The organism is Aurantiacibacter aquimixticola (assembly GCF_003605475.1).
Lineage (GTDB): Bacteria > Pseudomonadota > Alphaproteobacteria > Sphingomonadales > Sphingomonadaceae > Alteraurantiacibacter > Alteraurantiacibacter aquimixticola_B.
On sequence record NZ_RAHX01000001.1, the window covers coordinates 2,244,268 to 2,359,610 of the forward strand.

98 protein-coding genes, 5 tRNA genes, 3 rRNA genes and 2 riboswitches (2 of these 108 only partly in view) are annotated in these 115,343 nt (G+C 63.3%); of the genes, 58 read left to right on the plus strand and 48 right to left on the minus strand.

Annotation, left to right across the window (positions count from 1 at the left end):
* The 6 genes from D6201_RS11290 to D6201_RS11315 all read right to left on the minus strand — a co-directional run.
* Positions 1–277: the start of a TrbL/VirB6 family protein gene (locus D6201_RS11290; protein ID WP_242447529.1), read on the minus strand. Its footprint begins 920 nt before the window's first position; 277 of the gene's 1,197 nt are visible here — the first part of the coding sequence; it begins with the start codon at positions 275–277; its stop codon lies beyond the left edge, outside the window.
* On the minus strand, positions 274–2,703 hold the full coding sequence (locus D6201_RS11295) for a VirB4 family type IV secretion/conjugal transfer ATPase (protein ID WP_120048871.1): 2,430 nt from the start codon (positions 2,701–2,703) through the stop codon (positions 274–276). Before D6201_RS11295 ends, D6201_RS11290 begins: the two co-directional genes overlap by 4 nt.
* Positions 2,704–2,722: 19 nt before the next feature.
* Positions 2,723–3,004 (minus strand): VirB3 family type IV secretion system protein, encoded by a 282-nt coding sequence (locus tag D6201_RS11300; protein WP_120048872.1) that lies wholly within the window; start codon positions 3,002–3,004, stop codon positions 2,723–2,725.
* Between the two features lie 17 nt (positions 3,005–3,021).
* On the minus strand, positions 3,022–3,312 hold the full coding sequence (locus tag D6201_RS11305) for a TrbC/VirB2 family protein (protein WP_120048873.1): 291 nt from the start codon (positions 3,310–3,312) through the stop codon (positions 3,022–3,024).
* 1 nt (position 3,313) lies between these two features.
* On the minus strand, positions 3,314–3,949 hold the full coding sequence (locus D6201_RS11310; RefSeq protein ID WP_120048874.1) for a lytic transglycosylase domain-containing protein: 636 nt from the start codon (positions 3,947–3,949) through the stop codon (positions 3,314–3,316).
* A gap of 155 nt (positions 3,950–4,104) precedes the next feature.
* Entirely contained in the window at positions 4,105–4,473 is a 369-nt protein-coding gene (locus D6201_RS11315) for a tetratricopeptide repeat protein (RefSeq protein WP_120048875.1), read from the minus strand.
* A gap of 290 nt (positions 4,474–4,763) precedes the next feature.
* Between D6201_RS11315 and D6201_RS11320 the strand changes: the two genes are divergently transcribed.
* Both D6201_RS11320 and D6201_RS11325 read left to right on the plus strand, forming a co-directional pair.
* The gene (locus tag D6201_RS11320) at positions 4,764–6,341 is read left to right on the plus strand and encodes a hypothetical protein (protein ID WP_120048876.1); all 1,578 of its coding nucleotides are present in this window, start codon (positions 4,764–4,766) and stop codon (positions 6,339–6,341) included.
* Positions 6,342–6,453: 112 nt separating this feature from the next.
* The gene (locus tag D6201_RS11325) at positions 6,454–9,198 is read left to right on the plus strand and encodes a TonB-dependent receptor domain-containing protein (RefSeq protein ID WP_120048877.1); all 2,745 of its coding nucleotides are present in this window, start codon (positions 6,454–6,456) and stop codon (positions 9,196–9,198) included.
* Positions 9,199–9,264: 66 nt separating this feature from the next.
* Here the strand turns inward: D6201_RS11325 and D6201_RS11330 are convergent, their stop codons facing one another.
* Both D6201_RS11330 and D6201_RS11335 read right to left on the minus strand, forming a co-directional pair.
* Entirely contained in the window at positions 9,265–9,939 is a 675-nt protein-coding gene (locus tag D6201_RS11330) for a response regulator transcription factor (RefSeq protein ID WP_120048878.1), read from the minus strand.
* A 97-nt stretch (positions 9,940–10,036) separates the two neighbouring features.
* Complete coding sequence (locus D6201_RS11335; RefSeq protein ID WP_120049377.1) at positions 10,037–11,545, minus strand: tryptophan halogenase family protein; 1,509 nt, start codon at positions 11,543–11,545, stop codon at positions 10,037–10,039.
* A gap of 246 nt (positions 11,546–11,791) precedes the next feature.
* Here D6201_RS11335 and D6201_RS11340 point away from each other — a divergent pair, with 246 nt between their 5' ends.
* The 6 genes from D6201_RS11340 to D6201_RS11365 all read left to right on the plus strand — a co-directional run bounded on the left by D6201_RS11340 (position 11,792) and on the right by D6201_RS11365 (position 22,382).
* Positions 11,792–15,019 carry a TonB-dependent receptor gene (locus D6201_RS11340; protein WP_242447530.1) on the plus strand — a complete coding sequence of 1,076 codons (3,228 nt, stop codon included), beginning with the start codon at positions 11,792–11,794 and terminating at the stop codon, positions 15,017–15,019.
* A 116-nt stretch (positions 15,020–15,135) separates the two neighbouring features.
* Positions 15,136–16,113, plus strand: a complete 978-nt coding sequence (locus D6201_RS11345) for a glycoside hydrolase family 16 protein (protein ID WP_242447531.1) — start codon at positions 15,136–15,138, stop codon at positions 16,111–16,113.
* An 11-nt stretch (positions 16,114–16,124) separates the two neighbouring features.
* Positions 16,125–17,177 (plus strand): LacI family DNA-binding transcriptional regulator, encoded by a 1,053-nt coding sequence (locus D6201_RS11350; protein WP_242447532.1) that lies wholly within the window; start codon positions 16,125–16,127, stop codon positions 17,175–17,177.
* Positions 17,170–18,372 carry an MFS transporter gene (locus D6201_RS11355; RefSeq protein WP_242447533.1) on the plus strand — a complete coding sequence of 401 codons (1,203 nt, stop codon included), beginning with the start codon at positions 17,170–17,172 and terminating at the stop codon, positions 18,370–18,372. Before D6201_RS11350 ends, D6201_RS11355 begins: the two co-directional genes overlap by 8 nt.
* 47 nt (positions 18,373–18,419) lie before the next feature.
* Positions 18,420–20,840 (plus strand): glycoside hydrolase family 3 protein, encoded by a 2,421-nt coding sequence (locus tag D6201_RS11360; RefSeq protein WP_242447534.1) that lies wholly within the window; start codon positions 18,420–18,422, stop codon positions 20,838–20,840.
* A gap of 72 nt (positions 20,841–20,912) precedes the next feature.
* Positions 20,913–22,382 carry a sugar MFS transporter gene (locus tag D6201_RS11365; RefSeq protein ID WP_120048882.1) on the plus strand — a complete coding sequence of 490 codons (1,470 nt, stop codon included), beginning with the start codon at positions 20,913–20,915 and terminating at the stop codon, positions 22,380–22,382.
* Positions 22,383–22,734: 352 nt separating this feature from the next.
* Here D6201_RS11365 and D6201_RS11370 read toward each other — a convergent pair whose 3' ends face one another.
* The 5 genes from D6201_RS11370 to gcvT all read right to left on the minus strand — a co-directional run bounded on the left by D6201_RS11370 (position 22,735) and on the right by gcvT (position 28,897).
* On the minus strand, positions 22,735–24,324 hold the full coding sequence (locus D6201_RS11370; RefSeq protein ID WP_165853548.1) for a pre-peptidase C-terminal domain-containing protein: 1,590 nt from the start codon (positions 24,322–24,324) through the stop codon (positions 22,735–22,737).
* Between the two features lie 68 nt (positions 24,325–24,392).
* Positions 24,393–25,982, minus strand: a complete 1,590-nt coding sequence (gene gcvPB / locus D6201_RS11375) for an aminomethyl-transferring glycine dehydrogenase subunit GcvPB (protein ID WP_120048884.1) — start codon at positions 25,980–25,982, stop codon at positions 24,393–24,395.
* On the minus strand, positions 25,979–27,340 hold the full coding sequence (gene gcvPA / locus D6201_RS11380) for an aminomethyl-transferring glycine dehydrogenase subunit GcvPA (RefSeq protein ID WP_120049380.1): 1,362 nt from the start codon (positions 27,338–27,340) through the stop codon (positions 25,979–25,981). The genes gcvPB and gcvPA overlap by 4 nt, the downstream gene beginning before the upstream one ends.
* 42 nt (positions 27,341–27,382) lie before the next feature.
* On the minus strand, positions 27,383–27,754 hold the full coding sequence (gene gcvH, locus D6201_RS11385; RefSeq protein ID WP_120048885.1) for a glycine cleavage system protein GcvH: 372 nt from the start codon (positions 27,752–27,754) through the stop codon (positions 27,383–27,385).
* Positions 27,755–27,757: 3 nt separating this feature from the next.
* Positions 27,758–28,897 (minus strand): glycine cleavage system aminomethyltransferase GcvT, encoded by a 1,140-nt coding sequence (gcvT, locus tag D6201_RS11390; protein WP_120048886.1) that lies wholly within the window; start codon positions 28,895–28,897, stop codon positions 27,758–27,760.
* Between the two features lie 176 nt (positions 28,898–29,073).
* Positions 29,074–29,169: riboswitch (glycine riboswitch) on the minus strand.
* A 377-nt stretch (positions 29,170–29,546) separates the two neighbouring features.
* Here gcvT and D6201_RS11395 point away from each other — a divergent pair.
* Entirely contained in the window at positions 29,547–32,477 is a 2,931-nt protein-coding gene (locus tag D6201_RS11395) for a S8 family peptidase (RefSeq protein WP_120048887.1), read from the plus strand.
* Positions 32,478–32,553: 76 nt separating this feature from the next.
* A complete protein-coding gene (locus D6201_RS11400) occupies positions 32,554–35,118 on the plus strand; it encodes an EAL domain-containing protein (RefSeq protein ID WP_120048888.1) in 2,565 nt (854 codons plus the stop codon).
* A gap of 63 nt (positions 35,119–35,181) precedes the next feature.
* Here the strand turns inward: D6201_RS11400 and D6201_RS11405 are convergent.
* Positions 35,182–35,273, minus strand: a tRNA-Ser gene (locus D6201_RS11405).
* A gap of 175 nt (positions 35,274–35,448) precedes the next feature.
* On the opposite strand from D6201_RS11405, the gene D6201_RS11410 reads away from it, so the two are divergent.
* From D6201_RS11410 to D6201_RS12985, 3 genes are all read left to right on the plus strand, one after another.
* Positions 35,449–36,312 (plus strand): DUF1134 domain-containing protein, encoded by an 864-nt coding sequence (locus D6201_RS11410; RefSeq protein WP_165853549.1) that lies wholly within the window; start codon positions 35,449–35,451, stop codon positions 36,310–36,312.
* Positions 36,313–36,416: 104 nt separating this feature from the next.
* On the plus strand, positions 36,417–37,592 hold the full coding sequence (locus D6201_RS11415; RefSeq protein ID WP_120049382.1) for an amino acid aminotransferase: 1,176 nt from the start codon (positions 36,417–36,419) through the stop codon (positions 37,590–37,592).
* A gap of 161 nt (positions 37,593–37,753) precedes the next feature.
* Positions 37,754–37,915, plus strand: a complete 162-nt coding sequence (locus D6201_RS12985; RefSeq protein ID WP_165853550.1) for a hypothetical protein — start codon at positions 37,754–37,756, stop codon at positions 37,913–37,915.
* On the opposite strand, the gene D6201_RS11420 is transcribed toward D6201_RS12985, so the two are convergent.
* Genes D6201_RS11420 through D6201_RS11445 form a run of 6 tightly spaced genes read right to left on the minus strand, consistent with a single transcriptional unit; the run spans position 37,912 to position 41,772 of the window.
* Positions 37,912–38,526: a riboflavin synthase gene (locus D6201_RS11420; protein WP_120048889.1), complete on the minus strand. Its 615-nt coding sequence runs from the start codon at positions 38,524–38,526 to the stop codon at positions 37,912–37,914. The two genes, D6201_RS12985 and D6201_RS11420, sit on opposite strands and share 4 nt — an antisense overlap.
* Before the next feature lie 9 nt (positions 38,527–38,535).
* Positions 38,536–39,519, minus strand: a complete 984-nt coding sequence (gene ribD / locus D6201_RS11425) for a bifunctional diaminohydroxyphosphoribosylaminopyrimidine deaminase/5-amino-6-(5-phosphoribosylamino)uracil reductase RibD (protein ID WP_242447535.1) — start codon at positions 39,517–39,519, stop codon at positions 38,536–38,538.
* The gene (locus tag D6201_RS11430) at positions 39,506–39,967 is read right to left on the minus strand and encodes a hypothetical protein (RefSeq protein ID WP_133304007.1); all 462 of its coding nucleotides are present in this window, start codon (positions 39,965–39,967) and stop codon (positions 39,506–39,508) included. Before D6201_RS11430 ends, ribD begins: the two co-directional genes overlap by 14 nt.
* A 43-nt stretch (positions 39,968–40,010) precedes the next feature.
* Positions 40,011–40,745, minus strand: a complete 735-nt coding sequence (locus tag D6201_RS11435; protein WP_120048892.1) for a M48 family metallopeptidase — start codon at positions 40,743–40,745, stop codon at positions 40,011–40,013.
* A complete protein-coding gene (locus tag D6201_RS11440; protein WP_422664710.1) occupies positions 40,742–41,176 on the minus strand; it encodes a YcgN family cysteine cluster protein in 435 nt (144 codons plus the stop codon). Before D6201_RS11440 ends, D6201_RS11435 begins: the two co-directional genes overlap by 4 nt.
* A complete protein-coding gene (locus D6201_RS11445; RefSeq protein ID WP_120048894.1) occupies positions 41,173–41,772 on the minus strand; it encodes an SCO family protein in 600 nt (199 codons plus the stop codon). Before D6201_RS11445 ends, D6201_RS11440 begins: the two co-directional genes overlap by 4 nt.
* 119 nt (positions 41,773–41,891) lie before the next feature.
* On the opposite strand from D6201_RS11445, the gene D6201_RS11450 reads away from it, so the two are divergent.
* The 8 genes from D6201_RS11450 (at position 41,892) to D6201_RS11485 (ending at position 48,064) form a co-directional block, all read left to right on the plus strand.
* Positions 41,892–42,506 (plus strand): ankyrin repeat domain-containing protein, encoded by a 615-nt coding sequence (locus D6201_RS11450; protein WP_120049383.1) that lies wholly within the window; start codon positions 41,892–41,894, stop codon positions 42,504–42,506.
* Positions 42,506–43,165, plus strand: a complete 660-nt coding sequence (locus D6201_RS11455; RefSeq protein WP_120048895.1) for a COQ9 family protein — start codon at positions 42,506–42,508, stop codon at positions 43,163–43,165. The genes D6201_RS11450 and D6201_RS11455 overlap by 1 nt, the downstream gene beginning before the upstream one ends.
* Before the next feature lie 53 nt (positions 43,166–43,218).
* A complete protein-coding gene (locus D6201_RS11460; protein ID WP_120048896.1) occupies positions 43,219–43,473 on the plus strand; it encodes a FeoA family protein in 255 nt (84 codons plus the stop codon).
* Positions 43,470–45,317: a ferrous iron transporter B gene (gene feoB, locus D6201_RS11465; RefSeq protein ID WP_120048897.1), complete on the plus strand. Its 1,848-nt coding sequence runs from the start codon at positions 43,470–43,472 to the stop codon at positions 45,315–45,317. Before D6201_RS11460 ends, feoB begins: the two co-directional genes overlap by 4 nt.
* 91 nt (positions 45,318–45,408) lie before the next feature.
* On the plus strand, positions 45,409–45,933 hold the full coding sequence (gene ssb / locus D6201_RS11470; protein WP_120048898.1) for a single-stranded DNA-binding protein: 525 nt from the start codon (positions 45,409–45,411) through the stop codon (positions 45,931–45,933).
* Positions 45,934–46,225: 292 nt separating this feature from the next.
* Positions 46,226–47,332, plus strand: coding sequence for a serine hydrolase domain-containing protein (locus tag D6201_RS11475; protein WP_165853551.1), 1,107 nt, complete (start codon positions 46,226–46,228; stop codon positions 47,330–47,332).
* Complete coding sequence (locus tag D6201_RS11480) at positions 47,329–47,838, plus strand: hypothetical protein (protein ID WP_133304008.1); 510 nt, start codon at positions 47,329–47,331, stop codon at positions 47,836–47,838. Before D6201_RS11475 ends, D6201_RS11480 begins: the two co-directional genes overlap by 4 nt.
* Positions 47,839–47,848: 10 nt before the next feature.
* Positions 47,849–48,064: a helix-turn-helix domain-containing protein gene (locus D6201_RS11485; protein ID WP_120048901.1), complete on the plus strand. Its 216-nt coding sequence runs from the start codon at positions 47,849–47,851 to the stop codon at positions 48,062–48,064.
* A gap of 73 nt (positions 48,065–48,137) precedes the next feature.
* Here the strand turns inward: D6201_RS11485 and D6201_RS11490 are convergent, their stop codons facing one another.
* A complete protein-coding gene (locus D6201_RS11490) occupies positions 48,138–48,662 on the minus strand; it encodes a YceD family protein (protein WP_120048902.1) in 525 nt (174 codons plus the stop codon).
* On the minus strand, positions 48,659–49,171 hold the full coding sequence (locus tag D6201_RS11495; RefSeq protein ID WP_120048903.1) for a ubiquinol-cytochrome C chaperone family protein: 513 nt from the start codon (positions 49,169–49,171) through the stop codon (positions 48,659–48,661). The genes D6201_RS11490 and D6201_RS11495 overlap by 4 nt, the downstream gene beginning before the upstream one ends.
* A 170-nt stretch (positions 49,172–49,341) precedes the next feature.
* Here D6201_RS11495 and D6201_RS11500 point away from each other — a divergent pair, with 170 nt between their 5' ends.
* Genes D6201_RS11500 through hslU form a run of 3 tightly spaced genes read left to right on the plus strand, consistent with a single transcriptional unit; the run spans position 49,342 to position 51,721 of the window.
* A complete protein-coding gene (locus tag D6201_RS11500) occupies positions 49,342–49,809 on the plus strand; it encodes an outer membrane protein assembly factor BamE (protein WP_120048904.1) in 468 nt (155 codons plus the stop codon).
* 45 nt (positions 49,810–49,854) lie between these two features.
* Complete coding sequence (gene hslV, locus D6201_RS11505) at positions 49,855–50,415, plus strand: ATP-dependent protease subunit HslV (protein ID WP_120048905.1); 561 nt, start codon at positions 49,855–49,857, stop codon at positions 50,413–50,415.
* Positions 50,416–50,422: 7 nt separating this feature from the next.
* Complete coding sequence (gene hslU / locus D6201_RS11510) at positions 50,423–51,721, plus strand: ATP-dependent protease ATPase subunit HslU (protein ID WP_120048906.1); 1,299 nt, start codon at positions 50,423–50,425, stop codon at positions 51,719–51,721.
* A gap of 74 nt (positions 51,722–51,795) precedes the next feature.
* Here the strand turns inward: hslU and D6201_RS11515 are convergent, their stop codons facing one another.
* Complete coding sequence (locus tag D6201_RS11515; RefSeq protein ID WP_120048907.1) at positions 51,796–52,692, minus strand: OmpA family protein; 897 nt, start codon at positions 52,690–52,692, stop codon at positions 51,796–51,798.
* Positions 52,693–52,835: 143 nt separating this feature from the next.
* Positions 52,836–54,341, minus strand: a complete 1,506-nt coding sequence (locus tag D6201_RS11520; protein WP_120049384.1) for a SulP family inorganic anion transporter — start codon at positions 54,339–54,341, stop codon at positions 52,836–52,838.
* A gap of 197 nt (positions 54,342–54,538) precedes the next feature.
* Between D6201_RS11520 and D6201_RS11525 the strand changes: the two genes are divergently transcribed.
* The gene (locus tag D6201_RS11525) at positions 54,539–57,379 is read left to right on the plus strand and encodes a M16 family metallopeptidase (protein WP_120049385.1); all 2,841 of its coding nucleotides are present in this window, start codon (positions 54,539–54,541) and stop codon (positions 57,377–57,379) included.
* Positions 57,380–57,400: 21 nt separating this feature from the next.
* Here D6201_RS11525 and D6201_RS11530 read toward each other — a convergent pair whose 3' ends face one another.
* The 5 genes from D6201_RS11530 to D6201_RS11550 all read right to left on the minus strand — a co-directional run bounded on the left by D6201_RS11530 (position 57,401) and on the right by D6201_RS11550 (position 64,042).
* Complete coding sequence (locus tag D6201_RS11530; protein ID WP_120049386.1) at positions 57,401–59,164, minus strand: ABCB family ABC transporter ATP-binding protein/permease; 1,764 nt, start codon at positions 59,162–59,164, stop codon at positions 57,401–57,403.
* 106 nt (positions 59,165–59,270) lie between these two features.
* Positions 59,271–60,254: a retroviral-like aspartic protease family protein gene (locus tag D6201_RS11535; protein WP_120048908.1), complete on the minus strand. Its 984-nt coding sequence runs from the start codon at positions 60,252–60,254 to the stop codon at positions 59,271–59,273.
* Between the two features lie 82 nt (positions 60,255–60,336).
* Positions 60,337–61,500, minus strand: a complete 1,164-nt coding sequence (locus D6201_RS11540) for a hypothetical protein (RefSeq protein WP_120048909.1) — start codon at positions 61,498–61,500, stop codon at positions 60,337–60,339.
* Positions 61,497–63,038, minus strand: a complete 1,542-nt coding sequence (locus tag D6201_RS11545) for an oligosaccharide flippase family protein (protein WP_120048910.1) — start codon at positions 63,036–63,038, stop codon at positions 61,497–61,499. Before D6201_RS11545 ends, D6201_RS11540 begins: the two co-directional genes overlap by 4 nt.
* The gene (locus D6201_RS11550) at positions 63,035–64,042 is read right to left on the minus strand and encodes a glycosyltransferase (RefSeq protein ID WP_120048911.1); all 1,008 of its coding nucleotides are present in this window, start codon (positions 64,040–64,042) and stop codon (positions 63,035–63,037) included. The genes D6201_RS11545 and D6201_RS11550 overlap by 4 nt, the downstream gene beginning before the upstream one ends.
* 648 nt (positions 64,043–64,690) lie before the next feature.
* Here D6201_RS11550 and D6201_RS11555 point away from each other — a divergent pair.
* The 6 genes from D6201_RS11555 (at position 64,691) to D6201_RS11580 (ending at position 69,997) form a co-directional block, all read left to right on the plus strand.
* Positions 64,691–66,177 (plus strand): 16S ribosomal RNA (locus D6201_RS11555).
* A 182-nt stretch (positions 66,178–66,359) separates the two neighbouring features.
* Positions 66,360–66,436, plus strand: a tRNA-Ile gene (locus tag D6201_RS11560).
* Between the two features lie 15 nt (positions 66,437–66,451).
* A tRNA-Ala gene (locus tag D6201_RS11565) sits at positions 66,452–66,527 on the plus strand.
* 254 nt (positions 66,528–66,781) lie between these two features.
* Positions 66,782–69,569, plus strand: a 23S ribosomal RNA gene (locus tag D6201_RS11570).
* A 135-nt stretch (positions 69,570–69,704) separates the two neighbouring features.
* A 5S ribosomal RNA gene (gene rrf, locus D6201_RS11575) occupies positions 69,705–69,819 on the plus strand.
* The 16S, 23S and 5S rRNA genes sit together here with 3 tRNA genes alongside, the layout of an rRNA operon.
* Positions 69,820–69,920: 101 nt before the next feature.
* Positions 69,921–69,997, plus strand: a tRNA-Met gene (locus D6201_RS11580).
* Positions 69,998–70,241: 244 nt separating this feature from the next.
* Here the strand turns inward: D6201_RS11580 and D6201_RS11585 are convergent.
* Positions 70,242–71,927, minus strand: a complete 1,686-nt coding sequence (locus D6201_RS11585; protein WP_120048912.1) for a right-handed parallel beta-helix repeat-containing protein — start codon at positions 71,925–71,927, stop codon at positions 70,242–70,244.
* A gap of 137 nt (positions 71,928–72,064) precedes the next feature.
* Here D6201_RS11585 and D6201_RS11590 point away from each other — a divergent pair, with 137 nt between their 5' ends.
* From D6201_RS11590 to D6201_RS11625, 8 genes are all read left to right on the plus strand, one after another.
* Complete coding sequence (locus D6201_RS11590; protein ID WP_120048913.1) at positions 72,065–74,911, plus strand: TonB-dependent receptor; 2,847 nt, start codon at positions 72,065–72,067, stop codon at positions 74,909–74,911.
* A gap of 2 nt (positions 74,912–74,913) precedes the next feature.
* A complete protein-coding gene (locus D6201_RS11595; RefSeq protein ID WP_133304009.1) occupies positions 74,914–75,714 on the plus strand; it encodes a hypothetical protein in 801 nt (266 codons plus the stop codon).
* Positions 75,711–76,715 (plus strand): TRAP transporter substrate-binding protein, encoded by a 1,005-nt coding sequence (locus D6201_RS11600; RefSeq protein WP_120048915.1) that lies wholly within the window; start codon positions 75,711–75,713, stop codon positions 76,713–76,715. The genes D6201_RS11595 and D6201_RS11600 overlap by 4 nt, the downstream gene beginning before the upstream one ends.
* The gene (locus D6201_RS11605) at positions 76,712–77,185 is read left to right on the plus strand and encodes a TRAP transporter small permease (protein ID WP_120048916.1); all 474 of its coding nucleotides are present in this window, start codon (positions 76,712–76,714) and stop codon (positions 77,183–77,185) included. The genes D6201_RS11600 and D6201_RS11605 overlap by 4 nt, the downstream gene beginning before the upstream one ends.
* Positions 77,185–78,462 carry a TRAP transporter large permease gene (locus tag D6201_RS11610; RefSeq protein WP_120048917.1) on the plus strand — a complete coding sequence of 426 codons (1,278 nt, stop codon included), beginning with the start codon at positions 77,185–77,187 and terminating at the stop codon, positions 78,460–78,462. Before D6201_RS11605 ends, D6201_RS11610 begins: the two co-directional genes overlap by 1 nt.
* A gap of 86 nt (positions 78,463–78,548) precedes the next feature.
* Complete coding sequence (locus D6201_RS11615; protein ID WP_120048918.1) at positions 78,549–79,181, plus strand: RpiB/LacA/LacB family sugar-phosphate isomerase; 633 nt, start codon at positions 78,549–78,551, stop codon at positions 79,179–79,181.
* A 21-nt stretch (positions 79,182–79,202) separates the two neighbouring features.
* Positions 79,203–79,976 (plus strand): 2-dehydro-3-deoxy-D-gluconate 5-dehydrogenase KduD, encoded by a 774-nt coding sequence (gene kduD / locus D6201_RS11620; RefSeq protein ID WP_120048919.1) that lies wholly within the window; start codon positions 79,203–79,205, stop codon positions 79,974–79,976.
* The gene (locus D6201_RS11625) at positions 79,976–81,202 is read left to right on the plus strand and encodes an alginate lyase family protein (protein ID WP_120048920.1); all 1,227 of its coding nucleotides are present in this window, start codon (positions 79,976–79,978) and stop codon (positions 81,200–81,202) included. The genes kduD and D6201_RS11625 overlap by 1 nt, the downstream gene beginning before the upstream one ends.
* A 6-nt stretch (positions 81,203–81,208) precedes the next feature.
* Here D6201_RS11625 and D6201_RS11630 read toward each other — a convergent pair whose 3' ends face one another.
* A complete protein-coding gene (locus D6201_RS11630; RefSeq protein WP_120048921.1) occupies positions 81,209–82,000 on the minus strand; it encodes a carbamoyltransferase C-terminal domain-containing protein in 792 nt (263 codons plus the stop codon).
* Between the two features lie 274 nt (positions 82,001–82,274).
* On the opposite strand from D6201_RS11630, the gene D6201_RS11635 reads away from it, so the two are divergent.
* Genes D6201_RS11635 through D6201_RS11645 form a run of 3 tightly spaced genes read left to right on the plus strand, consistent with a single transcriptional unit; the run spans position 82,275 to position 84,849 of the window.
* Complete coding sequence (locus D6201_RS11635) at positions 82,275–83,597, plus strand: alkaline phosphatase PhoX (protein ID WP_120048922.1); 1,323 nt, start codon at positions 82,275–82,277, stop codon at positions 83,595–83,597.
* Positions 83,597–84,061: a low molecular weight protein-tyrosine-phosphatase gene (locus D6201_RS11640; RefSeq protein WP_120049387.1), complete on the plus strand. Its 465-nt coding sequence runs from the start codon at positions 83,597–83,599 to the stop codon at positions 84,059–84,061. Before D6201_RS11635 ends, D6201_RS11640 begins: the two co-directional genes overlap by 1 nt.
* 20 nt (positions 84,062–84,081) lie before the next feature.
* The gene (locus tag D6201_RS11645) at positions 84,082–84,849 is read left to right on the plus strand and encodes a fructosamine kinase family protein (protein ID WP_120049388.1); all 768 of its coding nucleotides are present in this window, start codon (positions 84,082–84,084) and stop codon (positions 84,847–84,849) included.
* On the opposite strand, the gene D6201_RS11650 is transcribed toward D6201_RS11645, so the two are convergent.
* The 3 genes from D6201_RS11650 to D6201_RS11660 all read right to left on the minus strand — a co-directional run bounded on the left by D6201_RS11650 (position 84,846) and on the right by D6201_RS11660 (position 87,417).
* Positions 84,846–85,901 carry an enoyl-CoA hydratase/isomerase family protein gene (locus tag D6201_RS11650; RefSeq protein WP_120048923.1) on the minus strand — a complete coding sequence of 352 codons (1,056 nt, stop codon included), beginning with the start codon at positions 85,899–85,901 and terminating at the stop codon, positions 84,846–84,848. The genes D6201_RS11645 and D6201_RS11650 overlap by 4 nt on opposite strands.
* A complete protein-coding gene (locus tag D6201_RS11655; RefSeq protein ID WP_120048924.1) occupies positions 85,898–87,043 on the minus strand; it encodes an acyl-CoA dehydrogenase family protein in 1,146 nt (381 codons plus the stop codon). Before D6201_RS11655 ends, D6201_RS11650 begins: the two co-directional genes overlap by 4 nt.
* Before the next feature lie 62 nt (positions 87,044–87,105).
* A complete protein-coding gene (locus tag D6201_RS11660) occupies positions 87,106–87,417 on the minus strand; it encodes an I78 family peptidase inhibitor (protein ID WP_120048925.1) in 312 nt (103 codons plus the stop codon).
* A gap of 61 nt (positions 87,418–87,478) precedes the next feature.
* Here D6201_RS11660 and D6201_RS11665 point away from each other — a divergent pair, with 61 nt between their 5' ends.
* The gene (locus D6201_RS11665; RefSeq protein ID WP_120048926.1) at positions 87,479–87,931 is read left to right on the plus strand and encodes a MaoC family dehydratase; all 453 of its coding nucleotides are present in this window, start codon (positions 87,479–87,481) and stop codon (positions 87,929–87,931) included.
* A 6-nt stretch (positions 87,932–87,937) separates the two neighbouring features.
* Here the strand turns inward: D6201_RS11665 and D6201_RS11670 are convergent, their stop codons facing one another.
* Positions 87,938–90,526, minus strand: a complete 2,589-nt coding sequence (locus D6201_RS11670) for an HWE histidine kinase domain-containing protein (protein ID WP_165853552.1) — start codon at positions 90,524–90,526, stop codon at positions 87,938–87,940.
* A 130-nt stretch (positions 90,527–90,656) separates the two neighbouring features.
* On the opposite strand from D6201_RS11670, the gene D6201_RS11675 reads away from it, so the two are divergent.
* From D6201_RS11675 to D6201_RS11700, 6 genes are all read left to right on the plus strand, one after another.
* The gene (locus D6201_RS11675; RefSeq protein ID WP_120048928.1) at positions 90,657–91,211 is read left to right on the plus strand and encodes a heme oxygenase-like domain-containing protein; all 555 of its coding nucleotides are present in this window, start codon (positions 90,657–90,659) and stop codon (positions 91,209–91,211) included.
* 37 nt (positions 91,212–91,248) lie between these two features.
* Positions 91,249–91,322, plus strand: a tRNA-Gly gene (locus D6201_RS11680).
* Between the two features lie 101 nt (positions 91,323–91,423).
* Complete coding sequence (locus D6201_RS11685) at positions 91,424–91,984, plus strand: hypothetical protein (protein WP_120048929.1); 561 nt, start codon at positions 91,424–91,426, stop codon at positions 91,982–91,984.
* Between the two features lie 97 nt (positions 91,985–92,081).
* Positions 92,082–92,543 (plus strand): Dps family protein, encoded by a 462-nt coding sequence (locus tag D6201_RS11690; protein WP_120049389.1) that lies wholly within the window; start codon positions 92,082–92,084, stop codon positions 92,541–92,543.
* A 70-nt stretch (positions 92,544–92,613) separates the two neighbouring features.
* Complete coding sequence (locus tag D6201_RS11695; protein ID WP_120048930.1) at positions 92,614–93,234, plus strand: 6-phosphogluconolactonase; 621 nt, start codon at positions 92,614–92,616, stop codon at positions 93,232–93,234.
* A complete protein-coding gene (locus D6201_RS11700; protein ID WP_120048931.1) occupies positions 93,222–93,698 on the plus strand; it encodes an NUDIX hydrolase in 477 nt (158 codons plus the stop codon). Before D6201_RS11695 ends, D6201_RS11700 begins: the two co-directional genes overlap by 13 nt.
* Here D6201_RS11700 and dinB read toward each other — a convergent pair.
* Complete coding sequence (gene dinB, locus D6201_RS11705) at positions 93,684–94,805, minus strand: DNA polymerase IV (RefSeq protein ID WP_120048932.1); 1,122 nt, start codon at positions 94,803–94,805, stop codon at positions 93,684–93,686. The two genes, D6201_RS11700 and dinB, sit on opposite strands and share 15 nt — an antisense overlap.
* A 77-nt stretch (positions 94,806–94,882) precedes the next feature.
* Here dinB and D6201_RS11710 point away from each other — a divergent pair, with 77 nt between their 5' ends.
* Both D6201_RS11710 and D6201_RS11715 read left to right on the plus strand, forming a co-directional pair.
* Positions 94,883–96,169, plus strand: a complete 1,287-nt coding sequence (locus D6201_RS11710) for a multidrug effflux MFS transporter (protein WP_242447536.1) — start codon at positions 94,883–94,885, stop codon at positions 96,167–96,169.
* Complete coding sequence (locus D6201_RS11715) at positions 96,166–97,650, plus strand: glycerol-3-phosphate dehydrogenase (protein ID WP_120048933.1); 1,485 nt, start codon at positions 96,166–96,168, stop codon at positions 97,648–97,650. Before D6201_RS11710 ends, D6201_RS11715 begins: the two co-directional genes overlap by 4 nt.
* Positions 97,651–97,734: 84 nt before the next feature.
* On the opposite strand, the gene D6201_RS11720 is transcribed toward D6201_RS11715, so the two are convergent.
* The 5 genes from D6201_RS11720 to crtY are packed head-to-tail and all read right to left on the minus strand — an operon-like array spanning position 97,735 to position 104,117.
* Positions 97,735–99,699 carry an acetyl-CoA carboxylase biotin carboxylase subunit gene (locus D6201_RS11720; RefSeq protein ID WP_120049391.1) on the minus strand — a complete coding sequence of 655 codons (1,965 nt, stop codon included), beginning with the start codon at positions 99,697–99,699 and terminating at the stop codon, positions 97,735–97,737.
* Between the two features lie 38 nt (positions 99,700–99,737).
* On the minus strand, positions 99,738–100,760 hold the full coding sequence (locus D6201_RS11725) for a phytoene/squalene synthase family protein (protein ID WP_120049392.1): 1,023 nt from the start codon (positions 100,758–100,760) through the stop codon (positions 99,738–99,740).
* Between the two features lie 59 nt (positions 100,761–100,819).
* Positions 100,820–101,413, minus strand: coding sequence for an LOG family protein (locus D6201_RS11730; RefSeq protein ID WP_120048934.1), 594 nt, complete (start codon positions 101,411–101,413; stop codon positions 100,820–100,822).
* Positions 101,410–102,906 carry a phytoene desaturase gene (locus tag D6201_RS11735; RefSeq protein WP_120048935.1) on the minus strand — a complete coding sequence of 499 codons (1,497 nt, stop codon included), beginning with the start codon at positions 102,904–102,906 and terminating at the stop codon, positions 101,410–101,412. The genes D6201_RS11730 and D6201_RS11735 overlap by 4 nt, the downstream gene beginning before the upstream one ends.
* Entirely contained in the window at positions 102,903–104,117 is a 1,215-nt protein-coding gene (gene crtY, locus D6201_RS11740; RefSeq protein WP_120048936.1) for a lycopene beta-cyclase CrtY, read from the minus strand. Before crtY ends, D6201_RS11735 begins: the two co-directional genes overlap by 4 nt.
* Before the next feature lie 129 nt (positions 104,118–104,246).
* Here crtY and D6201_RS11745 point away from each other — a divergent pair, with 129 nt between their 5' ends.
* A complete protein-coding gene (locus tag D6201_RS11745; RefSeq protein WP_242447537.1) occupies positions 104,247–105,122 on the plus strand; it encodes a MipA/OmpV family protein in 876 nt (291 codons plus the stop codon).
* On the opposite strand, the gene D6201_RS11750 is transcribed toward D6201_RS11745, so the two are convergent.
* The 4 genes from D6201_RS11750 to D6201_RS11765 all read right to left on the minus strand — a co-directional run bounded on the left by D6201_RS11750 (position 105,110) and on the right by D6201_RS11765 (position 109,091).
* Positions 105,110–105,424 (minus strand): transcriptional regulator, encoded by a 315-nt coding sequence (locus tag D6201_RS11750; RefSeq protein ID WP_120048937.1) that lies wholly within the window; start codon positions 105,422–105,424, stop codon positions 105,110–105,112. The genes D6201_RS11745 and D6201_RS11750 overlap by 13 nt on opposite strands.
* A complete protein-coding gene (locus D6201_RS11755) occupies positions 105,421–105,870 on the minus strand; it encodes a hypothetical protein (protein WP_133304010.1) in 450 nt (149 codons plus the stop codon). Before D6201_RS11755 ends, D6201_RS11750 begins: the two co-directional genes overlap by 4 nt.
* A gap of 97 nt (positions 105,871–105,967) precedes the next feature.
* A complete protein-coding gene (locus tag D6201_RS11760; protein ID WP_120048939.1) occupies positions 105,968–106,789 on the minus strand; it encodes an SPFH domain-containing protein in 822 nt (273 codons plus the stop codon).
* Positions 106,790–107,057: 268 nt separating this feature from the next.
* Positions 107,058–109,091, minus strand: coding sequence for an alpha/beta hydrolase family protein (locus tag D6201_RS11765; protein WP_120048940.1), 2,034 nt, complete (start codon positions 109,089–109,091; stop codon positions 107,058–107,060).
* Between the two features lie 155 nt (positions 109,092–109,246).
* Here D6201_RS11765 and D6201_RS11770 point away from each other — a divergent pair, with 155 nt between their 5' ends.
* Positions 109,247–109,849, plus strand: a complete 603-nt coding sequence (locus tag D6201_RS11770; protein ID WP_120048941.1) for a hypothetical protein — start codon at positions 109,247–109,249, stop codon at positions 109,847–109,849.
* On the opposite strand, the gene D6201_RS11775 is transcribed toward D6201_RS11770, so the two are convergent.
* Genes D6201_RS11775 through D6201_RS11785 form a run of 3 tightly spaced genes read right to left on the minus strand, consistent with a single transcriptional unit; the run spans position 109,818 to position 112,734 of the window.
* Positions 109,818–110,444 carry an SOS response-associated peptidase family protein gene (locus D6201_RS11775; protein ID WP_120048942.1) on the minus strand — a complete coding sequence of 209 codons (627 nt, stop codon included), beginning with the start codon at positions 110,442–110,444 and terminating at the stop codon, positions 109,818–109,820. The two genes, D6201_RS11770 and D6201_RS11775, sit on opposite strands and share 32 nt — an antisense overlap.
* Positions 110,441–111,103, minus strand: coding sequence for a DUF6445 family protein (locus D6201_RS11780; RefSeq protein ID WP_133304011.1), 663 nt, complete (start codon positions 111,101–111,103; stop codon positions 110,441–110,443). The genes D6201_RS11775 and D6201_RS11780 overlap by 4 nt, the downstream gene beginning before the upstream one ends.
* 26 nt (positions 111,104–111,129) lie before the next feature.
* Positions 111,130–112,734, minus strand: a complete 1,605-nt coding sequence (locus D6201_RS11785) for an AbgT family transporter (RefSeq protein WP_120048944.1) — start codon at positions 112,732–112,734, stop codon at positions 111,130–111,132.
* 145 nt (positions 112,735–112,879) lie between these two features.
* Here D6201_RS11785 and D6201_RS11790 point away from each other — a divergent pair, with 145 nt between their 5' ends.
* From D6201_RS11790 to thiC, 5 genes are all read left to right on the plus strand, one after another.
* Positions 112,880–113,476 carry a DUF2585 domain-containing protein gene (locus D6201_RS11790; RefSeq protein WP_120048945.1) on the plus strand — a complete coding sequence of 199 codons (597 nt, stop codon included), beginning with the start codon at positions 112,880–112,882 and terminating at the stop codon, positions 113,474–113,476.
* A 98-nt stretch (positions 113,477–113,574) separates the two neighbouring features.
* Positions 113,575–114,066, plus strand: coding sequence for a helix-turn-helix domain-containing protein (locus D6201_RS11795; protein WP_277949494.1), 492 nt, complete (start codon positions 113,575–113,577; stop codon positions 114,064–114,066).
* Between the two features lie 61 nt (positions 114,067–114,127).
* Complete coding sequence (locus tag D6201_RS11800) at positions 114,128–114,469, plus strand: hypothetical protein (protein ID WP_120048947.1); 342 nt, start codon at positions 114,128–114,130, stop codon at positions 114,467–114,469.
* 10 nt (positions 114,470–114,479) lie between these two features.
* A complete protein-coding gene (locus tag D6201_RS11805; protein ID WP_120048948.1) occupies positions 114,480–114,896 on the plus strand; it encodes a hypothetical protein in 417 nt (138 codons plus the stop codon).
* Between the two features lie 70 nt (positions 114,897–114,966).
* Positions 114,967–115,072: riboswitch (TPP riboswitch) on the plus strand.
* A 34-nt stretch (positions 115,073–115,106) separates the two neighbouring features.
* On the plus strand, positions 115,107–115,343 hold the beginning of the coding sequence (gene thiC / locus D6201_RS11810; protein ID WP_120048949.1) for a phosphomethylpyrimidine synthase ThiC. Its footprint extends 1,641 nt past the window's final position; only the first 237 of its 1,878 coding nucleotides appear in the window; it begins with the start codon at positions 115,107–115,109; its stop codon lies beyond the right edge, outside the window.

Consider the following 115,343-nt stretch of genomic DNA (forward strand, 5'->3'; position numbering starts at 1 on the left):
CCACGCCGACCAGCGTCACCATCTTCGGCGTCAGGGAAGCGAGGCCGATGCGGGTGCGCCCTGTCATCAGCGCGAAGCCCAGCAGGGCGATAAAAATCGTCAGGACGGCGGTCAGCGTCGGGCCGAGGAAACTGCCATCGGCGAACAGGCGGTTGAACGCGGCTTCCGCCATCGCATTGGCCGCGCAGTCCACCCCGCGCAGGCTCGCGCCGATCCCGGCTCCTACCGCCTCCATGTCGCGCTGGCAGGTGGCTGCCACGGTGCCGAGCGTGCTCATTCCGCCGCCTCCCAGCTTTCATCGTCCAGCTCCTCGCCAGCCGGGCCGGGCCAGGGGCGCGAGGTGAGGGCGGGGAACCATTGTGCGGGATCGTCGCCGACGGCTTCGCGCAGCAGGTCGAGCCTCCGCACGCTGCTTTCCCTGCCCGAAAGCATGGTGAGCACTTCGGGTGCGCCGGAGAGGTCGAGCCGAACTACGACGCTGGCATCGGGCTGACGGACCAGGAAGCACCGCGAATGGGCGGGGAGGGACCGGATGAGTGCAAACTCGTGCTCGGTCAGGCCGAAGCCGTCGCAATAATCTTCGGGCCGCGCCCGCGCATTCGGCATGAACACCATCGTCGCTGTCTGCTCGACGAGTGCGGTCGAAATGCGGCTGTCTAGAGCATCGCGGGCCGACTGTGTCGCGAATCCGACCAGCGCATTGCGTTTGCGCAGGGTCTTGAGCCAGTCGCGAATTCGCGCGGCAAAAACTTCGTCGTCGAGTGCCTTCCAGCCCTCGTCGATCAGGATCATGGTCGGCTGCCCGTCCAGCCGTTCCTCGATGCGATGGAAGAGATACATCATGACCGGTGTCCGCAGCTTGGGATTTTCCAGCAGAGCGGTCATGTCGAAGCCCATCACGCGGGTCGACAGGTCGAGATTGTCGGTAGCGTTGTCGAACAGCCAGCCATTCTCGCCATCCTCGATCCACGCGGAAAGACGGTCCGCAAGATCGCCGGGCTGCGGGCGGCGGCTGCCGGACACCAGTTCCTTGAAGTGACGCAGGCGGCGCAGCGAGCTGTCATTGGCATAGGCCGCGTCGACAGCGGCGGCGATGGTTGCGCTTTCTTCCGGCCCCTCGGCCTGAAGCAGCACGGAAAGCCAGTCGCGCAGGAATCCGCGATTGCCGGGCGTATCGGGCAGGGCAAGCGGGTTGAAGCCGGTCGGTTCGCCCGATCGGATGCGGTCGTAACTGCCGCTGATACCGCGCACGAACAACTCCGCGCCGCGATCCTTGTCGAACAGGATGGTGCGGGGCGCGAACTTCTGGGCCTGCGCGGCAAGGAAGTTCATCACCACGGTCTTGCCGGACCCGCTCGGCCCGATGACCGAGAAATTGCCGAGATCGCCGTGGTGGAAGTTGAAGAAGAATGGCGTGGAACTGGTTGTCTGCAGCAGCGTGACCGCCTCGCCCCAGTGATTGCCGTCCGCCTGGCCGAGAGCGAAGCCATGCAAGGACCCGAAGCTCGCCATATTGGCGGTCGAGATCATCGCGCGGCGGACGAGGTAATTTTCATTGCCCGGGAACTGGCCCCAGAAGGCAGGCTCCAGATTGGTGTCCTCGCGCACGGCGATCGCGCCGGTGTCCGCGAGGTTCGCGGCGACGGCAGCGGTCGCATCGTCGAGCCTGTCGAGATTGCGTTCGCGCACCAGCACGGTGAGGTGATGATCGCCGAAGCCGACGCTGCCCGCGCCGAGTTCATCGCGCGCGGCCATCATGTCCGCCCGTTCGGCCTGCGCGTCCTCGTCTGCGCTTTTCAGGCGGCGAATGGCAAGGTCGATCCGCTCACGTGCGCTCTGGCGTTCCTGCGGCGCAAAGCTTTCGGAGACGATCATCTCATAAGGCAGGCGCAGCATGGAATCGAGCAGGCCCGGGCTCGTGGCTTCGGGATAGTCCTTGAGGCTGAGGATGCTCGCGAAATCGGCTCCGCCGCTGCCGCGTAGCTCCATCGCGTCGAGCCCGAAGCTTGCGCGGCGGTAAGGCAGCATGCGGCCGATATCGGTTTCCATATCGGGACGGCGCACCGGGCGCATCTCGCCATTGTAAAGCGCGCTCAGCAGTTCCAGCAGCTCGTTATTGGTCGTACCGGACGAGGTGGCATAATCGCCGAGCGGCTGCGCCCCGTATTCGCCGAGACTGGCAGCGAGCGCCTGGACGGCACCGCGAAGGCTCCGCAGATCCTTGGGATCGATCGCTTCGGCATCCTGCGCGCGGCGCTTGAACATCTTGCTCGCGCGTTCAGCCAGGCCCGCCTTGCCGCGCGCGGGGCGGCGCACCAGCGTCACGAACTGGTCGTTCACGAAGAGCGAGCCGCTGCTCAGCTTCTCGCGCCAGCGCCGGTCGATATGAGCGGATAGCGGATCTTCGAAATTGGCGTCCAGCTCCACGCTTACTCGGCGGCGGATCACGTGGTGATACATGACGAAGCGCGCATCGAGATTGGAACGCAGCATCACTTCGCGCGTCTGCGCATGAGCGTTCAGCGCGTCGGTTTCCTCGGTCTCGAACAGCAGACCGGGCACTTGCAGCGCGGCCATCAGAGAGCCATCGCGCAGTAGCAGCGTGCCGGAATCGACGAGGCGCGCATAGGGCAGGCGATCGCCCGCATGCGTCTCCTTCGCGCTCCATCCGGCGGCACCCAGCCACTTGGTTTTCATCGTCATGCTCCCGTCCGCCGCTTGCCTAAGCGGCGTAAGAATTGCAGCCCCAGCGCTTGTAATTCCTGACGCGCGGGCATTTGCTGACCTTGGTCAGCCAGAGATCGAAGAAGCGCGGTTCGCGCAGGCACGCGAAATAGCCGATCGCGTGCATGATAATGGGGATCGGGACGATCCAGAAGCTCTTGAGGATCAGGAACGCCTCGGTCGTGACGAGAGCGTTGATCACGAAATAGTTGAACGTCACGCCCGCAAACATCTGCGGGCGGGTGAGCGCGCGATGGACGGGGTGACGGGTCAGCTGCATGGTGTCTCTCGCTCGGCCTAAGCCGCTGCGCCCTGGATGCCGGCCACGATACTGGCCGCACCGAAGATGATGAACACGCCGATGATGACGGTCGCGCCGAAGCGCCAGTTGACCCGGCCCGTCAGCATCATGAAGCCGACAGCAGCCACCGCCATCACCGCGACGGTGGTCGCGACGGTGCCGAGCATCGTATCGCGCATCCAGCCAAAGGCATTGTTGATCGGCGAGGAACCGGCGGGATCCTGCGCATAAGCGGCGGATGGGATCAGCAGCGTGACAAAGGCAGCAAGGCGAGCAAGCAGGTGCATTCTAGTTCGGACTCCGCGAGTGATTGGAAAGGCGCCCCATGATGGCCGCGACGTAATGGCGTGTTTCACGGATGTTCGGAACACCGCCTGAACGGATGACGCGGCCCGGCCCGGCATTGTAGGCGGCCAGCGCCTTTTCCAGATCGCCATCGAAGCGGTCGAGCTGTTCGCGAAGGTAACGTGCGCCGCCTTCGAGATTGGCGATGGGATCGTCCGGATCGACGCCCAGATCGCGCGCCGTGCCGGGCATCAGCTGGGCGAGACCGCGCGCGCCGGCATGCGACACGGCATCGGCGCGCCAGCGACTTTCCTGCCAGACCAGCGCCTCTATCAGTGCAGGGCTGAGATCGTAACGCCGCGCGAGATCGGCGACGTGGGCGGCATAGACGCTCGGCACCACGGCGGCATGGATGGCCGGATCGGCAATGGCACTGTCGGGCAGAAATTGCGTCTGTTCGGCGGGCACTTCGGCGAGCGGCGCAGCTGCGACCGGGCCCTGCGCGGGCGGCAGGGCATCGCCGGTGATCCAGGCGGCTTGGCCGTCATTTCCGATTTCCAGCACCTGAGCCTGCGCGGGAAGCGCAGCAAAGGCGGTCAGCATCAGCGCCGCCAATGAGGTGCGAAATCGCAGAATCATCAATGTCCTCCGTCCAGGTCGCTGTGCTTACAACAAATGACACAGGCGTGACAGTGCCCGGCTCCAACGCCGAACGCCCGGCAGACACAGTCCGCCGGGTATCGGGGTTACAGGCTTTTGGTTAATTTTGCGAGAACCGGCCGGACCGGGACCGTTCAGCGCGATGCCAGCGCGAGGACTTGCACCGTGCCAAGGGCGAGGCGCGCGGCGTCGCGGGACTCGATCCAGCTGCCATCCGCAAGCTCGACTTCGTATTCGATCTCACTGTCGAGCGCGGCGGAATAATAGAATTCGGCCCGCTCGAGATTGCCGAGCTGGGTGTAGGCATTGCCGAGATTGATAAGCACGGCGGGATCGCCCGGCTCGTCTTCCAGTTCGGCCAGCAGGACGGGCAGTGCGGCTTCGGCATCGCCTGCAATCAGCTCTTCGTAGGCGACTTCGCGCGTCTCGCGATTTTGCTCGACCATCTCGGCAGTGACGGCCTGCGAAAACATCAGCGGCGCGATTACGAGTGTGGCAAACATGGCATCATCTCCGACTTGGATTTGATGCGGTTATGCGCGGAGCGGCCATCAGCTGCAACAAAACTGTCACATTGTCACAAATCCGAAACAAAACTCGTCGGTGCACCAACTGGTGCGCGCGGTGGATAAGTAAAAACTTGCGTTCTCAATGGCTTGGGAAATAGCCGCTGCGATTCCCCGAAGCGTCACATTCCCGAAAACAAACTGTCACGGGGCGGGCCTATCTGCGGTTCTGCAAGAACAAAAACCGCATTTCCCATCGATTCTCAGCTCATGAGGGGCCGTTCGCCGTGACCAGACTTTCCCGTTCGTTCATCCTTGGCAGTTTCATTCTCGCACTCGCCGCCTGCGGGCCGGAGGAAATCGCGTCCCCCGGCACGGGCGGCAATGTCATCATCAACAATCCTCCGGCCACGCCGACCCCGACGCCGACGAGCGGCGATACGGGCGTCACGCCCGCCATTGGCTGCCCGACCATCGCCGATGCGCAGGGCCTGACCGATGAAGGCACGATCAGCGGGCCGGAAGGCGAATGGCGCGTCTGCGCGACCCCGCTGCGCTTCAACACTTCGTCCACCCTGCCGCAGATCGAAGGCCTGCTCTATCGTCTGCCGGGCCAGGTGAATGTCGGGACCGATGGCGGACCCGCCGCCGATGATAGCGATGGCTTGCCCGACACGAATGTGACGCTCACCATCGAGCCTGGCGTCATCATCTACGCCGCCGGTTCGTCTTTCCTCAACGTGACCCGCGGCAACCGGATCGATGCCGAGGGCACCGAGGACGAGCCCATCATCTTCACCAGCCGCGACAACATTCTCGGCCTCAACAACAACGATTCTTCCGGCCAGTGGGGCGGCGTCGTGCTTTCGGGCCGCGCGCCCGTCACCGACTGTTTCGAGCCTGCGGCAAGGCCGGGCAGCGTCGATTGCGAACGCCAGGTCGAAGGCGCTGCGGATCCGAGCTTCTTCGGCGGCAACGATCCTGACGATGACTCCGGCTCCATGAGCTATGTCCAGCTCCGCTATTCGGGCTTCGTGCTTTCGGGCGATAACGAATTGCAGGCGCTGACCACGGGCGGCACCGGTCGCGGTACGCAGCTCAGCTACATCCAGACGGTGAATTCCTCGGACGATGGCGTCGAGTTCTTCGGCGGCTTCGTGAACCTGAAATACCTGATCGTCGCGGGTGCGGAGGACGATTCGATCGACACCGACACCGGCGTGAAGGCGAACATGCAGTTCGTCATCGCGGCGCAGCGACAGGGCATCGGCGATACTATCATCGAGGCCGATTCCAGCAATGGCCTGGAAGACCAGACCCCCCGCCAGAATACCACGATCGCGAACGCCACTTTCATTCAGCGTCGCGATGGCGATCAGGCGGTTCGCATTCGCGGCGGCGCCGATTACGGGCTCTACAACACGCTGATCTGGGATGCGTCGACGGCAGGGACACCGTGCATCCGTATCGACAATTCGCAGACTGTCCGCGCCGCCAATGCCGGCCTCGACGACGTCGGCCCGCCTCGCTTCAACGCCGTGGCGCTCGATTGCGGTGCCGATTTCCGAGACGGTAGCGGCGGAATTACCGCGGCCCAGGCCGAGGGAATCTTTGACGGTGGCAGCGGCAACAACAAGAGCTTCACCAACACCCTCGTGAACGGATATCTGAACGGCGATGGCGAGAACAATTTCGCCGACACCTTCGACGTCGACAGTCTGGGCGACTTCTTCGACGATGCCGACTTTATCGGCGCAGTCCGCAGCGACAATGACTGGACCGAAGGCTGGACCTGCGACTCCTCGGCAGTGAGCTTCGGCGACAATACCGGCAGCTGCCTCGACATCCCGGTTTTCGACGACTGAGCCGGGAGCGGGGCGCGCAACGCGATGCCCCGCGCCACACAGAATCGCGCGGGCGGCAGGCTGGGGCCGCCGCCCGTTTCGCACAATGGATCGTAGGCGGGATATCGTCCTCATGAACACCACCGGGACCACCACTGGCAGGCAATTGGCGGCGCTGCTGCTTCTCACCACTGCGATGACCATGCCCGGCATGGCTGCGGCGCAGGACGCGCCCGCTGCCGGCGGACCGCTCGCACCGACCGAGCAGGATGTGGAGCAGGAACAGGATGCGATAGCGCCCGACGCCGCCGACCCTACCGATCCAGAGGATGCGGTAGAGGATCCCGACATCTCGATCCCGGGCGGCGCGATCATCGTGACGGGACGGATCAACCGCGATCCGGTGCAGAACTCCAGCCAGGTCGTCAGCGTGCTCTCGACCGAGGAAATCGCGCGCACGGGCGAAGGCGATATTGCCGGCGCGCTCGGCCGCGTCACCGGTCTTTCGGTGCAGGGGCAGGGCTTCGTCTATGTTCGTGGCCTTGGCGACCGCTATTCGCTCGCGCTGCTGAACGGCCTGCCGCTGCCATCGCCGCAGCCGCTGAGCCGCGTGGTGCCTCTCGACATCTTCCCGACCAATGTCGTCGCCTCCAGCCTTGTGCAGAAGACCTACTCGGCAAACTTTCCTGGCGAATTCGGCGGCGGCGTCATCAATCTCACGACCCGCGCCGTGCCCGATGAAAGCTTCGTCACGGTCGGCGGCGGCATCAGCGGCAATACCGAAACGACGTTCCAGCCCGGCCTTTCTTACTACGGCTCCGACTATGACTGGTTCGGCTTCGACGATGGTACGCGCGATGCGCCGCCTGCACTGCAGACCTATTTCGACAGCGGCCTTCGCCTCAGCGATATTCCGCTCGACCCCGACCAGAGTTTCAACGACGCGCCCACCACGCAGGCCGATATCGCCAAGCAGCTGGGCAATCCGAACCTGATCCTGCTGCAGCGCCTGGGCGACGTGCCCGCCAACTGGTCCGCCAGTATCACGGCCGGCACGTCGACCGACGTTTTCTCCGATGGCCAGCTCGGCGTGGTGTTCACCGGCTCGATCAGCAACAAATGGCGCACACGCGATATCATTTCGCAATCGGTGCTGGCCGATTTCACACTCGACACCGATTTTCGCGACGTGGTGACGGACAACCGCATCCTCGCCAACGCCATGCTCGGCATCGGGCTGGAAGTGGGCGATCACCAGTTCCGCTTCACCAACCTCTTCATCCGCGACACGCAGAAGCAGGCGACGCTGTCGGTCGGCGAGGATTTCCAGGATGACGACAGCATCCAGCAGCAGCAGACCGGCTGGTTCGAACGCCAGCTGATCGACAGCCAGCTAGTGGCTGAGCTCGAATTCGGCAATCTCGGCGTGGATTTGCGCGGTGGCTATGCCCGCACCGATCGCGAGGCGCCGTTCGAATACACCTTCACCTATGTGCGCGACAATTCGTCGGGCCGGTTCGGCGACACTTTCATCAACGTGCTGGACCGGCAGACCGGCGATGCCGCGGTGGTGTTCTCCGACTTGACCGAAGAGCTCTGGGCAGGAGGCATCGACCTCAGCTATCCGATCTTCGACAGCTTCGTCACCACGGTCGGCTATGCCTATACCGATACCGAGCGTTTCTCCGAGCGGCGCGAGTTTCTCTTCAACGCGCCCACCAGCTTTCCCGACGGCGTCGGCGCGCTGCGCCCCGACCTGCTGCTGGGCGATGCGATCATCGACTTCTTCGATATCGGCCTGATCGAATCGACGCAGGCCGATCCCGCCTTCGACGCGGGCCTCGAAATTCATGCCGGCTACGGCAAGATCAATTGGGAGCCGATCGTCGGCGTCGCTCTGGACGCGGGCGTTCGGTATGAAACCGCGACGCAGACGGTCGATCCGGCGCAGGTCTTCGATACCGTGACCAGCTCGACCGCCTCCACCCTGCTCGAAAACGAGTATTGGCTGCCTGCCGCGACCATCACCGTCGAGCCGATGGACGATCTCCAGCTGCGCGCCGCCGCCAGCCGCACCATTGCGCGCCCGCAATTTCGCGAGCTGATTTTCCAGACCTATTACGATCCGGAAACGAACCGCCAGTTCAACGGCAACCCTTTCCTGGTCGATAGTGAGCTGACCAATTATGAGATGCGCGCCGAATATTATCTCGGCGGCGGGGACCGGATTTCGGTCGCGGGCTTCTACAAGGATATCGAAAATCCGATCGAGGCCTTCTCCAGCTTCTCCGACAACGCGCAGCTCACCAGTTTCGCCAATGCCCCTTCGGCGGAGCTTTACGGCGTCGAGGCCGATCTCGCCTACACGCTCGACCTTATCGGACTGGGCGGCGGTTTCTTCGAGACCAAGGAACTCGGCATCTTTGCCAATTACACTTGGACGCAGTCGGAAATCTCGGTGCAGGATGACGACATCACCCGGCTGTTTCCCGGCGGAAACACGCCGGCATCAAACCTGTTTGCCGATGGCGTTCCGCTCACGGGCCAGTCGGATCACCTGGCGAATTTGCAGCTGAGCCTGCAGGATATCGACCAGCTGCAGCAATTCACCATCCTCGGCTCCTATGCCAGCGAGCGGGTGACCAGCCGCGGCACGGCAGGCCTGCCCGATATCGTCGAGGATCCGGGCCTGCGGATCGATCTCGTGTTTCGGCAGGGCTTCGACGCTTTCGGCAGTGAGGCGGAGCTCAAGTTGGAAGCGCGCAACATCTTCGGTCAGAACAACGAGGAATACCAGACGAACGGCACGGACCGGATCGAGATCAACACCTACGATCTCGGCACGACGCTGGGCGCATCCCTCTCGATTACCTTTTGAACGTATTCAAGACTTCGTAAGAGGCGGCCCCTGTCGAAAGGCGGGGGCCGTTCCGTGCGGGAGGCTCTACGGCGTGTCGAGCACGTAGCCCTTGCCGTGGACGGTGCGCAGCAATTCATGCGCGCCCACATCGCGCAGGCCTGCGCGCAATCGTTTGATCCAGACATCGACGGTGCGCAGATATTCGGGATCACCCGCCTTGCCGAGCGCCGCGATCAGTTCTTCGCGCGAGAAGATGCGATTTGGATTTTCCGCCAGGAAGCGCAGCACGCGAAATTCGTTCGGGCGCAGCACGATCCGCTCGCCATTCCAGCGCGCCTGTTCGCTGCCGATATTGACGGTCAGATCGCCGAGGGAAAGCTGCCTCTCGCCCGCCGCATCGCGGTCCACGCCGAACTGCGCCAGCACCCTGTCCAGCATAGCCTGCCGATCGAGCGGGCCGACCGCGTAATCGTCCGCCCCTGCGGCAAGAGCGCGGCGGCGATCTTCGGCATCGTCGCTATCGAGCATTATGGTGATGTGCGCGTGCTTCATCCGCTCGTCCGCGCGTAGGCGGCGGGTCAATTCCAGGCCGGAGCAATCGTCCAACAGCCAGTCTACGAATGCGCGCGGGGAGCCTTCCACCAATTGCACGGGGCCTTCGCAGGTCAGCTGCCCGAAGACGAAAGTGGTATCGCCATGCACGAACGGCTCTGACCGGGCGCCCCCGATATCGGTCGTGAAGATGCTGACGCGCTGCATTGTCCCGGAAGCCCTGTTGTCCCGGGACGATTGGTGCCGTGCGAATTTGACTGCGGTGTGACAGTCGCACCGCTTTTCTGCGGCGAAACCAATTCCTTCAGGCGGGCTGCATCGGGCAGTAGCGCGCCAGATATTCGCCGTGGCCCGGCATGTGCTGCACCATGAAGCGGATCGATTTCTCGATCTCGTCGAATTCCTTGCGGGTTTCCGCCTGATCGAGCGTAGCGGCCATTGCATTGTGACCGTTCATGGCAATGCCCTGGCCCATCATCACCGCCGCCCAGCTGGTCTCCGTGAACAGCTCGTCATCCTCGCGGAAGATCTGACCGTTGGCCTTGAATAGCTCGATCTTCTCGGTGAGGCTGTCCGGCACACTCATCGTGCGGCAGTAATTCCAGAATTCGGAATCGTCGCGCGTGGTGGCGCTGTAATGCAGGATCAGGAAATCGCGGATGCGCTCATATTCCTTTGCGGTCAGCCGATTGAAACTTGCGGCCTGTGCTTCGGTCACCCCGTCGAGCGAGAGCAGCGCGATCAGCTTGTTGATGCCGGTGTTGATCAGGTGGATGGACGTGCTTTCCAGCGGTTCCATGAAGCCCGCGGCGAGGCCGAGCGAGACCACGTTCTTGTTCCAGAACTTCTTCCGCCGCCCGGTCACGAAACGCAGGTGATTGGGATCGGCCGTCGGCTTGCCTGCCATGTGCCTGATCAGGATATCGGTCGCCTCGTCAGCGTCCATGAAGCTGTCGCAATAGACGTGGCCATTGCCATTGCGATGCTGAAGCGGGACCTGCCATTGCCAGCCCGCCGAATGCGCGGTGGCGCGGGTGAAGGGCGGGGGTGGGCTGCCATCGTCGCGATTGCAGGGCATGGCGACGGCGCGATTGCAGGGCAGCCAGTGCGTCCATTCCTCGTAACCGGTTTCCAGCGCCTGCTCGATCAGCAATCCGCGGAAACCGGAGCAATCGACGAACAGGTCGCCCGCGATCTCCTGCCCGCTCTCCAGCGTGATCGAAGCGACGTGGCCGCTCTCGCCGTCGAGCCGGACATCGTCGACGCGGCCTTCCTGCCGGACCACGCCGCGCTTTTCGGCATAGCGTCGCAGAAAGCCCGCATAGGCTGTCGCATTGATATGATACGCGTAATTGATCGGCGGCAGGTCGTCGCGGCGCATGTCGTCGGTCTTGGCGAATTTACCGAAATAGGCGGCCATCGTTTCGGGATTGAAGACCTGGATCGGGCGATTGTCACCCTGGCTCTTCTGGTGATGCCAGATGTGGTGAAATGTCAGCCCGCCGATCTCGTAGCCGTAATTGCCAAAGGGGTGGATGTAGCTGTCGCCGAGCTTCCCCCAGTTCTCGAACTGGATGCCGAGCTTGAAGCTGCCCTGCACGGCGGAGAGCATTTCCGCCTCGTCGATTTCGAGCAGGCGCTGGAAATCGACGAATGGCGGGATGGTCGCTTCGCCGACGCCGACCGTGCCGATAGCCTCGCTTTCGACCAGCGTGATGGCGACATGCCGCGCCTTGGACAGGCCGGACAGCGCCGCTGCCGCCATCCATCCGGCGGTGCCGCCGCCGACGATCACGATCTTCTCGATTGCCATAACGCCGCTGTCTCCTCGCTCATTCGTTTACTGGCCATACCGGCTTTCGGGAAGGGTGCGCACCGGACGCGGCGCCGCCATCATTGCAAAAATGTTACACTGGCGCGCGGGGAATGTGAACGTTCATATTTTTGTCTTGTGAACGCTCACACCGCTGGTAGGAAACGGGTTCTGGCCTCTTGGGAGAGGTCGCTTTGTGGTGCCGGTCCGTATCGCGTCAAGTGGCGGATCGAAGGGGAGAATACAGTGCGCAAATCCATTTTCACGCCCGCGAATCGGGTCCGCAGCCTCGCAACCGTGTCCAGCCTGGCGCTGTGCGCGGCGGTTTCGAATGTCGCCATCGCGCAGGACACTATCGAGGAGGAAATGGAGGATCAGGCCGATCCAGATCCCACGGATGAGAATGTCATCATCGTCAGCGGCTTCCGCCAGTCGCTGGAAAGCGCACAGGATTTCAAGGAAAACGCCGACACCGTCGTCGACGTGATCACCGCCGAAGACATCGGCGCGCTGGCCGACCGTTCCGTCGCCGAGGCGCTGCAGCGCGTCCCGGGCGTGAACATCAGTCGGTTTGCCTCGCCTGACGATCCCGACCGCTTCTCGGTCGAAGGGTCCGGCGTCATCATTCGTGGCCTGCCCTTCGTGCGTTCGGAGCTGAACGGCCGCGACATCTTCTCGGCCAATGGCGGTCGGACACTGTCTTTCAACGATGTCTCGCCCGAGCTGCTGGGGCGTGTCGAGGTCTTCAAGAATACCACTGCCGACATGATCGATGGCGGCATTTCCGGCACGGTGAACCTGGTCACGCGCAAGCCGCTCGACAATCCGGGTTTCAATCTTGGCGGCACAATCGAGGCGAATATTGGCGATTTGGCCGAAGAATGGTCGCCAGGTTTCTCCGTCCTTGGATCGAACACCTTCGATACGGGGATCGGCACATTCGGGCTGCAACTGGCTTATGCCCAGCAGGAGCTCGTCACCCGCACGGACGCCTCGCAAATTACCGACCCGTGCTACCGCGATGAGGATCTCTTCAGTGGAGGTTGCTTGCGTGCGCGCGATGTTGGTTCCGGCGGCTTCGGCGGGAGCAATTTCGACGAAACCAATTTCCCGCCCGAGAACAGCGTGGTGGTGCCGAAGGGCGCGGGCGTACGCACGACCGAATTGACCCGTGATCGCAACGCCTATTCCGCCGTCGGCCAGTTTGAGAGCCTCGACGGCCGGTTCCTCCTAACCGCCGAATATCTGCGTGCGGATACCGAGGCGACACTAGAGGAATTCGCCATCCTCGCTCTCGTAAACAATGACGCGTTTTTCCCGGTGCCTCAGGACGGAACGAATTTCACCTTCGAGGACGGCATTTTCCAGAGCGGAACGCTGACGCAGAATTCGGGCGGCATTCCCGGCGTCACTGCCGAAACCCTTCGGTTCCAGCAGGAAACCGAAGCGACTACCGAAGACTTCTCGGTCGATGTGTTCATGGAGCTGACGGATCGCTTCCGTCTCAACTTTGAAGGCCAGTATATCAATTCCTCGCTCGATGCGGCGGGCGTCATCTTCGCGATGCAGACCTACGCGGACATCTTCATCGACAATTCCGGCAAGACGCCCGACATTCGTTTCCTGCAGCCGGGCACGCAAGATTCGCCGAGCAGCTATTTCACCGATCCCGCGCTCACTTATTTCTGGTTCCATCTCGACAACCAGATCGACAATGAAGGCTCGCTCTATTCGTTGCGCGGCGATGCCGAATACGATATTTCCGATACCGGCTTCATCCGCAAGGCGCGCTTCGGCGCACGCTGGGCGGAACGCAACCGCGTCACCCGCAACGCCAATTTCAGCAATTGGTCGAACCTTGGCGCACCATGGACGGGTCGCGGCGGGAATTGGAATTGCGGCGATCCGCAGGCCTATGGCTGCGGCGGTGCTTATGCTTTCGATTTCCCCGATCAGGCAATCGTGCTCGACCCTTTCGCCGACAATTTCCAGCGCGGCAATGCCGTCACTCCTATCGGACAGGGCGGCGCCATTTTCTACGGCGGTACCGATAATCTGGTCGAAGCGTATCTGAACGGCTCGCTCGGCGAGGATCTGCAGGACATCAAGGACTTCACCCTGACGCCCGAAGGTCGCCCGCTGATCGATGGCCGGACGCAGCAACAACCCGACGGCGAAGTCGCACCGTGTTCACCGTTCTGCCCGTCCGAGATCGTGCCGGTGGATGAAACGACGAACGCCGCCTATGCGCGGGTCGATTTCGGCCACGACTTCGCGAACGGCATGGAATTCTCCGGCAATATCGGCGTCCGCTATGTCGAAACGAATGTGCGCTCACGCGGACTGGTCGGCTTCATCGCACCCGACTATGTCGACGCGACCGTTCCGGGGACGAATTTCGGCGGTGATGGTGATGGTGTCGCCGAAGTATCGGATATCGAGAACCGGTGCGACAACGTTCCTGACGGCCAGCAGGCTCCGGGCTATTGCAGCCTCTCCGACGAACGCCGCGCGGAATTTGTCGCTGGATTGACCGGAGACGTCTTCACTGACTTCTCGGACGAAACCTACGATCACTGGCTCCCCAGCTTCAACGCGCGCCTCGATCTAGACAATGGGATCGTTCTCCGTACGGCGGTGTCGAAAGGGATTTTCCGGCCGGATCTCGCGGCCTTTCGAACCGGTGGCTTCGTGTTCGACAACACGAACAACCTTGTGCAGGGCGGGACGCAGGATACCGGCCCACTATTCGGCCTGTTTACCGGCAATCGCAGTCTGCGACCGGTCGAAAGTTGGAATTACGATCTTTCAGCCGAGTGGTACTTCGACGATGTCGGCTCTCTGACAGCCGCGTTCTTCGCGAAGGATATTTCCAATCAAGAGATTTCCGGCGCGTCGGTGCAGGAGCTCACTAGTCCTGAAGGGACATCGATCGATGTCATTATCAACGGCCCGGTCAACTCCGACAGCAGCACGCTATACGGTGTGGAAGTGGCATATCAGGACACCTTCGAGTTCCTGCCCGGCCCACTTTCCGGCCTCGGAACGCAGCTGACATACACCTATGTCGATGCGGGCGCGTTCAATAACAACGATATCGGGGCGGAACGCAGTCCGTTCGCGCAGAACCTGCCGCTGACCGGCATTTCGAAGCACACGTACAACGCTGTCCTGTTCTACGAGATGTACGGTTTCTCTGCCCGCGCAGCATACAATTGGCGCGACGAATATCTGCTGACGACCAGGGATGTGATTTTCCCATTCCAGCCGATCTTCAACGAGTCGACCGGGCAGCTCGATGCATCGATTTTCTACGACCTGACGGACAATCTAAAAATCGGCGTTCAGGGCGTGAACCTGCTCGACGAAGTGACACGCACGAGCCAGGTGTTCGATTTCGATCAGACCCGCGTCACGCGCTCGGCCTTCCGCAACGATCGCCGCTTTACCTTCCTCGTCCGGTTCGATTTCTAACGACGTCGGAGCGTAGCACGAACAGGGGATAATGCGGGCTCCGGCACAGCACTGTGTCGGGGCCCGTTTTCTCTTGGCGCGCCTATCGCGCCTGTCTTATCGGGAGCACCACCGTGATGAAATTGGGACGTTTCTTCCGCCATGTTGCAGCCGCCTTAGGGCTGAGTGCAATGCTCACGGCCTGCGGCGGCAGCGACACACCGCCGACGCCCCGCGCGGCACCCGTCGTCGATGCAAGCGGCGAGTGGCAGCTCGTTTGGCAGGACGAGTTTACCGGCGACACGCTGGATCCCGCCTGGAACCGGATCGAGGATTGCTGGGGGGGCGGCAATGACGAGCGGCAGTGCTACACCGGGAGGGCCGCCAATATCGCGCTGGAGAACGGTGTTCTCGTCCTCACCGCTCGACAGGAAAGCTACACCGGCGATGCCTGGCCCGATCACATGAAGCCGGGCCGCGACGATCCCGATGCGCAGAAGACGCAGGACTTTACGTCGGGCAAACTGACCACCGAGGGCAATCGCAGCTGGACCTATGGCCGCTTCGAAATCCGCGCGCGCCTGCCGCAGGGGCAGGGCGTATGGCCGGCCTTCTGGATGCTGCCGGAAGACAGTGGTGAGGGCTGGCCTGTCTCGGGGGAGATCGATATCTTGGAAGCGGTCAACCTCGGTGTCGAATGCGAGGAATGCGAAGCGGGCGGAGAGAATTCGGTCCTCGGCACGCTGCATTACGGCGCGCGCCCGTCGGGCAACGAATACACCAATCGGAAGATTTCCTACCCCGCGGTGCTGGACGATCAATTCCACACCTTCGGCGTGATCTGGGAAGAGGGGCGCTTTACCTGGACATTGGATGGCGAACCATACGGCACGCTGACGGCGGAAGATTGGTGGACCAGCGCCAGCAACGATCCGAACGCGCCGTTCGACCATCCCTTCCACCTGATCCTCAATCTCGCCATCGGCGGCAACTGGCCAGAGAATACCAGTCTTCGCGGCGTGTCGACCGAGGGGTTTCCTAAGCAGCTGGAGGTGGACTGGGTGCGCGTCTGGCAATGCGATGCCGATCCCGCTACCGGTCGCGGCTGTCTGTAAGGGGAATATGCGTGGGCCGCAGGCGGCAATCGGTAACCATCAAGCATGTGGCGGCGGATGCGGGCGTTTCCCTGCAGACGGTGAGCCGCGTCATCAATAACGAGGCCAATGTCCGCCCGGAAATGAAGGAGCGGGTGCAGGCGAGCATCGACAAGCTCGGCTATGTCCCCTCCATCGCCGCCCAGCGCATGAGCGGCTCGCGCTCCTATCTGATCCTCGCGCTGAACGATCGCGAGCGCACGATGGAAAACTGGAAGGCGCGCGAGGGGAACGACTGGGTCGACCAGATGCTGATGGGCGGCATGCTGCAATGCGCCGAGCATGGCTACCGCCTGCTGCTCGAGCTGGTCGACACGCATGACGACAATATCCAGCGCGAATTGAAGGCGACCATCGCCGCATTACAGCCGGACGGCGTGATCCTGACGCCGCCGCATTCGGACAATCCGCTGATTACCGATCTGCTGGAAAAGCAGAAAATCCCCTTCGCCCGCATCGGTTCGCGCGACAATGGCGGGAGCATCTCGCTGACCATGGGCGATAACCGCATGGCCGCGATGGCGACGCGTTACCTGATCGAGAAGGGGCATGAACGCATCGCTTTCATCGCCGGTGCGGAGGAATATGCGCTCAGCCATCGACGCAAGCAGGGCTGGCGCGATGCAATGGCGCAAGCCGGCCTTTCGACAGAAGGCCTGTGCGAGCGGGGCGACTTTTCTTACGCTTCCGGCGAAAAGGCGACGCGCGCGCTGCTGTCCGGCTCGGCCCGGCCCACCGCGATCATTGCCAGCAACGACCAGATGGCGATGGCCGCCAACGCGGTGGCGCACGAAATGGGCATGCGGGTGCCGGGCGACGTTTCCATCATCAGTTTCGACAACACACCGGTTGTGCGCTTCGTGCAGCCGCCGCTCACCGCGATCGACCAGCCTATCGCCGAAGTGACGAGCCGCGCGGTCGATCTGGTGATCGCGGCGCATCGGGGGGACGATCTGCCGGACATGCCGGTGGTGGTCGAAGGCAGGCTGATCGAACGCGATTCGGTCGCCCGCCCGCGTGGCTGACACCTCCATTGTCGATCCGGCGGATGGGCAGCGGACGCGGTTCCTCCTGCTATACGCGCTGGCTGTCGCCGGGGGCGCGGTCGCCTACGTTCCCTTCCTGACGATCCTGCTGCCGGTGCGGGTCGAGGGGGTAGCGGGCGCGCGCAGCATAGAATGGTTGGCCTATTGCGCCTTTGCTGGGGCGATTGCCGCGAGCCTTGCGAATATCGCCTTCGGCTGGCTGTCCGACATCACCCGCAACCGGCGCGGCTGGATCGCGGGCGGGCTGGTGCTGAGCAGTGCGATGCTGCTGGCGCTAACCCAGGCGCGCGACCTGCCGATGCTGATCGCCATGCTCGTTGTCTGGCAGATTGCGCTCAACATGATGCTGGGGCCGCTATCGGCATGGGCGGGCGATGTCGTGCCGGATCGGCAGAAGGGGCTGCTCGGCGGCCTGCTCGCTTTCGCGCCCGCGCTAGGCGCCGTGTCCGGCGCTCTCGTGACCATTCCGGGCCTCGCCGCGCCGGACGAACGGATGGCGATCGTCGCTGCCTTGGTGGTCGCCTGCGTCGCGCCCGTGCTGATCTTCGGCAGGCCCACGCCTTTCCCCGAGCTCATGCAGCCGCATGAGGAGCCACCCTTGCCGGACCCACACCAACCGCGACGGATCGTGGCGCGCATGTGGCTCGCCCGGCTGCTGGTGCAGGTCGCGGAGGCGGCGCTGTTCGCCTATCTCTATCTCTGGCTGCGTTCGATCAGTCCCGAAATCGGCGACAATGACGCCGCAAAGGTTTTCGGACTGGTCCTGTTCCTCGCCGTCCCGGCCACGCTTTCGGTCGGGCGCTGGGCGGACCGGGCGGACAGGCCGATCCTGCCGCTGGCCATCGCTGCAGGGGTGAGCGCGCTGGCGCTGCTCGCCATGGCCGCCGCGCCCGGTCTGACGGCGGCGCTTGTCGCCTATGCCGTGTTCGGCCTGGCCGCAGGCATGTTCCTGGCGCTGCACACGGCGCAGACCCTGCGTGTCCTGCCGAGGCCGCAGCGCCGCGGGCGCGACCTTGGCGTGTTCAACCTCACCAACACCATGCCCTCGCTCATCATGCCGCCGCTGACGCTCGGGCTGGTGCCGGTCTTCGGCTTTGGCGGCCTGTTCATCGCGCTCGCCACGCTGGCCGCGCTCGCCTGCCTGCTGCTCGGCACCACGCGCATTCCGCGCTAGCGCAATCGGCGCTTGCCAAGCGGGGAGCGGCGTGTAGAAATACGCGCTTGATAACGTTCCCATGGGAAGAGGGTTTTGCGATGCGGGTCGGGGTTTCTGTGCGTGCGATGGCCGCTGCGGCGGTGTGTGGTCTGGGGCTTTCGGCCTGTGCGACAGTGCCGGAGGACGGCAACACGCCGGTCGCGGTGGCCACAGTGCAGGGGGAGGACGCCGTCGTCGCCGATATCGTCTCGCGCATGACGCTGGAGCGCAAGATCGCGCAGCTGATCCAGCCGCAGATCAACAGCTTCACGGCAGAAGACATGGAGCGTTACCGCTTCGGCAGCTATCTCAATGGCGGCAATGGCGGGCCGTACGGGGACGAATTCGCGCAGGCTTCCGAATGGCTGCGCCTCGCCGATGAGATGTATGATGCCTCCGTGCGGCCCATGCCCAATGGCGAACCGATCGTCCCGGTGATGTGGGGCACGGATGCGGTCCACGGCCACACCAACGTGCCGGGCGCGACGATCTTCCCGCACAATATCGGCCTCGGCGCGGCGGGCGATCCCGATCTGGTGCGCCGCATCGGCCACGCCACGGCGATGGAAATCGAAGTGACGGGCATTGACTGGAACTTCTCTCCCACCGTCGCGGTCGCGCGCAACGATCGCTGGGGGCGGACCTATGAAAGCTATTCGGAGAACCCCGAACTGGTCGCCACGCTCGGCGCGGCGCTGGTGGAAGGGCTGCAGGGCGATCCCGATGCCCCAGGCTATCTCGGCACCGGCCGCGTGATTGCGACGGCCAAGCATTTCTTCGGTGATGGCGGCACCACGAACGGCGTGGATCAGGGCGACGTCAATGGCGACCTGGCGGATCTGATGGCCGTCCACGCCGTGCCCTATCCCGCCGCCATCGAGGCGGGCGTCGAGACGATCATGGCCAGCTTCAATTCGATCAATGGCCGCAAGATGCACGGAAACGAGCGCCTGCTGACGGATGTCCTGCGCGGGCAGATGGGTTTCGACGGGCTCGTCGTCGGCGACTGGAACGGCCATGGCCAGGTGCAGGGCTGCACCGTCACCGATTGCCCGGAATCGCTGCTGGCGGGGCTCGATATCTACATGGTGCCCGACGACTGGCGCGGACTGATGGAAAACCTGATTGCGCAGGTCAATGACGGCACGATCCCGATGGCGCGCGTGGACGAAGCGGTGACCCGCGTGCTGCGCGTGAAATATCGCGCCGGCCTGCTCGGCCCCGATTCGCAGCGCCCGTCCGAACGCGGTCTCGCCGGGCAATACGAGCTGCTGGCATCGCCCGAGCATCGCGCGCTGGCAAGAGAGGCTGCGGCGCGTTCGCAGGTGATCCTCAAGAATGACGGCGTGCTGCCGATCCAGCCGGGCACGAATGTGCTGGTGGCGGGCAGCGCGGCGCACAATATCGCGCAGGCCGCAGGCGGATGGACGCTTACCTGGCAAGGCGGCGGAGAGCTTTCCAACGACGATTTCCCCAACGCCACCTCGATCTACGACGGCATCGCCCAAGCTGCGGCGAGCGGAGGCGGCAGCGCCACGCTGTCCGCCGATGGCAGCTATACGGCCACGCCCGACGTCGCGGTCGTCGTCTTCGGCGAGCGGCCCTATGCCGAATTCGCGGGTGACGTGCCCGATCTCGCTTTCCGTGACGAGGAAGGGCTGGAGCTTCTGCGCCAATTCGACGCCGCCGGTATCCCCGCCGTCGCCGTTTTCCTTTCCGGTCGCCCGATGTGGGTGAATCGGGAGCTGAACGCCGCCGACGGTTTCGTTGCCTCATGGCTGCCCGGCAGCGAAGGGGGCGGCGTGGCGGACGTGCTGTTCGGCGCGCGCCCGGCAAGCGGACGCCTCAGCTTCAGCTGGCCCGAAAGCTGCGGGGCGACGCCGGTGAACGGCGCGGATGGCGCGCTGTTCCGGGTCGGCTACGGCCGCTCGCTCACCGACACATCGCCGCTGCGCCAGCTGGACGAGGAATGCGCTGCGCTGGAAGCGGGCGCGGGAGCCGACTGGTTCGTTTCGGGCCGCCTGTCCGACGGCATCCGCGTGCGCGCGGGCGAAGTCGACATGGCGCAGATGCTCGGCACGGCCCCGCTGGCGACCATGCGCGGTTACGATCGCAACGCGCAGGAAGATGCGCGTGAAATCACCATTGCCGACAACGGATATATCGAATTCTTCGGTATCGGCGCGGACGAGGCCTATCGTATCGCTTACGAAGTGCCCGAACGGCCCGAAGGCACGGTGACGATCACGTCGGGTACCAGCCGGCTGGACGCGACACAGTACATGGCCATCGCAGCGGGCAAGGGCTGGCGCGAGATGGTCCTGACTGCGGCGTGCCTGCCTGCGCTGGGCAACACCTTGCGGATCGATGCATCGCAGGAATTCACGCTGCGCATCCACACCATCCGCCGCGAGGACGTTGCCGAAGGAACCGATTGCGCTTTCTGAGCGGCAATGACACACCTGCAATTCGCATCGGGGATCGGCGAAAGACCGGCCCTGCATGAGGGGAGTATGTAAATGGCCTTAGCGCCCGACGTCGCCAGCAGCACCGATCCGCGTCCCGTCGTCGATGACGATACGCCGCCGGTGAATGCGCCCGGCCTGCAATATTTCGTTTTCGGACTGTTTTTCATCTTCGGCGGGATCACTTCGCTCAACGATGTGCTGATCCCGAAGCTGCGCGAGCTCTTCACGCTCAGCTACACCGAAGCGATGCTCGTCCAGTTCTGCTTCTTCGCTGCCTACCTGCTGATCGGCATTCCCGGCGCGAAGCTGGTGAAGAAAATCGGCTACATGCGTGGTGCTGTCGCTGGGCTTACCACGATGATTGCAGGCTGCCTGCTGTTCATTCCGGCAAGCCAGACCGCGACTTACGCAATCTTCCTTGGCGCGCTTTTCATCCTGGCAAGCGGCGTGGTGATCGTTCAGGTGGTGGCGAACCCACTTATCAGCCTGCTCGGCCCGCCCTCGACGACGCATAGCCGCCTGACTTTCGCGCAGGCGTTCAACTCGCTCGGCACGACCGTCTTTCCCATCGTGGGCGCGGCGGTGATCCTCGGCAGTCTTGCCGATGTGACAGCGGACCAGCTCGAAGGCGCAGCTCTGCAAGCCTATCGCGCAGCGGAGAGCGAGGCGATCTGGCAGGGCTATCTCGGTGTTGCCGCACTCATCGCGCTGGTCGCGGGCGCGGTGTGGATGTTCCGCAATCGCCTGCCGCACGATGCATCGATCATGGGTGAAGGCGACCTGGTGTCGAATTCGCGCTACCTGATCGGCCTCGCGCTCGTCGTCGCCGGTGCCTTTCTCGCGATCCAGGTCAATGGCTGGCTCGGGGTGCTCGTCATTCTCGCGGCGCCGGCATACTGGCTCTACGACAATCCGCTGTTGCGGCGCACGCGGTTCAGCTTCGGCGCGCTGTGCATCTTCCTGTACGTCGGCGGGGAGGTGGCCATCGGATCGATCGTCATCAATTATCTGCTTCAGGATCAGGTAATGGCGAACGGCGGCCCGTTCACTGCGTTTCTGAATGGTCTCGTGGGGGCAGAGCCCAATGCGGTGGAATGGCTGATCGGTCTTTACTGGGGCGGGGCCATGGTCGGCCGGTTTATCGGTTCGTGGGCGCTGCGCAAATTCAGCCCGGGCCTGATCCTGACCTTCAACGCCATCGGTGCCATTGTGCTGGTCCTCATCTCGACCAACACGACGGGCGAGCTGTCCGGCTATTCGCTCCTCGCGGTCGGCCTGATGAACTCGATCATGTTTCCGACCATCTTCTCGCTCGCCTGTGAGAAGCTGGGGCCGCGCGCGGCGGACGGATCGGGCATTATCAATGTCGCCATCTTCGGCGGCGCGGTCGTGCCGCTGCTTTACGGCGTGGTGGCCGATGCGACGGGCGGCAATCTGGCGCTCGCAATGGTGATCCCGATCGTCTGCTATGCGGTCATCGCCTGCTTCGGCATCTTCGCCCGGCGGCCCGCGACCAGCTAGGCGTTTCATCTCCGACAGGGGAACAGGCAAAGGGGCGGCGGTCTTCGGGTCGCTGCCCCTTTCCTACATCTGCGGTAATGTGCTGGCGTCCGGGCCATGGCTCGACCGTATCATCCATCGCCCCGCTGGAGGGTCACACTCCGCGCCCGGAGGGTGACATTCGTCCTCGAAAAAGGTGACAGTCTTGGCGCGCGCCGGGTGACACTCGGGTGCCCGCAAAGTGACGGTTTGGCCCGCGAAGGTCACACTTTCGCGGCCAAGGTCACAGTTTTGCCTCGGCAAGGTTACAGATCGCCCTTTTTGCTCCTGGACACTGTGCCACTTGTCACACCCCCCGCGCCCTCCGCGCGGGTCAGTCGCGGCGCGCGACCAGTGTCGCCTCAGCGGAGCCGAGGTCCATCAGCACCTGGCTCGCGGGCATGCCGTCGCCGCCGCGATCGACCACGATATGCTGGAAGCCCGGGGAGCGGGCATCGCGGAAGTCCTCCGCATCGGTGTCGAGCGGACTGTCCAGCACGACACGGTAGAAGGCCCGCCGCATGTACTCCGACAGCTCTCCCGCGGTCACCGCGCGGTCGCGGTCGAGATCGGCCTCGCCCCGCAGCGCGTCGCGCAGGATGTGGCTGACATAGCCGCCCGCCTTGTCGCGCTGGGCGACGAGGCTCAGCGTATCGGCGTCCGAGCTGAAGATGCCCATGCGATCGTCGGCGGCATCCACCACCTGGTCGAACCCGCCGGCAAAGCAGGCGTCGATCACCAGCAGCAGCCGTCCGCTGAAACCGTCAAGCATTGCGGTCAGCTCGTGATCAAACAACGCCGCGTCATACAGCTCGAGCGTCTCGGCACTGCCGTCGCGTTCGGTGTCGACGTTCTCGACCTTCTCGCCATGGCCGCTGAAGAACAGCAGCAGCAGGTCGTCCTCCCCCATCACGGCGGAGAGCTCGGTCAGCGCGGCGGCGAAGCGCTCGCGCGTCGCATCGCGGTTGAGGAGCGTAACGCTGCCCGGGGCAAGCACGCCTGCTTCGGCAAGCGCCTCGACGACCTGCTCGGCATCCTGATCGGTCCGGGAGAGCGGGTTCATGCGGCGATAGTCGGCGACCCCGACGGACAGCGCGAACACGCGCGATGTGCCGCTGGCGGGGCGCACGGTGCGCACGCCCTCCGCGGCCTCGCGCACAGCGAGGGTGTAAGCGCCGCGCTCTCCAGGCGCGAAGCTGCTCGCGGCGATGTGATAAGTGCCGTCCTGCGGCAGGGTGAGGGAGAGCAGGCTGTCAGTGCTCGCCTGCGCGCCGCCGCGATCGTCATTGTACTCGCCTCGCCCGCTCGGCAGGTAGACCGTCAGCGCGGTGTCGACCGACTGGGAGGCCAGATCGAAGGTAATGCGCTGTCCGGCGCGCCCGGCAAAGGCGTAGTAATCGACGTGCGCCCCGTCGAAGCCGGTGCCGTCTCCGCGTGCAAGGCTGCCCTCGACGCTTTCGCCAAGCGCGATGGCGGTTGTGTCCCCGGGGGCCGGGTTGGCCGGATCCATCGTGGCGATGCGATAGCGCCCACCGTCGCGATCACCGAAAGCGGTAACGTGCAGCTCGTATCGGCCATCGGCGGGAAGGCGTGCCTCGATCAGGCTGCCAAGGCCCATGGCGTCTGGGCCGTCATCGTTGCGCACTTCGAAGCCGTCGGCCCCGGCCAGGCGCAGCACCGGGTCGAAGTCGTCCGAAGTGAGCGCGATGCGCACATGCTGACCGGCGCGCCCGTCGATGAGGTAGTAATCGCCCTCGTCCTCGAGCGTAGCTTCGATGGCGTTGCCGAGGCGGATGAGGCCGTTGCTGTCGCGCGGCTTGGCCTGCTTCGCCGCGGCATCGGCCATGATCGCGTCCTGCGCCGAAATCGGCATCGCTGCCGTCAGCGCGCCGAGCGCCGCCGCTATGATCAAACCCTTGCGCATCGCATGCCCCCTTACGTCTGCGAGCATCCTGCCCCGAAATGCGTGAACGAAGTCCGAATGCGGCGAACTCAGCTCGCCTCCTCGCTCCAGACCAGCCGCGGCTTGCGCGCTGCCTGCGCCTCGTCGAGCCGGGCACGGGGCGCGTGGTGCGGGGCGGTGGTGAGCGTCTCGTCGCCTGCCTTGGCCCGCTCAGCCAGCGATCGCATGGCGGTGACGAACTGGTCGAGCGCGGCCTTGCTCTCCGTCTCGGTCGGCTCCACCAGCATCGCACCATGCACCACCAGCGGGAAGTACATGGTCATCGGGTGGAAGCCCTCGTCGATCAGCCCCTTGGCAAGATCGAGCGTGGAGAGCCTCTCGCCAAAGCCCTCGTCGCCGAACAGCGCTTCGTGCATGCAGGGCCCGGCATCGGCGAAGGGGGCGTGGAGCACGTCCTCCAGTCGGCGCAGGAGGTAATTGGCGTTGAGCACCGCATCGCCCGCCGCTTGCCGCAGCCCGTCCGCGCCGTGGCTGAGGATGTATGTGAGCGCGCGGGTGAACATGCCCATCTGCCCGTGAAAGGCGGTCATCCGCCCGAAGCTCTGCATGGCACCGTCGAAGTGCTTTTCGGAGAAAGCATCGGCGTTCTCCTCCTCAACAAGATGCACCACGCCGTCCTTGGTGCGCGCCGTGTAGGGGAGCGGGGCGAAGGGGCTGAGCGCTTCGGACAGGACGACCGGGCCGGAGCCGGGTCCGCCGCCGCCATGCGGAGTGGAGAAGGTCTTGTGCAGGTTGATATGCATCGCATCGACGCCGAGGTCGCCCGGCCGCACCCGGCCCATGATGGCGTTGAAATTGGCCCCATCGCAATAGACCAGCCCGCCCGCGTCATGCACTGCATCCGAGATCGCTTTCATGTCGCGTTCGAACAGGCCGCATGTGTTGGGATTGGTGATCATGACGCCGGCAACGTCCGGCCCCAGCCGCGCCTTCAGCGCTTCCAGATCGACGCGCCCGTCCTTGTCGGCAGGGATGTCCTCCACCGCATAGCCGGCAAAGGCCGCGGTCGCGGGATTGGTCCCGTGCGCGCTTTCGGGCACCAGCACCACCTTGCGCGCATCGCCGCGTGCCTCGAGAGCGGCGCGGATGCACAATATGCCGCACAACTCGCCATGTGCGCCCGCCTTCGGGCTCATCGCGACGCCATGCATGCCGGTCAGATCGATCAGCCAATGCGCCAGCTCATTCATGACGCCGAGAGCGCCCTGCACGGTGGAGACCGGCTGGAAGGGATGCACGTCGGCAAAGCCGGGCATGCGCGCGACCTTTTCGTTCAGCCGCGGATTATGCTTCATCGTGCAGCTGCCAAGCGGGAAGAGACCCAGATCGATGGCGTAGTTCTGGCGGCTGAGGCGCGTATAATGACGCACGGTCTCCGGCTCGGACAGGCCGGGCAGCCCGGTGCCGTCCGTGCGTACGAAGCTGCCGAGGCGGCTGGGAAGGTCGGTCTGCGTTTCGGGCAGGTCGACACCGCAAGTCTCGGTCGTGCCGATCTCGAAGATCAGCGGCTCTTCCAGCATCAGCGCCTTGTTTCCTGTGACGGTCGGGTGATCGCCCTCTTCCAGCGAGGCAACGGGCGTGCCGGGCTTCCACCCGCTCTGGTTGATCGGCTTGTTCATGACAGCGCCTCCTCGAGCGCAGAGGCCAGCGTTTCGATATCTTCTTCGGTAGTCGTCTCGGTCACGGTCACGAGCAAGCCGCCGGACAGAGCATCTTCCTGCGGGAACAGCTTGCCGAGGCTTACTCCCCCGAGAATGCCCTTGTCTGCCAGATCGCGAACCAGCTGGCGCGTATCGGTCGGCAGCATCAGCGTGAATTCGTTGAAGAAGTGCGTGTTCAGCACCTCAACGCCCGGCAGCTTCGCCAAGCGATCCGAAGCGATGCAGGCGAGGCGGTGGTTCTCCGCTGCGAGCGCGCGCAAGCCCGCTTCGCCAAGCAGCGTCATGTGGACCGAGAAGGCCAGCGCGCACAGCCCACTATTAGTGCAGATGTTGCTGGTCGCCTTCTCGCGCCGGATATGCTGTTCGCGGGTAGAAAGCGTCAGAACGAAGCCGCGCTTGCCGTCGGCATCCACGGTCTCGCCACACAGCCGACCCGGCATCTGGCGCACAAGCTTTGGGTCGGTAATGGCGAACAGGCCGAGATACGGCCCGCCGAATTGCAGGCCGACGCCGATGCCCTGCCCCTCGCCGACGACGATGTCCGCGCCGAGATTGCCCGGAGCTTCCAGCGCGCCGAGCGCCACCGGTTCGGTATTGACCACGATCAGCTTGGCACCCTTGGCATGCGCTGCTTCGGCGATCTTGCGAAGGTCCGGAATGCGGCCGAGAATATCTGGATACTGGACGACGACGCTCGCCGTGTTCTCGTCGATCCGCGCGATCAGGCCGTCATCGTCGGGCGTTGCGGTGAGGCTGGGGGAGGCACCGGCAATCTCGTCCTCGGTAAACTTCGCCATCGTGCGGACGACTTCGGCGTAGTGCGGGTGCAGCGCGCCCGACAGCACGACCCGCTTGCGGCGCGTCACACGGCTTGCCATCGCCACCGCTTCCCAGCATGCGGTCGATCCGTCATACATGGAGGCATTGGCGACCGCGCAGCCGTAAAGGCGCGCGACCTGCGTCTGAAACTCGAACAGCATCTGCAGCGTGCCCTGCGCGATTTCCGGCTGGTAGGGCGTGTAGGCGGTCAGGAATTCGCCGCGCTGAATGATGTGATCGACAGTCGCGGGCACGTGATGCTTGTAAGCCCCCGCACCCAGGAAGAAGGGCGCATCCGCAGCGGCCAGATTGCGCTTGGACAGCCGCCGCATGTGTTTTTCGACCGCCATCTCCGTCGCGTGATGCGGCAGGCCTTCGATCGGCCCGTCGAGATACAGACCCGGCGGCACATCGGAGAACAGGGCATCGACGTCCGGCGCGCCGATAGCGTCGAGCATTGCGGACCGGTCGGTTTCGGTAAGCGGGAGATAGCGCATGTAGATGTCCTTCACCCTTCTCGGCGCGAGAAGGAAGCTAGATCAAAGTCCGTCGCAGAACGCCTTGTAGGCCTTCGCGTCCATCAGGCCTTCGAGCTCGTCCTTGTCCGCGACGGTCAGCTTGAAGAACCAGCCCTCGGCCTCGGGCGCGGTGTTGACGAGTTCGGGCTCTGCCTCGAGCGCGGCATTGCCTTCCAGCACTGTCCCACCGATCGGCGCGTAGACATCGCTTGCCGCCTTCACGCTCTCCACGACGGCGGCTTCCGCGCCCTTGGCGAGTTCGGTGCCGGTCTGAGGGACTTCGACGAAGACGACATCGCCCAGCTGTTCCTGCGCGTAATCGGTGATGCCAATGATGGCCGTTTCACCATCGACCTCGATCCATTCATGCTCTTCGGTGAAATAGCGTGCCATCTGTCAGGTTCCTTTGCGGTGGTATTTGTGCGGGACGAAGGGAAGGGCGACAACGGTCGCCGTCAGGCGGCGGCCGCGCACTTCGATGTCGAGCGCAATACCTTCTTCTGCATGTGCGCTTTCGACGTAACCCATGGCGATCGGGTGGCCGAGCGTGGGCGAGAAGCCGCCGCTGGTAATGGTGCCGACATGTGTGTCGCCCGCGTAGATCTCCGCGCCTTCACGCGCTGGGAGCCTGCCTTCCAGTGCCAGGCCGACGCGGCGCTGCGGACAGCCACCCTTCTCCAGGCGGACGAGGCAGGCGGCATGGCCGAACCAGCCGCCGTTTTCTCGCCGCTTCTTGCTCAGTGCGAAGGTGAGCCCTGCACTGACCGGATCGGTTTGCGTCGAAAGATCATGCCCGTAGAGCGGCAGTCCCGCCTCGAGACGGAGGCTGTCGCGCGCGCCGAGCCCGGCGGGCTTCACCCGATCATCAGCGATCAGGGCATCGGCGAGGCGTTCGATATGGCTGGCAGGCACGTTGATCTCGAACCCGTCCTCACCCGTATAGCCTGCGCGGGCGATACCGACGATTGCGCCTTCCCATTCCAGGCCGGTGCCCTGCATGAAATACAGATCGCTCGCGGCATCCGGGAACACCGTCTCTAGCGCCTCGGCCGCCTTTGGCCCTTGCAGCGCCAGCAGACCGCGATCATCGAGATGATTGAGCGTGATCTCGTCGGGCAGGTGCTCGCGCAGCCAGGCGATGTCGTCCCACTTAGTCGCGCCATTGACGACGAGGTAGAACTCCTCGTGCCCTTCGCGCGACATGTTGGTGACCATGAGATCGTCGAGAATGCCGCCATCGTCGTCCAGCAGCAGCGTGTAGCGGATATTTCCGGGTCGCAGGATGGAAAGGTCCGCAGGCACCAATGCCTCCAGCGCCTCTCGCGCGCCTTCGCCGCTGACGGTGAGCTGGCCCATATGACTGACGTCGAACAGGCCGGCGCTGCTTCGCGTCCAGTCGTGTTCGGCGACGATGCCCTCATACTGGATCGGCATTTCATAGCCCGCGAACGGAACCATGCGCGCGCCATGCTGGCGGTGCCACGCATCGAGCGGGAGCTGCGCGGGCGGCTGGTCTTCGGTATCGGCTTCGCTCATCGGCAGGCATCTTTCGGCACGGGGCACGGCTCGGCAAGGTCCGCCCATCGGACCCTTTCGCCATGCCCCCTCTGTCTTGGAGACCTGAGAGATTCCGGCGCGGCCATTCGGCGAACGCCTTACTCCTTCGGTGGTGCCCGCCTGCGATAGGCGGCCACGCTTTCCAGAGAGCCCGTGCCAGATCCGCGGTCCGGTGGCCTGAGAGTTTCCGGGGCGGTTGCTCCTTCGGCGTCCCCGGCCTGGCGACCGAAGAACTCTCCCGCGAATCTGTCGGATGCCGAGACACCCGCCAAGCCGCATCGCTGTGCTGCAAAGGCGTGTTTCGGTCAATGCCGGGATCGAATGCGAAAGCGTATTTGGTCCCAAGGCAGAGCGGCGAATCGGAATGTTGCGCGACGCAGACTTAATGCGAACGCGAATTTCTTTCCGAGCCCAATTCGGCGACGTTTGCGCCGTTTAAGAAATCGAAACCATTGCATTACGCACAATTCCGGAAATCGGCTTTTCGGCGGCTGGAACCGCATGGTTAACAAAGTCGCAAGACAGGTAAGGAAATTAACCAGGTTTCGGAACGTCGTCCTATTCCGCCCCTCGCTAGGGAAGTCTCGTAGAAAAAGTGAACGCACCTGAACGGGGACAGGACATTAACATGGTCCACACATTTAACTTCGGAGCCGCCGCGATTGCGATCGCTGCCGTGCTTGCTGCGCCTGCCGCGGCGCAAGACGCAGCGGACGCGAGCGGTGCAGAGGCTTCGACGGTCGATGCTTCCGCAGAGCAGTCCGGCCGCGTCACGGTCCGCGCCGCAGACCTCAACCCCCGCTACGGCGACATCGATGCCTTTTATGGCGATATCGACGCCTTCTGGGACGATATCAGTCCCTTCTACGGCGACATCGATGCTTTCTGGGACGACATCAACCCGTTCTGGGACGATATCAGCCCCTTCTACGGCGACATCGACGCATTCTGGGGCGATATCGATGCTTTCTGGGACGACATCAGCCCGTTCGACAAGGCGAAGCTGGCAGAACTCGGAAACTTCTGGGCGACCACGGCAACGCAGTTCCGCGAGACCGAAACGGCCTGGTCCCAGCTTGCCGCCGACGCCGACAATGCCGTCCTTGCCAATGATGTGCGCACGAAGCTCGACAGCCTTGTCGCCACGTCGAGTGCGCAATGGGGTGCATCGGTTACGGCCAAGACCGGGCAGAGCTTCCAGCAGGGCTTTGTCGATACGATCTTCGCCAAGCACCAGATCGACCCCAACGATCCGGCGAGCCTCGCCGCGCTGACCGCTCGCGAGCGTGCCGCATTCTTCGTCGACTGGCACGATACGCTGATGCAATATGCCGGCATCGATCACGTCGATCACTGGATGGGCGCGATCAACTGGACCCCGTCCATCACGCAGATCCAGGGTTCCACCGGACGCTCGGTCATCGGCATCCTCGATTCCACGGTGACCGGCTCGGCCGACCTTGCCGACAATGTCATCAGCTCGACCGGTCACGACGGTTTCGTCGGCGGCCACGGCGCGGGCGTTGCAAGCCTTATGGTCGGCGCGCATGACGGCCAAGGCGTGATGGGCATCGCGCCCAATGCCCAGGTCATCGCGCACAATCCCTTCGATGCGACGAACAGCGCGTCCTGGACGGACGTGCGCGACGGCATAGTCCAATTGACGCAGCACGGTGCCAGCATCGTGAACCTGTCGCTGGGTGAAACGGGCAAGCCGTTTTCCGGCGAATGGCGCGGGGTCTTCAACGATCCGACCATCGCCGCCAATGCCGGCAACACCGTCTACGTCCTCGCCTCCGGCAATGAAGGCGTTGCGCAGACCGACGATATCGAGTGGGGCGGCGCGTTCGACACGTCCTTCATTCTCGTCGGCTCGGTTTCGCCCGATGGCACGATCTCGGCCTTCTCCAACACGCCGGGAGACGCATGTCTCTTGAATGCGGGCGTGTGCGGCGAGGGTGACGCGTTGATGAACCGCTTCATCGTCGCGCCGGGCGAAATGATCTTGGTCGATGACGGTCACGGCGGTCTAGTCCGTCGCAGCGGCACGTCCTTCTCTGCGCCGCTGGTGTCCGGGGCGATCGCCCTGTTGCACGACCGCTGGCCGTGGCTCTCCCAGCATCCAGATGAAAGCGTGGAAATCATCCTGCGTTCCGCGCGCGATCTCGGCGCGCCGGGTGTCGATCCGATTTACGGCGCCGGCATGCTCGACGTGCTGGCATCGCAGTCGCCGCTCGATTTCAATGATATGTATTACAAGCTCTTCCAGCGTTCCGGCTTCTATTTCTACGGCCGGAATGTGAGCGCCACGACGCTGTTCAACATGGGCGTCCCGGCTTGGTGGGAAACGAACGACGTCTTTTTCACGCTCTACGAAGATGTCGGTGACACCTACCGCGATTTCTCGGTCCCGATGTCCACTTACACCATGGGCAAGCGGACCAACGCTCTTGGCGGTGGCTTCCAGCGCCTTCAAGATTTCGTATCCTCGCGCTTCGCCACCTGGATCCATAGCAAGGGTGCCGACCGTAATGGAAACGGACGCGCCGGGTTCAGTCAGATCCGCACCGGCGGTGAGCGCAGTGCCGGCGACTGGTCGATCCGCTATTCCGCAGCGATGCCGCGTTTGGTCGAAGACGGCTCGATGGCCCCGGTCCACGCCGCCGCCTCGATCACCGATCCGAGCAATCGCTTCTCGCTCACCATGGGCCATGGCCAGGGCGCGATGGCGCTGTCGGGCAGTCGCTTCGGCGTCATCAGCGATTTCGATCGCGACGAAGGCGGCGTGAACCCCGTTCTGGGTTTTGCTTCGGGCGAGTTCTTCACCTCTGCCAGCCTCGCTTTCAGCCCCGATACGCAGCTGCGCCTCGGCTATTCCGAAAATCGTCTGGACTGGCGCGACATCAATACCAATGATGTGACGCAGCGCCTGTATCAGCGTGAGCTTGGCGCACAGAACGCACAGGCCATGACGGTCGATCTGGAGCAGCGCGTCTCGGATGCGGTGTCTCTCAACCTGCAGTATACGCGCCTTCGCGAAGACGACGCACTGCTAGGCGCGCAGACCGATCTCGACCTGTTGCTTGGCGATGGATCGCACACCGATGCGCTGACCGTTTCGGGCACGGCGCATCTCGCGGACAATCTGCGCCTCGACATGTCGGCCACCGCCAGCCGGACATCCGCTGCCGAAGGCCAGATGCTCTCGACCGGCGACGCCATCCGAAGCTCGGCGGGCCAGATTGCGCTCACCCGCTCGAACCTCTTCGCCGAAGCCGACAGCTTCCGCATCGCCGTCGGCCAGCCGCTGACGATCGAGCAGGGATCGCTCGATCTGGACACGCTGCAGGTGGTCGACCGGGAAACGGGCGAGACCGGACGCGTCACGCAGTCCATCGGCATCGAGACGAAGCGCCGCATGCTGGGTGAGCTCGTCTACGCGACGCCGGTGCTCGAAGGCGCCGGGGAGCTCGGCTTCTTCGGTCGCTATGTCAGTGAAGGCAGCATTAGCGACGATGACGGGCTGATGCTGGGGATCAACTTCGGAGTGCGCTTCTAAGCGCATCGCACACGGCCGGCGCTCGTTCGCGAGCCGCCGGCCGCAGTCTGCGACTTTGATTTCAAGGGGACTTTCAATGCGTACTCTCAAGCACATGGCGATTACCGCCAGCGCAATGGCGATCATGGCGTCCGTGACGCCCGCTGCCGCGCAGGTCGAAATGCTGCCGGCGCATGAAGAGCAGCTCGATGCGGCCAAGGCCGCAATGATGGGCGATTCGGCCGAGGCGCTGCGCCTGGCGCGCGAAGTGAAGATCGCAGCGTCCGACGACACCGTCGAAGCGCACCGCGCACGGCTCAGCGCGCAGTGGCTGGAAGGCGAAGCGCTGATCCGGCTGAACCGCGTGGACGAAGCGCAGGCGATCATCGAACAGGCCATCGCCGAGGCATCCGATGCTTTCGCAAACGACCAGCTTTATGCCGACCTGCTGCGTTCGCAGGCCTCGCTCATGGCGCATCGCGGCGAATACGGCCTCGCGCTTTCCGCCTTTCTCGAAGCGCACGACCGTTACCAGCAGCTGGGCGAAACGCGCAGCCAGGCCATCGTGCTGCAGAATATCGGATCGCTTTACTCCGACGCACGCGATTACGAACGCGTCATGCGTTATTACCGCCAGGCGACCGAAGCGCATACGGACGACCCGGCGCTGGCGCTTTCTGCGCACAACAATGTGGGCAACGCGCTCAAGGAGCTGGGTCGCTTGGGTGAGGCGGAAACCGAATTCGGCCGCGCGCTTTACGTTGCCAAGGATATGGGGTCGCCGACGCTCGAGGCCCGCATCCTTACCAATATTGCATCCACCCAATATAATCGGGAGCAGTATGGCGAAGCCATGACCACGGTCGAGCGCGGCCTGCGCATCGCGGCCGCCGATGCTCCGGAATGGTTGCCCTTCCTGTACGGCGTGCGCGGCCAGATCCACCTTGCGACGGGTCAAACGCAAAGAGCTCGTGCCGATATCTCCCGCACCTTCACCGGTCAGGACATCGAAAGCAGCTCGCCCTATTTCCGAGATTTCCACCAGACGGCATACCAGATCTTCTCGCGCACCGGCGACAATGAGCTGGCGCTGCGCCACCTTTCCGCCTTCCATCGCATCGACGGCCAAGCCCGCGATCTGTCGGCCGAAGCCAACAGCGCCCTGCTGGCGGCACGTTTCGATGCGGAAAGCAACGAGCTGCGTATTTCCAAGCTCTCTGCCGAAAAGGAAGCGAGCGAAGCCCGCCTTACCGCGACGCAGAATAAGGTCTGGCTGCTGACATCGGTGGTGCTTCTGGTTATCGCCGCATTCCTCGCCGCGCTCATCACGCTGCGGGTCGTCAATCGCAGCAAGCGCGCCATCAGCGAGGTCAATAACAAGCTGACTTATGTCATCCAGCATGACGGGCTGACCGGCCTCTTTTCGCGCGATCACTTCCACGCCTTGTTGGAAAAGGAAGCGCAGAGCGCGAAAGAGGACGAGTCCACCGGCGTTCTGATGCTGATCGACCTCGATCGCTTCAAGCAGGTGAACGACAAATACGGCCACGCTGCAGGCGATCACATCCTCGTGAAAACAGCCATGCGCTTTCGCGAAGCTGCCGGTCCGGATGCGACGATCGGCCGATTGGGCGGTGACGAATTCGCGCTGTTCATGCCGCATCCCTTCGCAATGGAAGATGCCGCCGAAGTCGCACAGGCGATTATCGACCGCGTGTCCGTCCCCTTCCAGTTCGAAGGCCACGAGATCATGGTCGGCGCTTCCATCGGCATGGCAGCCATCGGTGCCAAGGATCGCAACACCAGCGCACTCATCACCAATGCCGACCTCGCGCTTTACGAAGCCAAGCGTCAGGGCCGGGGCATCTTCGTCAAATATGCGCTTTCTATGCGCGATACGCTGGAAGAGCGCACCTTGATCGAGAACGATCTCGGCCGCGCGCTCGAAAAGGGCGAATTGTCGATCTCCTACCAGCCGATCGTCGACGGAGTGGACGGCCATACGCGCTGCCTTGAGGCGCTGATGCGCTGGAACCATCCGACACGCGGCGAAGTCTCGCCCGAGATTTTCGTGCCGGTTGCCGAGGACGCGCTGCTGATAGACAAGCTCGGCGCATGGCTGCTGCGCACCGCCTGTCAGGATGCCGCTGCATGGGACAAGAGCATCAAGCTGACCGTCAACGTTTCGGCCCTGCAGCTTTCGAGCGGCGTGTTCCTGCCGACCGTGATCGAGGCGCTTGCCTATAGCGGACTGGAGCCGGAACGACTTGTGCTGGAGCTTACCGAATCAGTCGTTCTCGAAATGGACGAAGAGGTCGAGCGTCTGGCCCGCAGCCTCAACGAGCTCGGCGTTACCTTCGCGCTGGACGATTTCGGTCGTGGCTACTCGTCGCTGAACTACATTGAAAAGATGCAGTTCTCGATGATCAAGATCGACCGCGATTTCGTCCAGGCCGCAGCTGCCGGCTCCCAGAAGAGCCTCGCCGTCGTCGCCGCCATCGTGTCGCTCGCCGAATCTCTCGGCATCGATGTCACCGCCGAGGGTATCGAGGGCATCGAACAGGCCGACGCCATGCGCGCACTTGGATGCTCGTGCTTCCAGGGCTTCCACTTCGGTCGCCCAGAGCCGTTGCAGCAGGCCCCGCTCGCCATGACGGCGTGAGCCCGACGCTGGACTTCAGCACACTAGGGGTAAATGCCGCGCCCGCAACGGCTCGGCATCAGGTGGCGGAGACGGAGGGATTCGAACCCTCGATACCCCGATAGGGGTATGGTTCCTTAGCAGGGAACTGGTTTCAGCCACTCACCCACGTCTCCGGACCTGTGTGGCAGGTGGCGCGCTATAACGGGGGAGCATCGCGGCTTCAAGAGCCTGCTTTGCGGGCCTTAACCAAGCTGAGAGCCGCGACTCGGTTCACCGCAAAAGCGATTCCGCCTGCCGCCTATTCATTGCCGCTTCATCCGCCAGCGATTCTCCTGCTCGGGACAACGTATGCCTGACCTGAAGGGATCGAAGGCCATGAACATCCTGCCAAGCCGCCTCGCGCGCGCCATCGCCGCCGCGCTGATTGCGCCGCTTCTCGCATTCGGCGCAGCGCCCGCCGCTGCGCAGATGCAAACGATCGATCCAGATACGGTGATAGACGGCGACCTGATCGAAACGCCCGCTCCTCCGCAGCAGGACTATGACGACAGCTACCCCGCCGATGCCGCGGGACCCTACGAAACGCAGGCACCGGACCAGCGCTATGAAAGCCAGGAGGTTCGCCCGTCACTTGATTTGCCAGAGAATGGCTCCGACTACAGCTCGGCCGCTACCGATGCGGCGGTGGACGAATTTCCGCCCGAGCCCGCGCCTGCCAGCGCAGAGGCAGGAACCTATCGCGAGGATGACCTGATCGGCGCGGCGGAAGGGCTGTTCGGGCGGGGCGCGGAAGGTCTTGCGCGCCTGATCCAGGATATCCTGGCCGATCAGGGCGAGCCCAATGGCTATATTGTCGGGCGAGAGGGCGGCGGCGCTTTCATCCTCGGCGTGCGCTATGGTTCGGGAACGCTGTATCACGCCGTCGAGGGCAATATGCCGGTCTACTGGACGGGGCCGTCGATCGGTCTCGATGCCGGCGCGAATGCGGGCAACACCTTCGTGCTCGTCTACAATCTCTACGACACGGACGAGCTGTATGAGCGATATCCGGCGGGCGAGGGCCAAGCCTATTTCGTCGGCGGCTTTACCGCGAGCTATGTGCGCAAGGGCGATGTCGTGCTGATCCCCATCCGCGTGGGCGCGGGCCTGCGGCTCGGCATCAATGCGGGTTACATGCGCTTTTCGAGAGAGCAGCGCTGGCTACCGTTCTGAAGGTTTCGTGAGCGAGCCGATAGCCGTTCGCGTCGCATAAGGCGGCATTGCACCGCCGGATCGGCTTGCACCTGTGCCGCGCTGGCGGCATGGCGGTTGTCGCTATGCTCGACAAACTCGAAGAACAATCGCCCGATGCGCTGCTGGCGCTGATCAAGCTGTTCAATGCGGACGATCGCGACGACAAGATCGACCTCGGCGTAGGCGTCTATCGTACGAAGGATGGCGATACGCCAGTCTTCGATGCCATCAAGGGCGCCGAGCGGCGTCTGGTCGAAACGCAGGACAGCAAGAGCTATCTTGGCCCCGAAGGCGATATGCGCTTCGTGGGCGGGCTCATCCCGCATGTCTTCGCGGATGCCGAGCCCGCAGATGGCCGGATGGACGGGATGCAGACACCCGGCGGCACCGGCGCGGTTCGCCTGGCGCTCGCGCTGGCGAAGCAGGCCGGCGTGACCCGCGTGCTGATGGGCACGCCGAGCTGGCCGAACCATGCGCAGATCCTTGCCGATCTCGACCTGGAACTGGTCGGTTTCGACCATGCGAATGCGGACGGGTCCGCCAATATGGATGCTTTGCGCAATGCGCTTTCAAGCGCCGACGGGCATGCTGCCGTCTTGCTGCATGGCTGCTGTCATAACCCGACAGGGGTCGATTACACCCATGCTGAGTGGGACGAGATCGCCGCGCTGCTGGCCGATGGCGCGGTCCTGCCGATCATCGATATCGCCTATCAGGGCCTGGGCGATGGTATGGACGAGGACGCCTACGGTCTGCGCACCGTGACGAATGCGGTCGATGAATTGCTGGTCGCCTATAGCTGCGACAAGAATTTCGGGCTCTACCGCGACCGGGTCGGCGCGTTCTACGTTATCACCGGCAGCGAGGCCGCGACGAAGCGGGCGATTTCCAACGCCGCCGCCCTTGCCCGTGCCAACTGGTCCATGCCCCCCGATCATGGCGGGGCGGCAGTGCGGGTCATACTGGAAGATGCCGCGCTCACGCAGCAATGGCTCGACGAGGTCGCGGATATGCGCAGCCGCATCCGGCGAGTGCGCGCGCGCCTGGCGGAAGCCGGGACCGCGGGCAGCGTCGATCTCGCGCCGCTCGGGCGGCAGAAGGGCATGTTTGCCATGCTACCCGTATCGAAGGATCAGGTGCAGCAGCTGCGCGAGGATCACGGCGTCTACATGGCCGGATCGGGACGCATCAATGTTGCCGGGCTCACCATGCAGAATATCGACACTTTCACCGACGCTCTCGCCAAGGTGACCGGTTAGGGTACAGCCCGGCGCGCCGCGTTGCCGCGCTCGCCTGCACGACGTTATGTGCCCTGCAAGGGTAGATGGCGGCATGTCGATTTCGCAGCACAAGGATTACGGTGCGCTGGTGGGCTGGACGACGACGCGTACGGGAGCGGATCGCGTTGCATCTGCAAAGCGTGACCTCGCCGCCGCCGCATTCGGCGGACGATGTGCGATCGCAGATCTATCTGATGGATACGAACCAGGTCGCGCAGCTGGCGAATCATCTGTTTGAAATCAGCGGGACATCGCGTCCCTGCCGCAAGGATCGCGGCCTGCTTGCGCGGCTGTTTGGCTAGCTGCGCAGCGATTGCATCCGGTGGAGGTAGCGCGCCAGCGTATCGACCTCCAGATTGACCTCGCCGCCCTGCCGCAGCTCGCCCAGCGTCGTCACCTCTTCGGTATGGGGTATAATATTGAGCGTGAAGCGGACGGCATCGTCCGTGTCCTCGACCGAATTGACGGTGAGGGATACGCCATCGACGGTGATGGAGCCTTTCTCGGCGATGTAGGGGGCGAGGCGCTGCGGTGCGCCGATGATGGCATGCATCGATCCGCCGACCGGCGTCCAGTCCAGCACTGAGCCGACATCGTCGACATGGCCCGTCACGATATGTCCGCCAAGCTCGTCCCCCAGCTTCAGCGAAGGCTCGAGATTGAGGCGCTGGCCTTGCGCCCACATGCCCTTCGCGGTGCGCGACACGGTTTCCTGCGAGACGTCGACATCGAAATGCGCGTCGCCCTTCGTTCCACCCTTGGCGACGACGGTCAGACAAACGCCCGAGCAGGCGATCGAAGCGCCAATAGCGATGGCCGCCGGGTCGAGCGGGCAAGCGATGCGCAAACGCATGTCGCCGCCTTCGCGAACGGAGTCGATCGTGCCGATGGCGGTGACGATGCCGGTAAACATGCGGGCGACCTAGCGGGTTCTGCCGAGGATTTCGAGCGTGTCCTGGCCGAGCACGCGCAAATCTTTCCGTGTCCACCGACGATGCGCGGACGACAGGTCTTCAAGGCCGATATCGGCAAGGCCCGGCCTGCCGTCGCCGAGCAGGATGGGCGCGCGGTACAGCAACAGGCAATCGACCATATCCTCGGATAGAAACGCTGCAGCAGCAGCCGCACCGCCTTCAACGAACAGATAGCGAATGTCCGTCATGTCGCGAATGGCGCCCGGCGATGTCAGGCGAGCCCAGCCATCGGGAGCATCGCTGCGCGACAGCACCCATCGCTCGGGCGATCTCTCGGCGAGGGCGGGCAACCTGACGTCGAGGCGCGGCGTATCGTGACGCAAGGTTTCGCCGCCCACCAAAATGGCGTCGGCGCGGGCCCTTTCGCGATGGACGTGCCGCCGCGTAATCTCGCCGGTGATCCACTGGCTTTCGCCCGAAGCCGTCGCGATGCAGCCGTCAAGCGAGAGGGCAAGTTTGAGCGTGACATGCGGCCGACCCTCGAGGACGTGCATCGTGTGCCCTTCGAGGCCGAGTTCGGCACTTCCCAGGCCCGCATCGACCGTTTTCAGTCCCTCATCGGCAAGGCGCGCAAGTCCTGCACCAGCCGTTCGCGGATCGGGATCCTGCATTCCGATGACCGCCCGCGCCACACCTGCAACGGCGACCAGATCGCTGCATGACGGACCGCGCGGCGAACGATGCGCGCAAGGCTCCAGCGTCACATAAAGCGTAGCGCCCTTTGCCCCGTCTCCCGCCTCGGCAAGCGCCATGGCCTCTGCATGGGGGCGACCACCCGGCTGCGTCCATCCCCGGCCGGCGACCTTGCCGTCGCGCAGGATAATGGCGCCGACGCCGGGATTCGGGCGGCTTAGCGGCCGTGCGCGTTCCGCCAGGGCGGCCGCTGCGGCAAGCCAGCGACGATCTTCACCGGAAAGCTCAGCCTGCGGCACGCGCGCAATATTCTTCGAGCGACAGCGCAAGCTCCTCCGGCGTCGGTCCCTCGGGCTCGCCCCGAGCCGCGCGCTCGGCTTCCGCTTCCGCTTCCAGCTCATCGACGTCGATGAACGTGGCCTCGCCCAGAGCACGGTAGATTTCGCGGCGAAGTTCGGCGCGTTCGTCGAGCTTCGCCTGAAGCTCGTTCTTCAGCCGCTGGTTTGCGCAATTGTCCGCTATGATCTCCGCTTCGGAGCGATCCTCGTCTAGTGTGGTGATCCAGATCAGCTCCGGGCGTTCGGGCGGAGCGCGCTCGGTTTCCGGCAGGAACAGCATGAAGAGCGCGAAGGTGGCGGCACAGGCCACGCCGAGGATCTGCCAGCGATGCGGCGTCGGCTGCTTCCAGTGACCGGTAAAGTCGCGGACCGCCTTTCGCGGGGAGATGCGACGAAAAAACTTCTTCATGGCCGGATAGATAGGCGGCTTCGCCCCGCCGCGCCAGTATTGCCTATCCGAACGGCGCGTAGAGGCTGCGACCATGCGCTTTCAGCCAAGTGTCCGCCTCCGAGATTTCGCCTTCGAAAAGGTCGGCGAGCAGCGCATGGAATGCTGGCGAATGATCGAAATGCAAAAGGTGCGCGACTTCGTGAGCGGCTACGGAGCGGCGCACGGCATCGGGTGCCATGACGAGACGCCAATTGATGCGGATGCAGCGACCTTTCGCCCGCTCGCTTGAGCACGATCCCCAGCGGCGCTGCGCGCGCGACAGGCGAACATCCGGCGCGGGCAGATCGACACGTCTGCAATAGTGCTCCACGTCTTCGCGAAGGACGCTCTGCGCCTCACCTTCCAGCCAGCGACGGACGCGGCCGGGCATCCTGTCTGCAGGGCCTCCGACACAAAGAATGCTTCCCTCAAGCCGCACCTTCCGTGGCCCGGATGACCGCCAGCGGATCGTAAATGTCTCGCCACGGAAAGGAACTTGCGTACCGTCGCCGATTGCGACGGGTTTGGGTATCTTTGCCAATTGCTGTCCGATCCAGTCCTGCCGGGCCTTGGCAAAGGTAAGCGCATCGAGCGTACGACCCCATTGCGGCATGGTGATGCGCAGCTCGGAGCCGTCGGGCGCAAGCCGCATCGTCAGTCGTTTTGCTCTGGCGTGCCGGCGTATGGCGATCGGCAATTCGCGGCCATCCACCTCGACATTGGGGTCGCGATGATCGGCGCGCAGCCAATCGATCATCGTTGTTCCCATTCGGTGATGTGATGCTCCAGCGGGCCGGCCACCGCCTCGCTCACGCAGCGTCCGGCAACGCTCGCGCCCGCTTCCATCATCGCGTCACGGCTGCCGGTGAGCAGATGGTGCCATTCGGGCAGCGGCTTGCCCTCTGCCCGGCGGCGATAGGCGCAGCTTTCGGGGAGCCACGGAACGCTCTGCACCAGGCGAGGGGTCAGGCGCAGGCAATCTGGCACGAACGCCTTGCGATGGCGATAATCCTTGCAGCGCGCAGTGCCTGTGTCGAGAAGCTTGCAGGCGACATTGGTCTCGGCAATCTCGCCCGTATCTTCGTCTTCCAGCTTGTGCAGGCAACAGCGCGCGCAGCCATCGCACAAGGCTTCCCATTCTTCGCGGGTCAGATCGTCGAGCTCCAGCTCCCAGAAGCGTTTCCTCATCGCACCCACTTTTCGAGCTCCGCGGCAACAGCGTCTGCCGATTGCTCGACGGGCAGAAGAGCCATGGGCTGGCCTTCCCGATCGACTAGATAGCCGGATCGCGAATGGTCCATCAGGTAGCCGCCCTCGCTCGTTTCGGTGCCTTTGCTGTAAGAAGCGAAATAATTGGCTGCCGCCGCCTCGATCTGTTCGGGTGTCCCGGTCAAGCCTATCAAATTGTCCGAAAAGTTTGCTGCGAATTCACCGACAACTTCCGGCGTGTCGCGTTCGGGATCGACGGTGATGAAGATCGGCTGCACGTCGTCGGCCAGCTGCGGATTGGCCTCGGCAAACTGATTGTAACCCTGCACCATGCGCTGCACATCGAACGGGCATACATCGGGACAGTAAGCATAACCGAAATAGACCATCTGATATCGCCCGGCGAAATCCTTGTCGCTGACGGGCTCGCCGTTCGAGCCGACCAGGTCGAACCCCCCCACAACGGCCGAACCGTACAATGGCGGCGGCGCGGCGTCCTGCGCGGGTTCGCTTTCACATGCGATAAGTGCGAGAGGTGCCAGGGCGAGCGAGAGAAGCTTGAAAGGCGATGACATCACGCATAGTTCATGGTCTGCTAACGCGCGTTATTCAAGGTGTGCGCAGGGCAAGCGTTCGGGCCAAGCCCGGAATTTTCAACAGGAGGATGGGCGGCACCGGACCGCCCTCGAAACCCATGTTCGCAATTCGCAAGATTTTCTCGACTGCCGCCGTCGTTCTCGGCCTTTCGGTTTCGTCACCGGCCGCCGCGCAATTCTATTCCGACGGCTACGAGTTTCTCGAAGCGGTGAAGAATCGCGAAGGGACTGCGGCGACCAATATGCTGAAGGAGCCGGGCTCCACCGTGGTCAATTCGCGCGATATCACCTCTGGCGAGACCGGACTGCACATTGTTGTCGGGCGACGCGATCTGACATGGACGCGCTGGCTGCTGCAGGAAGGGGCCAATCCCAACATTGCGGATAATGACGGACGCACGCCGCTTATCCTTGCGACAGAGATCGGCTTCCTGGAAGGCGTCGAGGCGTTGCTGGCACGCGGCGCGCGCGTGGACGTTGCAAACCGGACGGGCGAAACGCCGCTGATCGCGGCGGTCCATTCGCGCAACACGCAGCTCATGGAAGTGCTGCTGGAAGGCGGCGCCGATCCGGACCGCGCCGACAATACCGGCCGCAGCGCGCGCGACTATGCGCGCCAGTCGGGCGTCCCGCCGCGCATCCTTTCGACGATCGAATCGAATGAGCGCGACGATGCCGATGGCGGTGATCGCGTCTACGGCCCGGTATTCTGATGGCGGACATGGCCGACCTGACGCTGGATGAACTGCGTGTCGCTCTCGCGCCTGAAATCGCGCTGGCCGCGATGTTCGATGGCTGGACGATGGCCGCACTCGATTCCGCGGCGGAAAGCGCCGGTGTCGATCCCGATGTCGCGCGACTGGCCTTCAAGGACGGCCCGATGCAGATGGTCGATGCATGGATCACCTCGGTCGATCAGAGCATGGAAATCGAATTTGCCGATGGGCGGCTCGATACGATGCCGATCCGCGAGCGCATTCGTTCACTCGTGTGGTTCCGCCTCGAAGCGATCGAAGGACTGGAAGAGTCGCTGTCGCGCGCGATGGCGGTGCAGGCAATGCCGCAAAACGTGGCTGCCGCGTTCCGGCAGGGCTGGTCGAGCGCGGACAAGATGTGGCGGCTGGCAGGCGACACTGCGACCGATTACAACCACTACACCAAGCGCGCGATCCTCGCTTCGATCTACGGTGCGACCCTGGCCGTATGGAAGAGTGATGACAGCCAGGACAAGGCGGAGACCGCGGCCTTTCTCGATCGCCGCATCGAGGGCGTGATGAAGTTCGAGAAGGTGAAGTCGCAATTTCTCGGCAAGGATCGTGAGACGTTCGATGTCGCTCGCTTCCTTGGCCGACTGCGCTACCCGCAACGCTAGCTACTATTGAGAACCAGTTGCAATTAGCGCGCCGCTCTGGCACGGCCGGGCGCGTGACGCAGCATTCCGAAACACTCGACACCCTGCCGCCGCTTGCACGGGCGGAGATCGTGTCTGTCGACTGGCAGTCGCTCGCGCCCGACGAGGGGAAGCGTTTGCGCGCGCTCGGCCTGGACGAAGGGGCCCGTATCGCTGTCGCCCATCGCGGCGTCTTCTTTGGCAAGGACCCCATCGCTTTGATGGTCGGCCGTACCACGATAGCAGTACGCAGGGCACATGCCCGCGCCATGCGGGTTCGCCAGCTGTGACCACGAAACGCACTGCCGCGCTGGTCGGCAATCCGAATGCGGGCAAGAGCGCGTTGTTCAACGTGCTGACCGGCGCGCGGCAGAAGATCGCCAATTATCCCGGCGTTACTGTGGAGCGGAAGGCCGGGCGCATGACGTTGCCGAGTGGCGAGCCGGTCGACCTGATCGACCTGCCCGGTTCCTACGCGCTCGATGCCGCCAGTCCGGACGAGGAAGTCACCCGGCAAGTGGTGATGGGAGAGTTCGAAGGGCAGGCGCAGCCGGACCTGCTCATCGTGGTGATCGATGCGGCCAATCTCGAGCAGCACCTCGTCTTCGCGCAAGAGATCGTCGCGCTGGGTAAGCCCACCGTCGTCGCTCTCAACATGCTCGACCTTGCCGAGCGGGACGGCCTGGCGATCGATCCCTCGGCGCTGTCGGACGCATTGGGCGTGCCGGTCGTGCCCACCGTCGCCGTGCGGCGCAAGGGCATGGACGCGCTGGCCGAGGCGATGGACGCGGCGCGCACGCAGGATGTTTCCACGCGCCACGATGTCGCCAGCCTCACCCTGCCGGAGCGGCGGCTGGCTGCGCGGAACATGGCGAAAGGCGCGATCCTTTCGCAGAGCGCGGGGCACCGCCTGCATGCCGGGCTCGACAAGGTGCTGCTGCACCCCTGGCTCGGCCCCGTCATCCTGTTCGCGCTGCTCTTCGTGGTGTTCCAGGCCGTCTTCGCCTGGGCGGACCCATTTATCGGCGCAATCGAAGGGCTTGCCGAAAGTGTCTCCGGCGTGGTGACCGCCACCATGCCGGAAAGCTTCCTGCGCGATCTCATCACCGAAGGCGTGATCGCGGGCGTCGGCTCGGTCGTCGTCTTCCTGCCGCAGATCATAATCCTTTTCGCCTTCATCCTGGTGATGGAGCAGTCGGGCTACATGGCCCGCGCCGCATTCATCATGGACCGGCTGATGGCTTATGTCGGCCTGTCCGGCCGCAGTTTCATCCCGCTCCTTTCCAGCTTCGCCTGTGCCATTCCAGGCATCATGGCCACCCGCTCCATCGCCGATCCGAAAGACCGGCTGACCACGATCCTGATTGCCCCGCTGATGACCTGCTCAGCGCGGCTGCCAGTCTACACTGTCATCATCGCCGCGGTCATCCCGGCGAGCAGCGTAGGGCCGGGCTTCGGGCTGCAGGGGCTGGTGCTGTTCGGACTTTACATCGCCGGCATCGTAGGCGCGATGCTGGTGGCGCTGGTGCTGCGTCGCACCGCGACCAAGGGTGCGGCATCGGGCTTCATCATGGAGCTTCCCAAATATCAGTGGCCGCCGCTGCGCGACCTGCTGATCGGCCTGTGGCAGCGCGCGTGGGTCTTCCTGCGGCGGGCTGGCACGATCATCTTCGCCGCGACCGTGATCCTGTGGCTGCTGCTGACCTTTCCGAAGGCCGAGCCGGGCGAAAGCCAGCTCGACGCATCGGCGGCGGGCCATATCGCCAGCTTCATGCAGCCCGCTTTCGAGCCGATCGGCTTCCAGCGCGAGATGACGCTGGCGCTTGTCCCGGCGATGGCGGCGCGCGAGGTGGCGGTCGCTTCCCTCGCCACCACCTATGCTGTCGAGGCAGAGGACGAGGCGGAAACCGAGGATGCGCTGCGCGGCCAGATCGCCGCACGCTGGAGCCTGCCGACCGCGCTGGCCTTCCTCGCCTGGTTCATCTTTGCCCCCCAATGCCTCTCCACCATCGCTGTCGCCCGGCGAGAGACGAACGGATGGAAATGGCCCGCGGTGATGGTCGGATATCTGTTTGCGCTGGCCTATGTTTTTGCAGGTTTGACCTATTGGGGGGCCGTTGCGCTGGGCCTTTAGCGAGCGCGATGTGGGAAAGCCGTGTTCGGGGTGGTGAGTCCGCAGGGCTTTCGATAGTCAGGCCTGCGAACAGACACGAAGGACACGAATCATGGCGGGCAGTCTCAACAAGGTCATGCTGATCGGCAATCTGGGGCAGGACCCTGAAGTGCGCAGCTTCCAGAATGGCGGCAAGGTGTGCAATCTGCGCATCGCGACGAGCGAGACCTGGAAGGACCGCAATACCGGCGAGCGGCAGGAGCGCACCGAATGGCACACCGTGGCCATCTTCTCCGAAGGGCTGGTGAATGTTGCCGAGCGCTACCTGAAGAAAGGCAGCAAGGTCTTCATCGAAGGCAAGTTGCAGACCCGCAAATGGCAGGACCAGTCCGGCAATGACCGTTATTCGACCGAAGTCGTTCTGCGCGGCTATGACGGCACGCTGACCATGCTGGATGGCGCGGGTGGTGCTGGCGGCGGCGGCGGTGGAGGCGGCCAGGGCGGCGGGTATGGCGGCGGTGGAGGCGGCCAGTCCTCGGGCGGCGGCTTCGGCGGCGGTTCGAGCGGCGGCGGGGCATCGGGCGGCAATGGCGGCGGCTCCAATTACGACGATCTGGACGACGACATCCCGTTCTGATCGAGCCAGTTGCGTTTCGCGCAAGTTGACGAAACACATGCGCCGGTGGCCCGCTTCAATTTGCAAAGGCGCAAAGCCGAAACGCGAAAGCCCCGCCGGGTTGGCGGGGCTTTTCGTTTGGAGCCAGGAAGGCGGAGCGGACGATGTGAAAGAGCGCCGTCGGCGTTGCAGATTCGGGGCGTGTAGGACAGCCTCCAAGTCCGCTTCCGACACAATTGCGGACATTTGAACCTTACGCCCCACTATCCCAAGGCCTGCATGTGAATGAATCATGTTGCAGATGATATATTTCATGTCTTACATGAAGTCTATGTTGATTCGTAGTTTTCTTGTTTCGCTAATTCCAGTCGTCCTTGTCGGCTGCGGAACCGATGACGATGCGCCGATAGTCGCCATGCCCATACCGGTATCCGGCTTCGAAGCCATGTCGGCCGAGATTCGCGCTGGACAGTTGGGCCGTATTGAGGCGGTCGTCGTCGACCAGTCCGGAAGCGTTGTCTATGAGACGTATTTTCGTGACAGCAATGCTGGTTCGCGGATCGACGTGCGGTCGGTGGGCAAGTCGTTGACGGCTCTGGCGATAGGGGCCGCCGTTGAAGATGGACTTCTCGAAAGCGTCGACGTTCCAGTCTGGGATTATCTGATCGGCGAGGAGCCCGTCGAACACGATGGCCCCGCAAAGCGGGAGATCACTGTGGATGACTTGTTGTCGATGTCCTCGACGCTTGACTGCAGCGATTGGGTCTCGCGCAGTCCGGGCAACGAGGAGCGAATGTATCGTACCGATGTCTGGCGCGATTTTGCGCTGAATCTCCCCGTCGATCCCGACTATCGCGAGCTTCCGAACGGCTATGGCCGGTTCTCATACTGCACTGCCGGCGTATTCCTTCTGGGGCAGGTGGTCGAGAAAGCGACGGGCCAGCGTTTCGACAGCTATGTGCAAGCACGGCTGTTCGATCCGCTGGGTATCGCCGGAGCAGACTGGCGACGCTCGCCGAGCGGCGAGATACAGAGCGGGGGCCAGCTTGGTGTTCGCCCCGCCGATCTCGCGCGTGTCGGACGTATGGTGCTGAACGGGGGGACATTCGATGGCCAGCGTATACTCTCCGCTGACTGGCTGCGGACTATGCTAACGCCGAAGGTAGGAGCAACGGCCGATATGGACTACGGCTATCTATGGTGGACGCGGTTCTTCGCCGCGCCGAATGGCACCAGAACAGGCGGCGCGTTTATGTCGGGCAATGGCGGCAATATCGTCGTTCTACTGCCGGACTATGACGCGGTCGCGGTGGTTGCTGCGACTTCCTACAACCGCGACGATGCGTTTGACAACGCTATCACCGTAATTGAAACTCATGTCATTCCCGAGCTGGCCAAACGAACAGGAAGCGCGTCATGAACCGGTTTTCAGCCGCAATGGCTACGCTGACTACCATAGGGATTGCAGCCTCGCTTATTATCGGCCCCGTTATCTGGCTGTTCTTCATCGAATGGGCGGCGGCTGCAAGCCGCTTCGGAAGTCAACCGCAGTCCTTCTCGACGGATCTCCGATTGGCTGGAGCCTTCATCGCTTTAATGGGCGGCATCGTGCGGGCATACGGACTGTTGGGACTGCGCCGGACTTTCACCGAGGCGGCGTCGAAACGTCCGCTGTCTAAGCGCGCGGTGGTTGGTTTCCGCCGCTTTGCGCGTGTGGAATTGCTCATGGTGCCGATCGGGATCGTCCAGTTCTCTGCTTTCGGATATGTGGTCTCCCTATCGGACAACATCGATGGCGGCTCGGTGTCTATTCGTTTCGGCACGCCGGAGCTCGGTGCTTTCTTTATCGCTCTACTCCTCGCCTTCGCGGCGGAGGTGTTTGCTGAGGGCAGACGCGCGGCGGATGAGAACGCCAGCTTTCTGTAGGCTTTTCGCCATGCGTATCACCGTCCACCTTGATGTCATGCTCGCTCGCCGCAAAATGAGGATGAAGGATCTCGCGGCGCGAATAGGAATCGCCGAACAGAACCTGTCGCTCATCAAAACCGGCAAGGTGAAGGGAATGCGCTTCGAGACGCTAAGCAAAATATGTGACGTGCTAGACTGCCAGCCAGGCGACCTGCTCGAGTTTGAAAGGGACGAAGGCTCTTAAGCGCGTCAGCTTCTGCTTCGTTGCTGCCAATGACAGACATTCCGCTGACCACCCAAAAGCGGACCGACCGCCGTCATTCCCCCCGCAATCCCCGCAGAGCCTCCGCCAGCGGGCCGCTCTCGCCTTCCTCGATCAGGCCCTTCTCGCGCCGAACATTGTCGGCGTCAGGGCCGCAGGCGAAGGGGTCTATGGCCAGCGCCAGGCTTTGCGCGACCGCTTCGCCAAGATCGAAACCGGTGCCGTCATAGGGCACGACGTCCAGATCTTCTTCGGTGAGCTCGATTTCCTCGTCCTCCTCGCTCGCTTCCAGCCGTGCGGCGGGGACGAAGCGGATAGCCACGTCTTCGGCGATCTGCACCGGCAGGTCGTCGCCCGAAACGGAGCAGCTTTGCACGATGGCAGCGCGCATCGGGCCGGTCGCGGCAACTTCGTCGCCTTCCAGCACCAGAGCGAGCGTCGCGGCGAGGCTTTCGACCGATACCAGGCCGAACCGCTGCGCCAGCGCGGCGCATTCCGCTGCGCTCGCGACGAGTTCAACGGGCTTTTCCGTGACCGAGCGGATCGATACGGGGCGCGAGAATTCGGGGGTGTCGCTCATGCGCGCAAGTCTCCCGCAAGCACCTGCTCGTCCGAGCACGCGGCCAGCTCACCATGCAGCGCCCGTACCCGAACGGCCAGCGCGTAGGGCTTCGCCTCCTCGTCGGTCAGCGTGATGTTGCGCTGGAGGATTTCGGCGAGCTTGGCATCGCTATCGGTCATGTGTTCGCGCAGCGCGCCGATACGTCCGCCCAGCGCGCTCATCAGCTTGCCCATATTCTTGCCCACCATCAGATCGCCGACGCCCGTATCGCGCAGCTGGCGGTCCATGTCGGCGACGAACAGTTCGGTCAGCAGCGCGGTCTTGGGCGCCAGCGCATCGCTGTCTTCCATGCGCAGCAGGACGAGCGCGAGGACCAGCGAGATCATGTCGAAGCGGCCTTCCACCGTATCCGCCACGCCGCAGGTCGCATACCATTCGCTTTCGCGGCTGACGCCGACAAGCGCGTGCCATAACGGGCGAAGTTCCTCGCGGCCGTCGCGGCCCAGCAGGCGTTGGATGAGTGACATGGGTGTGACGATCTCCGGCGTCGTTAAGGACAAGTTCAATGGCCGAGGGACAGCAGTGCGTTGCACCGGCGCGCGAGCCGTCCTAAGGCCTGTCGCGAACATATAGGGTGGGGCCGCTGTCACGCAAAGGCAGGCGGGCACTCGTCCGGAAATTCGAAGGATTTGCAGATATGGGTTCGATCGTGCGGATGGCAGCGCTGGCGGGGCTGGGCCTTGCCGTGGCGGGATGCTCCTCGATCACCAATCATCGCGGCTATATCGTCGATGAAACGCTGGTGCAGTCGGTCCAGCCGGGCATCGACAACCAGCAGAGCGTGCAGGGCACGCTGGGCCAGCCGACCATGAAGAGCCAGTTCGGCCAGCCGGTGTGGTATTACATTTCCAGCCAGACGGAGCAGGCGCCGTTCCGCCAGCCGACGATTTCGCAGCACACCGTCTTCGCCGTCTATTTCGACGAGGCGGGCAATGTGGTGAGCACGGATCGCAGCGGCATGGAACAGGTCGCGCGGATCGATCCCGAAAGCGACACCACGCCGACGCTTGGGCGAGAGCGGGGCTTCCTGGAAGACCTGTTCGGCAATATCGGCACGGTCGGCGCGCCGGGCGCGGGTGCTCCCGGTGCGGGCGGCGGTCGGTAGTCTGGCGGCTTGAAGCGGGAGGGCGCTACGCCCATATCCCGCCGCATGAGCGACGATAAGGCCAGCCACGGCCTCACCCAGTGGCACGGCACCACCATCATCGGCGTCAAGCGCGACGGCAAGACCGTGATCGCGGGCGATGGCCAGGTTTCGATGGGCAATACGGTCATGAAACCCAATGCGCGCAAGGTTCGCCGCATCGGGGAAGAGGGAAAGGTGGTCGCCGGTTTCGCTGGCGCGACCGCCGATGCCTTCACGCTGTTCGAACGCTTGGAGCGCAAGCTGGAGCAATATAGCGGCCAGCTGATGCGCGCCGCGGTCGAACTGGCCAAGGACTGGCGCACCGACAAATATCTTCGCAATCTGGAAGCGCTGATGATCGTCGCCGATGACGATGTGCTGCTGGTGCTGACCGGCAATGGCGATGTGCTGGAACCCGAAGCGGGTATCGCCGCAATCGGCTCGGGCGGCAATTACGCGCTCGCCGCTGCCCGCGCTCTCGCCGAATATGAAGAGGACGCGGAAACCATCGCCCGCAAGGCGATGCAGGTCGCCGCCGATATCTGCGTGTTCACCAATGGCAATGTGACCGTGGAAACGGTCTGAGGACTTCATGGACAATCTGACCCCCAAGGCGATCGTCGCATCGCTCGACGAGCATATTATCGGCCAGAAGGATGCGAAGCGCGCGGTTGCCGTGGCGTTGCGCAATCGCTGGCGGCGGCAACGCCTCTCGCCCGAATTGCGCGACGAGGTGACGCCCAAGAACATCCTGATGATCGGCCCCACCGGCTGCGGCAAGACCGAGATATCGCGCCGCCTTGCCAAGCTGGCCGAAGCGCCTTTCGTGAAGGTGGAGGCGACCAAGTTCACCGAGGTCGGCTATGTCGGCCGCGATGTCGAACAGATCGCTCGCGACCTGGTCGAAGAAGCGATCCGGCTGGAAAAGGACCGCCGCCGCGAGGCCGTGCGCGAAGCCGCCAGCGATGCGGCGATGGACCGCCTGCTCGATGCGCTTGTAGGCCCCGGCGCGAGCGAGGCGACGCGCGAAAGCTTCCGCCAACGCATCACCGACAATTCGATGAACGACACCGAAGTCGAGATCGAGGTGGCAGAGCAATCCGGCATGCAGATGGACATTCCCGGCATGGGCGGCGGCGCGACGATGATCAACTTGTCGGAAATGATGGGCAAAGCGTTCGGCGGCCCGCCGAAGAAGAAGCAGAAGTTGAAAGTGCCCGATGCGTGGGACAGGCTGGTCGACGAAGAAGCCGAAAAGCGGATGGACCAGGACGATGTCGCCCGCGTGGCGCTTGCCAATGCGGAAACGAACGGCATCGTCTTTCTCGACGAGGTCGACAAGATTGCGGTGAGCGACGTGCGCGGCGGCTCCGTCAGCCGTGAGGGCGTGCAGCGCGACCTGCTGCCGCTGATCGAAGGGACGACCGTCGCCACCAAATACGGCCCGATGAAGACCGACCACGTGCTCTTCATCGCCAGCGGCGCGTTCCATGTCGCCAAGCCATCCGACATGTTGCCCGAATTGCAGGGGCGCCTGCCGATCCGCGTGGAGTTGCGCAGTCTGACGGAAGAGGATTTCGTCCGCATCCTGACGGAAACGAAGGCGAACCTCGTGCAGCAATACAAGTCGCTGCTCGGCACCGAAAAGCTGGAGGTCGAGATGACCGACGATGCCGTCGCCGAAGTCGCGAAGTTGGCGGCGCAGGTGAATGAAGGCGTCGAGAATATCGGCGCCCGCCGCTTGCAGACGGTGATGGAGAAACTGTTCGAGGAATTGAGCTTCGAAGCCGAGGAAATGAGCGGCCAGAGCGTGACGGTGGATGCCGATTATGTCCGCGCTAAGCTGACCGACCTGGCAGCGGATACCGACCTCAGCAAATACGTGCTTTGATTTTCGTCACGGCGCAAAAAAATGGCGCGGAGTGGGCCGACCACTCCGCGCCATTTTAATGCCTGACCTTAAAATCAGATGCCTTCGACAGCTTTGCTGACGAGGATGTTGACGGCAACGCGGCGGTTCTGGGCGCGGCCTGCGGCGGTTGAATTGTCCGCCGTCGGGTCGGCTTCAGCCATGCCGGTCGGGGTGAGCATGCGCCAGGGCTGCCAGTCGCATTCCTGCTGCAGGTAATTGACCACGCGGCCCGCGCGCCGTTCGCTCAGCACCTGATTGTAATCCTGATCGCCCACGGAATCGGTGTAGCCAATCACGAGCAGCAGCGCATTGTCCGTTGCCTCGGCCTGCTGCGCAATGCTGCACAGTTCGGCCTGATCGCGCGCGGAAATATTCCACTTGCCGGTGTCGAAATAGACATTCGCCGTCTCGACGACGTTGTACTGGTCGATATTGGCGACGCGTCCGCGCAGCGCTTCGGTGGCGGCGGCGTTTTCGACGATGGCGGTTTCGTTCGCGGTGAAGCGGCCATTGGTCCCGCCATAGATCATTTCGGCGGTTTCGAGATCGTCGTCGCTGAAGCGCACGCGGCTGGCGATGAGGCTCTGGCCCCATTGCTTCGTGTCCACTTTCACCGGGAGGCCGTTAAACAGCGAGGCCTGCGTCAGCTGCGTGCGGCCGAGGCCGAGAAAGCCGCCGCGCGCCCGCACTTCGGTGGCCGGCGAAAGGCGCAGGGTGACTTGCTGGCCTTCCTCCGTGGTCACCTGGATATTGTTGTCCTGCCGGGCCGTGATCATGCCTTCGATATCCGGGCCGTCCTCGAAGCCCGACAGGTCGCCGGGCACGTCGCCATAGACGTTGATCTGCGTCTGCTCGGCATAGTCCACGTCCTGCGCGGCGACGGCGGAGGCGGAAACCGCCATCAGCGCCGAAAGAGCGATGGCGAGCGGCCTCGCGTTGGTGGTGTTCATATCGGTACTCCTCGATCCAGCCCCCATGAGGCTGCCCCGATGTTGCCACAATTCTTTCACTCGGATGAACAGTCCAAAGTGGGATGTGTGATGCCGGGAGCAGCCGGGCAGCTGGTGCGATGAGCCGAGTCCGGCGTCAGGCCTCAGGGATGCGGAGCAAGACCGATTTCGACACCCGTCCGGTCCGTCAAGGCGTGCTTGTCGATCATGTCGGCACTCGCCTCGTTCAGTCCGACGACCTGCACGCTGCGCCCGTTGCGACGCATCCGCTCGACCACGGCATCGAGCGCGGCGGCGCTGGAAATGTCCCAGAAATGCGCCGCGGTGACATCGATCACCACGTGATCGGCGGGATCCTCGCGCAGGCTTTCGGGCTTCATCGCGGCGTTGAACCGCTCCACGCTGGCGAAGAAGATCTGGCCGGTGATCGTGTAGATCGCCCGATCGCCATCGCGGCTGCGCTGCACGTCGAACAGATTCATGACGAGGGCGGCGAAGAAGATGCCTGACAAGAGGACGCCGATCAGCACGCCGAGCGCGAGATTGTGCGTCGTCACCACCACGGCCACGGTCGCCAGCATGACGACGCTCGCCTGCCACGGATGGTGACGAAGGTTTGGAATGCTCGTCCAGCTGAACGTGCCGATGCTGACCATGATCATCACCGCGACGAGCGCGGGCATGGGGATCTGGCCCACGATCGGACCGAGCAGCCAGAGCAGGATAAGCAGGGTGAAGCCGGCGGTGAAGGTGGAGAGACGTCCACGCCCGCCGCTCGTCACGTTGATCACCGACTGGCCGATCATCGCACAGCCGCCCATGCCGCCAAACATCGCCGCACCGATATTGGCCGCGCCCTGTCCCCAGGTCTCGCGGCGCTTGTCGCTGCCGGTGTGGGTCATGTCGTCGACGATCTTGGCGGTCAGGAGGCTCTCGATCAGGCCGACGGCTGCCATCGTTGCCGAATAGGGCGCGATGATGGTGAAGGTTTCCCAGGTCAGCGGCACGTCGGGCCACACCAGATAAGGCAGGCCTTCGGGGATATCGCCCATGTCGCCCACCGTGATGATCGGCAGGTCCATCGCAATGCTGAGCGTGCCGAGCACGATGATCGCGACAAGCGGGCTGGGGATGGCGGTGGTCAGCTTGGGCAGCAGGTAGATGATCGCCAGCGCGCCTGCGACCATGGCGTAGGTGATCCAGTTGACGCCATCGACGCTCGGATCGAGCTGCGGCAGCTGCGCCATGAAGATGAGGATCGCCAGCGCGTTGACGAAGCCGGTGATGACCGCGCGCCCCACGAACTGCATCAGCAGGTCCAGCCGCAGCACGGCGGCGATTGCCTGGAAGATGCCCATCAGGATGGTCGCGGCGAAGAGGTATTCCACACCATAATCGCGCACCAGCGGCACCACCACAACGGCAACGGCGGCAGTGGCGGCGGAGATCATGCCGGGCCTGCCGCCGGTGAAGGCGATGATCATCGCGATGGCGATGCTGGCATAGAGCCCCACGCGCGGATCGACCCCCGCGATGATGGAAAAGCCGATCGCTTCGGGGATGAGGGCGAGCGCAACGACGATCCCGGCAAGGATATCGGCGCGCGGATTGGCAAGCCAGTCGCGCTTCCACGCGGCGGTGTCGATCATGATCTGTCCGTAGGCTGTTGGGCACGCGGTCGCATGCCGATGAAACGTGCGCCCGGCCATACATGCTGCACTGCACAATGCAAGTCGGCGCTTGCAGAGGATGGATTGCCGCTCGTCGAAGAAGGCGTCGCAGCGCTTGCGGCCTGGGCCGGGCTTTGATCTAAGGGTCTATCGTTTTGGACGAAGGGGACAGATCCGTGACATTTCGCTTTCTCGCCACCACCGGCGTTGCGCTTGCGCTCGCCGCCACCACGCCTGCACTCGCACAGGATGCGGGCGACGCGCCCGCTCTGACGGCGCCGGAAATCGAATTCACCGAATGGCAGCTGGACAATGGCTTGCGGGTGATCGCCATAGAGGATGACAGCACCTCCACCGTCACGACGTCGCTATGGTTTGAGATCGGCAGCAAGCTCGATCCCGAAGGCCGCAGCGGTTTCGCGCATCTGTTCGAGCATATTCTCAGCCGCAAGACGGTGAACATGCCGTACAACATGATCTACGATCTGACGGCGGATGTCGGCGGCACGCGCAACGCATCGAACGGCACGGACCGCACCAATTATTTCGAGACGGTGCCCGCCGAATATCTCGAACGCATGCTCTGGACGCACCGCGAACGCATGGCCTTCCCGGTGGTGGATGACGAGGTGTTCGAGACCGAGCGCAGCGTCGTGAAGGAGGAATATCGCACCCGCGTCCTCGCTCCGCCTTACGGCCTGTTCGGCCGGGTCGTGATTCCCGAGATCGCCTATGACGATCTGCCACATCGCCGCCCCGGCATCGGCAGCATGGAAGATCTCGACGCTGCGACGCTCGACGATGCGCGCGCCTTTCACCAGGCCTATTACGGTCCGGACACCGCCACGCTGATCGTCGCGGGCAATTTCGAAATGGCCGAGCTGCGTGCGCTGGTGGACGAATATTTCGCCGACATCGCGCCGCGCGCCAATCCGGTGGATGTGACGATCACGACGCGTGAGGACCGGCGGACCGAGCCGCGCTCCGTCACCGCATCCGCACCCAATGTCCCGCTACCGCTCGTCGGCACGGTGTGGCAGCTTCCCGAGGCAACGCATCCCGATGCGCCTGCGCTCGAAGTGCTCGAAGCGATCATGGCAAACGGCGACAACAGCCGCCTTTACCGCGCGCTGGTGGAGCCGGGCATCGCCGTGCAGGTGAGCCAGGGTGCGGGCCTTTCCGAGGAAGGCGGCACGATGAGCCAGTTCGGCGTCGTCAATCCGCAGGCCGACCAGGCGCAGGTGGCGGCCATCCTAGCCGCCGAGAATGCGCGCATCCGGGACGAGCTGGTCAGCGCCGCAGAGCTTGCCGAAGCCAAGAACGAGATCATCGCTGGATCGCTACGTCGCCGGGAAACCGCACGTGGCCGCGCTTTCGAACTGGGAGAAGCGCTGGTAAGCACGGGCGATCCGCGCGCTGCCGACCGGCGTCTCGCCGCCATCGCCGCGGTCACGGCGGAGGATGTCCAGCGCGTTGCGCGCACCTGGCTCGATCCGGAAGCGCGGGTGGACGTGGTCTATTCGCGCGGCGAGTTCGATCCCTCGACCTTCGCCAATCCCGAACCGATGCCGACCTTCCGCAGCCTGCCGTCGGCCGTGGGCGAACCGCTGGCCGTTCTGCCCGAAGGCGAACGCGAGGCGCCTCCCGGTCCGGGCGAAGCACCCGTGGTGAACACGCCGCAATTCCAGACGCGCACGCTGGCGAACGGTATCGAAGTGGTCGCGGTGCAGACCGGCGACGTGCCGATCGCGACCATGCAGGTGCTGCTGCCGGGCGGAAGTATCTCCGACCCGCGCGCAAAGTCGGGCATCGCCGAAATGGCTGCCGCGCTGGCCGAATACGGCACGCCGACACGCAGCGCCCGCGACATCGCCGCGCGCATGGAAAGCCTTGGCGCCGGCATGGGCGGTTCCGCCCGCAGCGACAATACGACGTTCTCACTCACCGCGCCGGTCGCCAATATGGCGGCAGCAGGCGAAGTGTTCGCCGATGTCATCCAGAATGCCAGCTATCCCGAAGACGCTTTCGAGCGGGAGCGCGGCCGCGCGCTCGATGGGCTGCGCCTTGCCATGAGCGAACCTGCCTCCCTGGCGAGCATGGCGATCCGGCCGATCCTCTATGGCGATGCGCCTTATGGCAATATCGGCGGCGGCACGCCTGCGTCGCTCGCCGCCCTCACGCGTGAGGATCTGCTCGAACATCGCCAGACCTACTGGCACCCCTCGCAGGCGCAGATCGTCGTGAGCGGCGGCGTCTCCCCTGCAGAAGCCTTCGCTTTGGCAGAGCAGCTTTTCGGCGACTGGCAGAGCGCTACGCCGGCGCCTGCGCCGATCACCAATCGTGCGGGTGAGGGCGAGCCTGCGCGCACGGTGGTGATCGACATGCCCGATGCCGGACAGGCGGCAGTCTATCTGGTCGGGCGCGGGCCGGAGCGCGCCAGTACCGATTACTTCCCACTGCTGCTGGCCAACGCCGTGCTCGGCGGCGGATCGAGCGGCCGACTGTTCGAGGAAATCCGCACCAATCGCGGCCTGTCCTACGGCTCCTATTCCGGCCTCGGTTCGCTGCTGGAAGACCCGCTCTTGCAGGCCAGCGCGCAGACCGCGAACGAGACCGTGGACGAAGTTGTGCAGGTGATGCTCGATCAATATGCCCGCATCGGCAGCGAGCCGCTGAGCGACGAGCTGATCGACCGGCGACGGCTCTATCTCGATGGCAGTTACACGCGCAGCCTCGAAACCTCGTCGGGCTTTGCCGGTATCGTGACGGACCTGCTGACGCTGGGCGTCGATCCCGCCGAAATCTCGAGCTACACGCAAAGCCTGCAGGCGGTGACCGGCGAGCAATCGCTGGCCGCGGCGGCGCGCTATTTCGCGCCTGAAGACACCAATATCGTCATCGTCGGCAACGCAGCCGCCTTCATTGACGACCTGCGGGCGATCCGCAGCGACGTAGAGGTGATCCCGGCGGACGCGATCGATCTTTTCGATCCACGCGCGCCTGAAATGGGCGGATAAGCTTTGGTGAGCGGGGAGCGCCTATTCGGCCGCTTCCCGCTCCTCTTCCGTCTCGCTCTGCTGGCGGTTCCACATTTCGGCGTAGAGGCCGTCGCGGCGCAGCAGCTCGCCATGGCTTCCGCTTTCGACGATGCGGCCCGCCTCCATCACGTTGATGATGTCGGCATCGGAAATCGTCGACAGGCGGTGCGCGATGGCGATGGTGGTACGGTTCGCGCTGACGCGCTTCAACGTCGCCAGAATGTCCTGCTCGGTCCGGGAATCTAGCGCGGAGGTCGCTTCGTCCAGCAGCAGGATTGGCGGGTTCTTCAGCAGCGTGCGCGCGATCGCGACGCGCTGTTTTTCTCCGCCCGACAGCTTCAGCCCGCGCTCGCCCACTTCGGTGTCGAAGCCATGGGGCAGGGCGGTGATGAATGGCAGGATCGCCGCATCGGCCGCTGCGCGCTGGATGTCGCCAGATGAAGGATCATCCTGCCCGTAGGCGATATTGTAGCCGATCGTGTCGTTGAACAGCACGCTGTCCTGCGGAACGATGCCGATCTGGCGGCGCAGACTTTCCTGCGTGACATCTGCGATGTTCTGCCCATCGACGCAGATGCGGCCGTCCCACGGATCGTAGAAGCGGAACAGCAGGCGCCCGATGGTGGACTTGCCCGCGCCCGATGGGCCCACCAGCGCCACCGTTGCGCCTGCCGGTGCCTCGAAGCTCAGGCGATGAAGGATCTGTCGGTCCGGCTCGTAACCGAAACTGACATCTTCGAAAGTGACGGTGGGGCGGCGCACCACGATGGCGGGCGCGCCCGGCGCATCATCCACTTCCGCTTCGGTATCGAGAAGGTTGAACATGTCCGCCATGTCGATCAGCCCCTGGCGGATCGTGCGGTACACCCAGCCGAGCATGTCGAGCGGGCGGAAGAGCTGCAGCAGATAGGTGTTGACCAGCACCAGATCGCCCGGCGTCAGCCGCCCTTGCGACCAGCCCCACACGGTCCACGCCATCGCGAAACCCATCATCAGATTCATGATGACGGCCTGCGTGATGTTCAGCAGGCCGAGCGAATTCTCGGTCTTGATCGCGGCCTCGGTATAGGCCTTGGCCGAGCCGGTATAGCGATCCTGTTCCCGCTGCTCGGCCCCGAAATACTTCACCGTCTCATAATTCAGCAGGCTGTCGACCGCCCGGGCCATGGCCTGCCCGTCGAGATCGTTCATCTCCTTGCGCAGCTTCACGCGCCATTCGGTAATCGCCTGCGTGACCCAGATGAAGGAGACGACGGTCACGGCGGTCGCTGCGACCAGCTCCCAGCCGAAAACCGTCCAGAAGATGATGGAGACGACAACCAGTTCGATGGCCGTGGGCGCGATGTTGAACAGCAGGAAATACAGCATGGAACTGATCGACTTGGTGCCGCGCTCCACCACGCGAGTGATCTCGCCCGTCCGGCGAGAGAGGTGAAAGCGCAAAGAGAGGCGGTGCAGGCGCGCGAATACGTCCTGCGTCAGGCCGAGCACCGCGTCCTGCCCGACGCGGTTGAAAACGATGTTGCGCAGATTGTCGAACAGCACGCTGCCGAAGCGGCCGCCGGCATAGGCGATGACCAGCGCCATCGCGACCCAGACCGCAGGATCGCCATCGGCCCCCATCGTGTCGACGGCGCGAGCGTAAGCGAAGGGCAGGGCAAGGATGACGGCCTTGGCGAGGAGAACGAGCACGCCCGCACCGATGATGCGGCGCTTCAATTCGGGGCGGCCCTTCGGCCAGAGATAGGGCAGGAAGCGGCGCATGGTCGCCCAGTCGGCGCGCTCCCCGCTTGCCGTTCTGGTCGCCGTCCTGTTGCCGAAATCCTTCACGTGCCCGCGAAGGTGGTGGCCCCGGCGCTATTGCACAAGGCTAGTCGAGCCGCGTGGCGCGTTCGTTGAAGTTCCAGTTCTGCACGCGCCCCTCGGTGCCCGGAACGTCGAAGAGGACGCGGCGGCTGCGAAAATCGATGGCGACGCGGCTGAACAGGCGCAATTCGTTCATGCCCAGGATAAGCGCGGGCCGATCGCCGAGGCCCAGCGCGTGGAAGGTCGGCGCATCGGCAAAGGCTATGGGCGTGTTGGCCAACTGGACGCGGCCGATATCCAGCCGCCGGGCGATACGTGTCGGCCCCACCAGCTGCACGCCATTGACGTCGGTCATCAGCGTGTCTTCGATTGCCGTTCGTGAGCGCATGCGGCGCAGCAGGGCGGGATTGCCGATCGATGCCTGGGCACCGGTATCGACGATCACCGCGGTGCGGATGCCGTCGATCTCGGCGCGGTGGATGATCAGCTGGCCGAGCCGCTCCCGCGCGCGGACTACGATGTCGTATCCGTTCGATCCGCCGCTGCCGAAATTGTCCGACACGCGCATAACGCCTTGCTCGAAATCCAGGAGCACACGCTGATCCTGCAGGCTGTCCACGCCGAGAATGCCGTCCGCATCGCCGATATTGGCAGCGTCCACGATAGGCGCGGTGCGCACGGCAAAGGTCCGCTCGCCAAGGGTGAAATCGGGAATGAAAGTGGTCTCGACCGGGCGGCTGCTCGCCGTGCCGACGAGAGTTGCGGCGCTGCGATCGGTGAGTTGCAGACTGTCCGCCAGCTCGCTCGACAGGACGGTCGCCTGCGCGCCGGTATCGACCAGGAAGCGAAACGGTCCTTCGCCGCCGATGATGACCGGCACGGTGAGGCGGCGATTGCGCTCTCGCTCCATTTCGATGGTGGTGATCTCGCCCGGATCGACGATGTCCGCCGCCTCGCCTCGCGCAGGCGGATCGCCAGCGCCGGCAGGATCGGCGGGATCGCCCTGCGAAAGGGCGAAGGCTGCGGCCAGGGCAAGCCAGTGCATCATGTCGGTCTCCCGCCCGGCGACCCGTCCCGTCCACGCCAGGCGATTCGCAATGTAGCACTGCGAAGGGCGCTTCCCTAATCGCTCAGGCGGCGCGGCGATCCTTGCGGCCAGGTTCCAGACCGGCGGCGGCGCAGGCGGCGACCAGTCTTTCGTCCCGGATCAGCGGCGCGGTGTCGATCGCATCATCGTTCCAGCGCTGGTAATTCCAGTTGGTCGTGATCCCGCGGAAATGGCGGAAGAGAAATTCGTCGCTGATCGCGTCATTGCCTTTTGCGCCGAAGATGTTGTGCACGCCCCAGCTTACGCTGCGCGAGAAGGCCGATGGGCGCAGGCACCATTTCGGCGGCGAGTTTTCGACCTGCGCGCCTTCATCGTGGCGGAAATCGGCGTGGCGGCTGTGCGCGGGGTCGACGCCGTTTTCGGCGTGGACGGAAATCCACCGGCCATCGAATTTGACCATTCCGGTGCGGCTCGCTTCCGCCGCGGTGAAGACGCTGCGACCGCGATGTGCGATCACCAGCTCGTCGACATCGTTGTGCATCACGCTGCGCGCCTTTTGCAGGAAACGGAACCGCGCATGCTGGAGAACGCCGACCTGGCAGAAATCGCTGTCCCAGTCGGGCTCGACCCCGTCGACGGCCCAGTTCGGACCGGCCTGCGGACCGTAAGGGTAGGGCCAGGACAGGACGAGCACGTCCATCGCGGGCAATGCTTCACTCAGGCGCGCCTGCAACTCACCCGGCTCGTAAAGCGAAGAGCCGTTGTCGTAGAATAGCAGGGCATCAGCGCCATGCAGTCGACGGTGGAAGCGCGCCCAGTCGACGATCCAGCGGACCTCATTGTCCTTGGACAAGGTCAGCAGCATGCGCTTTCCGGCGAAGCGATCATGATGCGAAGGCTGCACCCCAAGGTCGAAGCGGCCGAGCGGGCTGTCGAAGGCAATCCGGGTCGCATCGGAGCGCAACCAGATCTCGCCGCGCTTCTTGCGCCCATAATGATGCGCAGCCGGCAGCCAGCCACCCAGCGCCTCGTTGAAGAAATCGCTCTGCCTCAATTCGCCCAGCAGGTTGAGGAATGGCGGCCCCTGAAGCACTACGTGTCTGCCGCAGCGATAGACGTCGTAGAACAGAGTTTTCCAATCGAACCGTTCGGCGTAGAGGGCGCTCCGCAATTCGGGCGGTCGCGGAGCATCGCGTACAATGTCGGTCTGGATGATGGCTGGCGTGAGACGGATGTCCGGGGTCATATTCGATCCCCGGCAACGGCTTCGCGGGGCGACAGCAGCTTGCGGCGCAGGCTATTGTAAATCGGCAGACCGGTGTCGCGCATGTCTCGCAAGGCCGGATGGCGAGTGAGGAACAGCGCCGCGCACCATGCCAGCCCCCCGGCCATTGCGCACAGGGCGAGTGGCACGATGCCCATCTCGCCCGGGCCGATCCAGAATGCGTAGGCCAGCGCGAGCGGCGCGACGGCGATGGCGGTGACCAAAAGGCTTTTTGCCATGATTGCCAGCCAGTCCATCACCCGGAAGCCGACCACCGTGCTGATGAAACGCATGTAGATGGCGAAGAAGGCAAAGGCATAGACGATGCGCGAAGCCGCCGCGCCCTCCGCGCCCGCCAGATGCGTGCCGACAGCCAGCAGGCCGATCGACACCACGGTTTCGACGATATTGTAACCGATCAAGCGATTGATATGTCCGGTCAGGATCGGCAGTTCTGTCACCATCGGCAGGCATATCATCAGGCCGGACTGGATCGCGATCAGCGTCAGCAAAGGCGCGGTGCCGATCCAGGCCTCCCCATACAGAAGCATCACGATCGGCTCTGCCGCCAGCGACAGGAAGGCCATGCCGGGCAGGACGAGCACGCTGTAACCGGCACAGATGCGCAAATATGCCGGGCCGAGCGGCTTGCCGCTATCGCGAATGCGCGCGAAGGTCGGGTAGAACACCTGCCCGATGGCTCCCGCAATCAGCATCCGCAATTGCTCCGCAAGACTGGTCGCGCGGCTGAACAGGCCGGTGGCCGTCAGCCCGACGAGTTTACCTACAACAAGGTCCGGCGTGCGGGTGCCGAGCGCGCCGGTGATGTAAAGCGCGCTGGTCTTCCCGCCGAATCCGATGATGGGCTTCAGCCCGTCGAGGCGGAGCGGGAAGGGCCGCGCCGGTTGCAGCGCTTGTGCGATCAGCGCCTTTGCAATGGCGGAGGCAAGCGTCGCCCAGGCGAGCGAGAAGGCCGAGAAGCCGAGCCAGGCCAGCGTCACCGCCACCGCGCCGTGGATCAGCGCCCCGCCCACGCTGACACCGAAATGGCCGGAAAAGCGCATCGCCCGTCCCATCAGGGCAAGAGGAACTACCGCAAAAGGCACGAAGAAATAGCTTGCGGCGATAATCAGCAGCAGGCTGGTCAGCTGAGGAAGGTCGTAAAGTTGTGCCAGCGGCCAGGCGGCCAGCGCGACGAGCGCTGCGATGATGAGCGAGAAGACGAGCGCGACGGTCGAACAGCGGTCGATCTCATCCTGCGTGAGCTGTTTCAGGCCGGCGATATATCGGGTCAGCCCGAAGTCCTGAAGCACGGCTAATAGCAGCGCGGCTGCCAGCGCGATCGAGAAGAGGCCGACCTCGTCCGGACCGAGAAAGTAGCGCGAGATGACGACCGAGGTCGCGAAGATGATGGCAAAGGTGACGTATTGGGACGCCATCGCCCAGACGGCCGCATTGCCGACACTCATGGCCGGCGCTTCACGCTCCGGGATCGCGTCTTCGGTTGGCGCATCCTTCATCGCGCGCGCGCCAGAGTGTTGGCGAGGCGCAGGGCGCGCGCAGGCTCCCCGAAGGTGACAAGGCGCGCAGCCGTTCGCCAAAGCCCGCTGCGATCGCCGCCATCGTGTATGTGTCGCAAGAGGATGTCGAAGCCTTCATCGCGAAGCGCGGTCTGCGAATGCTGGATGCTCGCCGCGACCCGCGCCCGCACGCGCGATGACACGCCCCGCTCGTCGAAAAGCGCATCGAGCGCGTCCACGGGTGGAAGCTTCTCGAGATTGGCGGTCGGATCGGGCCGCCCGGCATCGCGGGCCAGCCACGCTTCGTAGGCGACGGCCGCGCCGATCGCCTGCTCGGTTGCATGGCGGGTGGACACTTGCCCGGCGTAATGACGGTAGCGCAGAAGGCGTTCCGGCAGGTTCGCCATCCGGGTGGTGCTAGCGAGGCGAAGCCAGAGATCGTAATCCTCGCAATGGCGGAATGCGGAATGGTAGCCGCCGACGCCGAGCACGACCTCGCGGCGATACATCACGGCGGGATGGATCATCATCTGGCGACCTTGGCGTGCCCGAGCGAGCAAATCTTCGTGATCGGTCGGCTGGTCGGGCCCGGCATCGGGCCAGGGCTCGCCGAATTCGTCGATATCCTCGCTCCAGCAGCCGACCACGCCATGACCGGCATGCGAATCGAGAAATGCGATCTGCTTCGCGAATCGGTCGGGCAGGCAGATGTCGTCGGCATCCATGCGCGCGACCAGCGGCGCACGCGATTCACCCAGCAGCTCGTTGAGGCTGGCGACGAGGCCGCGATTCTCGCGAAGGATTGGCCGGATGCGCGAATCCTTAGCTGAATACCGCTGGATGATCGCGGCGCTCGCATCGGTGGAGCCATCGTCGAGAATGAGAAATTCGAATGACGTAAAGCTCTGTGCCAGCACGCTCTCGATTGCAGGCGCGAGGAAGCGCTCGCCATTATAGACGCTCATCGCCACGCTGAGCGGCGGGGGAGGGGCAGTGTCGGTCATTTGTGCGTATAAGGAGCCGGTATCGCCGACTTCCTTAATCGCGCGCGCGTAAAGATACCCTCAACGCAGGATCGGCTTTGGCAGGCCGGTGCTTCCGGCGGTTAAAGAATGCGCGCGCCCCGCTTCGACACCTCAGGGCGATGGGCCTGGGCTCCCTTGAAAAGCGGTGCGCCGACCCCATCTTGGTTGCGAGGGAATTGTGGGTTTGGACGGTTTTTCCGCCATCGCGAAATAAAATTGCGAAAAGGCGTTGACCCGAATCAACACCACCCATATATGGCCTCTCACCGACGCGGCGCTGACGGTTCAGCCGGCTCGCAGCGATCGGTCGCCAACATATCTGGATAGCCGGTCCCCCGGTGTAAATCGGGGACACCTTCGCTGTCCGGTTTTTAATGTTCGGTGGCTCTTTGACATTGTCGGTTTTTGATGAAGGGACATGTGGGCGACGGCGCCCCGTCTGCGAAGCTCAAGGTCGCAGTAACGGGTAACCAAGCCGATGCCACATCCTGATCGGGCTCCACGTCCGGTCTTGATGATACATGTTCATTCGTATCCATTACGTTTGACAGTGCAGGTATCGGCTCCTTGAAGCTCATGCCTAGCAGGATGGCGATCTTCGGATCGTGCTTGCTTGGTGTGTGACACAAACTTGAGAGTTTGATCCTGGCTCAGAACGAACGCTGGCGGCATGCCTAACACATGCAAGTCGAACGCCCTCTTCGGAGGGAGTGGCGCACGGGTGCGTAACGCGTGGGAACCTGCCCTTAGGTTCGGAATAACAGTGAGAAATCGCTGCTAATACCGGATAATGTCTTCGGACCAAAGATTTATCGCCTTTGGATGGGCCCGCGTTGGATTAGCTAGTTGGTAGGGTAAAGGCCTACCAAGGCGACGATCCATAGCTGGTCTTAGAGGATGATCAGCCACACTGGGACTGAGACACGGCCCAGACTCCTACGGGAGGCAGCAGTGGGGAATATTGGACAATGGGCGAAAGCCTGATCCAGCAATGCCGCGTGAGTGATGAAGGCCTTAGGGTTGTAAAGCTCTTTTACCAGGGATGATAATGACAGTACCTGGAGAATAAGCTCCGGCTAACTCCGTGCCAGCAGCCGCGGTAATACGGAGGGAGCTAGCGTTGTTCGGAAATACTGGGCGTAAAGCGCACGTAGGCGGCGTCGCAAGTCAGGGGTGAAATCCCGGGGCTCAACCCCGGAACTGCCCTTGAAACTGCAATGCTAGAATATTGGAGAGGCAAGTGGAATTCCGAGTGTAGAGGTGAAATTCGTAGATATTCGGAAGAACACCAGTGGCGAAGGCGACTTGCTGGACAATTATTGACGCTGAGGTGCGAAAGCGTGGGGAGCAAACAGGATTAGATACCCTGGTAGTCCACGCCGTAAACGATGATAACTAGCTGTCCGGGCTCATAGAGCTTGGGTGGCGCAGCTAACGCATTAAGTTATCCGCCTGGGGAGTACGGTCGCAAGATTAAAACTCAAAGGAATTGACGGGGGCCTGCACAAGCGGTGGAGCATGTGGTTTAATTCGAAGCAACGCGCAGAACCTTACCAGCCTTTGACATCCTTCGACGGTTACCAGAGATGGTTTCCTCCCTTCGGGGCGAAGTGACAGGTGCTGCATGGCTGTCGTCAGCTCGTGTCGTGAGATGTTGGGTTAAGTCCCGCAACGAGCGCAACCCTCATCCTTAGTTGCCATCATTTAGTTGGGAACTCTAAGGAAACTGCCGGTGATAAGCCGGAGGAAGGTGGGGATGACGTCAAGTCCTCATGGCCCTTACAGGCTGGGCTACACACGTGCTACAATGGCATCTACAGTGAGCAGCGATCCCGCGAGGGTTAGCTAATCTCCAAAAGATGTCTCAGTTCGGATTGTTCTCTGCAACTCGAGAGCATGAAGGCGGAATCGCTAGTAATCGCGGATCAGCATGCCGCGGTGAATACGTTCCCAGGCCTTGTACACACCGCCCGTCACGCCATGGGAGTTGGTTTCACCCGAAGGTGGTGCGCTAACCGGTTTACCGGAGGCAGCCAACCACGGTGGGATCAGCGACTGGGGTGAAGTCGTAACAAGGTAGCCGTAGGGGAACCTGCGGCTGGATCACCTCCTTTCTAAGGATTTTGGCGGAAAGCGCCGGGACTTGTTCTCGGAAGTGCTTCCTCCAGCTCCAAAGAACACTGCCGTCGTCCTCATGTCCTTTCATCACTGGAGAAACACTCAGGCGTAAGCCTGCGTGTTTACGCCTGAGCTGGCTCACGCCCCTCGCGGCCTTTTGGCCGGCGCGGTGCGGTGTGGGCCTGTAGCTCAGTTGGTTAGAGCGCACCCCTGATAAGGGTGAGGTCGGTGGTTCGAATCCACCCAGGCCCACCATTATCCTTTGGTTGTGGGGCCTTAGCTCAGCTGGGAGAGCACCTGCTTTGCAAGCAGGGGGTCATCGGTTCGATCCCGATAGGCTCCACCAGCCAACTCCAGTGATTGGAAAACAGATCCTGCCTCGGCAGGTAGTATGGGGATTTGCCCCATGCGTCTTTGATATTGTGAATGGGTTTTTAAATCGATGCCGTGAGGTGTCGTCGTGCTGGCAAGGCTTCGGTCTGGTCCAGTCGATGGCAAATCACAAATCAATCAAATTGATTATCTGGCTGAGATAATTCCTCCATGCCGTCTCTAAGCGGTCAAGCGTTATGCAGGCTTGTCGTTGATGGTGTGGATTCTCAAGCGTGAGGTAAGAGCATTTGGTGGATGCCTTGGCATGTACAGGCGAAGAAGGACGTGGCACGCTGCGATAAGCGTCGGGGAGCTGTGAGCAAGCTTCGATCCGGCGATTTCCGAATGGGGAAACCCACCTTCACCATTTCTTCTCTGGTTCCTTCGGGGATCGGTGGAGAGGTGGATAAGGTATCACCGAGCTGAATATATAGGCTTGGTGAAGCGAACCCGGGGAACTGAAACATCTCAGTACCCGGAGGAAAAGACATCAACCGAGATTCCGTTAGTAGTGGCGAGCGAACGCGGACCAGGCCAGTGCCTTCATTTCAACTAGCAAAACACTTTGGAAAGAGTGGCCATAGCGGGTGACAGCCCCGTATGCGAAAGTGATGATGAAGGACTTGAGTAGGGCGGGACACGTGAAATCCTGTCTGAACATGGGGGGACCACCCTCCAAGCCTAAATACTCGTACATGACCGATAGCGAACACAGTACCGTGAGGGAAAGGTGAAAAGCACCCCGATTAGGGGAGTGAAATAGTACCTGAAACCGAATGCTTACAATCAGTTGGAGCCCCATAGGGGGTGACAGCGTACCTCTTGCATAATGGGTCAGTGACTTAATCTAGCAAGCAAGCTTAAGCCGTTAGGTGTAGGCGCAGCGAAAGCGAGTCTGAATAGGGCGAATGAGTTTGTTGGATTAGACCCGAACCCCGGCGATCTAGGCATGACCAGGCTGAAGGTGCGGTAACACGCACTGGAGGGCCGAACCGTTTAATGTTGAAAAATTATCGGATGAGTTGTGTTTAGGGGTGAAAGGCCAATCAAGCCGGGAAATAGCTGGTTCTCCGCGAAATCTATTGAGGTAGAGCGTCAGATGTATGCCGATGGGGGTAGAGCACTGGATGGGCTAGGGCCGCGCGAGCGGTACCAAACCTAACCAAACTCCGAATACCATCGAGTCTTGTCTGGCAGACAGACGGCGGGTGCTAAGGTCCGTCGTCAAAAGGGAAACAGCCCTAACCTACAGCTAAGGTCCCCAAGTAATACCTAAGTGCGAAAGCATGTGGGAATCCCAAAACAACCAGGAGGTTGGCTTAGAAGCAGCCATCCTTTAAAGAAAGCGTAACAGCTCACTGGTCTAAATAAGGGTTCCTGCGGCGAAGATGTAACGGGACTAAAGGTATTCACCGAAGCTTAGGGTTGCAGTTTACTGCAGCGGTAGCGGAGCGTTCCGTAAGCGAGCGAAGGAGAAGGGTAACCGACTCTGGACGTATCGGAAGTGCGAATGCTGACATGAGTAGCGATAAAGAGGGTGAGATGCCCTCTCGCCGAAAGACCAAGGGTTCCTGCGCAACGCTAATCGGCGCAGGGTAAGCCGGCCCCTAAGACGAGCCCGAAGGGGGTAGTCGATGGGAACCACGTTAATATTCGTGGGCCTGGAGATGTGTGACGGATTGCGGAAGTTGTTCATCCTTATCGGATTGGATGGGCGGCCAAGTAGTCCCGGGAAATAGCCTCTCCGTATAGACCGTACCCGAAACCGACACAGGTGGTCAGGTAGAGTATACCAAGGCGCTTGAGTGAAGTATCCTGAAGGAACTCGGCAAATTGCCTCCGTACCTTCGGAAGAAGGAGGCCCTGGATCGACGCAAGTCTTTTCAGGGGGCACAGGCCAGGGGGTAGCGACTGTTTATCAAAAACACAGGACTCTGCTAAGTCGGCTTCAAGACGACGTATAGGGTCTGACGCCTGCCCGGTGCTGGAAGGTTAAGAGGAGGAGTGCAAGCTCCGAATTGAAGCCCCAGTAAACGGCGGCCGTAACTATAACGGTCCTAAGGTAGCGAAATTCCTTGTCGGGTAAGTTCCGACCTGCACGAATGGCGTAACGACTTCCCCACTGTCTCCAGGATATGCTCAGCGAAATTGAAGTTCCCGTGAAGATGCGGGATACCCGCGGTTAGACGGAAAGACCCCGTGCACCTTTACTGCAGTTTCAGAGTGGCATTAGGAAAGAGCTGTGTAGCATAGGTGGGAGGCTTTGAAGCGTGGGCGCCAGTCCGCGTGGAGCCATAGGTGAAATACCACCCTGCTGTTTTCTGATGTCTAACCTCGTACCGTTATCCGGTACAGGGACCCTCTGTGACGGGTAGTTTGACTGGGGCGGTCGCCTCCTAAAGAGTAACGGAGGCGCGCGATGGTAGGCTCAGGCCGGTTGGAAACCGGCTGCGAGAGTGCAATGGCATAAGCCTGCCTGACTGCGAGACTGACGAGTCGAGCAGAGACGAAAGTCGGTCATAGTGATCCGGTGGTTCCTCGTGGAAGGGCCATCGCTCAACGGATAAAAGGTACGCCGGGGATAACAGGCTGATACTGCCCAAGAGCTCATATCGACGGCAGTGTTTGGCACCTCGATGTCGGCTCATCACATCCTGGGGCTGGAGCAGGTCCCAAGGGTTTGGCTGTTCGCCAATTAAAGTGGTACGTGAGCTGGGTTCAGAACGTCGCGAGACAGTTTGGTCCCTATCTGCCGTGGGCGTCGATTGTTGAGAGGAGTTGCCCCTAGTACGAGAGGACCGGGGTGAACATACCTCTGGTGTACCTGTCATCGCGCCAGCGGTGCAGCAGGGTAGCTATGTATGGACGGGATAACCGCTGAAAGCATCTAAGCGGGAAGCCTCCCTCAAGATAAGCAATCATCGAACCGTGATAGACCATCACGTTGATAGGCTGGGTGTGGAAGCGCAGTAATGCGTGGAGCTAACCAGTCCTAATAGTTCTGTTCGCGCTTGGTGGATCCCACCATCAATGTCAGGCCTGAGGCCTAGCATTGTGGAGGATTTGTCCAGCCGGATAATGACGCCTTCAAACGCAACACACCATGATTGGTGCATCGATTTAAAACCTTGCCCGCACACCGGCTTCATTGCTTGGTGGTCATAGCGCCTGTGACCCACCCGATCCCATCTCGAACTCGGACGTGAAACCAGGTAGCGCCGATGGTACTAGTGCTTAAGCACTGGAAGAGTAGGTCGCCGCCAGGCATTGCAGCCGGTGGGCAGCGCAAGGTAACCCATTCACAAGTCAGAGGGCTGTTCCGCGAGGACGGCCCTTTTGGCGTCTCTAAGACGCCAGAGAACGGTGCCGCGGGATGGAGCAGTCCGGTAGCTCGTCAGGCTCATAACCTGAAGGTCGTTGGTTCAAATCCAACTCCCGCAACCACCGTGCCCCGATCGCATATCCTATTCCGCTCGCAGCTCACGCTGACGGGCGTTTTTGCGTCTGGGTATACGGTGAGCGTTCATTTGAAGGGTGGCGTGAACAGTCTTGCCGAGCAGATCACCAGCAATCCGGCGCAGACATCTGGCCCGTCGCGTTCGACAACGACAGGCGCGCCGTCCGCTCGGGAACCATCATCGGGATGATGCCGGCGACCGCCACCGTTCGGCCGCAGTCGCCGGTTAGATCAGCGCCGCCGGCTCAACTGATAGTCGTACAGCGACGGCACGTTCACTTGCCGAGCGTTGAGATCCTCGGTGTAGGGTGCGGGCGTGTAATCCAGCAGCAGCTCCCGATTGCCAGCCATGCCGATCACTCTTGCGTCCGGTCCGCCGCTGGCTTCCAGAATGCGAAAAGGTTGGTCCGGCGCCACGCCGCCAAGTGCGATGACCTCGAGATTCCAGATCGTGTTGTATCGTCCATGGCCCGGCTTCCAGTATCCGGCGCCACCCGCGCGGAACAGATCGTAGGAGGGCACGCCTGTGTCGGTCTCGCTATCCGGGCGAACGTGGACGCTGACCTGATCGTACAGGTTCTGGTGGTTGGCTCCGGCATGCTGGTCCAGCGTCGGATCGGTCCATCCCGTCGAGCGCTGGTACACCGACTTTGTCGACTGCGTGTTGAAGCTGAAAGTGTGAACCGTCGGGTTGAACACCTCGTTGCCGGTCACCAGCACGTTGTGCACGTTGCCGATATGCACGGAATAATGGGCGGTGTGGTCGCCTTCGGTCCGCACATTCGCGATCGTCACATTGGCAAGATCGTCCGTCAGCACGCCGCTATCGGCATTCTCGATCCGCAGATTGCTGATCCAGCCATTGTGCACGCCGGTGAAATAGATCGCATTGAAGCCGCTTTCATTGTGATGGCCGAAATAGGGGTTTTCGGGGAAAATGAAGGCGATGTCCTGGATGCCGACTTCGCTCAGATGGTCCCAGCGTGCGAAATAGGCGGGCAGGGCGTCCGAAATGTCGTGCAGCAAGGGGTCGGCGATGGTCACGCTGTTCCCGCTGATACTGTCGATCCGGGTGGCCTGTCGTACAAGCGGTCGATCGGGAAATTCCCAATGCCTGCTGCCGACGGGAAATGCGGAGCGATCCTCACCGTAGATCTCGGCGATGAGCGGGCCGTTCTCACCCGCGCGGTTGTGCCAGTGGATCTGCAGGACATCGCCAACGGACAGGGCGCTGGCGTCCGCAACGGTCAGCTGGCGCTCGCCGACAGTGCCCGATGCGATTTCGGTGACGGTTTCGATCGGGCGATCCATTTCTTCGAGATAAGTCGCGTGGCGACCGCCGGGGTAGCGGGCCCAAACGAAACCGCCACTCCAGCTATATTCGGAAAAGAGTACGTCCAAATTGTTCTCGGGCTGGCGTTCGCGCTTGTCGTACCGCTCGAGATAGACACGCACTTCATCGAGCGCGCCGCCATCGTCGACTTGGTTGAGTGGGCGCGGCATGTGCAGCTCCGTTCCGCCTTCGCCGCTGCCCATGCCGGCAAGCACGATGCCGTCGCTTTCGATCCACAAAATCTCGGTCAAGTGGTATCGTCCGGCTGCGAGCTGCACGCGGACCGGACCGCCGATCTCGGCTGCGGCGGCTACGGCTGCCTTGAGTCCGGCGCTATCGTCCACGCCGTCATCCGGCATTGCGCCATAATCGGCGACGTCGATCACGCGCGAGACATTGGGGATAGGCTCGAGCCCGTATCCGTACCCCGCATAGGAGAAATCGGGCAGGTATGGCGCGTCCGCGTCATCCGAAAGAATGTCCGGCAAGTCCGTCGCGATATCCTGCGCGCCAGCCGACGCCGTAATTGCAAAAGCGCTCGTCGCGCACAGAATTCCTTTTGCGAACAAATAGCTGATTTTCATGACCGCTCCTCTCCACGGTGATTTTGTCTGGGGTATTGACGCGCAATGGCACCGGTGTCAAACATAAGGGTAACCGGTGTCAAAAACCGGTTCGCGCTGCCAGTTGCTGCGCGAAACGCAAATGGGAGGGAGGAACCATGCGTCATTCCGCGAAGAGTATCGCCGTGCCCGCTGGGCGCAACCGCGCAGTCTTGAAGGGCTCGCTTCTGGCTTCGGCCGTGTTGCTGACGCCTGCCGGTGTCGCGCAGGCCCAGGTGGTATCGCCGGACGAGGACGAAGAGGTCGTCGAAGACGCCATTGCCGATCCCAATACGATCGTCGTCACCGGGGACATTGCCCGGACTATCGAAAACTCCCTCGATGCCAAGCGCGATCTCGATGTCATCGGCGATGCCATCGTCGGCGAGGATGTGGGCGACCTGCCCGATCTTTCGGTTGCGGAGACGCTGGAGCGTATCGTCGGCGTGACGTCCGACCGGTTCAAGGGCGGCGCATCCGAATTGTCCGTGCGCGGCCTCGGCGCGTTCCTGGGGTCCTCGGTGCTCAATGGCCGAGAGGTGACCTCTGGCAGTGACGGGCGCGACGTCAATTACGGACAATTCCCGTCCGAGCTGATCAACGGCGCCATCGTCTACAAATCGCAGCAGGCCAATTTCATCGAAGGCGGGGTATCGGGCATCATCGAATTGCAAACGCTGCGCCCGCTCGATTACGGCAAGAGCCGCTTCCAGTTGCAGGGCCTGCTCGGCTATAGCGATTACGAGGATCGCGTCGTCGACGGCGATCCCTTCAGCCAGCGCCTGACGGCCTCGCTCGTCGAGCAGTTCGAAAGCGAAATGGGCGATTTCGGCATCGCCATCGGCGGGCAGATCCGCCGCGACACTTCGCCTGAAGATATCTTCACCAGCAGTTCGACCTACAGCGTCTGCAATCAGGATTTTTCGCAGGATGGTGGATCGAACTGCGATTTCGATCCCGACAATTCCGGACCGCAATATTTTGTGTCGAACCAGTACATCTATCGCGCGCTCGAGACGAATTCGGATCGCGATGCCGTGCTCGGCGCCGTGCAGTGGCAGCCGGCCAACAATCTCGACATCAATATCGACGCGCAATACTCCTATCGCGACGAGCGGGAGGACCGGCAGAACCTTATCATCGCTGACGGGCGTCGTCGCATCACGCCGCTCGCCGTCAGTGAGACCGGTGCTTTGCTGGCGTGGGAAGGGGAAACTCGGCTCGAGATCAATCCGTTCCGGCAGGACCAGACGGAGGAATATATCGGCCTCGGTGCAAACGTCGAATGGGAAATCGACCGGCTGACGCTTGCCGTCGATGCCGGATATTCGCAGACCGAGCGCCGTCGTGACGAGCTCGACATCCGCATCCGCACCGACGACCGGGTCGATTTCCGTCTCGACTTCCGCGATGTCGAAGTGCCCGTGCTTACATTCCTGGATGTCAGCGATGTCGAGGACGACATCGACGGCGCCTTCGACCTGAACAATTACGATCAGTATACGAATGGACTTCGCGTCCGTCGTCGCCAGGAAAATGTCGATGACGACATTCTGGCCTTCCGTTTCGACGGGCAGTACGATTTCGACGGCGCGCTCGCCGCGATCCGTGCGGGTGTGCGCTACGCCGACAGGCAGCGCGTACGCGATGACGGCATCGATCGCAGTTCCAGCGATCGCACCGATCCGATCATCCTTGAAAACGGCATATTCGACGATGCTGCAGTCGGCTCGCGCATCCCGTTTCCGGTCGAAAATTTCTACGAGGGCGCCGACACGTCCATGACCGGGCTAACCTTCGCGAGCTTCGATCCGTACGATCTGTTCTTCGCGCTTACGGAAGATCGCGACGCGGGCCTGCCGATCGGCTCCACCCTTTCGACCGACGACACGGATGTGTCCGAGGAGACGTGGGCAGGGTATGTGCAGGCCGATCTCGACCTGACCCTGTTCGGCCTTCCGGCGCGCGGCGATGTCGGCATTCGTGCCGTGCATACCGAAATCACGTCGCTCGGCATCAGCAGTGCGCTCGCGACGACGCCAGGCGACGATCCGGGCACGATCGACATCGAAGCCGTTGGCGACCCGATCATCAACACGGAGACAAATTCCTTCTGGAATTTCCTGCCGAGCGCGAACCTGACGCTCGAGCTGAACCCCGATATGCTGCTCCGCCTTGCGGCCTATCGCGCCATCGCCCGGCCCGATCCCGAAGCGATGACGGCGGCGCTGGATATCGACAACGAATCCGATGCGGCAACCATTGGCCAGGCGATTTCGGCGGCGGGCAACCCCTTCCTCGAACCGCTGGAAAGCTGGAACGGCGACGTTTCGTTCGAGTGGTATGCCGCAGAGACGACATCTCTCTCGGTCGCCGCATACTATAAGAGCCTGCAGACCGGGTTCGATACCGATGTCAGCACAATCAACGTGGTGGTGAACGGTGTGGACACCCCGGTCGAGATTGCGCGAACGGTGAATTCGGACGATACGAGCCGCATCTACGGTTTCGAGGTCACCGCACAGCACCAGTTCGACTTCGGTCTGGGGTTCCAGGCGAGCTACAACTTCGCGGATTCGAATTTCGAATTTCCCGATCCGACGATCGGCCGCAGTGGTGAGACGCTGGCGGACTTCATAGAGCCGGCGAACATCCCTGGCTATTCGAAGCATTCCGCCAACGCCACGCTGTTCTACGAGACCGGGCCGCTAAGCACCCGCATCGCCTACAAATGGCGTTCCGATTATTTCAAACCCTTCCGCAGCACGTCGAACCGCTTCGCTGGCGATCAGGGCTTCCTCGACTTCTCCGCAAGCTACGATCTGATCGATAATGTCGAACTGCGTTTTCAGGTGCTGAACATCCTCGATGAGCCCAACCTTCTGTACCGCCCCACGCGTGACAGCCTTGCGCAATCGGATTTTTCCGGCACACGGTACTTCATCGGCCTGCGCGGCAGGTTCTGATCTTGGCCACACGCGAAAGGGATACGCGGATGCATGAGGAGCTGCCCGCCGGACTTCACGAAGTCTCGGCGCAACTGACCCGGGCGAGGGCGCAGGCACGCGCGCTCCCCGGGCCTCCTTCCATGCTGCCCGAAACGTTGGAGCATGCCTACCGCGTGCAGGCGAATTCCATTCGCGCATGGGATGATACGGTCGCGGGCTGGAAAGTGGGCGGCGTGCCGCCTGCTTATCTCGATAGGTTCGATGACAAGCGCCTGGCGGGTCCGATCTTCGCCCGCAGCGTCCAGCGCGTGCCTACCGACGGTGCAGCCGCCGACATGCCGGTATTCGAGGGAGGGTTCGCTGCGATTGAGCCGGAATTCATTTTCCAGCTGGGCGCGACGCGGGACGAGGACCGGCTCTTCATCGGAGCGGAAATCGCCAGCAGCCCCATCCCGGACATCAACGATTACGGGCCGGTCGCAGTCATCTGCGATTTCGGCAACAATCACGGCCTGCTGATCGGGGCGGAAGTCGAGAACTGGCGAGATCTGTCCGGTCCCGTCACGGTGCGGTGTATGATCGACGGTAAGACGATCGGTGAGAAGCGGCTGGAGCAACCGACGGCCGATGCGGAGGCGGCGCTCGCTTTCCTTCTCGAAGCGGCCGGACGCCGCAACCTGGACGTCATTCCCGGCACATTCGTCTCGTCCGGCGCGATTACCGGCGTTCACGAAGCCGAGATCGGCGCGCATTCGCATATCGACTTCGGCGATCTCGGCAGTTTCGACCTGCGCCTGACGAAAGCGCTTCCGCGCCCATGAGCGCTGGCCCGCTTATCTCCCGCCGCGCCGCGCTCGCCGGGCTTGCGGCAAGCGGGCTGCTGGCCGGATGCAGCAGTCGCCTGGGCGATGGGCTGCTCACCAGCGTCGACACGCATGTGAACGGCTACCCAACGGTGGAAGCCGTGCGCCGCTTCGGCGAATTGTTGAGCGAGCGGACCGGCGGGCGGCTGGCCCTGCGCATCTACGCCGGTGGACAGCTTGGCAATGAACGCGACACGCTGGAGATCACCACATTCGGCGGTCTCGACTTCAATCGCGTCAACCTTGCGCCGCTCAATTCGATCGAGCCGCTGACCATCGTTGCCGCGCTGCCTTTCATCTTCGAGACGACCGAGCACATGCGCGCCGTGGTGGATGGCGAAATCGGCGAGGAAATCCTCGCTTCGCTCGAACGGCATGGCCTGATCGGCCTGTGTTTCTACGATTCCGGGGCACGCAGCTTTTACAACACGCGCGGGCCGATCACGCGGCCAGAGGATATGCGCGGCCTCAAGCTGCGCGTACCCGGCTCCGACCTGTATATCGACATGGTCCGTTCACTCGGTGCCGACGCCGTTCCGATGCCGCTGGACGAGGTCTATCAGAGCCTTGCACAAGGCGTGATCGACGGCGCCGAGAACAATTGGCCGAGCTTCGAGAGCGGCCGCCATTTCGAAGTCGCGCGCTATTACAGCCTCACGCGCCACCTGCTCGCGCCAGAGGTCTTCGTCATGTCGAAGGCCAGCTGGGACGATCTGTCCGCAGCCGATCGCGAGATCGTGCGCCAGTCGGCCAAGGATTCGGTGCCCTATATGCGCAGCCTGTGGGACGCGCAGGTCGAGAAGAGCCGGGAGATCGTCCTCGCCTCCGGCGTCGAGGTGAATGAAGTCGATCCCGCGCCCTTTGCCGAGGCGATGACCGGCATGTGGGATGCCTCGCTCACATTGCCGCGCCAGCGTGAGCTGGTCGAGCGGATCATGGCGATGAGGGGGACGGCATGAAACAGCCGATGAGCGAACGTGCGGCAGACTGGCTCGTGAAGATCGCCGCAGGCGGCCTCGTCGCCATGACGGCGGTGATCGGTTGGCAGGTCTTCGGGCGCTTCGTGCTCGATTCCAGCCCGTCCTGGTCCGAACAGACGGCGCTGGTGCTGATGATCTGGTACGTTTTCCTCGCTGCCGCTGCAGGTGTGTGGGAGAGATTTCATATTCGTATCGAGCTGCTCGAGCGGCGTTTCTCGCGACATGGCACGCGCCGTCTCAGGATCGGCATTCATGTGCTGATCGCAGTCTTCGGGCTCATCTTCGCGATCTACGGTGCGATGCTGGCCTGGGAAGTGCGCATCCACGTCATCCCATCGCTCGGGATCAGCCGCCTCTTCGCCTACCTGCCGATTCCGTTCGCCGGATTGCTGATGACACTATTTTCCATCGCGCGCATTCGCGTTCGTCTTGCCGAGGAGCACAGCTGATGGAGATCTTCGTTCTCTTCGGCGTGCTGTTCCTGCTGCTCGCCATCGGCGTCCCGGTGGCCTTCGCACTGCTCGGCGCGGCGCTCGCGACTTTTGCGGTGGCGGACATTCCGCTCATCGTCGCGGTGCAGCGCATGGCGGCGGGCATCAGCGTGTTCACGCTGATGGCGATCCCGTTCTTCATCTTTGCGGGCGACCTGATGTACCGATCGGGTATTGCCGAGCGGCTGGTGCGCGTCGCCGACGCCGCCTTCGGGCGCGTCCGGGGCGGGCTCGGTCTCGTCGATGTGGGGGCGAGCATGATGTTCGGTGCTGTATCGGGCTCCGCCATCGCCAGCGCCTCCGCCATCGGCTCGACCATGGTGCCGCTGATGGACGAGAAGGGGTACGACCGGGACTACGCGGTGAACGTCACCGTCACCGCGGCCATCGTCGGCCTGCTCATTCCGCCATCGCACAACATGATCATCTACGCCGCCGCATCGGGCATCGGCGTGTCCATCGGTGACCTTTTCCTGGCCGGCATCGTACCCGGACTGCTCACCGGCGGGATGCTGATGGTGACGACATGGGCGGTAGCGCGCCGCCGCGGCCTGCCACGCGGACATTTCCCGGGCTGGCGCGCGTTCATCCGAGCCTTGGTCTACGCCATTCCCGGCCTTTTCACCGGCGTGCTGATCATGGGCGGCATCCTGTCCGGCATCTTCACACCGACGGAAAGCAGCGCCATCGCGGTGATCTACACCGCGCTTGTCGGCACCTTCGTCTATCGCAATCTGGGCTGGAGCGGCTTTTGGGAAGCGGCGCAGAAATCGGTACGCACGGCCGCCATGGTGCTGTTCATCATCGCCGCGGCCACCGCCTTCGGCTTCGCGCTGGCATTGCTGGAAGTGCCCGCTGCGCTGGCGGGTCTGATCGCGGCGATCACGCAGAACCCGATCCTGACGTTGCTGATCATCAATCTGATGCTGCTGGCGCTCGGCACATTCATGGACATGGCACCGCTGATCGTCATCACCACACCGATCTTCCTTCCGGTGGCGATGGCGACGGGGATCGACCCTGTGCATTTCGGGATCATCCTGATGCTCAATCTGGGCATCGGACTGGTGACCCCGCCCGTTGGCTCGGTGCTCTTCGTGGGATCGGCGGTCGGCGGCGTGCCGATCGAGAAGATGGTCGCGACGATCTGGCCGTTCTATCTCACCCTGATCGCGGCGTTGGTGCTGGTTTCCTTCGTACCGAGCCTGTCGCTCTGGCTGCCATCGCTGTGGTAGATCGTGCGCAACACCACGCTTGCGCCGATCTCTGACACCGGTTACCTCCGATCTATATCTGAACGCTATGAACAGTGAGAAATCCCATGAAAATCGCCCTGATCAATGAAAACAGCCAGGCTGCCAAGAACGGCATCATCCACGATGCCCTGACAAGCGTGGTCGAGCCGCTCGGCCATGAAGTCCACAATTACGGCATGTACACGGCAGAGGACGAGGCGCAGGTGACTTACCCGATGGTCGGCCTGCTGACGGGCATCCTGCTCAATTCCGGCGCGGCGGATTTCGTGGTGACGGGCTGCGGCACGGGCACCGGGTCGATGTTGGCGGCGAACGCCATGCCCGGCGTGTTCTGCGGCCTGATCATCGACCCGACCGACGCCTTCCTGTTCGCGCAGATCAATGACGGCAACGCCATCGCCATGCCCTATGCCAAGGGCTTCGGCTGGGCGGCGGAGCTCAACCTGCAGGATTGCTATCGCAAGCTGTTCGAGGGCGAAAGCGGAGTGGGCTATCCCAAGGAACGCGCGGCGATCATGAAAAAGAACCGCGGCGTGCTCGCCGACTTGAAGGCAAAGACCTGTCACGACATGCTGACGGTCCTCAAGAATGTCGATCAGGACCTGCTGAAGTCAGCCATTGCAGGCGAGAAGTTCAACGACACTTTCTACGCGAATTGCCAGGACCAGGCGATCGCCGACTATCTGCGCGGCCTGTGATCGCGACGGCGGGGTAGCAGCATGAGCAGCAACGCATTCGATCTTTCGGGCAAGGTGGCTCTCGTCACCGGTGCCAATACCGGAATCGGCCAGGGCATTGCGGTGGCGCTTGCCCGGGCCGGAGCGGATATCGCCGTGGTGGCGCGCAGCGATGCATCGGAAACGCAGAAGCTGGTGGAGGCGGAAGGCGTGCGCGCGCATCTGATCTCCGCCGACCTGTCCTCCATCGAGCCGTGCGACCGGATCGTGTCCGAAACTCTCGATGCGCTCGGCCGGATCGACATCCTCGTCAACAATGCTGGCATCATCCGGCGTGAGGACGCGCTCGATTTCTCCGAAGAGGACTGGGACGCGGTGATGAATGTAAACCTGAAGGTTCTGTTCTTCCTTAGCCAGAAGGTGGCGCGCCACATGACCGACTGGGCCAGTCAGGACGGCACGCGCGGCAAGATCGTCAACATCGCCAGCATGCTCACCTTCCAGGGCGGCATTCGCGTGCCGAGCTACACCGCCAGCAAGAGCGGTGTGGGCGGCCTGACCAAGCTGATGGCGAATGAATGGGCACCCAAGGGCATCAATGTGAATGCCATCGCGCCCGGCTACATCGCCACCAACAACACCGCCGCGTTGCAGGCTGACGAAACGCGCAATCGCCAGATCATGGAGCGCATCCCGGAGGGACGCTGGGGCGATCCCGCCGATATCGGTGGCGCGGCGGTTTTCCTCGCCAGCGATGCGGCAAATTACGTGCAGGGCCATATCCTCCCCGTCGATGGCGGCTGGTTGGCGCGCTGATGTTTCGCGCCCTGTCGGCAGCAGGCTTGCTGGCGCTGGCCCTCGCAGCTCCGGCACAGGCGCAGGACGCATCGGTCACCGTCCCCGCATTCTCGCCTGCCGAGGGCGCTCCGCAATGCCGCGGGGTCAATGGCTATGCTGCCGATTTCGGCGGCGCGCGCACATTCCTCTGGCGGCCGCGCTGGATCGAGGCTGTGACGAGCGGCGACATGCGCCCCGAGGTTATCGAAGACGCCGAAGCCGCACTGGCGAATGGTCCATATTCGGTCACCGACAAACCGCGCACCGTTCCGGGCGCAACGCGCAACGATTACGCGTCGATCGGTCCGTATTGGTGGCCGGATACCTCGCAGAGCGATGGGATGCCCTACACCCGCCGCGACGGGGAGGTGAACCCGGAGCGCGACGGACCTGAGTTCGACAAGAACCGCCTGCGCAATCTCGCGGCCGACATGCAAGCGCTCGCGCTCGGCTATCACGCCACCGGCGATGATCGGTTTGCGCAGCATGCCGCCATGCTGGCGCGCACCTGGTTTCTCGATCCCGCGACGCGGATGAACCCGCATTTCGATTTTGCGCAAGGCATACCGGGCCGCGTGAACGGGCGGGGCGAGGGCATCATCGAGGCGTCGGACCTTTCGACCATCGCCGAAGCGCTTGGGCTGATGGCGCCATCGGGTGCGTTGAGCGCCGAGGAGCGCGCCGGCATTCGCAGCTGGTATGGCGAGTTCGCCGTCTGGATGGCCACCAGCGAGAATGGCGAAGACGAAATGCGCAAGCGCAATAATCACGGCGTGTTCTTCGATTTCTACCTCGCGCATTTCGCTCTGTTTGCAGGCGCGCCGGATGCCGCCGCCAATGTCGTGCGCGCCTTTCCCGGATATCGGATCGGCGTGCAGATGGACCGGCAGGGCCGCTTTATCGAGGAGCTGTCACGCACGCGCAGCTGGCACTATGCGCATTTCGTGGTCGATGGCGCGGCACGGCTGGCAACGATTGCCGAGTGTCTCGACCTCGATCTGTGGAATGCGCGGCTTGCCGATGGACGCAGCCTGACGACCGCACGCGATTTCCTGCAGCGCTACGCCGCCGCGCCTGAAAGCTGGCCGTTCGAGGACACCGATCTGGCGCGCGGACGGGTCGATCGCATGCGTGACCGCTCCGCGCGTGTACTGCTCTATTTCGCGCCTGATGGTGTACCCGGCGAACTGCGCCAGTTGCCCTGAACCGGCTCAGGCCGCTTCGGTCTCGCGCGTATTGCTCGCTCCGGCATCGCCGCTATCGGCGCGCTCCACCAGCGTGTCGCCGAGCACGAGCAGGTCCATTTTGGTCCGCAGGAAGCAATTCAGCGCTTCGACCGGCAGATTCACCACCGGCTCGTTCTCGTTGAACGAGGTGTTGAGCACGATCGGTACGCCTGTTTTCGCCTCGAATGCCTCCATCAAGCGGTGATAGCGCGGATTGGCGTCGGCGCTAACGGTCTGCAACCGACCCGAGCCATCGACATGCGTGACGGCGGGGATTTCCTCGCGCTTTTCCTCGCGGATCTGGAAAACCTGCATCATGAAGGGGACATCGTCGACTTCCTCGAACCATTCGCCGGTCGCGCGCTTCAGGATCGACGGAGCGAAAGGACGGAAGCTTTCGCGCCGCTTGATCTTGCGGTTGAGGATGTCCTTCATGTCGGCCCAACGCGGATCGCCGAGGATCGAGCGATTGCCGAGCGCGCGCGGACCCCATTCGGCGCGGCCCTGGAACCAGCCGATAACCTTGCCGTCGGCAATGGCGGCGGCGACCTTCTCGGTCAGCTTCGCTTCGTTCGGCTCGATGGAAACCGAGCATTCGGCAGCGTCCCGCTCTTCCTTGCGATCGGCAAGCAGGGCGGCGATCTCGTCGGCCTCGCTGCTCGGCCCCCAGAAGGCATCGTCCATCACGAAATCGCACTTGCCGCCCGCATTGCGCCAGGCGACGAAAGCGGCACCGATCGCGCCGCCGGCATCGCCTGCAGCCGACTTGACATGCACGCGCTCGAAAACGCTCTTCCTCGACCGCGGCCTTCAGCTCGCCATCGACCACGACACACGCCGAGGAATCGCCGTGGAAGGCGTTGAGACCCAGAATAATCAGGAGATTTCTGTCGATTGCTGCGTTTGCGAGGAGCGCCAGCGAAAGCGGCGCGCATCGCCCAGCGATACGCGGCCACGCGATTGCGGGGACATCACCAAAGCCCGTAATACAGGGGCCATGTTTCTCGCTATATAGCTGCGACAGACGGATTCGGATTACGGGGTCGAACAGATGATTACGGACAGACGCAGGTTTCTTGCCGCTACGGGCGTGGCATTCGGTGGATTGTTGATCGGCGGACAGGCGCGCGCCACCACCGGGCCGATGGCGCAGGGGTCCCCGGTGGGGCCGCTTAGACCCGATCCCGAGGGCGTGCTCGACCTGCCGCAGGGCTTTTCCTACCGTGTGATCTCGCGCCTCGGCGATGCGATGAGCGATGGTGGCACCGTGCCGGACCGGGCGGATGGCATGGGCTGTTTCGACCTTGGCGCCGGCAAGCTGGCGCTGGTTCGCAACCACGAATTGCAGCCGCAGCATGATGGCGGCGAGATCCCCGATGGCCCGGCATTCGACCGCATCGACCACGGCGTCAGCCTGCCCGGCGGAACGACCACGCTGGTGCTCGATGCCGCGACGCTGGAGGTCGAGCGCGAATATCGCAGCCTTGCAGGCACGATCCGCAATTGCGCCGGTGGCATCACGCCGTGGAACAGCTGGCTGACTTGCGAGGAAAACACCACGACCATGGACCAGGCCGGTGGTCGGCTGAGCCAGGACCATGGCTGGATCTTCGAAATCCCCGCCGCCGCGCCGGGACTTGTCGAGCCTCGCCCGCTCACCGCGATGGGCCGCTTCAACCACGAAGCCGCCTGTGTCGATCCGCGCTCGGGCATTGTCTATCTGACCGAGGATCGCGAGGACTCGGTCCTCTACCGCTTCATCCCGAACGCGCCCGGCGAGCTGCATCGCGGCGGAAAGCTGCAGGCGATGGCGCTGTTCATGGATGGCATCACCGACACGCGGAACTGGAATGGCGCGAACATGGCGGTCGGCCAGACGGCGCGCGCCAGTTGGATCGACATGGACATTGTCGAGGCACCCGATGACGATCTGCGCCACCGCGCCGCCGCGCGGGGCGCGGCGCTGATCGCGCGCGGCGAAGGCATCTGGATGGGCGATGGCGAGATGTATCTCACCGCCACCAGCGGCGGCGCGGCCAATGAAGGACAGATCTTCCGCCTCCGGCCAGGCCGCGGCGATGCCGACGCCTTCTCGCTGTTCTACGAAAGCCCGGCGGAGGCCGAATACAGCTTCGGCGACAACATTGTGGTCGGCCCGAACGGCCACCTTGTCGTGTGCGAGGACAGCTACAAGGACCATGTCGAGAACCATCTGCGCGGGATCACACCGACGGGCGAGGCCTATGCGCTGGCGCTGCTCAACATGCAGACCGAGCTGGCGGGCGCTTGCTTCTCGCCCGATGGCCGCACGATGTTCGTCAACGCCTACAGCCCGACGATGACGTTGGCGATCACCGGGCCCTGGCCGACGTGATCGCAAAGCCGTCGGTTCTCTTCGTCTGCCTCGGCAATATCTGCCGCTCGCCCATGGCGGAAGGCGCGATGCGGGTGGCGGCGGAGCGCGCCGGGCTAACAATCGAGATCGACAGCGCGGGAACGGGCGGCTGGCATGTAGGCAATCCGCCGGATCCGCGCGCCATCGCCACGGCGCGTGCGGAAGGCGTCGATATATCGGACCTTCGCGCGCGGCAGGTCTCCGCCGACGACTTCACGCGCTTCACGCGTATCTTCGCGCTCGATGCGCAGAACCTGGCCGATCTGCACCGGATCGCCCCTGGGGACGCGACGGCCGAGCTTGGGCTTCTGCTGGACATCGTGCCAGGACGCGAAGGTGAAGCGGTGGCCGACCCTTATTATGGCGCGGATGACGGGTTCGAGGTCACCTGGCGAGATGTGCGCGCAGCGGCGGATGCGCTGATTGCTCGACTGACGGTTTGACGCTCGAGGCGCGCGTTTCCATGGTCCTTGGCCGCAGGGTGCTTTCCAGCGCACACCTGCCGGGCGGCGATCTCGGCGGAGCGACGCGGCTTGGGCTCGACGGCGATGCGGTGGTTGCGAAGACCGGCCCGCTGGTAGAGCGCGAAGGGCGGATGCTGCGCGCAATGGCGGCGACCGGCGCGCCCTCGCCGAATGTCCGCCACGCCGAGAGCGATCTGCTCATCATGGATTATGTCGAGGGGGATGGCAGGGCGGGGTGGACCTCGCTCGCCCACGACCTGACGCTGCTGCACGCGCCGCGGGACGAGCTTTACGGCTGGCACGAGAATTACGCCTTCGGCGCAGTCTCGATCGACAATACACGAAGCGAGGAATGGCCCGCCTTCTGGGCCGATCGCCGCCTGCTTCCGTTCTGCCCGGACCTTCCGCCAGAACTGGCCAGGCGTCTGGAGACGTTGGCGTCGCGACTGCCGGACCTGCTGCCCGCCAATCCGCCTGCCGCCCTGCTGCACGGCGATTTATGGAGCGGCAATATCCTCTTCCACCACGGACGGCTTGCGGCCCTGATCGACCCGGCCTGCTATTTCGGTGATCGCGAAGTCGATTTCGCCATGCTTGCGTGGGTGAACGACCCGCCGGATGCGCTCTTCGTGCAAGGCGCGCTTACGCAGGGCTGGGAAAAGCGACTGCCGATCTACGCGCTATGGCCGATGCTGGTGCACCTGGCGCTGTTCGGTAACAGCTATCGCCCAGTCATCGAGAAAACGCTGACGGCCTTGAAAGTCTAGGCGAGCTGCGGGAATGGCGTCCATTCGCCACCTTGGGGCTCGGCTGCGAAGATTTCGTCGAGCATCGTCTCGGTCACGCCTTCAGGCTCGATCGGCACCCATTTTGGGGCGTTATCCTTATCGATAAGCACGGCGCGCACGCCTTCGATGAAATCGTGGCGCAGCATCATGCGGCTGGCGATGCGGTATTCCATGACCATGTTGTCGGCAAAGGTCTCGCAATCGGCATTCGCGGCGAATTGCCGCAAGGCCACCTTGGAGGTCGCGGGGCATTTCGCGCGCACGGCCTTCAATTCCTTTGCCGCCCATTCGCTGTCGTCGCCTTCCAGAGTGGCGATAATGCCTTCGAGCTTATCGGAGCCGAAGAGCAAGTCGATCTTTTCCGCATTGCCCGCCAGCCGGGCTTCGGGCGGTTCGGCGGACAGCGCATCGAGGACGGCGCCAGGCTCCTCACCCGCGACCATCCGGGCCTTGGCCTCGGCCAGCGTGTCGCTCGCCAGATAATGCGTGGCGAGGCCCGCCCAGAGGCATTCCGCCCCGTCCAGCCGCGCAGCCGTCAGCGCGAGAAACTTGCCGACCGCGCCCGGCAGACGCGGCAGATACCAGCCCGCGCCGACATCTGGGAACAGGCCGATATTGCCTTCCGGCATGGCGAACATCGTGTTCTCGGTCGCCACCCGGTACCGGCAGGGCTGTGAGATACCGACACCGCCGCCCATCGTGATGCCGTCCATGAAAGCGACGATTGGCTTGGGGTAGGTGAACATCAGATGGTTGGTGCGATATTCGGCGTGGAAGAAGGCCCGCCCCGCTGCGCCGCCATCTTCCAGCGCGGAGTTGCGCACCAGCTGCACGTCTCCGCCCGCGCAGAAGCCGCGTCCCTCAGCATGGTCGAGAATGACGGCGGAGACGGCATCGTCCTCGCGCCAGCCGAGCAGTGCCTCGCCGATGCCTTCGCACATGCCTTGCGTCAGCGCATGCAGCGCCTTGGGACGATTGAGCGAGATATGGCCGACAGGGCCATGTGTGTGGATATTGAGTTCGCTAGTCATTGGCGCAGCAGATCCCGGCCTACGATCATTCGCATGACCTGGTTCGTCCCTTCCAGGATCGAATGCACGCGCAGATCGCGCCAGAACCGCTCGATCGGATAGTCCTTAAGATAGCCGTAGCCACCGAAGATCTGCAGCGCATTGTTCACGACATTGCTGCCGCTATCGGTCGCGAGCCGCTTGGCCATGGCGGAAAAGCGCGTCTTGTCGGGCGCGTTGTCGGTCACCTTGGCGGCGGCGAGATAGAGCAGCGCGCGGGCCGCTTCGAGGTCGGTCGCCATGTCGGCCAGCATGAATTGCGTGTTCTGAAAATCGGCGATGGGATTGCCGAATTGCTGGCGATCCTTGGAATAGGTCACCGCTTCGTCGAGACAGCGCTGCGCCCCGCCGAGCGAGCACGCGCCGATGTTCAGCCGCCCTCCATCGAGCCCGGCCATGGCGAAGCGGAAACCTTCGCCCTCCGCGCCCACGCGGTTCGCCACCGGCACCTTGGCATCCTCGAAAACGACCTGCGCGGTGGGGGAGGCATTCCAGCCAAGCTTCTTTTCCGGTGCACCGAAGCTGACGCCGGGCGTATCCTTGTCGACGACGAGGCAGGTGATGCCGCGCGTCTTGTGATCGTCCGTGCGGACCATCGTAACATATACATCGTTCACGCCGCCGCCGGAGATGAACTGCTTCGTGCCGTTCACGACGTAATGATCGCCATCGAGTTTGGCGGTGGTCTTGAGCGCCGCCGCGTCGGAGCCGCTGCCAGGTTCCGTAAGGCAGTAGCTGGCGAGCTTTTCCATCGAGATGAGATCGCCCAGATACTTTGCCTTCACCTCGTCCCCGCCGAAGCGGTCGATCATCCAGGCGGCCATGTTGTGAATCGAGATGAAAGCGCTGGTTGTCGGGCAGCCATAGGCCATCGCTTCCATGATCAGCGCCGCTTCCAGCCTGCCGAGCCCAATGCCGCCCGATTGCTCGCTCACATAGATCGCGCCGAAGCCGAGCTCCGCCGTGCTTTTGATCACATCCTTGGGGAAATGGTGTTTCTCGTCCCACTCGCCCGCATGCGGGGTGATGTTGTCCGCGGTGAAACGCTGCGCCATTTCCTGAATGGCGAGCTGATCGTCATTGAGCTGAAATTGTCCGGTCATCGGCTAGTGTCTCCTGCGCCGGTTCCATGTCAGGAAGCCGTTGCAGGTGCAACCATCGCGCATCAGCCGCAGGTCACGCGCGTGATGGTCATGTCGTCGTCATAGCTGACGGTCAGGCGATCGGGACGGAAATCCATCGTCACCGCAGTGCGCGGCGGCACCCAGCGCAGGATTCTTGCGCCGGAGTCCGCGAGCATTGTTTGCCCCATCTCGGCGGTGGCGCTGTGGCCGACGTGATACTGCACGCCATCGGCATCGCATTGATCGGCCTCGGGCCGCGTGCGCGGATTGCCGTCATCGTCGAACGGGGGCGGTGTGCTGGTGGTGCAGGCGGCGAGGATCGCGGCGGTGAGCGGTGTGAGAACATGCTTCATGAGGGGCAGCCTAGCGCGCGTGCGAGCGCCACGCTAGGAGGCGCGCCGAAGGGAAAGTGTTATGGCAGGCTTGTGGTATGAGGAATTCACCGTCGGACAGGTGTTCGATCATCCGCTGCGCCGCACGGTGACCGAAACCGACAATGTCATGATGACGAACATGACGCACAATCCCGCCGCGCTGCATCTGGATGCCGAATACATGAAGGGCACCGAATATGGCCGAGTGCTGGTCAACTCATGCTTCACGCTCAGCCTGATGGTGGGGATAAGCGTCAACGACACCACACAGGGGACGGCAGCGGCCAATCTCGGCTGGGACGAAGTGCGCTTTCCCGCGCCGGTCTTCATCGGCGACACTCTACGGATCGAAACCGAAGTGCTGGACATGCGCGAAAGCAAGAGCCGACCGATGCAAGGTATCGTCACCTTTGCGCACCGGGCGTTCAATCAGGACGGCACGCTGGTCGCGTCATGCAAGCGGACCAGCCTGCAGAACAAGCGGCCCGACTGAGCCGGGTCAGTTCCGTTCGCCGCTGTTCAGGATTTTTCCGACACCATTGGAAAGCGTACCGTCGTCGACCGGCTTGGTAAGAACGGGCACGCGCTCCAGATCGTGCGGGATATCCATTTTCGAACCATATCCGGTCACGAAGATGAACGGCACGCCGCGCTCTTTGAGGGCGATAGCGACATCGAAGGCGACTTCGCCGCGCAGGTTCATGTCGAGCACCGCGAAATCGAAATCCATGGTCTTCACCAGGCTCATGCCCGAATCGATGGTTGCCGCCGTCTCGATATGCTCCGCGCCGAGGCGATACAGGCTGTCGACCATGTCCATTGCCAGCACGACATTGTCCTCTATCAGCAGCGCCGTCTTGCCGGATGCAACTCGCTTGATTTCGGCAACCTTCGTGGCGAGCTTGGGCTCTGCGTCCTTGTCGAGATCGACCAGATTGCGCGCGGGCAGGCTGAAATCGAATTTCAGGCCGGACGGGTCGTAGTCGAGCCTGGCCTCTCCATCGAATTCGTAAGGGATCGCCTTTTCGATCAGGCTGCGGCCGAAGCCGTGCCGCGTAGGTTCCTTGACCTCCGGACCACCCAGCTCGCGCCAGCTGAATGTCAGGCCGTCCTCGTCCACGCTCCAGCGTGCCTGCACTATCCCGTCGGTCACGGAAAGCGCGCCGTATTTGGCGGCATTGCTGATGATTTCGTGGAAGACCAGCGCGATCATCGGGGCGACATCCGCGCGCAGGCCGACGACCGGTCCGGCAAGGATCGCCTGCGAATTCTCGGCATGCAGATAAGGGCCGAGCTCTGTGTCGAGAATGCCGCGCAGCGACACGCCGCGCATGCTTTCCGAAACGGCCAGATCATGCGCCGCCGCCAGAGCCGAAATGCGCTGTTCGAGAGCCGTGGCATAGCTTTCCAACGATGCGGCCGAATCCTTCGCCTGACGCGATAGCGAGCGGATCAGCGCGAGGATGTTCTTCACGCGGTGATTGAGCTCCGCGATCATCAGATCCTGCTGGCGCTGATGGCTCACCAGATCCTTGTGCCGCGAAAGTTGCTCGCGCTCGCTTTTCGCCGTGATCTGCGTGAGCATGATCTGGATCTCGCGGGCCGAGGCCATGTCGAAAGCGGACCAGTCCTTCGACCGGTTCTTCTGTTCGACCATATACGCCTCGAACGATCCGCGCGGGGTGATGCGCGGGCCGAATTCGCCCTCGCCATATTCCTTCTTAGGCTCACCCGCCCATTTGACGGTCTTTTCGATCTCGTCGCGGAAGAACATGAGCTGCAGCGGGTAGGCAGCCGTGGCGCGCACGATCAGGCAGCCTGCCACGCCATCGAGATCGGGCACGAAACCCGACGTGCCATGATGCCACTTCGCATCGACGAGGGAATCGGTGTTTTCCAGCAGATTTTCGTCCCACTCGGCATAGCCGCCGATGGCGCGGATCGCCTCGTGCGAAGGAACGGAGCCGTCCGTCTGCACCTTGTCGTCGCGCAGCACGGCAAGCCCGTCACAATCGACCAGCTCGCGCAGGATCTCGGCGATGGAGGGGAAGGCGTGCAGCAGGTCGTTCACCGCATCGGAATGGGCGAGGATGTTCTGGCGGGCATGCGCGGCATCGCTGCGCGCCCTGGCCTGCTCGTTTTCCTGCCGTTCCTTGATCAGCAGAGACACCATCTGGCCGAACAATTCCGCCGCGATACGCGCGTCCGAGGTTATGACCCGCGCTTCCATGTGATGGCAGGAGAACATGCCCCACAGCTTGCCGTCGACCACGATGCCGATGGTGAGCGTCGCGCCGACGCCCATATTCTGTAGGTATTCGACATGGATGGGGGAAATGCCGCGCAGATGCGCAAGCGACATGTCAAGCGGCTCCGTATCTTCCTGATGAGTCAGGACCGGCACCGGCTCCTGATCGATGTCGCTGATCATGCGCACCGGGTTCTTCACCTGCAATGCGCGCGCCTGGGCAGGCACATCCCACGCCGGATAACGCAGGCCGAAGAAACTGGGCGCTTTCGGATCACGCGATTCCGCAACCACTTCCCCGCTACCGTCGGCAGCATAGCGATAGGCCTTGACGCGGTCGAAACCGGTCAGTTCGCGCAGGCCGACAACGGCAACGCGGAGGAACTTCTCGATATCGGGTTGAGTCGCCGCCTGGGCGAGGAACAGGCGCGATTGCTCCACCGGTGCGCGGTCGCCCGACTGTTCTCGCTCCTGACAGTCCTCGATCTCGATGATCGCCTGATTCGATCCGTTGCGATGGGCGAATAGCTCGAAATCCCGACCATTTATCTCGTACGCGCCGACGCGCTCGCGCTGCGTCGTCGCGGTAGGGTAGGAGAGGATGTTGCGGACATCGTGCAGCACCTTGCCCGGCAGGATGTCGGTGAACTTCTGGCCAAGGGCGTTCTTTGCCGCGATATCGAGATGATCGCCGAGATTGGCCGCAGCATGCGTCACCGTATCCAGCGTGGGGCTGCCCGCCAGCAACGTCCCGAACGGCTGGATTGCGCCCGGGATATGGATCGGCTCCCGATCGCAATTGTTTACGGACAGCTCATCTGGCGAGACGTTGATATTCACGGCGTATGTTCTCTTTTCTGCTAGCCGGTTTTTCCGTTCTGTCCTTTGCAGAAAAACTGACATAGAGCAAATACATGAAAATTAAGAAACAATCGGATTTGGAGCGCGCCGCATAGATACCCGTAAAGCCTTGAAAGATACGACCGATGCGATGCATCGGCGGCTCGATGCGAAATACGAAGCTTTCGCGCTGCATCGGCCCGAGGGCTATCGCGATTTCCTGCGTGCACATGCCCTGGCGGAGGTGGTGTATGGCGAACGCGTGGCGCGCTTTTGCGAGGCCGAACTCGATCACCCTATGCCGCAATTTGGTGCGATGCTGGCGCACGAGCTTGCGGAATTCGGTACATACCCGGTTGGTGACAGGCAGCCCGCGCTTGCGTTGCCGGAGGGGCGTTTTGCCGATGCGGGACTTACCTATACCGTGCTTGGATCGCGGCTGGGTGTGGCGACGCTGAACGCGCAGTTGGCACCGCAATTGCACAAAGCGCGAGGCGATCTTTCGCTGGCTTTCCTGAAGGATAGGGACGGGCTCGGCGCTTGGCGGGCGTTGACAGTCTGGCTGCGCGATACGCCGATGAGTGAACCGCAATTTGCCAAAGCCGTTGCCGGAGCAGAGGCGGGCTTTGTCCTGTTCTCCGACGCGGCGGATGCAATCGCTGTCGCTCCCGCGCCGCGCCATTGACCGCGCAATCGCTTCGCGGCAAAGGCAGCGGCCATGCGCGGGTGTAGCTCAATGGTAGAGCAGCAGCTTCCCAAGCTGACGACGAGGGTTCGATTCCCTTCACCCGCTCCATTCGCTTCGTTCATTTCGCGGGTTTCGGTTCCGCTGGCGGGGTTCGCCGCCCTCTCCGCGTTTGGCGCTTCGAGTCCACCCGCTCCATTCGCTGCGAACCAGTGACCGGGCTCTTTCTGTCCTTCCTCGCCATTGCCGCCGTTCTTTTGGCCGGGCGAGAGGCCGTGCGCGTGGCGCGATTTGCGGCGGCGGGCGCATCGACTGTGGCGCTGGTGGCCATCGCGACGCTGGTGGCCATTGCTGCAAGCGCGGCGGCTGCATGGCTGGCCGGAGGATTGTCGGCGTGGCTGGCGCCGGAGCATCGCACCTGGCTGGTCGCCGCGGCGCTGGCGCTCGCCGGGCTGGAGGTTCTCCTCCTGCGCGCGCCGGAGACGCCGCGCGAGCCGACACGGTCGCTCGGCGCATTGGCGCTGGTGCTGTTCGCGGGCGTGCTCGCCGATGCGAGCGGGCTCTTGCTGATTTCACTCGCCATTCTGACCGAAATGCCTGTCCCCGTCGCCGTTGGCGGCGGACTGGCAGCGGGCGGAGTGCTCGGCATGGCGGCGCTCGCGGGTGCCGACTGGGAAAAGCTTCCGCGTGCAGTTTTGCGCTGGACGATCGGGCCGTTATTGCTCCTCGCCGCTCCTGTGATCGCCTTTCTGCCTGGTTTCGTGGCGATCTGATCGACCGGGTCGATCACTCGATCCGGCTCTTTCCCGGAAACCGCAGCCGCTGTGCGCCGTTGATCGGATGAACGTCTCCAAATCACAGGATAGCACAATGGCCACTTCCGGCGACAATTCGAAAACAGCGCTGATCGACGGGCTGAATGGCCTGTTGGCCGATCATCTCGCGCTGTATTTCAAGACCAAGAACTTTCACTGGCATGTGACCGGGGAGCGTTTCCGCGACCTGCACCTGCTGTTCGACGAGCAGGCGGTCGAGATCCGTGATCAGATCGATGCGATCGGCGAGCGCGTGCGCAAGAACGACGCGATGACGCTGACGAGCCTGGGATCGGCGATGAAGCACACGCAGATCGAGGATCAGGACGACACGACGCTGCCCGCCAACAAGATGGTCGAGGAGTTGCGCGACGATAATCGCAAGCTGGTCAATCGGTTGAAGGAGCTGAAAAAGCATGCCGAAGAAGCGGGCGACAATGCGACTGACGGCCTGCTCGACGACTGGACCGATATGGCGGAAGAGCGCGTCTGGTTCCTCAATTCGACGCTGAAGTGAGTCGCGCATACGTATCGCAAACCGCCGCCCGGCCTCGCCTGGCGGCGGTTTCGGGCTTAGGGAAATGCGCATGGCAGTGATCGACATCATCGAAGAGGCGAGCGATGGCGATATCGCGCGTTTCATCCATCAGCATCTGACGGCAAAACTTGCCGAGACAGACGCACCGATCGCCATCAGCGTGCCGGGCGGATCGACGCCCTTTCCGATCCTCCAGGAACTGGCAAAAAGCGACCTCGAATGGTCGCGCATCACTGTGTGGCCGGGCGACGATCGCATCGTCCCGCAAGATCACGAGGCGAGCAACACCGGCAAGATCCGCGCTCTGCTGGAGCCCGCCGGTGCCGAAGTCGTGACGCTGACGGTGATGGAGCAGGTGCCGCATTTCGCGTTGGTCTGGCTCGGCATGGGGGCAGACGGACACATTGCCAGCCTCTTCCCGAATACCGATCCACAAGTGGACGCGCCGGCCCGGATCACGCGCCTGACGCCCGACCCACTCCCACCCGAAGCGCCCTTCGATCGGATCACGCTGACCATACCTGCGCTGCTCGACAGCGATGCGCTGATGTTCGTTATTCGCGGCGACGAAAAGCGCGCCGTGTTCGACGCGGCGGCGAAGGGCGAGCATGACCTGCCCGTCTCGCGGCTACTCGGCGCCGCGGGTCAGAAGGTCACGTGTTTCACCTGATCCCGCCTCCGGCCCACCGGCTGGGCTTGCGGATCGTCCATGCCATCCGATTGCGCTTCAGGCGGCTGGTGAAGCCGGACCTTGCCGGTGTCGCCGTGCTCTTGCGCGACGAGGCAGGCCGCGTCCTGCTAGTCAGGCACAGCTACGGCCCGACGGGATGGGCGATGCCGGGCGGCGGCATGGGCGGCGACGAGGATGCGGCGGATGCGGCGCGGCGCGAGATGCGCGAGGAATTGGGATGCGAGCTTGGTAGCCTCGAATGTGTGAAGGTCATCGAGGAGAATCTCGGCGGCAGTCCGCACACTGCGCACATCTTCATTGCACGTCCAATGAGCGAGCCGCGCGTCGACAATCGCGAACTCGTGGATGCCCGCTGGTTCGCGCCGCATGAACTTGGCGAGCAAGCCCTTACTCGCCTTACTGCCCAGCGCCTTCGTCAGATGGGCTTGCTAGAGAAGCGATAGCTGCGCGTCGTCGCGTCTTTTGTCCTCGCTCTCGCCGCGTTCCAGATTGCTGAGCGTCAGCCCCATCAGCCGGATCGGCATGGGCAGCGGAAGCTCTGCCGCCAGTATCTCATGCGCGATGTCGGAAAACTGCGCCTTGTCCGCCACCGCCTTGTCCAGCGAGCGCGTGCGGGTCATGATCTGGAAATCGTTGAATTTGAGCTTCAGCGTGACTGTCCGCCCCTTCGCCTCCTTCGCAGCAATCCGCTCCCACACGATCTCGACGATCCGGTCGAGCGTTTCGCGAAGCTCACTGCCGCTGGAAATATCCTCGCTGAAGGTCCGCTCTCCGCCGATACTCTTGCGAATGCGGTTGGTGCGGACGGGGCGCAGGTCGATGCCGCGAGCGGCGCGGTATAGATACTCGCCGAAACTGCCGAAATTTGCGCGCAGCCATTCGGCGTCCTTCGCCGCGAGGTCCGCACCCGTCTCGATCCCGAGTAGTCCCATCTTCTCCGCTCCTTTCGGCCCGATCCCGTGAAAGCGCCTGATCGGCAGCGACTGGACGAAGGCCGCACCCATGCCCGGCTTGATGACGCAGATGCCGTCCGGCTTGTTCTGGTCGCTCGCAAGCTTTGCGAGAAACTTGTTGTAGGAGACGCCCGCGCTCGCCGTTAGCTGCGTCTTCTCGCGGATATCGCGGCGGATGGCCTGCGCGATGCGAGTGGCACTGCCGAGACCGTGCCGATCCTCGGTCACGTCGAGATAGGCCTCGTCCAGGCTCAGCGGTTCGACATGCGGCGTGTAATGGTTGAAGATCTCGCGTATCTGCGCGCTCACCTCGCGGTAGGCGTCGAAGCGGCTCTTGACGAAGATCAGGTCCGGGCAGCGACGCTTGGCGGTGACGCTCGGCATGGCGCTCTTCACGCCGAATTTGCGCGCCTCATAACTCGCCGCCGCGACGACGCCGCGGCCCGACGATCCGCCGACGGCGACGGGTTTGCCGCGCAGTTCGGGATTGTCGCGCTGTTCGACGCTGGCGAAAAAGGCATCCATGTCGACATGGATGATCTTGCGCAGGCCCTGCGCTTCTTCGTCGTCCTCGATCTCTTCGGAATCGCCCGGCATCTTCGCCGCGATATAGGCGGTGGAGCCGCAAGGCAAAACGCTTCCCTTTTGCAGCGCAACCGGCCACACGCGCGGTGGTGAGCAGCACGCCCGACACCCAGCCCGCCCGGCGCGAAAAAGCGGTCGAGGTGCTCAAGCACCCGCTGCGTCGCCCTTTGGGGGAGCGCGAGCTGATTGTGCTGATGGCGCTGTTGATGAGCCTGCAGGCCTTCGGCATCGATGCCATGCTCCCCGCGCTGGGCCAGATGGCGAGCGAGATGGGCGCGGCTGACGGCAATTCGCGGCAATTCGTGATCGGCGCCTATTTTCTTGGCGGCGGTTTCGGCGCCTTCTTTCCGGGTGCATTCGCTGATCGGTTCGGGCGCAGGCCGGTGCTGGCCACCGCGCTCATCGCTTATATCACGCTCTCGCTCGCATGCGCGCTGGTGACGAATTACACGGCGCTGCTCGTGCTGCGGCTGGTGCAGGGCGTGCTTTGCGCTGGCTTAAGCGTCGTACCCGCCGCCATCGTGCGCGATCATGTCGGCGGGGATCGCATGGCGCGGCTGATGAGCCTCATCATGATGATTTTCCTGCTCGTCCCGATCCTCGCCCCCGCCATAGGGCAGGGCATCATGTATCTGCTCGGCTGGCGCGCGATCTTCGGCGCGATGGCGGTGATGGGCACGCTGGTCGGCGCGTGGGTGTGGCTGCGGCTGCCCGAGACATTGCAGGATGAGAACGTGCAGGACATTCGCGCGCCCACGATCCTGCGAAACATGGGCCGCGCGCTGTGGGACCGCGGCGCAATCGGCTATGTCGTGGGCAGCGCGCTTGTATTCGGATCGCTGTTCGGCTTCCTCAATTCCAGCCAGCAATTGATCGCGCAGACATTCGGAATGGGCGAATATTTTGCGCTGATCTTCGGCGGCGCTGTGCTTGGCATGGTGGCGGCCAATTTCACCAATTCGCGCATCGTCGAGCGGTTCGGCGCACGGCGCGTAAGCCATACCGCGCTCTTCGTTTTTATCGCCATCGCCATCGCCCAGCTGGTGAGCGCCCGCCAGCAGCCGCAAAGCCTGGCGGAGTTCATCGTGCTGATGAGTCTCTCCATGGCCATGCTCGGCTTTATCGGCGCGAATTTCAGCTCGATCGCGATGCAGCCCTTCTATCATATCGCCGGGGCCGCCAGCAGCGCGCAGACGGCTGTCCGGATGAGCACGGGCGCGATACTGGGTGCGGTGATCGGCAACCTCTACAATGGCACCTCCGTGCCGCTGGCAGGTTCCATGCTCGCCTGCGGATTGCTGGCCCTCGCCGTGGTGCTGTTCAGCGAGCACGGCAAACTGTTCCGCCGCGTCAATCGGGAGCCGGAAGAGACTTGAGCGAGACTTACGACCTGATCGTCATCGGCGGCGGCGTGAACGGGGCGGGCGTTGCGCGCGATGCCGCAGGGCGCGGCGCGAACGTGCTGCTGCTGGAACGCGGCGATCTCGCCAGTGGCACGTCCAGCAAGTCTACCAAGCTGGTGCATGGCGGCCTGCGCTATCTCGAATATTACGAATTCGCGCTGGTGCGAGAGGCGCTGGGTGAGCGCGACGTGCTGTGGCGCATCGCCCCGCATATCGTGTGGCCGATGCGCTTCGTGCTGCCGGTCACGCCCGACATGCGTCCGCGCTGGATGCTGCGTGCGGGGTTGTTCCTGTACGACAATATCGGCCGCACGCTGGGGCGGCGCAGCAGGCTTGGCGGCACGCGCTCGATCAGGCTGAAAAGGCATCCGGCGGGCAAACCGCTGGAAGCGCCGTTCAAGGGCGCGTTCGAATATTCGGACGGCTGGGTGGACGATGCCCGGCTGGTGGTGCTGAACGCGCTGGACGCAGCAGAGCGTGGCGCGACGATCCGCCCGCGCTGCCCCGTCACCTCGGCCCGGCGCGAGGGCGATCTCTGGCATGTCGAGGCGGGCGGTGAGACCTTCACCGGTCGCGCTCTGGTCAATGCCGCGGGGCCGGAAGCCGACGACCTTGCGCAGCTGGCGGGTGAGCGCCCGGCCTACGGCATCCGCCGCGTGCGCGGATCGCATATCGTGGTGCCCAAGCTGTTCGACCACGATTACGCCTATATCCTGCAGCAGCCCGACACGCGCATCTGTTTCGCCATTCCGTGGGAGCGGGACTTCACGCTGATCGGCACGACCGATGCCGACCATTCCGGCGGGCTGGAGGACGTGACCGCGAGCGAGGCGGAAATCCGCTATCTCTGCGATGCGGTGAACCGCTATTTCTCGCATGATGTGACGCCGCAGGACGTGGTCCACACCTATGCCGGCGTGCGCGCGCTGGTGGACGATGGCTCCGGCCGCCCCGAAGCGGCGACGCGCGGTTACCGGCTGGCGCTTAGCGAGCCAGATGCGGGCGCGCCTTCGCTCGGCATCTATGGCGGCAAGATCACATCTTATCGCCACGTGGCCGAGGATGCGGTGGACAGGCTGGCGGAGCGACTGGCGGTGCTGGAAGGCGCGCACTGGACCCATGAAGCGCCGCTGCCGGGCGGCGATTTCGCGCAGACCGGCCAACCCGCGCTGTTCGAGGCGCTGGCGGAGCAATACCCGTTCCTCTCCATGGACGACGCCGTCCGCATCGGCCGCGCCTACGGCACGCGCGCCGTGGACTGGCTCGGCGAGGCAAAGACCCGCGAGGATCTGGGCCGCGATTTCGGCGCGGGGCTGAGCGAGGCGGAATTGACTTATCTGCGCGAAGTGGAATGGGCGCGGACGGCGGAGGATGTGCTCTGGCGGCGCAGCAAGCTGGGCCTGCACATGAGCGAAGCAGAGGTGGCTGGGGTGGCGGAATACCTCGCTTCTTAGTTCGTCATTGCAAGGAGCCGAAGGCGACGTGGCAATACAGTCAAGGCGGGACTGGATTGCTTCGCTGCGCTCGCAATGACGGCTCTATTGCGAAGCCTCAACCCGCGCCAGCAGCGCCTCGACCTGCACCTGCGCGCCCTGGCTGGCGGATAGCTCGGCCACGGTGCCGTCGAAGGGCGCGGTGAGCGCATGTTCCATCTTCATCGCCTCGAGCACCATGAGGCGCTGGCCTGCCGTGACGCTGTCACCCTCCGCCACATCGACCGCGATGACCTTGCCCGGCATTGGCGCGAGGATGGCGCCGTCGGCTGCGGAGGCGTGGCCTGATCCGCGTTCGCGTGCGAAGCTTACCTTGTGCGCCGCGCCTCGTTCGAAAATCATGATGTCGCCATCTGGCACATCATCGGCGTTGTCGCCGTGAGTGGTCGGGAGATAATCGATCTCGCTAAAGTCCCAACGACCATCGATCGATACGGCGTAATTGCCTTCATCATCGGCGATCGAAACCTCTAGACTTTTTTCTTCCCCATTCAGTTGCATCACCAGCTTCGCCGGTGCCGGCTCCGAATTCAGACGAAATCCGAAAACTCCGTTCGCGGACGGCTTGATGTTCCGATCCCAAGCCTTCGCTTCAAAATCTTCAATGCGCCAGCTTGCGGCCGCCATTTCGACCGCAGCCGAAGGCGTTGATCGAAGAAGGTCCTCACCTTTTTCGGCGATCAGACCTGTGTCGAGGTTTGCTTCCTGAAACTCGGGCAATTCGAGAAGATTGACCAGAAAGGAGGCGTTCGATTTTACCGGAGAAATTTCTACTCCCGAACATATCTCCGTAAGGTCTGAAATTGCGTCGTCACGATCACGCGCATGGGCGATGAGTTTGGCGATCATCGGATCGTAAAACGGCGAAATCTCACTGCCTTCTCCGACGCCAGTTTCGATCCGGCCTTCGTCGCCAAGATCGAAATGCTCCAACCGCCCGGTACTCGGCAAAAACCCCTTAGCCGGGTCTTCCGCGTAAAGCCGCGCCTCGATGGCCCAGCCGTCGATGCTCAACTCTTCCTGCTTCAGCGGGATTGCTTCGCCACTCGCCACGCGCAGCTGCCATTCAACCAAGTCTACCCCGGTGATCTCCTCGGTCACCGGATGCTCTACCTGCAGGCGCGTATTCATCTCCATGAAGAAGATGCGGTCGGCGCGGAGGCCTTCGCTGGCATCGGCGATGAATTCCACCGTGCCCGCGCCTTCGTAATCGACCGCCTTGGCAGCGCGCACGGCGGCGGCGCAGATGTCCTCGCGGGTCGCCTCGTCCATGCCGGGGGCGGGGGCTTCCTCGATCACCTTCTGGTGGCGGCGCTGGAGCGAGCAGTCGCGTTCGAACAGGTGGACGACATTGCCGTGGGCATCGCCGAACACCTGCACCTCGATATGGCGGGGCGAGGTGATCCACTTTTCCAGCAGCACCTCGTCATTGGAGAAGCTGGCCTTGGCCTCGCGCCGGCAGCTTTCGAGGCTCGCCTCGAAGTCCTCCGGCGCATCGACCTTGCGCATCCCCTTGCCGCCGCCGCCCGCGACCGCCTTGATCAACACGGGATAGCCGATCCTCTCCGCCTCCTGCTTCAGGCGCTCGACCGACTGGTCCTCGCCCAGGTAGCCCGGCGTCACGGGCACGCCCGCATCCATCATCAGCTGCTTGGCAGAATCCTTCAGGCCCATCGCTTCGATGCTGGAGGGCTTCGGCCCGACCCAGATCAGCCCCGCATCGATCACGGCCTGCGCAAAGCCCGCGTTCTCGGACAGGAACCCGTAACCCGGATGGATCGCGTCCGCGCCCGTTTCCTTCGCCGCGGCGATGATCTTCTCGCCGACCAGATAGCTTTCGGCGGCGGGCGAGGGGCCGATATGCACCGCCTCGTCGGCCATGCGCACATGCAGCGCCTTGGCATCGGCATCGGAATAGACCGCGACGGTCGCCACGCCCATTTCACGCGCGGTGCGGATGATGCGGCAGGCGATCTCGCCGCGATTGGCGATGAGGAGTTTGGAAATCATCCGCGCTTCCTGCTCCGATCCAGTTGCATTCGCAACCGTCACTCGCTCGCCGGGCGCACGCCTTCATCGCGAATGGGCGTGCGCGGAATATCGGCAGCGGGCTGCGCCATGCGGGCCATCACCATCAGCTTGCCGCGCGTCCAGTCGGGCATTTCGTGCGGTTCGAACGATCCGCTGATCGCTTCCTTCAGCGCGGCGATGACGTGGCCGATCTTCTCGAAAAAGCCGGTATGCACGCGGCTGTCCCATGCAATTTCCGCCTGCCGCTCGACCTCCTCGCCGATCGCGCCGTAGATGTTCGCGGCCGAGAGCACCGCCCAGCGCTGGCGGAAGGTCAGATGCATCGCCCCCATGCGCGCGGCGGCGTCATGCGCCTCGGCAAGGCGGATAAGCCGCTTGGTCAACTTCACCAGTTCGCCGCGATATTGCGGCCTCATGTGCTGGCCGGGAGGAATGTCCATTTCGGCGAGCCATTCCTCGGGAAGATAGCAACGCCCTGCGGCATCGTCCTCGGCAATGTCGCGCGCGATGTTGTTAAGCTGGAAGGCAAGGCCGAGGTCGCAGGCGCGGTCCAGCGTGTCGCTGGCATCTGCAGGCACACCCATCACCTTGGCCATCATCACGCCGACAGCGCCCGCGACGTGATAGCAATAGCGCATCAGGTCGCCTTCGGTGCGCGGCCGCCAACCCTCCGCGTCGAGCTGGAAACCGTCGATCACGTCGTCGCACATCTCGCGGGTGAGGCCCGTTTCGCTGGCGACCTGGCCCAGCGCATCGAAAGCCACGTCTGCCGTGGGTTGGCCATCCAGCGCGCGGTGGGTGAGGATGCGAATCGCCTCCACCCGGTCCACCGGGCTGGACTTCTCCAGATTGAGCTCGCCGCCATGGTCCTGCCCGTCGGCAATATCGTCACAGCGGCGGCACCAGGCGTAGAGCAGGTGCGAGCGATCGCGCGTGTCCTTGTCGAACAGCCAGCTCGCGACTGTGAAGCTCTTGGAGCCTTTCGCAATGCTCTTATGCGCTTTCCTGACAAGCGCGGAGCGTTCCCGCCCGCCGCCCATCTGGCGCGGCGTGTTCTTGACCACCTGACTGGCGACAAGCGGGCGGGGCTTGATCCGTTTCAAAGGTCGTCGACGCTCATCTGCACGATCGTCTGCGCGGGCTGATGCTTGGCCATCTTGCTCAGCAATTCCTCGATCGTTTCGCCCACGATGATGATATCGCGGTGCGCGTCCCTGACAAAGCCCGTATCGGCCATTTGCCTGTTGAACGCTACAAGCCCGTCATAATATCCCACGGCGTTGAGAAGGCCGACCGGTTTTGCATGATAGCCGAGCTGGGCCCAGCTGACCGCTTCCCATAACTCGTCCATCGTCCCGACGCCGCCGGGCAGGGTAACGAAGCCGTCCGAAAGATCGGTAAACGCCTGTTTGCGCTGGTGCATGGTGTCGACCACGTGTAGCTCGGTGCAGTCGCGATTGGCGACTTCCATGTCGACCAGTGCCTGCGGGATGACGCCGATGACCTCACCGCCAGCGTCGAGCGTGGCCGAGGCAAGCGCGCCCATCAGCCCGGCCTTTCCGCCGCCATAGACGACACCGATGCCGCGCCCTGCCAGCGTCCGACCGACATCGCGCGCAAGCTCGATATAGCGTGGGTCTTCAGGCGTGGCGGAACCGCAATAGACGGCAAGGCGATTGAAGCTGGCGCTCACGCAGCAAGATCCTCGATCATCAACCCTGCGGTCGCCTTGGCGCTTCCGACGACGCCGGGGATACCGGCACCCGGATGCGTGCCCGCGCCGACAAGGTAGAAGTTCTCGATCTTGTCGTCGCGATTGTGGCCGCGGAAGAAGGCGCTCTGCGTCAGCAGGGGCTCCAGACTGAAGGCACTGCCATTGTGCGCATTGAGGTCCACCGCGAAGTCGAGCGGGGAGTAGCTGAACTTGGTGACGATCCGGTCGTGAATGTCGGGAATCAGGCGGCGGCCGATTTCGTCGAGCACGCGCTTCTCCAGCTCCGGCCCGATCGCGTCCCAATCGACCGGCATCTTGCCCATGTGCGCGACGGGGACGAGCGCGTAGAACGTGCTCTTGCCGTCGGGCGCCATGCTCGGATCGGTGACGGTCGGATGGTGCAGGTAGATCGAGAAATCTTCCGGCAGCACGCCGCGATCGTAAATGTCCTGCAGCAGGCCTTTATACCGCGGGCCGAACAGGATCATGTGGTGCGGAATGCCCGGCCACGTGCCTTCCAGGCCGAAATGCACGACGAACAGGCTGGGCGAGAATTTCTTCTTCGACAGCGCCTTGCCATGCGTCTTGCCGCGATGGCTCTTGCCGAGCAGATCCTTGTAGGAATGCACGATATCGGCATTGCTGGCGACGGCATCGAACTTGCCGGTCCAGCCGCTTGCCGTGGTGACGGCGGTCGCCCGATTGCCGACGGTTTCGACATCGACCACCGCATCGCCCACGCGCATCGTGCCGCCGATCCGTTCGAAATGGCGAACCATTCCGGCGATCAGCCGATTGGTGCCGCCCCTCGTCCACCAGACACCGCCATCCTTTTCCAGCTTGTGGATCAGGGTGTAGATCGAGGATGTCTTCATCGGGTCGCCACCGACCAGCAGCGTGTGGAAGCTCAGCGCCTCGCGCAGCTTCTCGCTCTTCACGTATTTCGACACGATCGAATAGACGCTACGCCAGGCCTGGTGCTTGGCGAGGGCGGGGGCCGCCTTCAGCATGCTCTTGAAATCGAGGAACGGCACGGTGCCGAGCTTCACATAGCCTTCTTCATGCACGGCGGCCGAATATTCGAGAAAGCGATCGTAACCTGCCACGTCTTCCGGGTTGAGCTTGGCGATCTCCTTGCGGAGATTCTCCTCCTCGTTCGAGTAATCGAAATTCGTGCCGTCAGGCCAGTTCAGGCGATAGAACGGGGTGACCGGCATCAGCTCCAGGTCTTCGTCCATATCATGGCCGGTGAGCTCCCACAGCTGGCGCAGGCAATCGGGATCGGTGACGACGGTCGGCCCGGCATCGAAGGTGAACCCTTCCTTCTCCCAGTAATAGGCGCGCCCGCCGGGCTTGTCGCGGCTTTCGATCACGGTGGTGGCGATGCCGGCGCTCTGCAGGCGGATGGCGAGCGCCATGCCGCCGAACCCGGCTCCGACGACAGCGGCGGTGCGACCTTCGGGAGTGCTCATGGATGGTCCTTGCTTTGTGGGGATTGGAGGGAGGGGGAGGACGAAAGCAGCGCCTTCACGCCGCGGTGAATGGGGATGGGCGGCTTGCCCGACAGCACGCGGGCCTTGTCGAACAAGGTGGAGCGCCCGGAATAGAAACGTTCGATCAACGGTTCGGCGAGGCGATAGAAACGCGCGAAGATGCGATAGCGATCCCGCGGACGCGCTCCCTGGAAAAGCATGCGGCCCAGCGCGCGGTAGAAACGCGTGCTGCGCCAGTGGCGGCGCGCGCGCGCCTCTAGCTTGGCGGCCAGCTGGTCGCCGGGCAGGTCCACCTCCTTGGCAACGAGCAGTGCGACCTCCACCGCGACGGGCAATGTGTAGCTGGTCAGCGGGTGTACGAAGCCGCCGCGCGCGCCCGCCACCGCCACGCCGGAAATGCGATTGGCTTCCTGAAAGGCGCCAAAATCGCCACCTGTGATGACGGGCAGGACACCGGTTTCGTGGCCGACCGGCTCGCCCGCGATGTCGTGCGCGCGGCAATATTGGTCGATCCGGCCCGACAGCGTGTTGCGATCCAATGCCGGCGAGTCCGCGTAATAGGTGTCTTCCACGAACACGTCATGCGCGCCGAGCGGCAGGACATAGACGAACCGATAGGCCCCGCCATTGCCCGCCGGAGCGTGCTGATCGACCGTGGCGTCCATGATGACCGGCCGTTCAATACCGTGCGGTGCATCAGTGCGGACACGGCGGCCCATGAAGACCTGCCACCCGCCACGCAGCGCGCCGGTGGTGGCGAAACCGCGGCAGTCGATGACCTTTTGCGCAGTGACCTCGCTGCCATCGCGCAGCAGGACGCGCTTCGCTTCAACGGCGGCGGCTTCCGTACCGGTGTGCAGCGATCCCGCCGGCAATTCGCGTTCCAGCGCCGCGGCGAAGTCCTCGCTGGCGAGCGAGCGATAATCGGTCGATAGCGTGCGGGTATGGTCGGGAAAGCGGACATCGTAGCCGCTGTCCCACTCGGCCTTGCGGAACGGTGCCATGAGCGCTTCGCCTGCGGCTGAGAGATCGCTGGCAAACCAGCTCCAGCGGTGATTGCCGCCGATGCGCGGGCCGCCTTCGAGTACGCGCAATGACAGGTCCGGGCGCATTACGTGCAGCGCGAGCGCAATGAGGCCGCCCGACAGCCCGCCGCCGACAATGGCGATATCGCAATCCCGCTTTTCCATGACGCGCAACGCCTTAGCGGATTGAATGGCCCGCGCAATCACCGGCAAAAGACGGGGATCGTGCCGTTGTAAAGGGAACCAGCTGGCCGTACTGCCCGTTCTCGCACTCAGACAATGAGGGATCCTGACATGATCATTCGCCTGCCCCGCGCCATCGCCGCGCTTGTCATCGGTATGTGTGCCGCGCCTGCTATGGCGCAGGACATTGTCGACGAAGCGCCGCCGCCGGTCGATGCAGGCGTGTTCGGCGGCGATTTCGTGACCGTGGGCGTGGGCGCGGCCTATTCGCCGTCCTACACCGGATCCGACGATTACGTGATTTCGGTCCTGCCGGTCGTGCTCGGATCGCTTGGCGGGATCGACATTTCACCGCGCGCGGGCGGCGTGTCCGTCGATTTCATCGAGGATGAGCGCGGCGAGGTCGGTTTCGACCTCGGCATCGCCGCCCGCCTCAGAGGCAATCGCGCGTCGCGGATCGAGGATCCAATCGTCGAGAGCTATGGCGAACTCGACCGCGCGATCGAAGTCGGGCCGAGCGTGGGTGTCAATTTCCCCGCCGTGCTCAACCCTTACGATAGCGTCAGCATCGGCACCGACGTGATGTTCGATATCAATGGCGCGCATGGCGGCACGGTCGTGACGCCGAGCGTCGCATACACCACTCCGCTGAGCCGAGCGATCCTCGCCAATCTGTCGGTCAGCACCGAATGGGCGAGTGCGGATTTCCAGGAATACTATTTCGCCGTGCCGGAGATCAACACGCTGCTGCCGGACGACGATCTGCTGCCCGGCTATGAAACCGATGGCGGCGGTTTCACCTCCATCGGCACGAACCTGTTGCTCGGCATCGATCTCGATGGCGATGTCACCAATGGCGGCCTCGGCCTGCTGGTCCTGGGCGGCTATTCGCGGCTGGTCGGCGATGCGGCGGACACGCCGTTCACCGACATTCGCGGCAGCAAGGACCAGTTCCTGATCGCGACGGGCCTGACCTACACGTTCTGAGCGAGTCCGGCTTCGGCGCTCTCGACCAGCGCCTGCAAGGCGCGCATGTGGCTGGCGAACGCCTTGCTGCCTGCCCGTGTGAAGCGCGCCCAGGTGCGCTGGCGGCCATCGCGGGGCGCCTTTTCCAGCGTGACGTAGCCCGCCTCGCTCATGGCGGAGAGATGCTTGGAGAGGACGCTGTCGCTGACCTCCACGAGATCGCGCAACGTCGCGAATTCCACATCGTCGGTGCGCGCCAGCACGGCGGCGATCTGCAGTCGCGCTGGTGGGTGCAGGACCGGATCGATCTCCGGCGCGCTCAACCGATCGCTCCTTCACGCAGTTCGGCGCGGTAGAGGTGCTGCCACCACAGGCTCGCCAGCGTGCAGACGGCGAAGGTGGCGAGCGCGGCGAGAACCGCGCCCGGCGCCGGGATGGGCTGACCGCGCGCGGACCATGAGAGATATGCCATGGACAGCACGAAGGCGATAAGGGCGACGAGCAGGATCTTCGGCTTCATGCCTTGCCAGCCGGAGACGACGCGGCCGTAGCGGCGCTTGTCGTCGTTGAAGATCCACACCGTCAGCGCGGCCGCGACGACGAGACCGGCGATGGTCCCGAACAAGGTGAGGGACAGGCCGAAGATAAAGACGGCCTCGGCAAGGCCGAACAGCGCGTGCCGCCAGAGCGGCCACTCCGACACTTCGGCAAGTCTGCCTTGCGTTTTTCCCACGCTCGCGAGCGCAGCTGCGGCTTCGTTCCGGTCCATGAAAACCTCCTTCGCTTTCCAATGCGGAAAGAGATAGGGCCGACTTTCCAACTTGGCAAGTGAAAACTTTCCAAAGTGGAAAATGCTGCCGACGCAGTCAGGCCTTGCCGTCCGCTCCACCAAGCGTGCCGAGATCGGCGCTGTCGCCGAGCACGAAGGTCTTCGAACCGCGTGCGCTTTCCATCACTTGCAGCATGCGCAGCTTCGCAAGTTCCGGGTTGCCGCTTAGCGAGCGGGCGGCATTGGCGAGCGCGCGCAGCGAAGCCTGCTCGGCCCGGGCGCGTTCGAGCGAGGCAAGGCCTTCACGGCGGGCCCGCTCGATTTCGGTGAACATCTTGCGCGTTTCGGGTGGCAGGGTGACGGCGGTGACAAGCACGCCATCGATCCGCGCTCCGGGAAGCACATCGGCGATTGCTGCGGCAATGCGGGCGAGCGCTCCAGCGGGGTCCGCGAGAAACTCTTCCAGCGTGACGCGCCCGGCAGCTTCGATAGCCGTCGCCGATAGCGTCGCGTCCAGACGCTGGGAATAGAAGGGCATCGCCCCGATACCTGCAGGATAATGGCTCTCGAAAGGATCGTGCGTCTGCGGGTTCTCTTCCACGAAGGCGCGCGCATCGGTGACGGTGTAGACCGGCGTGAGCTGCGCGCGGAAGGAAAACTGATCGCTGCTGATAAGCTCGACCTGCTGCTGGGAGAGCGCCTGCGTGATGGTCGAAACACGCTTGACCTGCGTATGACCGAAGGGGTCGAAGCGGATGTAAGGACCAGGCTCCAGCTGGCGCACGAAACGTCCGCGATCGTAGAGCAGGCCGACATAACCAGGCCAGACGATGTCGTGCCTCCGCAGCCGCCCGATGGCGGAGCCGACAATCGCCAGCGCAGCGATTGCCAGCACGATCCAGACAACAGTTTCCATCATATCCCCCCCGTCCCAGATCCGGAAAGGCACCGCTGCCGCCGCTATTGCCGGGCGGGGGCCCGAAGCCCGCAAGGCCCGTCAATGGTTGCCGCGCGAAGCGGCTGGCGACAGCGGAAGCCCGTTTGGATCGTATGTCGAACGATTGCTACCCGCTGCTGGGATACCGTGCTTTATGTGTGACCGATGGCCCGCGCCCGGCATCCCGAATGAAGGATTCGAACCTTCGATCGGGATATTTCGTCAAACCGGACGGCAAGTCAATCGCGCCTCAATCTTCGCTTTGGATATTCAGCGTCGGCCTTGCCGGGGGCAGGGGCGCGTCGCGGTCGCCGGTCTTCAGATAGGTGTCGAACCAGCGCATCATCCGCAGATTGTAATCGTAACGCGCGGCGGCCAGTGCATTGCCGTGGCCTTCGCCCGGATAGGTCACCAGCCGCAGCGGCGTGTCCGGACGGCGGATCTTGATGTTGCGATAGAGCTCCACGCTCTGCGTCGGGCTGACGCGGGGGTCTTCCTCCCCATGCATGATGAGGAGCGGCGTGTCGGCCCGGTCGGCGTAGTAGATCGGGCTGATTTCCAGCCAGCGCGTCCAGTCTTCCCACGGCCATTCCAGCGCGTGGACGAGATACATCTCCATCGGGATGTCGCCCGTGCCGACCTTGCTGATCTGGTTGGAAATGCCGACGAACATGACGCCCGCGGCGAATTCCTCGGAATAATAGGTGCTGCTCCAGCCGGTGGCGTATCCGCCATAGGAGCCGCCCGTCACGCCCACGCGGTCGGCATCGGCGATGCCTTCCTCGACCAGTGCGTATTTCGCGTCCACCAGATCGACGAATTCGGGATCGGTGTAATTGCCCTGGTGCTGCTTGGAAAAGGCCGTGCCGTAACCGGTGGAGCCGCGATAGTTCGGCAGGAACACGGCATAGCCCTGTCCGGCCGCGACCTGGCCCGGACCGCTGTAATTGGTCACCCAGCCATTGCTTTCATGCGCTTCGGGGCCGCCATGCACGTCCAGGATAAGCGGAGCGCCGCCAGCGGGCACGCCGCCGACCGGCTCGATCAGCACGCCTTCGATCTGCTGACCGTCGCGCGCGGTGTAGGTGTAGGTGCGCTGTTCTCCCATCGCGATATTGACGAGCCACGGATTGTGGTTGGTCCAGCGCTGGAAGCTGCCATTGTTATAGAGAAACAGTTCGTTCGGGTGCTCTGGCGAATGCGCCTCCACCGTCAGGCGGTTGCCGCCCTGCTCCACGCTGGCGAGGATGAGGTCGCCCGGATCCACTTCGCGCAGCATGTCGCCATCGTCCGAATAGAAGCGTAAGCGGCTCTGCGCGCCGACATGAATGACGCTGGCGAGCCGCCCGTCGCTCATCCACTCGGCATCCACGGCCGCTTCGGCAGCGCCGGCATTGAGCGCGCGGAAGGTGCCGGTGCTCGCATCGACGAGGTGCAGCGTCGTGTCCGCCGGATCGTTCGCATCCACCGCCGCGATCATCGAAAGCTGGCGACTGTCGGGCGAGATCTCGACATCGCCGACCTTGCCCGGCGTTTCCACGGTGGTGATGTTGCCGCTGGCGAGATCGAGGATATGCGCCCGCTTCGAGGTGTAACTGTCATCGACCAGCGGCGTGGGCGCGCTGGTGATCATCGCCCACTGGCCGCTCGGCGCGATCTGAAAGCTGTCGATATAGCCGGGCACCGCAACCTGCACCGGGGCGGGGTCCGCTTCCATGCCCGCATTGGCGACAAACATCCGGTTGAAGCGCTGCTCTTCCTCGTAAACGACGGAATTGAAGCCCGCCTCCTGCTCCTCGTCACGCTGGGTGTCGAGCGCGTCGGTCACCAGCATGTAGATGCGGCTGCCATCGGGGGAAAAACCGTATTGCGTGACGTTGGCATCGGCGACGCCGCCCAGCTTGCGATAGGTGCCGCCGCCAACGGGGATGCCGTACAGCGCGCGGTCGCCATCCTCGCCGGTCCACAGGAACGTGATCGTCTCGCTATCGGGCGTGAAGCCGATCGAGCCGACGCGCATGTCTTCGGGCAAATAGGCGGTGGCATCCATCGGCCCTTCGGCCAGCATCAGCTGCTGCCGACCGCCGCCATTGGCCTCGCCCTGCGTCACGTCGGGATAGTGCAGGCGGGTATAGGCGATATGCTCTCCATCGCCGGAGACGGCGACCGTGCCGGTGTTCTCGATGCGCGCGACGTCCTCGGGTGTCATCACGGCCTGCGCAAAGGCGGCGGTGGACGGCAGGACGAGCGCGCTGGCAAGCAAAGCGGGGCGAAGCATTTTCATGGGTGGCAGTCCTCTGATTTTCTAATCGTTGCGCGCCTCATAGCGATGTGGCGATGCAAGGCAAACGCAGGCCTTATCCGTTGGCTCCCCCAGGACGATGTAACCGCCGGGCGGGTCGCGGCGAAGTCAGGGGAGACACATTACAGGGAATGCACATGACACAGACTTCTTCGCGCATTGCGCCAATCACTATCGCCTTTATCGCCATCGCGCTCTTCACTGTGGTGGTGACGCAGGTCCTCTATATTTCGCTCGGCGTCAGCGGGACGCCTGCGGCGACAATGCTTTGGCAGGTCGAGGCGGTTGCCTTTCTCGCCATCGCCCTGTTCGGCTTCGCCTGGCTGCGCTGGCCGCTGGTGGCGGCGGGGCTGGTGATCGGAGGCACGCTGAACGTGCTGCAGATCGGCATCGGGCTGACCATGTTCGGACCGCTGGGCGGCGCGGGTGAGACGCTCGGCCCGGTCATGGGCGCGGTGCTGGCCTTTGCCTTCTTCCTCTACCACACTGGCAAGATCGCCTTCGGTGTCGCGGGCGCGGCGCTCGGCGCTCGGGCGCTGGCAGGCGCAACCGGCTGGCCGAAGATCGCGGGCGTGCTGGCCGGGCTGACGGGCCTTGCCGCAGTGCTGACGAACCTCTGGGCCATCTTCGCGGGCCGTGAAGCGATGTTCATCGCCGGGGCGGCGGGAACGACGGCAACCGTCTTCCTCGCGCTGGCAATGGGCGCTCTCAGGCCGACGGATGCTGGCTCTCACGCATGAGCGAGCTGGAATAGGGCTGCAGCAGCGCCGCCGCCCGGTCCCAGCCATCATGCAGCCACGTCGCCCACGCCCCGCGATGGGATGGCAGGATGACGGGCATGCATTCGCGCTTCAGGCTTCGCACTGTATTGTTTGGCTCGCACGTGAGCAGGGCGAAGCCGGGCACCTCGCTATCGAACCACACGCCCGCCATGGCGAAGATCGGCTGGTCGCTGCAATGGAACAGGTGCTGGCGGCGCTTGCCGTCCGCCCCCGCCTCGCCCCATTCGGCAAAGGCGGTAGCGGGGACGAGGCAGCGGAATTCGGGATTGCGCAGATTGCCGACCCAGAAAGGGCTTTGCCGTTTGACGACATTCAGGATCGGCCGCGCATCGTGTGCCGAGGGCGGCGGCGGCACGCCCCATATGCGCGGCACCATCCGCCAGGGCTGGCGCGGCGAACCCGGCCCGGCGATGAACTCCCGGCCCGCGGTGATGACCGGCACGAAGCGCCCCGGCGCGCCGTAACCACCCGCCCACGGATCTGCGCCAGCATCGACGCCGAAGGTCTCGGCAATCGCGGCGGCATCGGCATCGAGGCGGAAGAACGCCGTCAGCGGCCGTGCAGGAACATGTTGATCGTCAGCCGTCCGGTTTTTGGATCGCTGCTGAGCGCGGACGGGTCCGGGATCACGCCCGAATGCAGCAGCTTGCCGCGATAGAGCACGAACCGGTCGGGCCGCGCCTCGACCTCGCCGATCATCTCGTAACGCTCGCTGTCGCCATAGTGATAGCGCCGCGGCGGCATGCCGTATTCGCGCTCATCTTGGGCCAGCGCGGCGTTGTAGGCAGGCTCGCGCGCCTCGTCGATCGTCTCGAAGCCGGTGCGGCGATGCCGGTAGAAGGCCGTGCCCCCGGTCTCCGGGCCGAGCAAATAGTGCATGATCGCCACCAGCGATCCGCCGGAAAAATCGTAATGCGGAATGCACTGGCGCGGCGCGAGCTCGTCTTCCGCCAGCGTCACCAGCGAGAAGGTCGGTGCATCCAGTGCAACGGATTGCCGAAAGCCGAAAACGCCTTGCAATATCCGGAACATCAGCGGCCGATTGCGGTCGAGATAGTCGGGCTCACACCAGCTGCGAAGGCCGGGATAGCTCGCGCCTGCATCCTGATACTCAGCCTCACGGCCCCGCGCCAGCAGCTCCTCCGCCATGCCGCTGAAATGGTCGATCACGACCACCGGCTCCGCCTCCTCGCCGAAGCGGTGCTCCGTCACCTTTGGGGCAGGGCGCGCCGCTTCCCTCATCCCGCGGGCGTGTAATAGGTCGGCGAGCCGGGGCCGACGGGCAGGCCGAACACGAATGTCCAGAGGTAGAAGAACAGGCTCCACGCGGTGATGAAGAAGATCGTGTAGGGCAGCATCATTGCGATCAGCGTGCCGACGCCCAGATCCTTCTGGTAGCGCGTTGCCCAAGCGAGGATCAGACCGAAATAGCTCATCATCGGGGTGATGATATTGGTCGTGCTGTCGCCGATGCGATAGGCGGCCTGGATCGCTTCGGGCGAATAACCGATCAGCATCAGCATCGGCACGAAGATCGGCGCCGTCACCGCCCACTGCGCCGATGCGCTGCCGAGCGAGAGATTGATGATCGCGCAGATCAGGATGAAGGCGAAGAAGACGGTCGGCCCGGTCATGCCGGTTTCGACGAGAAAATTCGCGCCCGTCACCGCCGTGATCGCGCCCAGATTGGTCCAGCCGAAGAACGCCACGAACTGCGCGGCGACGAACACCAGCACGATATAGAGGCCGAGTGCGCCGAGCGCGGCTGACATCGCCTCGATCACGTCGCGGTCGGTCTTCATCGTCCCCGCCGCGCGGCCGTATGCATAGCCGATGGCGATGAAGAAGATGAGGATCCACACGACGAAACCGTCGAAGAAGGGGCTGTCCATCCGGTCCCCCGTCTCCGCATTCCGCAGCACGCCCCATTCGGGCACCAGCGTCAGCGCCATCAGGCCGAGCACACCGAGCAAAGCGATGCCCGCCCAGCGCAGACCCTTACGCTCATTGTCCTGGAGCGGCTGCATCATGCCATCATCGAGGATGCTGGGGTCGGCCTTGCTCGCATCGTAAGGCCCGAGTTTTGGCTCGACGATATAGATGCTCACCAGCGAACCGATGATGGCGACGAGGAAGGTGGAGACGAACATGAAATACCAGTTCGCCGTCGCCAGCACGGTGTATTCGGGGTCGATCAGCTGCGCCGCTTCCTGCGTGATACCGGCCAGCAGCGGGTCGATCGTGCCGATCAGCAGGTTCGCCGAATAGCCGCCCGATACGCCTGCAAACGCCGCCGCCATGCCCGCCAGCGGATGGCGGCCGAGCGCGTAATAGATCGCGCCGCCCAGCGGGATCAGCACGACATAGCCGACTTCGGACGCGGTGTTGGAGATGATGCCCGCGAACACGATGGCGACCGTCACCAGCTTGGGCGGCGCGCCCATGACGAGGCTGCGAACCGCCGCGCTCAGCAGGCCGGACTTCTCCGCCACGCCCACGCCGAGCATGGCGACCAGCACCACCCCCAGCGGCGCAAAGCCGGTGAAATTATCGACCAGCCCGGTGAAGATGCGCCGTACCCCGTCGCCATCCATCAGGCTGACCGCGCGGATCATCCCATCCTCCGCCACATTCGCCGCGCCCGCAGGCCGCGGATCGGCCACCGCCACGCCAAGCCAGCCGAACAGACCGCTGAGCAGCACGATACCGATCGCGAGCAGCGCGAACAGCGTGACCGGATGCGGCAGCAGATTGCCGAGCCACTCCACCCCGTCGAGGAAGCGGGTGAAGGCGTTGCGCTTGCCACGGTCATATTGCTGGGCGGAGGCGGGGAATTCGGTCATGCGGATGGCCTTGGTGCGGGTGAGAGGTTTCAGGCGTGACTGCCTAGCGTGCTGGCGCGCATACTCAAGGCTCGCACCTTTCTATCCTCTGACTCGTTTGCCCGCGCCCTTGTCAGCCGGCGCGCCGCCGCTAGCCTCGCATGCCATGGGCAAACTCGTTCCGGATCGTCGCGCCGCCATCCTTTCGCTCGCCATCGCCGTCGCAGCAGTGCTCGTCCTGCTCGCAATGGGCCGTCCGCCGATCTGCGAATGCGGCTATGTGAAGCTGTGGCACGGCCAGATCAACGATGCGGGGAACAGCCAGCATATCGCCGACTGGTACACGCCCAGCCACATCATTCACGGCATGATCTTCTACGCGCTCGGCTGGTGGTTGTTCGTGCGGCAGGGGTGGGGCGGCGAACACGGCGCGCGCTGGGGCATCGTGCTGGCGGTGGCGCTGGAAAGCGCGTGGGAGATTCTCGAAAATACGCAAATGGTCATCAACCGCTTCCGCGATGTCACCGCGAATTTCGGCTATTCGGGCGACAGCGTGCTGAATTCCGCCGCCGATATCGGCTGGATGGCGTTCGGATTCTGGCTCGCTTTGCGGCTGCCGGTGCGCGTTACCGTGGCGCTTGCGCTGATCGGCGAATTGGTCGCCGCGCTGGTCGTGCGCGACAATCTGACGCTCAATGTCATCATGCTGCTGTTCCCGATAGAGGCGATTGCGGAATGGCAGGCGGCGGGCGGGGTGCATTGATGGGTTTCAGCCGCCGATTTTGACGGGAGGCCGGCGCACTGCACGCAGACCCAAGGGCTACCTTGGTGATTTAGGTCCATTTCGGATATAGTATTCCGGTGGTCGTATCCGATACCCCATCCCAGCTCACACGACGGCAGCGTGAATGCATGACCTTGGTCGCCGAAGGGCAGACGGCCAAGGAAATCGCCCGTGCTCTTGGAATTTCGCATCGCACCGTCGAACAGCACATCGCTACCGCAATCGAAACGCTGGGAGCGAGCAACAGACTGGGTGCTGTCGCACGCTTTGTCGACCTCGAGCAGGCCGAACAGTCCAGGAATAATTCTGCTGACGAGCGAGCGGCTTTCATGTTGCAATCGCCATCCTCGCCGTCGGAAAGCGAGCTTCTCGAAGAAAGCGATGCCGCTGCAGACAAAACTTCCGAGGCCGTTGAAAGGTGGCCGTTCTTGCCGCCAATAGGCGGCTCTCGGAATGCGGCTCCGCGGAAAGTCCGATTGGGTTGGGTCGTTCGTATCGGAATTCTGGCGCTCATGCTCACCTGCATCCTTATTCTATCCATTTTCGGTTTGGTTGAGTTGGCGCCGTGAGCTGCTTTGCGGCTCCTTGCCGTTCCCGCCCAATTTCGGGCGCGGTTTGGAAGGAATATCAATGCACAAAATCGAAAAGACTGCGGCTCAGGTCATCGCCGGAGACACCAGCGCATCGGTCGATGCGATCGACAAGGCCGTCGCACAGCTCGCGACCTTGTGTGCGAGCATCGTCGAGGTCAGCAAAGCGTCGAACTTGCCTATCGCTACGGCGCAGACTGCACTTGCGAAGGCCGGAGAAAGTCTGAATGGCGTCATCGGCAGTCGCGCCGATATGGCAACGGCAACGCGCGAACTGACGGCTATCCAGCGCAGGTCGAATTTGCGAGAAACCGGATTCGGGTGTCCCCCGCTGGAGCGTGGTCACTCGACGCAGCCTGCCGAGGCCAAAATCGACGCCTGAAAAGAGTGAAATGACAGATATCTTCCTGCTCGCCTTCTGGACCTATCTCTTGGGAGCGATAGCTTTGGGATGGCGAGCGGGAGACTCTGGCGATAGGAAGATGATCCTCGCCATCTGCGGTGCAGCTTTCGCAACTGGAATGGCAAATGGGCTTTTTGCGTTGCAAACGGCCTCGATGCTCGTCGCCGTTATTGACGTCATGCTGCTCGCGGCATTCGGTCATTATGCAATGTGGAGTGAGCGACATTGGCCGATCTGGTTTGTCGGCATTCAGGCGGCAATTTGCGTGCTTGCCGGCGCGTCACTTTTTGTGCCGTTCCATATCTTCCGTCTCGACCTGATCGGCGGCTTCTGGGCAGTGGTGGCGCTGACCCTTATGGCCGTCGGTTTGTTACAAGACCGGTTTACCGGAACTAAAGAGACTTAGCCTTCGACTCGCTTTGCTGCGCCGGAGCGGACCGATAGCTGGACTATCCCGTCACCCGCGCCTACACCCGTTCGCATCCCCGGGGAGCCATGAGGCTGAGAGGGCGGTTCAAGTCCGCCGACCCGTCGAACCTGAACCCGTTAGCACGGGCGGAGGGAAGGGCTGCAATCCGCGCCCGTAATCCCGCTCCGCCCACTGGAGAGAGCGCATATGGCCGACATCAACTCGCAATTCGAAATCGGCGTTACCACCGGGCCTATCCGCGGCAGCCGCAAGATTCACGTGGGTGACCGCAAGGTGGCCATGCGCGAGATCGACCTGGAACCCAGCGCTGGCGAGCCGCCGGTGCGGGTGTACGACACCTCCGGACCTTACACCGACCCCGAAGCCAAGATCGACATCCGAGCCGGCCTCGCTGCGCTGCGCCGCGAGTGGCAGCTCGAACGC

Coding starts and splice junctions, on each gene's coding strand:
- D6201_RS11295 (WP_120048871.1), bottom strand. CDS start 2,703: ATGACGATGAAAACCAAGTGGCTGGGTGCCGCCGGATGGAGCGCGAAG.
- D6201_RS11300 (WP_120048872.1), bottom strand. CDS start 3,004: ATGCAGCTGACCCGTCACCCCGTCCATCGCGCGCTCACCCGCCCGCAG.
- D6201_RS11305 (WP_120048873.1), bottom strand. CDS start 3,312: ATGCACCTGCTTGCTCGCCTTGCTGCCTTTGTCACGCTGCTGATCCCA.
- D6201_RS11310 (WP_120048874.1), bottom strand. CDS start 3,949: ATGATTCTGCGATTTCGCACCTCATTGGCGGCGCTGATGCTGACCGCC.
- D6201_RS11315 (WP_120048875.1), bottom strand. CDS start 4,473: ATGTTTGCCACACTCGTAATCGCGCCGCTGATGTTTTCGCAGGCCGTC.
- D6201_RS11325 (WP_120048877.1), top strand. CDS start 6,454: ATGAACACCACCGGGACCACCACTGGCAGGCAATTGGCGGCGCTGCTG.
- D6201_RS11330 (WP_120048878.1), bottom strand. CDS start 9,939: ATGCAGCGCGTCAGCATCTTCACGACCGATATCGGGGGCGCCCGGTCA.
- D6201_RS11335 (WP_120049377.1), bottom strand. CDS start 11,545: ATGGCAATCGAGAAGATCGTGATCGTCGGCGGCGGCACCGCCGGATGG.
- D6201_RS11345 (WP_242447531.1), top strand. CDS start 15,136: ATGAAATTGGGACGTTTCTTCCGCCATGTTGCAGCCGCCTTAGGGCTG.
- D6201_RS11365 (WP_120048882.1), top strand. CDS start 20,913: ATGGCCTTAGCGCCCGACGTCGCCAGCAGCACCGATCCGCGTCCCGTC.
- D6201_RS11370 (WP_165853548.1), bottom strand. CDS start 24,324: ATGCGCAAGGGTTTGATCATAGCGGCGGCGCTCGGCGCGCTGACGGCA.
- gcvPB (WP_120048884.1), bottom strand. CDS start 25,982: ATGAACAAGCCGATCAACCAGAGCGGGTGGAAGCCCGGCACGCCCGTT.
- gcvPA (WP_120049380.1), bottom strand. CDS start 27,340: ATGCGCTATCTCCCGCTTACCGAAACCGACCGGTCCGCAATGCTCGAC.
- gcvH (WP_120048885.1), bottom strand. CDS start 27,754: ATGGCACGCTATTTCACCGAAGAGCATGAATGGATCGAGGTCGATGGT.
- gcvT (WP_120048886.1), bottom strand. CDS start 28,897: ATGAGCGAAGCCGATACCGAAGACCAGCCGCCCGCGCAGCTCCCGCTC.
- D6201_RS11395 (WP_120048887.1), top strand. CDS start 29,547: ATGGTCCACACATTTAACTTCGGAGCCGCCGCGATTGCGATCGCTGCC.
- D6201_RS11400 (WP_120048888.1), top strand. CDS start 32,554: ATGCGTACTCTCAAGCACATGGCGATTACCGCCAGCGCAATGGCGATC.
- D6201_RS11410 (WP_165853549.1), top strand. CDS start 35,449: ATGCCTGACCTGAAGGGATCGAAGGCCATGAACATCCTGCCAAGCCGC.
- D6201_RS11415 (WP_120049382.1), top strand. CDS start 36,417: ATGCTCGACAAACTCGAAGAACAATCGCCCGATGCGCTGCTGGCGCTG.
- D6201_RS11420 (WP_120048889.1), bottom strand. CDS start 38,526: ATGTTTACCGGCATCGTCACCGCCATCGGCACGATCGACTCCGTTCGC.
- D6201_RS11430 (WP_133304007.1), bottom strand. CDS start 39,967: ATGAAGAAGTTTTTTCGTCGCATCTCCCCGCGAAAGGCGGTCCGCGAC.
- D6201_RS11435 (WP_120048892.1), bottom strand. CDS start 40,745: ATGATCGATTGGCTGCGCGCCGATCATCGCGACCCCAATGTCGAGGTG.
- D6201_RS11440 (WP_422664710.1), bottom strand. CDS start 41,176: ATGAGGAAACGCTTCTGGGAGCTGGAGCTCGACGATCTGACCCGCGAA.
- D6201_RS11445 (WP_120048894.1), bottom strand. CDS start 41,772: ATGTCATCGCCTTTCAAGCTTCTCTCGCTCGCCCTGGCACCTCTCGCA.
- D6201_RS11450 (WP_120049383.1), top strand. CDS start 41,892: ATGTTCGCAATTCGCAAGATTTTCTCGACTGCCGCCGTCGTTCTCGGC.
- D6201_RS11455 (WP_120048895.1), top strand. CDS start 42,506: ATGGCGGACATGGCCGACCTGACGCTGGATGAACTGCGTGTCGCTCTC.
- ssb (WP_120048898.1), top strand. CDS start 45,409: ATGGCGGGCAGTCTCAACAAGGTCATGCTGATCGGCAATCTGGGGCAG.
- D6201_RS11475 (WP_165853551.1), top strand. CDS start 46,226: ATGTCTTACATGAAGTCTATGTTGATTCGTAGTTTTCTTGTTTCGCTA.
- D6201_RS11480 (WP_133304008.1), top strand. CDS start 47,329: ATGAACCGGTTTTCAGCCGCAATGGCTACGCTGACTACCATAGGGATT.
- D6201_RS11485 (WP_120048901.1), top strand. CDS start 47,849: ATGCGTATCACCGTCCACCTTGATGTCATGCTCGCTCGCCGCAAAATG.
- D6201_RS11490 (WP_120048902.1), bottom strand. CDS start 48,662: ATGAGCGACACCCCCGAATTCTCGCGCCCCGTATCGATCCGCTCGGTC.
- D6201_RS11495 (WP_120048903.1), bottom strand. CDS start 49,171: ATGTCACTCATCCAACGCCTGCTGGGCCGCGACGGCCGCGAGGAACTT.
- D6201_RS11500 (WP_120048904.1), top strand. CDS start 49,342: ATGGGTTCGATCGTGCGGATGGCAGCGCTGGCGGGGCTGGGCCTTGCC.
- hslV (WP_120048905.1), top strand. CDS start 49,855: ATGAGCGACGATAAGGCCAGCCACGGCCTCACCCAGTGGCACGGCACC.
- hslU (WP_120048906.1), top strand. CDS start 50,423: ATGGACAATCTGACCCCCAAGGCGATCGTCGCATCGCTCGACGAGCAT.
- D6201_RS11515 (WP_120048907.1), bottom strand. CDS start 52,692: ATGAACACCACCAACGCGAGGCCGCTCGCCATCGCTCTTTCGGCGCTG.
- D6201_RS11520 (WP_120049384.1), bottom strand. CDS start 54,341: ATGATCGACACCGCCGCGTGGAAGCGCGACTGGCTTGCCAATCCGCGC.
- D6201_RS11530 (WP_120049386.1), bottom strand. CDS start 59,164: ATGCGCCGCTTCCTGCCCTATCTCTGGCCGAAGGGCCGCCCCGAATTG.
- D6201_RS11535 (WP_120048908.1), bottom strand. CDS start 60,254: ATGATGCACTGGCTTGCCCTGGCCGCAGCCTTCGCCCTTTCGCAGGGC.
- D6201_RS11540 (WP_120048909.1), bottom strand. CDS start 61,500: ATGACCCCGGACATCCGTCTCACGCCAGCCATCATCCAGACCGACATT.
- D6201_RS11545 (WP_120048910.1), bottom strand. CDS start 63,038: ATGAAGGATGCGCCAACCGAAGACGCGATCCCGGAGCGTGAAGCGCCG.
- D6201_RS11550 (WP_120048911.1), bottom strand. CDS start 64,042: ATGACCGACACTGCCCCTCCCCCGCCGCTCAGCGTGGCGATGAGCGTC.
- D6201_RS11585 (WP_120048912.1), bottom strand. CDS start 71,927: ATGAAAATCAGCTATTTGTTCGCAAAAGGAATTCTGTGCGCGACGAGC.
- D6201_RS11590 (WP_120048913.1), top strand. CDS start 72,065: ATGCGTCATTCCGCGAAGAGTATCGCCGTGCCCGCTGGGCGCAACCGC.
- D6201_RS11600 (WP_120048915.1), top strand. CDS start 75,711: ATGAGCGCTGGCCCGCTTATCTCCCGCCGCGCCGCGCTCGCCGGGCTT.
- D6201_RS11605 (WP_120048916.1), top strand. CDS start 76,712: ATGAAACAGCCGATGAGCGAACGTGCGGCAGACTGGCTCGTGAAGATC.
- D6201_RS11610 (WP_120048917.1), top strand. CDS start 77,185: ATGGAGATCTTCGTTCTCTTCGGCGTGCTGTTCCTGCTGCTCGCCATC.
- D6201_RS11615 (WP_120048918.1), top strand. CDS start 78,549: ATGAAAATCGCCCTGATCAATGAAAACAGCCAGGCTGCCAAGAACGGC.
- kduD (WP_120048919.1), top strand. CDS start 79,203: ATGAGCAGCAACGCATTCGATCTTTCGGGCAAGGTGGCTCTCGTCACC.
- D6201_RS11625 (WP_120048920.1), top strand. CDS start 79,976: ATGTTTCGCGCCCTGTCGGCAGCAGGCTTGCTGGCGCTGGCCCTCGCA.
- D6201_RS11635 (WP_120048922.1), top strand. CDS start 82,275: ATGATTACGGACAGACGCAGGTTTCTTGCCGCTACGGGCGTGGCATTC.
- D6201_RS11645 (WP_120049388.1), top strand. CDS start 84,082: ATGGTCCTTGGCCGCAGGGTGCTTTCCAGCGCACACCTGCCGGGCGGC.
- D6201_RS11650 (WP_120048923.1), bottom strand. CDS start 85,901: ATGACTAGCGAACTCAATATCCACACACATGGCCCTGTCGGCCATATC.
- D6201_RS11655 (WP_120048924.1), bottom strand. CDS start 87,043: ATGACCGGACAATTTCAGCTCAATGACGATCAGCTCGCCATTCAGGAA.
- D6201_RS11660 (WP_120048925.1), bottom strand. CDS start 87,417: ATGAAGCATGTTCTCACACCGCTCACCGCCGCGATCCTCGCCGCCTGC.
- D6201_RS11665 (WP_120048926.1), top strand. CDS start 87,479: ATGGCAGGCTTGTGGTATGAGGAATTCACCGTCGGACAGGTGTTCGAT.
- D6201_RS11690 (WP_120049389.1), top strand. CDS start 92,082: ATGGCCACTTCCGGCGACAATTCGAAAACAGCGCTGATCGACGGGCTG.
- D6201_RS11695 (WP_120048930.1), top strand. CDS start 92,614: ATGGCAGTGATCGACATCATCGAAGAGGCGAGCGATGGCGATATCGCG.
- dinB (WP_120048932.1), bottom strand. CDS start 94,805: ATGCCGGGCGATTCCGAAGAGATCGAGGACGACGAAGAAGCGCAGGGC.
- D6201_RS11720 (WP_120049391.1), bottom strand. CDS start 99,699: ATGATTTCCAAACTCCTCATCGCCAATCGCGGCGAGATCGCCTGCCGC.
- D6201_RS11725 (WP_120049392.1), bottom strand. CDS start 100,760: ATGGGCGGCGGGCGGGAACGCTCCGCGCTTGTCAGGAAAGCGCATAAG.
- D6201_RS11735 (WP_120048935.1), bottom strand. CDS start 102,906: ATGAGCACTCCCGAAGGTCGCACCGCCGCTGTCGTCGGAGCCGGGTTC.
- crtY (WP_120048936.1), bottom strand. CDS start 104,117: ATGGAAAAGCGGGATTGCGATATCGCCATTGTCGGCGGCGGGCTGTCG.
- D6201_RS11745 (WP_242447537.1), top strand. CDS start 104,247: ATGATCATTCGCCTGCCCCGCGCCATCGCCGCGCTTGTCATCGGTATG.
- D6201_RS11755 (WP_133304010.1), bottom strand. CDS start 105,870: ATGGACCGGAACGAAGCCGCAGCTGCGCTCGCGAGCGTGGGAAAAACG.
- D6201_RS11760 (WP_120048939.1), bottom strand. CDS start 106,789: ATGATGGAAACTGTTGTCTGGATCGTGCTGGCAATCGCTGCGCTGGCG.
- D6201_RS11765 (WP_120048940.1), bottom strand. CDS start 109,091: ATGAAAATGCTTCGCCCCGCTTTGCTTGCCAGCGCGCTCGTCCTGCCG.
- D6201_RS11770 (WP_120048941.1), top strand. CDS start 109,247: ATGACACAGACTTCTTCGCGCATTGCGCCAATCACTATCGCCTTTATC.
- D6201_RS11785 (WP_120048944.1), bottom strand. CDS start 112,734: ATGACCGAATTCCCCGCCTCCGCCCAGCAATATGACCGTGGCAAGCGC.
- D6201_RS11790 (WP_120048945.1), top strand. CDS start 112,880: ATGGGCAAACTCGTTCCGGATCGTCGCGCCGCCATCCTTTCGCTCGCC.
- D6201_RS11800 (WP_120048947.1), top strand. CDS start 114,128: ATGCACAAAATCGAAAAGACTGCGGCTCAGGTCATCGCCGGAGACACC.
- D6201_RS11805 (WP_120048948.1), top strand. CDS start 114,480: ATGACAGATATCTTCCTGCTCGCCTTCTGGACCTATCTCTTGGGAGCG.